This window comes from Mesorhizobium sp. RCC_202, from assembly GCF_041355295.1.
In the GTDB taxonomy this organism is placed as follows: domain Bacteria; phylum Pseudomonadota; class Alphaproteobacteria; order Rhizobiales; family Rhizobiaceae; genus Mesorhizobium.
Map to the genome: position 1 here is coordinate 455,739 of NZ_JBFUPO010000001.1, position 114,953 is coordinate 570,691.

Consider the following 114,953-nt stretch of genomic DNA (forward strand, 5'->3'; position numbering starts at 1 on the left):
CCTGCTGCATGTGCTGAAGGGCGTGTCGCTGTCGGCGCGCGACGGCGAAGTGATCGCCATCATCGGCGGCTCTGGTTCCGGCAAGTCGACGCTTCTGCGCTGCATCAACTGCCTGGAAAATCCGACCAGCGGCATCATCCGGGTCAATGGCGAGGAGATCAAGCTCAAGGCCGACAGTCACGGCCACACCGTGCCCGCCGACCGCCGGCAGATCGAACGCATCCGCTCCAAGCTCGGCATGGTGTTCCAGAATTTCAATTTGTGGAGCCACATGACGCTGATCGAGAACGTCATCGAGGTTCCGGTGCATGTTCTCGGCGTCAAGCGCGACGTCGCGATCAAGGAGGCCGAGAAGCTGCTCGCCCGTGTCGGCCTTGCCGAAAAGCGTGACGTCTACCCGGCCTATCTGTCCGGCGGACAGCAGCAGCGCGCGGCGATCGCCCGCGCGCTGGCGATCAACCCGCGCGTCATGCTGTTCGACGAACCGACTTCGGCGCTCGATCCTGAGCTGGTCGGCGAGGTGCTGAAAGTGATCGGCGACCTGGCGCGCGAGGGGCGCACCATGGTGCTGGTGACGCATGAAATGAAGTTTGCCCGCGAGGTCGCGACCCATGTCGTCTACCTCTACAACGGGCTGGTCGAGGAGGAAGGCCCGCCGGAGCAATTGTTCGGCGCGCCGAAATCCGAAAGGCTCAAGCAATTCCTCCGCAATGTCGGCTAGGGCCGGCATCAAGCGGAGCGAAGAACCGGGAACAACAACAAACTGGGAGTTCTGACATGAAGACTGTTCTCAAGACATTCGCCGCGGCGCTGCTGATCGGCGTTGCCGCGATGGGCGGCATAGCCAAGGCCGACCAGGTCAAGATCGGCGTCGCCGCCGAGCCCTATCCGCCGTTCACCTCGCCCGATGCTTCGGGCAAATGGGTGGGCTGGGAAATCGACTTCATCGACGCCGTCTGCGCCGAGGAAAAGCTCGACTGCGTGATCACGCCGGTCGCCTGGGACGGCATCATCCCGGCGCTGACGACGAAGAAGATCGACCTGATCGTCTCTTCGATGTCGATCACCGCCGAACGCGAGAAGACGATCGACTTCTCGGACAAGTACTACAACACCCCGACCGCCATCATCGGGCCGAAAGACCAGAAGTTCGGCGCCACGCCGGACGATCTCAAGGGCAAGGTGGTCGGCGTCCAGGTATCGACCGTGCACGCCGTCTACGCCAAGAAGCATTTCGGCGCCACGGCGTCCGAGATCAAGGAATACCAGACCCAGGACGAAGCCAACAACGATCTTGCCGCCGGCCGCCTCGACGCGGTGCAGGCCGATTCGATCGCGCTTGGCGAATTCCTCAAGTCCGACCAGGGCAAGGCCTGCTGCGACCTGAAAGGCATGGTGGCTCCGGACGACGAGGTGCTTGGACCGGGCGTCGGCGCCGGCGTGCGCAAGGAAGACACCGAGCTGAAGGGCAAGATCAACGCCGGCATCAAGGCGATCCGCGCCAACGGCAAATATGACGAGATCTCGAAGAAGTACTTCGATTTCGATATCTATGGCGGCGGCGGCGCGCAGTCGAACTGAGGCTTTTCGCAAAAATGCGCAAGGGCATGGCGCTCCGCGCCATGCCCTAACCTTCCTACGCACGCTTGCCGCTGAGCCAAGCGGTCTGCCAGCAATTCGGGGGCGAAGCTGATCGACGCCTTTCTTCCGGCCTCCGCAGCCGGCATCATGGAACTCCTGTCGCCCGTGGCGCCCGGCTGGGGCGGCACGCTGCTGGTCGGGCTGCTGCATTCGATCGAGATCGCCATCGGCGCCACGTGTCTTGGCCTGCTGATCGGCGTCGGCGGCGCCTTCGGCAAGCTCTATGGCGGCCCGGTGACGCGCGACCTGCTCGCAGTCTACACCACGGTTGTGCGCGCGGTGCCGGAGCTGGTGCTGATCCTGCTGCTCTATTACGCCGGCACCGACCTCATCAACCAGGTGCTGACGGCGATAGGCTACCAGCGCGTCGATATCAGCGGCCTGGCCGCCGGCATTTTCGTGCTGGGTTTCGTCCAGGGCGCCTATTCGACCGAAGTGATCCGCGGCGCCATCCTCGCCATCCCGCAGGGCCAGATCGAGGCCGCCCGCGCCTATGGCATGTCGCCCGGCCTGATGCTTCGGCGCATCACGCTGCCGTCGATGCTGCCCTTCGCCATACCGGGCCTCGCCAATCTGTGGCTGATCGCCACGAAGGACACCGCGCTGCTTGCCGTCGTCGGCTTCTTCGAGCTGACGCTGGCGACACGGCAGGCCGCTGGCGTCACCAAGGCTTATCTTCTGTTCTACCTCGCGGCAGGCGCTCTCTATCTCGCTTTGTCGCTGTTTTCCAACCTGATCATCGGCCGCGTCGAAACGTGGTCGCGGCGCGGCATGCCCTCGGTCAAGGAGGCACGCTGATGGCTGGAGAGGTTGCCGTAATCAACGTCGTCGCGCGCGCCTCGCTGTGGCTTCAACCGCACCGCATCGTGCTGATCCTGATCGCACTGGCGCTGGTCTTTTGCGCGGCTTTCTTCATGCGCTGGGACTGGCTGCCGCAATATTGGGAAATGGGCCTGATGGGCCTGTGGCGGGCGCTCTGGATCCTGGCCGTCACCTGCGCGCTGGGCTTCACACTTGCCGTGCCGCTCGGGCTTGCCCAGGCCGGCGGCCCGTTCTGGTTCGCCATACCGGCCAAGGTCTTCTGCACCATCATCCGCGGGACGCCGCTGCTCCTGCAGCTGTGGCTGCTCTATTACGGGCTGGGCTCGCTGTTTCCGCAATATCCGTGGATCCGCGAATCCTGGATATGGCCTTATCTGCGGCAGGCGTGGCCGTATGGCGTGCTGGCGTTGACCTTGTCCTTCGCCGGCTATGAGGGCGAAGTGATGCGCGGCGCCTTCGCCGGCGTGCCGCGCGGCCAGCTCGAGGCGGCGCGGGCCTTCGGCATGAGCCGCTGGAAGATTTTTCGCCGCATCTGGCTGCCGCAGGCCTTCTACAGGGCGCTGCCGACGCTCACCGGCGAGACCGTGCTGCAGCTGAAATCGACGCCGCTGGTGGCGACGATTAGCGTCATCGACATCTTCGCCGTCTCGTCCAAGGTGCGCCAGGACACCTACCTGACCTACGAACCCCTGCTGCTGCTGGCGCTGATCTATATGACGATCACCGGCATCCTGGTTCTCGTCTTCAGCCGGATCGAGGCGCGGATTCCGGTCAAGATCGGGTAACAGGGGAGTAGGGGAGTAGGGGAGTAGGGGAGTAGGGGAGTAGGGGAGTAGGCACTCGTTACCCTCATTCACATTTCAATCCGTATTCGCTATTGCCACCACAATTTCCCCCTACTCCCTTATTCCCCTACTCCCCTAGGACAGCCATGATGCAACTCAGTCTCGACCAGGCGACAGGCCTATGCCGGATGGCGGCGCTCGGCGCCGGCGCCAATGAGGAAGCGGCGCAGTCGCTGACCGCCTCGATCATCGCCGCGGAAGCGGAAGGCCTGTCGACCGTCGGCCTGTCGCATTTCATCGACTATCTCGAAGCGTTCGAAGCCGGCCGCATCGATGGCAATGCCGAGCCGGTGATCACAAGGCCGGCGCTCGCCGTCTATCTGTCGGACGCCCGTGGCGGGCTTGCCCATACCGGTTTCGACCGCTCGATCGAGGATCTGGCCAAGGCGGCGAAGCTGTTCGGTGTGTCGATCTTCTCGCAGAAGAACGCCTATACCTGCGGCGCGCTCGGCTATTTCACCGGGCGCCTGGCCGAACAGGGGCTGGTCTCCTTCGCCGCCACCAACGGCCCGGCCGTGCTTGCCGGCTCCGGCTCGATCAAGCCGGTCTATTGCACCAACCCGATGTCCTTTGCGGCGCCTGCCGCCGACGGTCCGCCTCTGGTCATCGACCAGTCGTCAAGCGCCACCGCCTTCGTCAACATCCGCAAGGCGGCCGAGGACGGCAAGAAAATTCCCGAAGGCTGGGCGCTGGATGCCAACGGCAATGCGACCACCGACCCGGCGGCGGCGATGAAAGGCGCGATGCTTGCCTTCGGCGGCCAGCGCGGCGCCAACATCGCGCTGATGGTCGAGGTGCTGGCTGCCGGCATTTCCGGCGCCAACTGGTCGCTCGACGCGCCCTGGTTCACCGGTGGGCCGGACAGCCCTGGCACCGGCCTTTTCGTCCTGGCGATCGAGCCGAAATTGCTCGACCCGGATTTCGAACTGCGCATGAAAGAGCAGCTCGAGCGTCTGCGGCGGCGCTACGGCGTGCATATCCCTGGACGCTCGCGGGCCGAGGCCGCCGAGAAGGCCAAGGCGCGCGGCATCACCGCGTCCAAGGCCGTCGTGCAGCGCATCTCCGAGTTCGCCGAGCGCTACTCGGCCTGAAACAACTTTCGAGAACGCGCTTTCTTGCTTCATGCTTTGAACCTTTTTCGGCTCTGAAACGACCCATTCTCGGCACCCACACTGCGAGCCGCTTGGTTGGCTTCGTTCGGCTCGCGGCTGGCGGGCCGCGCCGTGCGTTCAGGGCCGAGGTGGGCGTGCTTGCTTCACGCCGCCTTGATACCGTCTCAGGTCAGGCTGCCTCGTGAGCCTTGTTTCGGTGTTGGCACTGCCCGGAAAACCCCGCTTCGGCGGGGTTTTCTGCATTCACATCCGCGACCATAAAACATGATGAGAAAGGTTAACTTTTGTTAACTTGACTCGCCCGGAACCGTCGGGCGTTTGCGAGATCGTCACCAAGAAGGAGAGACTATGCTCGCGACCACCGACCCTCGCCGTTCCCGCCTGATCGTCCCGGCGCTCGGCCGCCTCTATTCGGCACTCCACGACATCGGCGAAACCCTGTTGCGCGCCGTTGCCGGCGTCTTCCTGGCCATCCATGGCTCGCAGAAGATCGTCGATCCGTTCGGCGCCACCGAAATGGTCGAAGGGCTAGGCTTCTATCCTGGCGTCTTCTGGTCGCCGCTGCTGGCCTTCACCGAGTTCTTCGGCGGCATCCTGATCGCCATCGGCCTGTTCACCCGCCCCGCCGCCTTGGCTGGCCTGATCGTGCTTCTGGTCACCGTCTGGTTCCATTGGGTGACCATGGGCCAAGGCTTTTCAGGCGCTGAGAAGTCGCTGCTGTGGGCCGCGATCCTGGCTTTCTTCGTCATCCGCGGCGGCAACCGCCAGTCGGTCGACGCGCGCATCGGCAAGGCGTTCTGAGCGGATCCGCCGTCGATGCAAAACAAGGCGACGAGCGACCTCCGGTCGCTCTTTGCCTTTGGCAAGAAACGGATTAAGAAACGGCTTCAGCCAAGCACTCGCGCGCGGAGCCAGTCCATGACCGAAATCCTGCAGACCCCCAAGCTCGTCGTCGTCTTCGGCGGCTCGGGCTTCGTCGGTCGCCATGTCGTGCGCGCGCTCGCCAAGCGCGGCTACCGCATCCGGGTCGCCTGCCGGCGGCCCGACCTTGCCGGCCATCTGCAGCCACTTGGCAATGTCGGCCAGATTCAGCCGGTGCAGGCCAATGTGCGCGTGCGCTGGTCAGTCGACCGCGCCGTGCAAGGCGCCGACCATGTCGTCAACCTCGTCGCCATCCTGCATGAGACCGGCCGGCAGAAGTTCAACACCGTGCATGAGTTCGGCGCCCGCGCCGTTGCTGAGGCCGCCCGCTCGGTCGGCGCTGGTCTGACCCACATCTCGGCACTTGGCGCCGACGCGAATTCGCCGTCGGACTATGCCCGCACCAAGGCCGCCGGCGAGAAGGCGGTGTTCGAGACGATCAACGACGCCGTCATCTTGCGGCCATCGATCAATTTCGGACCGGAAGACGGCTTCTTCAACCGCTTCGCCAACATGGCGCGCTACTCGCCGGTGCTGCCGCTGATCGGCGGCGGCCAGAACAAATTCCAGCCGGTCTATGTCGGCGACGTCGCCGAGGCCGTGGCGCGCTCGGTCGACGGCAAGATCAAGGGCGGCCAGGTCTATGAACTCGGCGGTCCGCAGGTGCTGACCTTCAAGGAATGCATGCAGGAACTGCTGACGGTCATCGAGCGCCGTCGCCTTTTGGCGCCGGTGCCGTTCTGGATGGCGAACATCCAGGCCTCGATCCTCCAGCTGCTGCCCAGCCCGCTTTTGACCAGGGACCAGGTCGAGCAGCTGCGCGAGCACAACATCGTCTCGGACGAAGCCGCCAAGGCCAACAGGACGCTTGCAGGGCTTGGCATCCAGCCGCAGGCTCTGGCGACGATCCTGCCCAGCTATCTGTGGCGCTTCCGCGCCGCCGGTCAGTTCCAGCAGCGCCGGCCAGTCGCCGACCGGTAATTCACCTAGACTAAATGCGGCGTGAGACCTGCATCGGCAGGCCGCCCTGTGGCTGCGTCGTCAGCTTCTGCACCGGCCATGGCCGGGTCTGCGACGTCGCGTCGAAACGGAAGCGCGACAAAAGGATCGCCAGCGCGATGATGGCTTCCTGCATGGCGAAGCTGGCGCCGATGCAGACGCGCGGGCCGGCGCCGAACGGCAGATACTGGAAGCGATCGATCTTGTCGCGGTTTTGCGGGTGGAAGCGCTCCGGCATGAAGGCGTCCGGCCTGTCCCACAGCTTGCGGTGGCGGTGCACGACCCAGGGCATGACCAGCACGGCGGCGCGCTTGGGGAGCACCAGATCGTTCCACGTCTCCGTCTCGATCGGCTCTCGGTTGATCGAGGGTGCCGGCGGGTAGAGCCTGAGCGCCTCCTCGAAAGCGGCGCGGGTGAACGGCATGGCGTCCAGCCATTTCGTCGGATCAGGCTCGCGCGCCAGCACCGCGTCGATCTCATGCTCGACCCGGTCGCGCTCCCACGGCGCTTCGGCGAGACAGTAGATGGTCCAGCCGAGAGCCCGCGCGGTCGTCTCATGGCCGGCGCCGATGAAGGTGATGATGTTGTCCTCGACTTCCGGGCGCGTCAGCCCGTCCGGGCCTTCGGCCTTGAGCAGAAGCGTCAGGAAATCCTGCGGCACGCCATCGGGGTCGCGCTTCATCCGCTCTTCGCGCATCCTGACCGTGCCGGCGACGATGTCGCGGAAATAGGCCATGGTCTTGCGGCCGCGGATGCGGGTGAGACGCGGCAGCCATGCCGGCGCGCGCAACAGGTCGAGCGGATCGACACGGCCCATCGTCTCGAACAGCCGGTCGATCTCCTTGGCGAAGCTGCCCGGCTCGCCGGCGATCTCGCCGGAAAACAGCGTCTCGGCCAGGATATCGTAGGTGAGCAACGTCATGTCGTGGGCGACATCGGTCATGCCGCCGGCCTCGTAGCGGCTGACGAATTCCTGCGTGCGCTTCAGCATCGGCTTGGCGAAGCCGAAGATGTGGCGCGGCGTGAACACCGGCGCCATCGCCTTGCGCGAGCGCTTCCACACCTCGCCTTCGGCGGTGAGCAGGCCGTCGCGCAAGATCGGGCGCAGGATCAGCTGGCGCACCGTCGCCATCTTGTAGTTCTTGGCGTTGTCGATCAGCACATGGCGGATGAGGCCCGGGTCGTTGGCGACGATCAGATGTCCGCCAACGCCATTCGCCGAAATCCAGGGTTCGTTGTAGGTGTGCTCGCCCCACAATTCGAGCGGGTTGCGGTAGACGATGCGCATCATCTCCAGCGTCGACGGCGGCGTGGTGCGCGGCTTGGGCGCCGGCGGCACGAAAGGGGCAGGCTGGGTGTCCATATGGCATGCTCCGCTGACAGCGCTGAATGTAGTGCCCGCCAAAGCAGGCGTCCATGTGGCCTTGCGGCGCAACCGGCGGCTAGCCTACCCGAGACAGCGTGTTCATCCAGTCGTGATCCCCGAACACTCGGATCAGACTTGTTCATCGGGACGCCTTGTTCTAGGTGGCAGTCACCAACAGATACCTTAGCGCAGGAGCCCGCCTTGAAGCCTCAACTGAACATCATTATCGGCAGCACGCGGCCTGGCCGGGTGGGACCGGTCTTCGGCAAGTGGATGGAGGCATTCGCGCGCCAACACGGAAAGTTCGAGCCTGTCCTGACCGACATCCATGCCTTCCAGCTTCCGGTTCTGGACGAGCCGCATCATCCGAGGCTCGGCAACTATCAAAACGACCATACCAAGGCCTGGTCGAAAGCCATCGACGCGGCGGATGCGTTTGTGTTCGTTGCGCCGGAGTACAATTATTTCGTGGCTCCGGCGATCGTCAATGCAATCGACTATCTGGCGCGTGAATGGAAATACAAGCCGGCAGGCATCTTGAGCTATGGCGGCCTTTCAGGCGGCCTGCGGGCGGCACAGGCGCTCAAGCCGCTGCTGACCTCGGTCGGGGTCATGCCGCTGTCCGAGGGCGTCGCGCTGCCGATGCACCAGACGCTGCTCGACAAGGAGGGCGGGTTTACCGCCAGCGACATGGTGGCCGCCAGCGCCAAGACCATGCTGGATGAACTGTCGCGCTGGAGCGAAGCTCTGAAGGGGCTGCGCGCGCCTGCGTCCAGCTGACGCAAAGCCCCGCAAGGCGGCTATCACGGGGCTGTGCATAGCCGTGGCCTCGCGTCTGGATCGTCGCGCATCGGAGCGCAATTCCACCCGGCCTGGAGAACACCTGTCGCCAAGCCGGCAAAATGCCTGCAAACCTTGGAAAACCGGCCGTTTGCGCCTATATCTAGGACATCAAAACGGCGCGATTCGGGGGCACTTTCCCGCGCCGGATCAGCGGCATCAATCAGACAGGTATTCATGAGCGACCAAATCGAAGGCGCCAATGGCGCGGAAGCCGAGTACGGCGCCGATTCCATCAAAGTTTTGAAGGGGTTGGATGCCGTCCGCAAGCGGCCGGGCATGTATATCGGCGATACCGATGACGGCTCGGGCCTGCATCACATGGTCTATGAGGTGGTGGACAACGCCATCGACGAGGCGCTGGCGGGACACGCCGACCTCGTCTCGGTGACGCTCAACCCCGATGGTTCGGTCACCGTGATCGACAATGGCCGCGGCATTCCGACCGATATCCACCCCTCAGAGGGTGTTTCGGCGGCCGAAGTGATCATGACGCAGCTGCATGCCGGCGGCAAATTCGACCAGAACTCCTACAAGGTTTCTGGCGGCCTGCACGGCGTCGGCGTCTCGGTGGTCAACGCGCTTTCCGCATGGCTGAAGCTCAAGATCCGCCGCAACGGCGAAATCCACGAAATGAGCTTCACGCATGGCAATGCCGATGCACCGCTGAAGATCACCGGCAGCTACGTTCAGAACAAGCAGCCCGGCACCAATGAGGGCCGCAGCGGCTCGGAGATCACCTTCTTTCCGTCGGCCGAGACCTTCACCATGGTCGAGTTCGACTTCGGCACGCTGGAGCACCGGCTGCGCGAGCTTGCCTTCCTCAATTCCGGCGTGCGTATCATCCTGACCGACGCGCGCCACGCCGACGTGCTACGCCATGAGCTGCACTATGACGGCGGCCTGGAAGAGTTCGTCAAATATCTCGACCGGGTGAAGAAGCCGCTGATCGAGAACCCGATCGCCATCCGCGCCGAGCGCGACGGCATCACCGTCGAGGTGGCGATGTGGTGGAACGACAGCTACCACGAGAATGTGCTGGCCTTCACCAACAACATCCCGCAGCGCGATGGCGGCACGCATCTGGCCGGTTTCCGCGCCGCGCTGACCAGGCAGGTCACCGGCTATGGCGAGTCCTCCGGACAGACCAAGAAGGAAAAGGTCTCGCTGACCGGCGACGACTGCCGCGAGGGCCTGACCGCGGTGCTCTCGGTCAAGGTTCCGGATCCGAAATTCTCCTCGCAGACCAAGGACAAGCTGGTTTCGTCCGAAGTGCGTCCAGTGGTGGAAAGCCTGGTCAACGAGGCGCTGGGCACATGGCTCGAGGAGCATCCGGCCGAAGGCAAGGTCGTGGTCGAGAAGGTGATTCAGGCGGCTGCCGCGCGCGAAGCCGCCCGCAAGGCGCGCGACATCACCCGCAAGAGCTCGCTCGGCGTCACCTCGCTGCCCGGCAAGCTTGCCGACTGCCAGGAGCGCGATCCGGCCAAGTCCGAAATCTTCATCGTCGAGGGTGACTCGGCCGGCGGCTCGGCCAAGGGCGGCCGCTCGCGCCAGAACCAGGCGATCCTGCCGCTGCGCGGCAAGATCCTGAATGTCGAGCGCGCCCGCTTCGACCGTATGCTGTCCTCGGACATGATCGGCACGCTGATCACCGCGCTCGGCACCTCTATCGGCAAGGACGAGTTCAACGCCGACAAGCTGCGCTACCACAAGATCATCCTGATGACGGACGCCGACGTCGACGGCGCCCACATCCGCACGCTGCTGCTCACCTTCTTCTTCCGGCAGATGCCGGAGCTGATCGAGCGCGGCCATCTCTACATCGCCCAGCCGCCGCTCTACAAAGTGACGCGCGGCAAGAGTTCGCAATACATCAAGGATGAAAGCGCTTTCGAGGAATTCCTGATCGGTTCGGGGCTGGAGGAAGCGTCGCTTTCGCTCGGTTCGGGCGAAGTCCGAACCGGCCAGGATCTGCGCAGCGCCATCGACGACGCACTCGCCGTGCGCCAACTGGTCAACGGGCTGCACACGCGCTACAACCGCGGCGTCGTCGAGCAGGCGGCGATTGCCGGCGCGCTCAATGCCGACGTGCTGAACGATCTAGGCCGCGCCAACGCCATGGCCGAACGCGTCGCCAAGCGACTCGACATCATTGCCGAAGAGACCGAGCGCGGCTGGACCGGCCGCCTGTCGACCTCCAATGAAGGCGTCGGCGGCTATGTCTTCGAGCGCACGGTGCGCGGCGTGAAGGAATTCGCCCAGCTCGATGCCGGGCTCATCAATTCGGCCGATGCGCGCCAGCTCGACCGCTATGCACCACGCCTTGCCGAAATCTATGGCGAGCCGCCCGTGCTGCGCCGCAAGGAGGTCTCGGAGACGATCGCGGGGCCGCTGGCGCTGCTCAACGCGGTATTCGCCACCGGCCGCAAAGGGTTGACCATGCAGCGCTACAAGGGCCTTGGCGAGATGAATGCCGAGCAGCTGTGGGAAACCACGCTCGACCCGAATGTGCGCTCGCTGCTGCAGGTCAAGGTCAATGACGCGACCGATGCCGACTCGCTGTTTTCACGCCTGATGGGCGACGAGGTCGAGCCACGCCGCGAGTTCATTCAGGACAACGCACTGTCGGTCGCCAATCTGGATATTTGATCGGATGCCATGCCGGCGTGCAGCGTCGCGCCGGTTGGTTCCATGATTTTGCAGCAAATCATTTCGTAACCCGGCCGGAACGGAAGCCTTCACAAGACATTGTGACAGCATCGATCACAATTTCTTGCAAGGAGACTTCCATGGGACGTGGCATTTTGCTCTGGTTGCTCGGTATTCCGATCCCGATCATCATCCTCATCATGCTGTTCGCACGGTAGGGGGTGTCCATGACAATCGTGTCGGCTGCCGACGTATCCGCTTCAACGGAATCATCCGCCACCGCCGTCAGCTGGGGTCCGATCATCGCCGGCGCCTTCGCCGCCTCGACGCTGACCTTCATCCTCATGCTGCTCGGCTCCGGGCTTGGGCTGAGCATGGTCTCGCCATGGTCGGGCTCGGGCGCTTCGGTCACCACCTTCGCGGTGTCGACCGCCATCTGGCTCATCATCGTGCAATGGCTGTCTTCCGGCGTCGGCGGCTACCTTGCCGGACGCTTGCGCACCAAATGGGTCGGCATCCACACCGACGAGGTCTATTTCCGTGACACCGCGCATGGCTTCCTCGCCTGGGCGCTGGCGACGCTGCTTGTCGTCGGCGTGCTTGGCTCGGCGCTGTCGGCAGCGCTTGGTTCAGGCGTGCAAGCGGTGTCCAACGTGGCGTCGGGCGCAGCCACGGGTGCGTCGGCCGGAGCGTCGGCCAATGCAGGCGGCGGAGCGACCAGCAATGCCACTTCCTATTTGGTGGATTCGCTGTTCAGGCCGGCCGATCCGACCAAGGTGGCGGCGACAGGCTCTGATGGCGATGCGGCTGCCGTTGGCCAAGCCACTCGCATCTTGATCGCCGGTGCTTCGGCGGGCGAGATTTCGGCCGATGACAAAGCTTATCTGTCGCAATTGGTCGCCGCCCGTACAGGTCTGTCCGCGGCGGACGCCAAGGCCCGTGTCGATGCCATGGTGGCCAAGATCGAGGACGCCAAGGTCAAGGCAAAGCAGGCTGCCGATACCGCCAGGAAAGGCAGCGCGACCTTTGCCCTGCTCGGCGCCCTGTCGCTGGTCATCGGCGCCTTCATCGCCAGTGCGGCAGCCGCTCTCGGCGGCAGGCAGCGCGACGATGAGGAAACCGCCTACCTGACAACGCGCTGAACGATATGAAGCAAATTGAAACGAGCCCGGCTTTCACAAGCCGGGCTCGTTCTATTTACGGGCCGAGGAATTTGCACCAATCGGCTGATCAGTGATCGAAAGCCTTGACGATTTCCTCGGTCATCTTCTTGGCGTCGCCGAGCAGCATCATGGTGCCGTCCTTGTAGAACAGCGTGTTGTCGATGCCGGCATAGCCGGAGCCGAGCGAGCGTTTGACGAACAGACAGGTGCGCGCCTTGTCGACGTCGAGGATCGGCATGCCGTAGATCGGCGAGGACTTGTCGTCGCGCGCGGACGGGTTGGTGACGTCGTTGGCGCCGATGACATAGGCGACGTCGGCCTGCGCGAATTCGGAGTTGATGTCCTCGAGCTCGAACACCTCGTCGTAGGGCACGTTGGCCTCCGCGAGCAGCACATTCATGTGGCCGGGCATACGGCCGGCGACGGGGTGGATGGCGTATTTGACGTCGACACCGTTGGCCTTGAGCTTGTCGGCCATTTCGCGCAGCGCATGCTGCGCCTGGGCGACCGCCATGCCGTAGCCCGGCACGATGATGACTTTCTGCGCATTCATCATCAGATAGGCGGCGTCCTCGGCCGAGCCCTGCTTGACGGTGCGCTCGATGCCGTCGTCGGCCGCAGCCGCCGTCTCGCCGCCGAACCCGCCAAGGATGACCGAGATGAAGCTTCGATTCATGCCCTTGCACATGATGTAGGACAGGATCGCGCCTGAAGAGCCGACCAGCGCGCCGGTGATGATCAGCGCCAGATTGCCGAGCGTGAAGCCCAGCGCCGCCGCCGCCCAGCCGGAATAGGAGTTCAGCATCGAGACCACGACCGGCATGTCGGCACCGCCGATCGGAATGATCAGAAGCACGCCGAGCGCCAGCGAGGCCAGCACGATCAGCCAGAAGACGAACTTCGCTTCGGTGGTGACCAGGAGCACGATCAGCACCACCAGGGCGACGCCAAGCGCGATGTTGATGAGATGGCGGCCGGCGATCATGATCGGCTTGCCGGACATGCGGCCGTCGAGCTTCAGGAAGGCGATGACCGAACCGGTGAAGGTGATGGCGCCGATGGCCACGCCCAGGCTCATCTCGATCAGGGCCTCGGCGTGGATGTCGCCCGCCGTGCCGATCCTGAAGCTTTCCGGCGCATACATGGCGGCGGCCGCCACCATCACGGCGGCAAAGCCGACGAGAGAGTGGAAAGCGGCGACCAGTTGCGGCATCGAGGTCATGGCGATGCGGCGCGCGGTGACGGCGCCGATGCCGCCGCCGATGGCGAGACCAAGCACGATCAAGCCAAAACGGCCGATCGAGGGAGCCAAGGGCAAGGCCAGCGCCAGCGTGGTGGCAATGGCGATACCCATGCCGATCATGCCGAAGAGATTGCCCCGGCGGCTGGTGGTCGGATGCGACAGTCCGCGCAGCGCCAGGATGAACAGGATGCCGGAGACGAGATAGAGGAAGGAAGCCAGATTGACGCTCACGTCACTTGTCCTTCTTCTTGTACATGGCAAGCATGCGCTGGGTGACCAGGAAGCCGCCGAAGATGTTGACCGAGACCAGCACAAGGGCGACGAAACCGAAGCCGGCGGCGAGCCCAGAGGCCGAAATGCCGACGGCAAGCAGCGCGCCGACGACGATGACCGAGGAAATGGCGTTGGTGACGGCCATCAGCGGCGTGTGCAGCGCCGGCGTCACCGACCAGACGACATAATAGCCGACGAAGATCGCCAGCACGAAGATGGCGAACTGGAAGACGAAGGGATCGACGGCGCCGCCGGACAGCGCGTGCGCCGCGTCAGCAGCGGCCGGCGTGGTTGCCAGATCATGCATCGCGACCCGCACCGCGGCCGTCGCCTGATCGAGTTGATCGAGGGCTTTCTGCAGGGCGTCCATCATGCGGTCCCTTCTGGCTTGGACGAGGGCGACTTGGCTGCGGCCTTCTTCTTCGGCGCCGGTTTGGCGTCGGCGACCATGGTCGTTGCGGGAATGGCGGCCGGCTCGGTGCGCGGTTCTTGCGCTGCCTTGGCGAAGTTCGGATGCACCACCTTGCCAGCATCGGTCAGCATGGTCGCCTTGACCAGTTCGTCGTCGCGCTTGATGGCAAGCGTCTTCGTCGTCTTGTCGATCATCGTCTCGAGGAAGGCGAACAGGTTCTTGGCATAAAGCAGCGAGGCCGAGGCGGCGACACGGCCTGGAACGTTGAGATGGCCGACGATCTTGACGCCATTTTCCGTCGTCACGACCTTGCCGGGCACCGCGCCCTCGACATTGCCGCCACGTTCGACGGCGAGGTCGACGATCACCGAGCCTGGCTTCATCGAGGCGACCATGGCGGCGGAGACCAGCTTCGGCGCCGGGCGGCCGGGGATAAGCGCCGTGGTGATGACGATGTCCTGCTTGGCGATGTGCTCGGCGGTGAGCGCTGCCTGCTTGGCCTGGTATTCCTTGGACATTTCCTTGGCGTAGCCGCCGGCCGTCTCGGCCGCCTTGAACTCCTCGTCCTCGACCGCCAGGAATTTGGCGCCGAGCGACTGCACCTGTTCCTTCACCGCCGGGCGCACGTCGGTGGCGGTGACGACCGCGCCGAGCCGGCGTGCCGTGGCGATCGCCTGCAGGCCGGCAACACCGACGCCCATGATGAAGGTCTTGGCCGCCGGCACGGTGCCCGCTGCGGTCATCATCATCGGCAGCGCGCGGTCATATTCGGCGGCGGCGTCGATCACCGCCTGGTAGCCGGCCAGATTGGCCTGCGAAGACAGCACGTCCATCGACTGGGCGCGCGTGATGCGCGGCATGAACTCCATCGAGAAGGCGGTGACGCCGGCCCTGGCAAGCGCGGCGACTGCGGCATCGTTGCCATAGGGATCCATAATGGCGATGACCGCGGCGCCGGACTTGTAGGTCTTCAGCTCCGCATCGGTTGGCCGGCGCACTTTCAGCACGACATCGGCCCCGGCGGCATCGCCCGCCTTGCCGATCGCGGCACCGGCGCCGGCAAAGTCCTGGTCGGTGATGCGCGAGCCCTGGCCGGCGCCCTTCTCGACGATGACGTCGAAGCCGAAACCTGTCAGACGCTTGACCGTGTCCGGCGAAGCCGCGACGCGCGGCTCGTTCGGGTCAAGCTCACGAGGGATGAATATTATCTGCCCCACCGGATGATCCTTTCGGCTGGAATCTTGGTTGCGCAAGGCGTCGGCCGGACGTCCGGCGACGTCGAGGGCAATGGGCTGGAAGAGACTACCGCAGAATAAGCGCGCCGACCGCCATGATCAGGATGAACACGATGGCCGCCGAGAAGAAGCCGCCGACGAAGAAGCCGAAGGCCATGGCGATGAGAATGGCCGCGCAAAAGAGCGAACCGTATTTGGCCAGCGCGAGGAAGCCATGATAGGTGCGGTCATGCTCGGCGTAGTCCATCTGGGCGCCCAGTTCGACAGGACCGGTCGGCGAGTGATCAGCCATAGGAATACCCCTTCGAAAATGCCTTTGAGGCACATAGCGAAAAGCTGGACGCAGAGCAATGGCGCTATTGCCGCACAACCGGCGACAACAGCCTCAAAGGAAAGTTGAAATTGCCGGGTCGGTCTCGGTCCAACCACTTGCCGGTGTCATAAGAGGCTCCATTGAAGCTGCTGTGAGAATTTCGCGTTTCTGCGCGTCGCCACGAGGGGCTATCGTTGGCGGGGGAACAGCCGATTGGTGCAGCACCATGACCACACAAACATTTGACTGGAACGGCACGGCCATCGCATGGGGCACCGCCGGCTCGGGCCCTGCGCTGGTGCTCGTGCATGGCACGCCGTTTTCGTCGCATGTCTGGCACCGCATCACACCGGAGCTGGCGCGCGACCACACGCTGTATTTCTATGACTTGCCCGGATACGGGCGATCCGACAAACGGCCGGGGCAGGACGTCTCGCTGGGCATCCAGAACAAGGCGCTGGGGGCGATGCTCTCCTTCTGGAGGCTCGAGCGGCCCAAAATCATCGCTCATGATTTCGGCGGCGCCACGGCGTTACGCGCGCATCTGATCGACGGTTGCGATTACGACAAACTGCTGCTGATCGACCCGGTCGCGGTCCGTCCGTGGGGCTCGCCCTTTGTCCAGCATGTCCGGCAGCATGAGGCCGCCTTCGCCGGCGTGCCGGACTACATACAAGCCGCAATCCTGAAAGCGTATGTCTCGGGCGCGGCGGCCAGGCCTTTGTCGGACAACGATCTCCAACCCTATATCGCGCCATGGACGGGAGCCGTCGGCCAGCCCGCCTTCTACCGGCAAATCGCCCAGATGGATCAGCGTTTCACCGACGAGGTCGAGCCGCTCTATGGCGCGCTGCGTTGCCCGGTATCCCTGCTGTGGGGCGAAGAAGACCGCTGGATATCGCCCGACAGCGGTTACAAGCTCGCGGCCATGCTGCCGGATTGCGCCCTGACGCTGGTGCCCGGCTCGGGCCATCTCATGCAGGAAGACGCCCCTGAAGCGATCGTCGCCGCGGCACTTCGCTTCTTTGCTGCCTGATGGCTGTTCAGCCCGCGAGATGCGGGAACAGGCCGAGCACGCCGACGACGATCAGATAGAGCGCGACGATGTAGTTGAGCAGCCGCGGCATCACCAGGATCAGCACGCCGGCGATCAGCGAGATCAACGGGGTGAGCGCGATCGAGTGGAGGGTCATGTCGGTATCCTTTCCTATCACGGCCTGGAGCAGCCGGACGGGCCGCCGCCTTAAAACGGCGCAGCGCCGGAAAGGTTCACCGCAGAAGGAAGGCCGCTCAGGCAGCGGCGCGGTAATATTTCGCCGTCGGCACGATCGACAGCGGCGTCAGCCGGTTGATCGCCGGGTTGCCGAACATCATCCGCTGCTCCACCGGAGTCGACTTGAAGAATGGGAACCGTTCAAGTGTCTGGCGCAAGTTTTCACCGCAGGGAATTTCGAACAAGGCGATCGGCGCAAGGACGCCCGGGAACATCTTGCCCTCGGTCCGCTGCACGGCATGGAAGATGCGGGCATAGTAAGCGGAATGTTCGACCTTGACCGGCGTGAGCACCGCGGTCTGGCCAAAGTAGCTTGAGGCCACCATGCCGAGCCTGAGCGTCAGAAAAGGCAAGACCCCCGGCGCAGGCGCGCTGTCGGCATCGGTTGCGAAGCGGGTTCCGTCGATGAAAGTCTCTCCGCGGGCAAGCCGCTCGGCCAATATCTCCGGATAAGCATCGACAGAGGGAGAATAGGGGTGCTCGCTGGAAATGTAGTGGAGCCGCAGCGTGCTGACCAGGTGACCATCGAAATAGACGCCGAACCGGTAGGAATTCGGCAGATTGTCCCAGCGGTCCTCGAACATCCTGCTGGCGATCGGGCCGCACATGCCCGAGCGCAGGTAGGAATTGTAGCGCAGCCGATAGATCGCCTCCAGATCTTCGCCGCCGGTGATGAGACGATATTCGACATGGTCCAGCAGTTGCATGATGGATCGGGTGACCGCCGAGTCCATTCTCGCGCTGGCGCCAGCCGACGCACGGTCCCTCGCAACATCCATTGTCAGTCCTCGAATTCCGCCTGCAAACTAGGCTATTCGAGTTGAAATGGGACACAAGCTGAAAATTCGATATTGCTGATTTACCGCTTGTTAACCTTAATGGCTGCACCACGAAACACGTTGTCGCGCCGTCTTTTTAAGCGCAATAGCGAACAGAAAAGCGTTTCACACTTTTCCTTGCACTACGTTTAGCTGGCTGTCCGTTTGCCGGCGACACGCAGGTCCGCGGCAAACGGCCATGTGACGCTCGACATCGTTTCGATGCCCGACGCGCTGAGCGCGGCGCCGAAGAGAAAGCCTTGGACAAAGTCCGGCTTGATCGAATGCACAAGCGTCTTCAACTGCTCGAAGGTCTCGACGCCTTCGATGGTGACGGAAAGGCCCAGTGTTCGGGTCAGGCCGACAATCCCCTTGAGCAGGTCGAGCGACTGCCGGTTTTGGTTTAAATCGACCAGGAAGGAACGGTCGATCTTGATCTTGTCCAGCGGCAGCTTGTGAAGATAGCTCAAGCTCGAATAGCCGGTTCCGAAATCGTCAAGCGCGATGCGCACGCCCAGCGCCTTCAGCTCCTCGATCGATTCGCGCGTCAGCGATTTGTCGTCGAGCAACGCGGTCTCAGTGACCTCGATCTCGAGCCGGTGTGCCGCCAGGCCCGACTTGGCCAAGGCGTCGGCGACCTTCTGAACGATCTCGCGACTGCGGAAATCTTTCGCCGAGAGATTGACCGACACGCTGGTCTGGGCCGGCCATTTGGCGCATTCGGCGCACGCCGCCTCCAGCACGAAAGTGCTTATGTCGGAAACGATGCCCATCTCCTCGGCCAGCGGAATAAAGACGCTAGGCGAGATCGGGCCAAGATCGGGGTGATCCCAACGGCAGAGCGCCTCGCAACTGGCGATGCGCATTGTGTCTACAGCGACGATCGGCTGATAGACGACACGCAGTTCGTTGGCTTGCACGGCATTGCGAAGATCGGCCTTCATCAACTGGCGACTGCGGAAAGCGGCGTCCATGGACGCCTCGAACAGCCGCCAGCTGTTCTTGCCGAGCTCCTTGGCCTTGTAGAGGGCAAGGTCCGCCTTGACGATCATGGCGTCCGCGTCGGTGTCCTTGACTATGGACAATACCGCGCCGCCGCTGCTCTGGATGCGCAACCCGTGGCCGGCGACGTCCACCTCGCCCTGCAGGTCGACGAAGAGCTGGTCGAGCAGATTGTTCAGATGGCTCTCGTCTTCCACCCGGTCGAAGAAAATCATGAACTCGTCGCCGCCGAAGCGGCTGACCGTGATGCCCGGTTCGGCGATCGCCGCCAACCTCTCGGCGACAGCGTAGATCAGTCCGTCGCCGACCGGATGGCCGAGCGTGTCGTTGACGCTCTTGAAATCGTCGAGGTCGAGCACGGCAAGGGCGCAGAGACGCTCTTGCTCCCCCGAGGCCATAGCCTCGCCGACAAGCTCGTGGAAATAGGCGCGGTTCGGCAGACCGGTGAGGCTGTCGTAGCGCGCCATGAAGCGGATCTTCTCCTCAGCCTCGACCCGGGCGGTCACGTCCTCGAAGGTGATGACGCCCAGTTCCTGGCTGCCTTCGCGGGCGGAAAATTCATAGTGCTGGCCGTTTGCGAGCGAGACCAGGACCTTGCGATCGCGACCCTCGCGTAGGGCACGCGTCAGCTGCGCCTCGATGTAGCGGCAGTCTTTCGGCGCCAGCATGCCACCGGCAACGCCGCGCATCAAAAGACCATGGATCGAGCGTCCAAGCAAAGCGTCGCCCGATTTCAGCGACATCAGGCGCGCGGCTTCGGCGTTGGCCACCGCGACGCGCCCGTCAGGGCCGAGCATGACCAGGCCATGCGACATGGTGTTTAAAGCGCGATCGAACCGGCGCGTCAGATTCCTGGCCTGCTTGTGACCGATGACCGCCGAGAACAGCACATTGCGGACATGGTCGGCGCCTGTAATGGTGATGAACGTCATAGGGATGATCATCAGGCCGAGGACGATGGAGGGTGCGTCCATGCGCAGCAGGAGCGCGAGGGCCGCCGGTCCGATGAAGGTAACGGAAAAAATCCGCACCATGCGCGGAGACCCGTAGTTGCGGGCGACAACCGTGACCAGGGTCGCCAGGGTCAGCGACATCGCCGCCAACTCGGCAAAGGGATCGGGATACACATAGATCGACACGAAGCACAGCGCACCCAGGCCGAGGCCTTGCAAGCAGCCTTTGAGGATGTAGCTGCGCTCCAATCTCTGCGCGTGCTCGACATCGGCAATCACGCCGCCGGTCCTCAGGAAGCCGCGAATGCCGAAGTAACGGATAAGGCTGACGGAAAGCAACGCCGAGGAAAAAGCCAGGAACAAGGGATTGCCCGTGCGCAGATAGATCATGATCCCGAGGATCGAGTAGCACGCGCCGCCGATCAACAACATGTGCGCGTTGTCGAACAACGACCGCACAAATTGGATATAAACATCCGCTGGGATGCTTTCGGTCTTTGTTCTGCCCATATCGTCGGCCCAACGCTAGGCCGTGTCATGACACACCTGCTCTTAAGAAAGGCTTAGAACAGGGCGCAGACCGCCCGCGGCGGCAGATAGGTCCCAGAACGGGGCGTAAACCAACCGCTGAAAATTAACCTTGGGCAACCAGTTGGCGCGATCACTCGGCCGCGCGCAGCACCGGCTCCGCCATAGCCTTTTGCAGGCGATCCAGCAACCTGGAACGTTCGCCCGCCGCTTTTCCGGCGCTGGCCTGCCGAACATGGCCGTAGCCGCGGATCAGCGCCGGCACGGAGGCAAGAGCGGTGGCGGCTTCGATCCTGCCCGGCGCCAGCGCGGCGGCAATCAGGTCTAGATCGGCTTCATATTGCGCCAGAAGCTTGCGTTCGCCGCGCCGTTCCTCGCTATAGCCGAAGAGGTCGAAGGCGCTGCCGCGCAGACCTTTCAGCGCCGCCAGCAGCCGGAACCCCTTCATCATCCAGGGGCCGAAGCTCGATTTCCTCGGCTTGCTGTCATTGCCGCGCCGGCTGAGGATCGGCGGCGCGAGATGGAATTCAAGCTTGTCGTAGCTCTGGAACTGCTTGGCGAGATCGGTCGCGAACGTGCCGTCGGTGTAGAGTCGCGCCACTTCGTACTCGTCCTTGATCGCCATCAGCTTGAACAGGTTTCTGGCGGCGGCCTCGGTGACAACGGTCGAACCGGGCGCTGCTTCGGCTTCAGCCACGCGCACCATCGCCACGCGGTCGGCATAGCGCCTGGCGTAGGCAGCGTTCTGGTAGGCGGTCAGGAAAGCGACACGACGCGCGATGACATCGTCGAGCGTTTCGGCGAGCTTGGGCGCCGTCTTGCCCGTCTGGCCGACCAGATTGCGCACGAAATCCGGCTGATGCGCGGCGCGGCGGCCCCAACGAAAGGCCGCGATGTTCATCGACACCGCTTCGCCATTCAATTCTATCGCTTTTTCAACGGCTTGCGCCGAAAGCGGCAAGCCGCCGTGCTGGAAAGCGAAGCCCAGCATGAACATGTTGGCGCCGAGCGAATTGCCGAACAGCGCGGTTGCGGTACGGGTGGCATCGAAGAAATGCGCCTTGTCGTCGCCGGCGGCCGCGCGGATCGCCTTCTTCAGCCGTTCGACGGGCAGTGAAAAGTCGGCGGAGCGGGTGAATTCGCCAGGCATGATTTCGGCCGTGTTGGCGAGGAAAATGGTGTGGCCTTCGCGCACCGCACCCAGCACCTTCTTGGCGCCGGAGACGACGAGGTCGCAGCCAAGGACAAGATCGGCCTTGCCGGCCGAAACGCGGATGGCGTGGATGTCTTCCGGCGTCGTGGCGATGCGGACATGGGTGAAGACCGAGCCGCCTTTCTGGGCGAGGCCCGCCATGTCGATCATACCGCAACCCTTGCCTTCGAGATGCGCGGCCATGCCGAGCACCGCGCCGACGGTGACGACGCCGGTGCCGCCGACGCCGTCAATGATCGCCGCCCAGCCCTGGTCGCCGAGGCGGAATTCTGCCGGCGCGGGCACGCCTTCGAGCGGATCGGCCTTGCCGGCAAGGCCTTCGGCCTTGCGGATCTTGCCACCATGCACGGTGACGAAGGACGGGCAGAAGCCGTTGACGCAGGAGAAATCCTTGTTGCAGCTCGACTGGTCGATGCGGCGCTTGCGACCGAACTCGGTCTCCACCGGCTGGATCGAAACGCAGTTCGACTGCACGCCGCAATCGCCGCAGCCTTCGCAGACCAATTCGTTGATGAAGACGCGCTTGTCGGGATCGGGGAATGTGCCGCGCTTGCGGCGACGGCGCTTCTCGGCGGCGCAGGTCTGGTCGTAAATCAGAGCAGAAACGCCCTTCACATCTCGCAACTCACGCTGGACGAGATCGAGATCGTCGCGGTGATGGATGGTGGTGCCGGCCGGGAAATCGGCCTTGCTGGCATATTTGTCCGGTTCGTCGGTGACGACGGCGATGCGGTCGACGCCTTCGGCGCGCACTTGCCTCGCGATCATGTCGACGGTGAGCCCGCCCTCATGCGGCTGGCCACCGGTCATGGCGACAGCATCGTTGTAAAGGATCTTGTAGGTGATGTTGGCGCCGGAGGACAGCGCGAAGCGGATCGCCAGCACACCGGAATGGTTGTAGGTGCCGTCGCCGAGGTTCTGGAAGATGTGGTCGCGCTTGGAGAACGGCGCCTGGCCGACCCATTGCGCGCCCTCGCCGCCCATGGCCGTGAAGCCGACCGTGTTCCTGTCCATCCACAGCGCCATGAAATGGCAGCCGATGCCGGCGGCGGCGATCGAGCCATCCGGCACTTTGGTCGAGGAATTGTGCGGGCAGCCCGAACAGAAGAAGGGCGTGCGCGAGCCGATATCGGCGGTGTCGGCAAGCATGGCCTGGAACTGGCGCAGCTTCGCCACCTTCGCGGCGATCTCGTCCGAGGCACCGATAGTGCGCAGGATCCGTTCGCCGAGCGCGATGGCGATCTCGTTGGGGTCGAGCGCACCCTTGGCCGGGAACAGCCAGTCGCCGCGCTCGTCCTTCTTGCCGACGATCGTCGGCTGCATGGCGGTGCCGTAAAGGTTCTCGCGCAGCTGCACCTCGATCAGCGAGCGCTTCTCCTCGACGACGACGATGGTGTCGAGTCCGCGCGCGAACTCGGCAATATGCTGCAGGTCGAGCGGCCACGGGCAACCGACCTTGAACAGGCGAATGCCGATGCGCCCGGCGGCGTCCTCGTCGATGCCGATATCTTCCAGCGCCTGGCGGACATCGAGATAGCTCTTGCCGATGGTGATGATGCCGAGCTTGGGGTTGCGTCCACCCGAATAGACGATGCGGTTCAGCCCGTTGGCGTGGATGAAGGCGGAAGCGGCGGCCCGCTTGTATTCATGCAGCCGTTCTTCCTGGCCGAGCATGTCGATCTCGTGGCGGATGTTCAAGCCGCCCGGCGGCATCTCGAATTCGGGAATGACGATGTTCAGCCGTTCAATCGAGGCGTCGACCGAAGCCGTCGATTCGATGTTGTCCTTGACGCATTTGATCGCTGCCCAGGTGCCGGCGAAACGCGACATGGCAAAGCCGTATAGGCCGTAGTCGATGATCTCCTGGACGCCGGCCGGATTGAGGATCGGCACCATGGTGTCGACGAACAGGAATTCGGTGGCATGCGCATTGGTCGAGGATTCGGCCATGTGGTCGTCGCCCATCAGGGCAAGCACGCCGCCATGCTTGGACGAGCCGGCGAGATTGGCGTGACGGAACACGTCGCCCGACCTGTCGACGCCTGGTCCCTTGCCGTACCAGACCGAAAAGACGCCGTCATGCGTGCCCTCGCCCAGCAATTCGGTCTGCTGAGAGCCCCAGCAGGCGGTGGCGGCGAGCTCCTCGTTGAGACCAGGCTGAAAGACGATGTCGGCCGCGGCGAGCTGTTTCTTCGCCCGCCACAGTTGCATGTCGAGGCCGCCGAGCGGCGAGCCGCGATAGCCGGAGACGAAGCCGGCCGTGTTGAGGCCGGCGCGACGGTCGCGTTCGCGCTGCATCAAAAGCATACGCACGACGGCCTGCGCGCCCGACAGAAAGACGCGCTCCTTGCCAAGGTCGAACTTGTCGTCGAGCGCGACATCGTGCAGCGTCATTGGGCATTTCCTCTGCGGAGGCGCTTGCCAAAAAGCGCCAACGTCGGGGTGGGACGCCGCAGTCTTTCTTCCCTAGCGGGAGAGGTCAAACAAAATCGCAGGAGCTAGGTAACACGCAACAAACAGTCTGGCGAGGTGCCACCGGCGCATTCAAAACCATGCTAACCGCTTCGTGAAGAACAAAAATTTCGCGATAGAGCGGTCCACCGTTTCACGGAAACGGCGGACCACTCCATCTTTTTTGTTTTGACGCAATTCCGGACGGAAAACCGCTTCACACTTTTCCTGGAATTGCTCCAACGCTGCGCGTTTCAGGTAGCCTTGGAGCAATCCGGCTTCGGCTCGCCGGGCAGCTTGCCGTCGGGATGGCCGGCAAGGTCGGCGTTGAGCTCGTAGTTCGGCCCGATCACCAGCGGCCGGTCCGGCAGCATCGTCTGATCCTCGGACGAGGTCATCGTGGTGTCGATGCTTTGCAGCAAGGCGCCGCTCGCATCCTGGATGCGGATCGAGACGGAATAAGGCTTGTCCTTGACCACGCAAGTGAGTGGCGGGCTGGTGAGCGTGATATGCGGCAGCTTCGGCCAGATCTTCTGGTTGACGATGAGCGGATCGCCGCCGGCCGGGTTCTGGAAGCTGACGACCGCGACCTGGCCGTCGACCATCGGCCGCAGTGGCTTCAGCGTGATGACATAGGTGGCGATCGCCAGCCTGTAATTGAATTCGAACAGCTTGCCGGAAATGGCAAAAAGCTGGTCCTGGCCGGTGTCACGGCAGGCGCCGAGCGTTATCGCCGCAATCAAGGCGACGCCAAGGGCGATCGAGCGCGAAAATCTGTTAGGCATTGGGGACCTCCCTGGCCGCGGCGCGGCGGCGATAGTGACGATTGGCCTTCTGGCGATTGCCGCAAACGGCCATATCGCACCAGAGGCGGCTGGAGTTGCGGCTGCGGTCGACGAACAGCCAGCTGCAATTTGGGCATATCCGCAGCCTCGCGACGGTTTCGTCGCGCAGAAGCGACAGTGCCGACAACGCAAGCGCAGCTTCGAACGCGACCGGCGTTGCGGGGTCGCCGAAAGGCTGGTCCGGTGCGCCGATCTCGACGACGCTGGCGGACAGCCCGCTCGCGCAGGCGGTCAGAAAGTCCGGCAAATGGGCCGTGGCGACCGCACCTTTCGACACCGCATGCCGGAACAGCCGGTCGGTCGTTTCGCGGATCGCTATGACGGCCGGCTTAATGTTGCTGGGTTCTGGCGCGTGCAGCGGCCGGCCGCCAAGCTCGGCGGCGCGAAAGCCACTCGCGGCTTCGGCAAAGTGCGCGATCTCGACCGGATCGTCGAAGCGGTCGAAAGTCTTTTCGGGCTCGTTGCGCAGCACGACGGTGTTCGCGGTGTCGAGCGCGAGAATGCCGCCGGTGAAGCGATGCGGTGTCCAGGAGACTGCCATGCCGGAAATCTAACCGATAAAACGTATTTGACAAGTTAGATTCCGGATGCGACGTTCTGAAACGGGCCGCATCGCGCTGACCCGGGGATGTCGCATGCTCTATTTCTTCCAGCAGATGCTGAACGGGCTGCATTCGGGCGCGCTCTATGCGCTGCTTGCCTTCGGCTATGTGCTGACCAACGGCATCCTGCATCGCACCAACCTCGCCTATGGCGCGCTGTTTGCCTTTTGCGGCCAGACGATGATCCTGACCGCGGCTTTCGGCTATCAGGCGTTGTGGCTGACGTTGTCCGCCGCGGTCGCGCTCGGTGTGGTCGCCGCCCTGCTCTATGCCGCGCTGCTCAGCCACATCCTGTCGCGCAGCGTGTTCGAAAGGCTGGCGGACCGCTCGCCCAACGCCATCGTGGTGACGACGCTCGGCATCTTGCTGTTTCTGTCGGAGGCGAGCCGCATCGCCGCCGATACGCATGATTTGTGGCTGCCGCCGATGCTCGCCTATCCGGTGATCTTCGCCGAAGGCGACGGGTTCAAGGTCACGCTCACCGTCATACAGCTGCTCGACTGCGCGGCGGTTGTCGCGGTGGTGGCGCTGGCCGCCTGGCTGTTCACGCATTCGCGCTTCGGCCGCGCCTGGCGCGCCGTCTCGGACGACCCGAAGGCGGCGGAGATGTGCGGCGTCGACGTGCGCGCTGTGTTCCGCCGCGCCGTGCTCTATGGCGGTTTTTGCGCGGCTTTTGCCGGCGTGCTTGCCGGCCTCTATTACGGCAATGTCAGCTTCGGCACCGGCCTGGTCTATGGCCTCAAGATCCTGTTCGTGACCGCAGTGGGCGGCTATCTCTCCCCGCTCAGGGCAGCGCTGGGTGCGGCTGCGTTCGGCATGGCCGAATCGCTGTGGGCCGGCTATTTCCCGCTCGAATGGCGCGATGCGTGGATCTATCTCTTCCTCGTCGCCATGCTGGTGCTGGTCGGCGGCAACCGCGACCAGGCCAAGATCGCCTGAGTTCCCCTCAGACTTTGGTTGCATGACGCGTGGTCAGTCGGCGGTTCAGGCTGCCCTGCCTGAAGCCCGCGTTCGTCGACGCGGGCTTTGCCATGTTGACCTGCCGGACCACGCACTGCATATCGTTGGGCCAACCGGCGCGCCGATAAAATGGGGGAATCGGGCGCGTCACGGGCATCAGGGAGGAAAATGCATGGCAGGGCTGCTCGCTCTTTCCAGGACGATCGACCGCGTCAATGAATTCATCGGCCGTTGGATTTCGTGGCTGATCCTGTTCGCGATCCTGGTCAGTGCCGGCAACGCCATCATCCGCAAGGTATTCGACACATCCTCCAACGCCTGGCTGGAGCTGCAATGGTATCTGTTCGGTGCCGCTTTCATGCTGGCCGCCGCCTATACGCTGAAGCAGAACGACCATATCCGCATCGACATCGTCTACGGCATGTGGTCGCGCCGCGTGCAGCACTGGATCGACCTGCTCGGCCATGTCTTCTTCCTGATGCCGTTCGTCGTGCTGATGGTGATCTATTTCGTGCCTTATGTGTCGCTGTCCTTCCGCAGCGGCGAGATGTCGACCAATGCCGGCGGCCTGATCGTTTGGCCGGCGAAGGCCATCCTGCTCGTCGGCTTCTTCCTTCTGGCGCTGCAAGGGACTTCCGAGATCATCAAGAAGATCGCCATCATGCGCGGCGACATGGACGATCCCAATCCCTTCGTCTCGGTGCATGACCAGGCCAAGCTCGAGGCCGAGGCGCTGGCCGAAGAAGCCAAGGCGATTGCCGGCGAGGTGCGCTCGTGATCGAATTTATCGCGCAGAACATGGCGCCGATCATGTTCGCCTCGCTGATCGTCTTCCTGTTGATCGGCTATCCCGTCGCCTTTTCGCTGGCCGCCAACGGGCTGATGTTCTTTTTCATCGGCGTGGTGCTGTCGCCCTACTCGGGCGGTTCGATCAATCTCGCCTGGCCGTTGCTGCACGCGCTGCCCGACAATTTCTACGGCACCAGGGTGATGTCGAACGACACGCTGCTGGCGATACCGTTCTTCACCTTCATGGGCATCGTGCTGGAGCGATCCGGCATGGCGGAGGACCTGCTCGACACGATCGGCCAGCTGTTCGGACCGATTCGCGGCGGGCTTGCCTATGCGGTGATCTTCGTCGGCGCGCTGCTCGCCGCCACGACCGGCGTGGTGGCGGCTTCGGTCATCGCCATGGGCCTGATCTCCTTGCCGATCATGCTGCGCTACGGCTATGACCGCAGGGTCGCCTCGGGCGTCATTGCAGCCTCCGGCACGCTGGCTCAGATCATCCCGCCTTCGCTGGTGCTGATCGTGCTTGCTGACCAACTGGGACGCTCGGTCGGCGACATGTATGCCGGCGCGCTGATCCCCGGTCTCGTGCTCACCGGCCTCTACATGGGCTACATCCTGATCCTGTCGATCGTCCGGCCGAACTCGATGCCGGCCCTGCCATTGGAGGCGCGCACGCTCGGTCATGGCGTGCTGTCGCTGATCGTGGCGCTGCTGGTTACCGGTGCGATCTCCTACGGCGCCTATCGCTATCTTGCACCGACCCAGGGCGACAATGCCGATATCCTCGGCTTCGCCGTCGGCGTCATCGTCATCTATGTGGCGGCGATCGTCGACCAACGGCTGAAGCTCAACATCATGTCCAGGCTGGCGCAGCAGGTGATCATCGTGCTGATCCCGCCGCTGGCGCTGATCTTCCTGGTGCTGGGCACGATCTTCCTCGGCATCGCCACGCCGACCGAGGGCGGCGCCATGGGCGCTGTCGGCGCACTCATCATGGCGGGCCTCAAGGGCCGGCTGTCGAGGGACGTCATCAACCAGGCGCTGGCCTCGACGACCAGGCTTTCCTCGTTCGTGCTGTTCATCCTGATCGGCGCGCGCGTCTTTTCGCTGACCTTCTACGGCGTCAACGGCCATATCTGGGTCGAGCACCTGTTGACCTCGCTGCCGGGCGGCGAGACCGGGTTCCTGATCGGCGTCAACATCCTGGTCTTCGTGCTCGCCTTCTTCCTCGATTTCTTCGAGCTCGCCTTCATCATCGTGCCGCTTCTGGCGCCGGCCGCCGACAAGCTCGGCATCGACCTGATCTGGTTCGGCGTGCTGCTCGGCGTCAACATGCAGACGAGCTTCATGCATCCGCCCTTCGGCTTCGCGCTGTTCTATCTGCGTTCTGTGGCGGCCCGGGTGCCCTATCTCGACCGCATCACCGGCAAGCAGATTGCCCCGGTCACCACCGGCCAGATCTATTGGGGAGCCGTGCCCTTCGTCTGCATCCAGGTGATCATGATCGGGCTCACCATCGCGTTCCCGCAAATGGTCATGCGCTACAAGAGCGCCGCCGTCGATCCGGGCACGATCGACTACAAGGTGCCCGACGTACCCGGCATGTCGCCATTCGGCGCGCAGCCCGCGGGCAATGGCTCGGCGCCAGCCAATGGCGCGGCGCCGGCTGCCCCCGGCACACCCGATCTGTCGCAGCCGCCGAGCTTTGGCGATGCGCCGGCCAAGCCGGCCGCTCCCGCGCCCGACCTATCACAGCCGCCGAACTTCAACTGAGGGCAAGAGCCATGAAAGCCGTGCGGCTGGAAGCGGTGGGCAAGATTGCGCTGCGTGAGGTGCCCAAGCCCGTTTGCGGTCCTGAAGACGTCCTCGTCCGGATCGAGGCGTGCGGCGTCTGCGGCACCGACCGGCATTTGTTCCATGGCGAGTTCCCCTGCACGCCGCCGGTAACGCTCGGCCATGAGTTCTCCGGCATCGTCGAGGCTGTCGGCGCCGCGGTGCCCGGCATCGCGGTCGGCGACCGCGTCACCGGCGATCCCAACATCGCCTGCGGCCGCTGCGTCCACTGTCATGCCGGCCGCGTCAATCTGTGCAGCAAACTGCGCGCCATCGGCATCCATCGCGACGGCGGCTTTGCCGATTATGTGCTGATGCCGCACAAGCAGGCGTTCAAGCTGCCGGCAGATCTCAAGCCGACACACGGGGCTTTTTGCGAGCCGCTGGCCTGTTGCCTGCATGGCGTCGACCTAGCCGCGATCAGGCCGGGCGCGAGCGTGGCGGTGCTTGGCGGCGGCGTTATCGGCCTGCTCATTGTCCAATTGGCTAAGCTGGCCGGGGCAACAACCATTATCCTGTCGACCCGGCAGGCCTCGCGCCGAGCGCTTGCCGAAGAGTTGGGCGCAACGGCGACGATCGATCCCAGTGCGGGCGACCCGATCGGAGCCATAACCGGGCCGAATGGACTTGTGCCCGGCGGGGTCGACGTCGTGCTCGAATGCGCCGGCGTGCGTGACACGGTCGACCAGTCGGTGCGTATTGCGCGATCCGGCGGCACGGTCGTCATTGTCGGCGTCGTGCCGCAAGGCATGAAGGTGGAGATCGAGCCGTTCGACCTGTTGTTTCGCGAGCTCAAGATGCTGGGCTCTTTCCTCAATCCGTTCACGCATGGCCGGGCGGCGCAACTGATCGCCTCGGGCGCGATCGAGATCGACAAGCTGATCTCGAAAGAGGTCAGCCTTGAAGAGGCAGCAAAAGTGATCGCCAATCCGCCCGCGCCGGGCGAGGTCAAGGTGTTGGTGGTGCCGGGACGAGGCTAAGTTTCTGCGGCGTTGGCGATTGGCGAAATCGTCGACGACAGCGCCCCTCTCCCCGTCACTACACGGGGAGAGGATGCCGGCAGGCAGGTGAGGGGCGGCGCCAATGGTGGATAAGGCGCGAGGTTGGGGCTTCGGCAGTGCACTCGCTAAGCCCAGGACGATTCAATCACCGAAGCCGGCGCCGCCCCTCATCCGCCCTTCGGGCACCTTCTCCCCGTATAGTGACGGGGAGAAGGGAAGGCCGAACTACAGCTTGCCGTTGCGCTGCTGCACCATCATGAAGGTGTCGTAGTTGTATTCGGCGACCTGGGCCCACAGATAGTGCTCCTTGCGGAACGCCTTGATCGATTCCCAGATCTTCTTGAACGGCGCGTTCGAGGCTTCCATCTCGGCATAGACCTCGTTGGCCTTCTCGAAACAGGCCGTCATGATGTCCTGGCTGAACGGTCTCAGCTTGGCGCCGCCGGCAACCAGCCGCCGGACCGCCGGCGGGTTCACATAGTCGTATTTCTGCAGCATGTTGGCATCCGCCGCCTGGGCTGCGGTGCGCACCAGCGATTTGTAAGCCGGCGAAAGTTCTTCGTATTTCGCCTTGTTGAACAAGAGGTGCACGGTCGGGCCGCCTTCCCACCATCCCGGATAGTAGTAATAGGGCGCGACCTTGTAGAAGCCGAGTTTCTCATCGTCATAGGGGCCGACCCATTCGGCGGCGTCGATGGTGCCCTTTTCGAGCGCCGGGTAGATGTCACCGCCGGCGATCTGCTGCGGCACGACGCCGAGCTTCTGCACGACCTTGCCGGCGAAGCCGCCGATGCGCATCTTGAGGCCTTTCAGGTCGGCAACGCTGTTGATTTCCTTGCGGAACCAGCCGCCCATCTGCACGCCGGTGTTGCCGCCGGGAAGGCCGAACAGCCCTTGGGTGGCGAGGAACTCGTTGAACAGGTCGATGCCGCCGCCATGGTAGTGCCAGGCGTTCATGCCGCGCGCGTTGAGCGAGAACGGCACCGCGGCGCCCAGCGCCCAGGTCGGGTCCTTGCCCCAGTAATAGTAAGCCACCGTGTGCGCGGCCTCGACGGTGCCGGCGGATGCGGCGTCGGCGGCCTGCAGGCCGGGCACCAGTTCGCCCGAGGCAAAGACCTGGACCTGGAAATTGCCGTCGGTCGCTTCCGACAGCATCTTGGAAAAGACTTCCGCACCGCCATAGATCGTGTCGAGCGATTTCGGGAAGGACGACGCCAGCCGCCAGGTCACTTTCGGATTGGACTGGGCTATCGCCGGCGTGGCCAGAGCAGCGGCGGTCGCCGCAACGCCTACGCCGGATGCGCCGGCCTTGCGGATGAATGAACGACGATCCATGCAGTTTCCTCCCATCGCGGATCAGCTGACCGAGGTCCGGACAATATCCTCCTTGTCCGGTTCGGTTGCGAAGAAACATACACGGGCAACACGTCGAGTCCAGCATTGCCGGAGGCTTCGCGCCAATCCTGCCAGGGCTTGCAACTATAGTCTAACGTGCGTCACCGTGGCCTATACGGGCTCGTGAAACTTGCCATGGAAAAGCCGCGACGGATGGCTTATTTTGCAGGTGGAACAGTTCCTTGGCTTTTTTGATGGAAACCAAACCCAAAATGCAGCAGCCGCTCGTCGCAATCTCGACCGACGTCCGCCAGTTCGACAATTACACCTGGCATGCGGCGCCCCAGCAATATCTGGAAGCGGCCGTTGTCGGCGCCGGTGTGTTCCCGGTGCTGGTGCCGTCCTTCGGCGACCGGCTCGATCTCGACGAGCTGCTGTCGTCGGTCGACGGCGTCATGGTCACCGGCTCGAAGTCCAATGTGCATCCTTCGCTCTACGGCGGCGATCCGAGCGAGGCCAACGGTCCTTATGACCCGGCGCGCGATGCCACGACGCTGCCGCTGATCCGCAAGGCGATCGAGCGCGGCGTGCCGTTGCTTGCGATCTGCCGCGGCATCCAGGAGCTCAACGTGGCATTGGGCGGCACGCTCGGCACCGAGATCCAGGAGCGCGAAGGCTCGCTCGACCATCGTGCACCGGTCAGCGACAATCAGGACGAGCGCTTCGGCATCCACCAGACGATTTCGATCAAGGCCGGCAGTTGCCTCGCCGGCGTGTTCGGCGCCGGCGAAATCAAGGTCAACTCGCTGCATCGCCAGGCGATCGACAGGCTCGGATCGAAGCTTCAGGTCGAGGCTCTGGCCGCTGACGGCACGGTCGAGGCGGTCTCGGTCAAGGATGCCCGCGCCTTCGCCGTCGGCGTTCAGTGGCATCCGGAATATTGGGTGAAGTCGGACAGCAATTCCGCCAAGATTTTTCGCGCTTTCGGCGACGCAGTGCGGTTGCATGCGGCGGCGAAGGCCGGCGCGCGCGCCGCGGCGGAGTAACCGTCGAGGATCAGTCGTTGCTGTCGTTGTTCAGCGCCAGAATTGGCGCCGCGGGCGCGTAGGATTCGTAGCCGTCGCCGTCGGCGACCGAGAAGGTGACGATCGGATCGATGCCGTTCTCGCTGAACGCCACCGTGCCATCCGCCCCTTCGCGCCAGAACTTCGCGCGTTCTATGCCGGGCATCAGCTTGCGGCAGTTGGGTGCAACGGAAAGCAGCGACAGACCATCCGAAACCGCGGCGCCGCGATGGATGGCGCAGGCGGCTTCATCGCCATTGGCCGTCAACTGATAGGTGCTTGACGGGGTGGCCTCATTGGCCGTGCCCTGGCCATCGCCGCCATGCAGAAACAACTGCAGGCCTCCAAACAGCGCGACCGACGCAACCAAAGCGGCAACCAACTTCACCCTGCTTCTCCATACCAACTCAAGTATGGAAAATGATTTCAAAGGGTTAAGCGGGCGTTAACGGGTCGGAAAAGCATTAACAAATGTGGCGGGAGCGCTAATGCATGTCGCCCAGAAGTGTGCAGCGGTTCCGGGACGACGACATGCATCAAAACAAAGACTTAAAGCGCGTCGTCTGAATCCGTTTCAGCGCGACGCGCTTTAGGCGCGCGCCTTGACGTTGATCGTTTCCGGCACCGCCGTCAGCGGCCGGCGATCGGTAAACCAGGAAATCAGGTTGTCGACGCAGAGGTCCGCCATGGCGCGCCGCGTATGCTGGGACGCCGAGCCGACATGCGGCAGCAGCGAGGTGTTGGGCGCTTCGAGCAGCGCCCGCGGCACGTTCGGTTCGTCGGCAAAGACATCGAGGCCGGCGGCGGCGATGGTGCCGTTCTTGAGAGCGGCGGCAAGGGCCGCCTCGTCCACCGTCGAGCCGCGGCCGATGTTGATGAAGACGCCGTTCGAACCCAGCTCCGACAGGATTTCGGCATTGATCGCCTTTTCGGTCGCCGCGCCCCCCGGCGCCACGCAAATCAGCGTGTCGACCGCTTCGGCAAGGCCCTGCAGCGTCGCGTGGTATTCGTAGGCGAGACCCTCGACCTTGCGGCGGTTGTGATAGGAAACCTGCAGGCCGAAGGCGTCGAGACGACGGGCGATGGCAAGGCCGATGCGGCCCATGCCGAAGATGCCGACGCTGCGGCCGCGCAAGGTGAGCCGGCTCAGGCGATAATTGCCGTGCTTCAGCCAATCGCCGTCGCGCAAATATTTCTCGGCAACATAGAGCTCCCGCACCGTGTTGATCAAAAGGCCGATCGTGGTGTCGGCGACCTCCTCGGTCAGCACATCGGGCGTATTGGTGACCATGACGCCGCGCGCGGCGGCGTGGCGGGCATCGACCGAATCGTAGCCGACGCCGAAATTGGCGATGATTTCGAGGTTGGGCAGCGCGTCGATCATGGCGGCGTCGATGCCGCCGAAGGAGGCGATGCCGCGCACGGATTTGCGCATCTCATCGGTGACCAGCGACGGGTCGGCGCGCTCGACGCGCACGCGCTGGAAGGCCTTGTCGATACGGCCGATGGCATGGTCGTTGAAATTGCCCGGCACCAGGATGGCGACCGGCAATTTCGCTTCGGCTTTGGTCATGCACGCTCCACCGGCTTGCCGGTCGACTGCCGCACATGCAGCTCCGGCTTGATCAGTTCCTGCGAGGGCCGCACCGCCTGCCCGTTCAGCTTGTCGAGCAAGGCGCTGGCGGCGCGGCGGCCGACCTCGCGCTGACCATTCCAGACCGTGGTCAGCGCCGGTGTCGCGATTGCCGCCTCCTCGAGATCGTCATAGCCGGTGACGGAGATATCGACGCCCGGCACAAGGCCGGCGCGCGCGATGCCGTTCATCAGCCCGATCGCGACCAGATCATTCCAGCAACAGGCAGCGGTGGGCTTGTCTTTCAGCGCCAAAAACTGTCCTGCCGCCTCGAAACCCGCCTGCTTGGTGCGCGGCCCGGGAATGCGCCAGGACGGCCTGACTTCCAGCCCGGCCGCCTCCATGGCGTTGACATAGCCCTGGTAACGGTCGCGGCCAGTCGACGTCTGGTCGGTGCCGCCGATCATGGCGATGCGCTTGTGGCCGAGCGAGATCAAATGGTTGGTGGCGAGCGCGGTGCCATAAGCGTCGTCGCCGCGGAACACCGGCACGTCGGCTCCGGCGACGCTGCGCGCGATCAGCACCGCCGGCAGGCCGTTTTCCTCGGCCATGACGATGTCCTCGGCCGGCGTGCCGATGGCCGGCGACATGATGACGCCGTCGGCGCCGAGCTGGAGCAGCGTGTCGATGAAGGTGCGCTGCTTTTCGAGCTGGTCGTAGTGGTTGGAGAGGATGAAGGTCTGCCGGCTGCGGTCGAGCTCGCTCTCGATCGAGCGCAGGATCTCGGCGAAGAACGGGTTCATGATGTCGTGGACGACGACGCCGACGATGCCCGAGCGCGAGGTGCGCAGCGAGGCGGCGCGGCGGTTGTAGATATAGCCGATGGCGCGCGCATGCTCCTTGATGCGCTCGCGCGTGGCGCCGGCCACCAGCGGGCTGTCGCGCAGCGCCAGCGATACGGTTGCCGTGGAGACGCCCAGCGCATCCGCGATCGTCGAAAGCTTGATCTTCTGTGCCAGTGCCCTTCGCTCCCCAGGGTCTTTAGATTTTAACGGCTTTAAATTGTTTAAAACGGCCTTATGCCACCGGTTCTGGAGCAAATCAAAGTTTTTTCGCCAGCACCTCGGCTTCGGTGTCGAGGGACGCCGAGTTGCGCAAACGGAGTCGATGCTCGCGATGGATGATATAAAGCCCGCTGGCGACGATGATGGCGGCGCCGAGCAGCGTCCAGCGGTCCGGGAACTGATGGAAGATCAGCCAGCCGGAAATGATCATCCACACCATCTGCGAATAGGGATAAGGCGCCAGTTGCGTGGTGGTGGCCAGGCGATAGGCCCGGACCAGCAGATAGTGGCCGCCGGCGCCGAAGACGCCCAGCATCAGGACGACGAACCATTGAAAACCGCCATGCGGCAGCGCATGCGAGAATGCCAGCAGCGGGGCAAGCAGCACGGACGGCGCCAGCGCGGAGAACAGGATCAGGCTTTCCGATGTCTCCGAGGCCGACATGCGCCGCGTCATGATGACGTAGAAGCTGTTCGACAGCATCGAGCCCAGCGCGAAGAGATGGCCGATGCCGAACACGCCGATGCCCGGACGGGTGATGATCAAAACGCCGACAAAGCCGGTGAGGATGGCGAGCCAACGCCGCCAGCCGGCCCATTCGCCGAGCAGCGGCCCGGCAAGCGCGGTGATGACCATCGGGCCGAAGAAATAGATCGAGGTGGTTTCGGCAAGCTGGAGCGTGCGCAGGGCCAGGATGTTGAACATGGTCGAGCCGAACAAAAACAGCCCGCGCAATATATGCGCCGGCAAGTTGTTGGCGCGAAAGCGCGACGGCTCGCGCCAACCGCGCAGGAATACACCGACGAGCAGCACATGGACGGTGAACCGCGTCCAGGCGACGATCAGTGCCGAAACGCCGGCCAGCACCAGATATTTGCTGGAGGTGTCGAGAAAGGTGAAGCAGACATAGACGCACAGCATCAACACCATCGCCGCCGTCGGCGTGGCGCTGTCGTCTTGGGTTCGGGAAACAGTCAAGGTCAGTCCGGAGGGAGCAAAGGTAGACAGCCACCTTTGCGGCAATCGTCGCTCACCCGCAAGCCAATTGTCGGCCGCCAAGAGGCCTAAACCTACTGGCACAACAACGGGAGCCCGCAGGCTCAGCCCCCATCCTGCGCGATCCTGGGAACCAGGTCGCGCCCGAAGCAGATTACAGAGCATGGGGTTTGTTTGCTGATCGGCGGCGACCGCGTGCTGCTTGACGACGCACAACTTTCCGCCTAGCCCTTGAGGCCATGAACATCGCAATGGTTTTCGTCGTGGTAAGGGAGCGCATGGGCAGGATGGTGTAACCATCCGGCGAAAGCACCCATGCGCGGTAAGCAGGCTCCTGACGGGGCCTTTTTTTATGCCCGAAATTGGGCCGCCTCGTCAGACCCCGTTTTATCCCTCCGACACGGCGAAGAGATCATGGCGAGCGACAACCCCATTCGAAATCCGGGCGCGGACACACCCGCCAAAGCGGCCGTCTCCGAAACCGTTGCTCCACCCCGACTGATCACGCTCATCCTGCTTTCGGCTCTTGCCGTGCTGCCGGTGAACATGATCCTGCCGTCGCTGCCGAACATTGCCGCGACGTTCAAGGCTGATTTCGCGTTGGTCAATCTGTCGGTCGCAGGCTTTGCGATCATCACCGCCGTCATAGAAGCCATCGGTGGCACGATATCGGACCGATTTGGACGCAGGCCGGTGGTCCTGACGTCCCTGTCCATCTTCATCGCGGCGTCCATCGGCTGTGCACTGGCCCCCAATATCGAGACTTTGCTTCTGTTTCGCGCCATGCAGGCATGCATCGGACCCTGCTATTCCGTCGCCCTGGTGATCATCAAGGAAACATCCGGGGAGCGTGAAGCCGCCAGCAAATTCGGCTATCTCGCCATGGGGTGGGCGCTGGCACCCATGGTCGGTCCTTTGTTCGGCGGAGCACTGGATGAGCTGTTCGGATGGCGTTCCAGTTTCGTTGTCCTTGCAATCTTCGGCGCGGCCGCCTTTGCCTTGTCCGCGCGGCAGATCCGGACAAGGGTCACGGCGTTGCCGAAATCGAAAAGGAACTACGCCGCCGCCTATGGCTTGCTCCTGCGGTCGCGGCGGTTTTGGGCCTACACGCTGTGCATGGCCGCCTCGATGGGTGTGCTCTATGTGTTTCTGGGAGGGGCGCCGTTGGTTGTCGGTGACGCCCTCGGCGGATCAAGCGCCAAGCTCGGTCTTTACATGGGATTTGTCCCCTCCGGCTTCATCCTTGGCAGCTACCTGGCTGGACGTTACGCCTCGAAGACCTCCCTGGGCGCGACGCTTATCCTCGCGCGCGTCACGACATGTGCAGGTCTGCTGGCGGGGCTGCTCCTGTCCCGCTTTGGCGTCACGCATGTTCTGGCTTTCTTCGGGCCTTGCGTGTTCATCGGCATCGGTAATGGATTGACCATGCCAGCCGCCAACAGCGGCGCCTTGTCAGTGCGACCGGATCTGGTCGGTACCGCCGCAGGGCTGGCCGCGGCAATGAGGATCGGCGGCGGGGCGCTTATAGCCTCGATCGCCGGCCTGTTCCTTGCCAATTCGGTCCATGCGCTTTTCGTTACGATGCTGCTATCGGCGGCACTCGCACTATCGGCGGCGCTCTACGCGGCTCTTCTCGATCGACGGCAGCTAGCCGGCTGCCGCTAGCCGTGCATGCGGGCGCCTTTGGTGATCTTGTCGACGAGTTTCTTGTCGGCGCGCAGCGCGATGCCGACAATTTTTGCGTCCTCCGGCGCGAATTCGGCGAAGACGGCGCGGTTGGCCACATCATGGCCGGTGGCAAACATCTCCTCGACATAAGCCGACGTCGTCACGTCGCGCTCCAGTGCCCGGCGATGGATGGTGCCAAGCGTCACCGCATCAGCCGACAACACGATGACCGGTTGGACGGACATTGAATTGTAGAGGTTGCCGGCGCGGTCGCGATAGGGTTCGCCGATGATTTCGGGAAACTGGGCGACAATGCCGCTGGTCAGGAACGCGGTGACGTTGAGCTTCTGCCAGACCGGCAGGTCTTCCTTGAGAACAATTGCAATTTTCGTATCGAACACCAAGATTGAGACTCCGAAATAGCCCATGACGGGCGGAAAAGGCGATGGCGCAGGGTCTAGGCGGAGAAGCAAAGGAAGGTCTTGGACGTTTGTGCGCGGATGCCGACCGCATCGTGTCGGCGCCTGGCGGGGCGGGAATCGAGCGCATCGAGGCGCATTTCCACGGCAACGCCTTCGACCTGCACCGTCATGACACCTATGCGCTGGGGGTGACGCTTTCGGGCGTCCAGCGCTTCCACTATCGCGGTGCCTTGCGGCACAGCCTGCCGGGACAGGTGATCGCCCTGCATCCGGACGAGTTGCATGATGGCGGCGCCGGCACCGAGGACGGCCTGCGCTACAGGATCCTCTATCTGGAGCCGTCGCTGCTGCTCGACTGTCTCGACGGCGAGCCGCTGCCCTTCGTTGCCGATGCCGTGGTGAGCGACGCGGCGCTGCGCGACACGCTGCTGTCGGCGCTAGGCCCTCTCGATGAGGAACTCGACGATCTTTTCGTGGCGGATTTCGTTGCACAGCTGGCGCAACATCTGGGGCGCCATGCCGGACAGCCGGCAAAGCCCGCCGGAAAGACGGCGTGGCGAGCCGCAGCGCTTGCCCGCGACTATCTCGAGGAGAATACCGAACGTCCAGTGCGATCCCACGAATTGGAGGCGGTCACCGGTCTCGACCGCTATGCGCTGTCGCGCCACTTCCGCGCCACCTATTCGACCAGCCCGCACCGCTTCCTGTTGATGCGCCGGCTGCAGCGGGCGCGGCGCATGATCGAAGCGGGAGAGCCGCTGGCGGAGATCGCGGCCGGCGCCGGCTTCAGCGACCAGAGCCATTTCAACCGGCATTTCAAGAAGGCGTTCGGGGTAACGCCAGGGCGCTGGGCGGCGCTGGTGCGCGGGGCGGGGGCTTAGCAAGGCGATGACGCTTCCGCGTCGCGCTTACGGGGTAACGCTGTGGCGGTGCGCGGAGCGACGACGCTGCGCGTCGCGCTTATAGGATCATGCCGAGGTGGTGCCTGGAGCGACGATGCTTCGCATCGCGCCTTAAATCACCAGCGCCTCGCGGTTGAGCGACGACGCTGCGCGTCGCGCTTTAATCATCCAGTTCCGCGTCGTCGTCGATCAGTTCCAGATCTTCGTTGGAAAGATTGGCCTCGATGCGGGCGAGCAGCTTGAACAGTGCCTTCTGGTCTTTCTTGTCGAGGCCCTTCAGCGCCTGCTTCTCGGTCTTCTTGACCGACTTCTCAATGGCGCGGATGGTTTCGCGGCCGCTCTCGGTGAGGAAGATATGCGCCTGGCGGGCGTCGGCCGAGGAGGCGCGCTTTTCCAGAAAACCCTGGGCTTGGAGCCGGTTGATGGTCTTGGTGATCGTCGGCGGGCGTACGCCGAGCCTGCCGGCAAGATTGCCCGGCGTCTGGCCATCTTCGCGGTCGAGCGCCAGCATGATCTGGTCCTGGCCGGCGTAGAAACCGTGCGCCAGAAGCCGCGCCGCGAGCGCCGTGCGCGCCAGCCGGGCCGCTGAATGCAGCCGGCTCATTGTCGCTGTCTTGTCCGCCTTGGCCATGGTCATCCCCTCTTCGGCCGAACCGGGACGGCCAGCATAGAGGCTGGCTGGCGGTTGGCAAATGACGATCTAAACGAATCCGCTTGCAAAACAGCTTTGCCGGCAAGCAATGCGGTGCCCGGCGTGTGATGCCAGATGTTTATTTCAGTTAGATGACAAACGACTTTTGGAGAGCTTGATTTACAGCACCGACCGGCATCGCGCCATGGCATTCAAACAGTCTTGATCGGCATGATGACCACGGTGTGAAGCGTATTGTCCGGAAGGCCGGCGGTTCAGCAACACCCGCGTGGGCGATAAACCGCCCGGACACCCCGGCCGGAAGCTCATCCGGGCGGAATTCCTGGCCCAGCTTTTTGCGGCGTGCAAAAGCCGCCTCGCCATCCTATATGAGGCCGACAATCCCAGATTTTCGAGGCAAGCCATGAGCGATGCACAAACGCAAATCCCCGTAACCGTCCTCACCGGTTACCTCGGCGCCGGCAAGACGACGCTGCTCAACCGTATCCTGTCGGAGAACCATGGCAGACGCTACGCCGTCATCGTCAACGAGTTCGGCGAGATCGGCATCGACAACGACCTGATCGTCGAATCCGACGAGGAAATCTACGAGATGAACAATGGCTGCGTCTGCTGCACGGTGCGCGGCGACCTGATCCGTGTCGTCGAGGGCCTGATGAAGCGGCCCGGCCGCTTCGACGCCATCGTCGTCGAGACGACGGGGCTGGCCGACCCGGTGCCGGTGGCGCAGACCTTCTTCATGGACGACGACGTGCGCTCCAAGACCAAGCTCGACGCCGTGGTGGCGCTGGTCGACGCCAAGCACCTGCCGCTGCGGCTCAAGGATTCCAAGGAAGCCGAGGACCAGATCGCCTTCGCCGACGTCGTGGTGCTGAACAAGACCGACCTCGTCACGCCGGAAGAACTCGACAAGGTCGAAGCGACGATCCGCGCCATCAACCCGGCCGCAAAAATCCATCGCACGCAGCGCTCCGGCGTGGCGCTCAACGAAGTGCTCGACCGCGGCGCCTTCGACCTGTCGCGCGCGCTGGAGAACGATCCGCACTTCCTCGAGGCGCACGACCATGACCACGACCATCACGACCACGATCATCACGATCATGATGGACACGACCATCATCACGACCATGCTTCCGACATCCATGACGTGACGGTGAAGTCGGTGTCGCTGCGCGGCGGCGAGATGGATCCGAAGAAATTCTTCCCCTGGATCGAGAAAGTGACCCAGATGGAAGGGCCCAACATCCTGCGGCTGAAAGGCATCATCGCGCTCAAGGGCGACGACGACCGCTACGTGCTGCAAGGCGTGCATATGATCCTCGAAGGCGACCACCAGCGCGCCTGGAAGGACGGCGAGAAGCATGAGAGCCGGCTGGTGTTCATCGGCCGCGAGCTCGACGCCGAGCGGCTGAAGAAGAGCTTCGACGCCTGCCAGGCGGCTTGATTTTTCGCGCCCTTCCCCTTCTCCCCTTGTGGGAGAAGGTGGATCGGCGCGCAGCGCCGAGACGGTTGAGGGGTGCTCCAGGGAATACCAACCTCTCACTCCGCTGGAACACCCCTCATCCGACCGAGCTTCGCTCGGCCACCTTCTCCCACAGGAGGAGAAGAGGAAGGCGCCAGCGCCAGTCCCTCTTGTCACGATCCGAAGCGGGTTGAGACCCGTGGCTCAACCCCTTAAGGGAAGGGCAGCAATCTCGAATGGACCAGCTCCTCATGCCCACAGTCGCCCCGCTTGATCTCGAAGGCCATTGCGTTGCCGCCGTATTCCTCGGCGATGTGCCGCATTTCGCTCTGGCCGACGGCGCGATCCATCGGCTCGACAATGGGCAGAAGACGGTGCAGGCCAACGATGGCCTGCTGGCTACCTTCCATGACGCGGCCAACGACCGGCTGATCACCGGCGGCGAGGACGGCAAGGTGTTTGCCGTCAAGGCAGGCGGCGATGTGAGCGAACTCGCCAGCGCCGGCAAGAAATGGATCACCAGCGTCGCCGCCGGACCGCAAGGCGCCATCGCCTACGCCTCGGGCAAGACCGCCTTGGTGCGTTTCGCCGACGGCAAGGTCAAGGAATTCGCCCATCCGCGTTCGGTCGAAGGGCTCGCCTTCTCGCCCAAGGGTATGCGCTTCGGCGTCGCCCGCTACAATGGCGCGACGCTGCATTTCCCGGCCGCCGAGGGCAAGCCGGTCGAACTCGAATGGGCCGGCGCCCATACCGGCATCACCTTCTCGCCGGATGGCGCTTTCCTCGTCACCACCATGCAGGAAAACGCGCTGCATGGCTGGAAGCTCGCCGACGGCAAGCACATGCGCATGAGCGGCTATCCGGGCAAGGTGAAAAGCCTGTCCTGGAGCGTCAAGGGCAAATGGCTGGCGAGCTCCGGTGCCCCGGCGGCGATCGTCTGGCCATTCGCCAGCAAAGACGGCCCGATGGGCAAGGCGCCGCTGGAACTCGGCACGCGCGGCAACACGATGGTGACCTGCGTTGCCTGCCACCCGAGCCAGGATGTCGTGGCCATCGGCTATGACGACGGCATGGTGATCGCGGCGCGTTTTGCCGACGCCAAGGAGGTGCTGCTGCGCCGCCCCGGCAGGGGCGCCATCACCGCGATGATGTGGGACAAGGAAGAGCGCCGCATCGTGTTTGGAAGTGCAGCCGGCGACTGCGGCGTCATCGACATCACGGGTTAGGAAATAGGCAGTAGGCAGTAGTGAGTAGGGGAAAAAGGAGCCCTACTGCCTACTGCCTACTGCCTACTGCCTACTGCCTACTGCCCTACTGCCCTACTGCCCTACTGCCCTAACACCCACCCCCGGCGCGGCCAATTGCGGTTTTGCCGGCCGGTTGGCAGAGTGCCGCGCCAACAGAGGGGTTTTCATGCAGGCATCGGACAATTCAATCGGCGGCGTCAGCCGCGACCGCATCGCGGCGCTGCGCGAGACCGAGGCGGAAGTTTTCCGCAAGGCGCGGCCGAAATCCGAGGCCAAGGTCGGCAACGGCATCGCCGGCTTCCTCGGCGGCGTGCCGATGCACTGGATGACCGACTGGCCGACGCCGTTTCCGATCCTGGTCGAGGCTGCCAGGGGCGCCACCATCACCGACATCGACGGCAACAGGCTCGACGACTTCTGCCTTGGCGACACCGGCTCGATGCTGGGCCACTCGCCGCCCGCTGTCGCCCGCGCCATCCGCAGGCAGGCCGGACGCGGCCTGACCTACATGCTGCCTTCGGAGGACGCGCTGGCGATCGGGCCGCTCTTACAGCAGCGCTTCGGCCTGCCCTACTGGCAGATCGCCACGACAGCCACCGACGCCAACCGTTTCGCGTTGCGCGTTGCGCGCGCGGTGACCGGGCGGGAGAAGATCCTGGTCTTCAACGGCTGCTATCACGGCTCGGTCGATGAGACGATGGTGCGGCTGGTCGACGGTAGGCCGGTGAACCGGCCGGGTCTGGCCGGCGAATTCCGCGACCTGACAAGGGCGACCAAGATCGTTGAATTCAACGATATTGCGGCATTGGAAGCCGCGCTTGCGGACCGCGATGTCGCCTGCGTCATCACCGAACCGGTGCTGACCAATTCCTGCATGGTGCTGCCGGAGCCGGGTTTCCACGACGCGCTGCGGCGGCTGACCCGCGCGGCGGGAACGCTGCTTCTGATCGACGAAACGCACACGATCTCAACCGGCCCAGGCGGCTATTCGAGGAAGCACGGTCTGGAGCCGGACCTGTTCGTGCTTGGCAAGCCGGTGGCCGGCGGCGTGCCGGCGAGCATCTGGGGCATGAGCGAAGAGGTCGCCACCCGCTACGGCGCCTATAATCGCACGAAAGAGCCCGGTTATTCCGGCATGGGCACGACGCTGTCGGCCAATCCGCTGCAATTCGCCGCGATGCGCGCGACGCTTGAAGAGGTGATGACCGAAGAGGCCTATGCCCATATGGACCGGCTGGCCGAACTGCTCGACGCCGGGCTGACGGCGGCGATCAAGCGTCACAAGCTGCCCTGGCATGTCGCGCGGGTCGGCGCCCGCGTCGAATTCATCTGCGCGCCCGGGCCGTTGAGGAATGGCGGCGAGGCGGAGGCGGCGCATGCGCCGGAACTCGAGGCGGCCATCCATGTCGCGCTGGTCAATCGCGGCGTGCTGATCGCGCCGTTCCACAACATGATGCTGATCTCGCCAGTGACCACAGCCGCGCAAGTGAGCCGGCTGATCGCCGCCTTCGGTGCGGTTGCGGCCAGGCTTGCGGCATGAGACAAGCTGCCATGGACAATCCGAGCAACGTTGCGATCTCTCCTTCCGACTCGACGCCCGCCGAGGCGAAAGCCTTTCTCGATGCGCACCCCGAGATCGAGGCCTTCGACATCGTCTTGACCGACGCCAACGGCATCGGCCGCGGCAAGATCGTGCGCCGGCACGAGCTGATGAGCATCTTTACGGGCGGACGGCATATGCCGATCTCGATCCTCGGCCTCGACATCACCGGCGAGGATGTGCACGACACCGGACTGATCTGGGACACAGGCGACGGCGATCTGCGGGCGTGGCCGATCCCCGGCACGCTGGTGCCGCTCTACGGCACCAAGCCGGCGCGCGGCCAGGTGCTGATGGCGATGTACCATCTCGATGGCCAGCCGATGCCGTCGGACCCGCGGCTGGTGCTGGCACGCCAGGTCGACCTTTTGGCGGCCAGGGGCCTGCATCCGGCCGGCGCTTTCGAACTCGAGTTCTTCCTGCTGTCCAATGAGCGCGACGCGGACGGCAAGGTGCAAGCCGCCCGCGCGGTGCTCGACGGCCGGCGCTCGGCCAAGACCGAGGTCTATTCCGTCGACCATCTGCACGGCATGGAGCCGCTGTTTTCCGACATCTATGCCGCCGCCAAAGCGCAAGGCATTCCGGCCGAGACAGTCATTTCCGAATATGCGCCCGGCCAGTACGAGTTGACGCTGAATTACCGCAAGGATGTGCTCCGGGCGGCCGACGACCTCGTCATGCTGAAGCGGCTGGTGCGGGCGCAAGCGCGCCGGCACGGCGTCACCGCCTGTTTCATGGCCAAGCCGATCGAGATGTATGCCGGCTCGGGCATGCATTTCCACGTCTCGCTGCTGGACGACGCGGGCCGCAACGTCTTCACCGAAGCCGGCGGCGAAAAATGGTCGCTCAGCCTGCTCAACGCGCTTGGCGGCCTGATCCACACCATGGCGGAATCGATGCTGGTGTTTGCGCCGCATGCCAATTCGTGGCGGCGTTTCGTCTCACAATCCTACGCGCCGGTGGCGCCGACATGGGGCGTCAACAACCGCTCTGTAGCGCTGCGCGTGCCGGCTGGTGATGCCAAGAACCGGCGCATCGAGCACCGGCCGTCCGGCGTTGACGCCAACCCCTATCTGGTTGCGGCAACGGTCCTGGCGGGAATCGTCAAAGGCCTGGACGAGGGTCTCGACCCCGGGCTGGAGACAACCGGCAACGGTTACGAGCAGGCTTCCCAAGCATCGGCGATGCCCGTCGATTGGCGCGCCGCGATCGAAGCGGCCAGAGCCTCCGAGTTCCTGAAAGCGGCACTTGGCGCGGATCTGCATCGCACCTTCGTGGCGATCAAGCAGGCCGAATATCTGCGCGTCGCACGCACGGTCAGCGAGCTCGACTATCATCTCTATCTGCACGAGGTCTGAGCGCCGGCGCGGCGATCACGTTCTGCCGCCGACAATCAAAAGTTATAGCCAATTGCATTTTTGGAACATATCATGAACAAATGGCTGTCCTTTCCATTCGCGAAAAACTGGCGATCCTGTCCGACGCCGCCAAATACGACGCTTCCTGCGCATCTTCCGGCTCGGCGAAACGCGATTCGCTGAAATCGGGCGGCATTGGTTCGACCGAAGGTTCCGGCGTCTGCCATTCCTACGCGCCGGATGGGCGCTGCATCTCGCTCTTGAAAATCCTGCTCACCAATTTCTGTATCTACGATTGCAGCTACTGCATCAACCGCTCGTCCTCGAATGTGCGGCGCGCCCGCTTCGGCGTCGACGAGGTGGTGCGGCTGACCATGGATTTTTACCGCCGCAATTATATCGAGGGGCTGTTCCTGTCCTCCGGCGTCGTCCGCTCGCCGGACGAGACGATGGGCGAGATGGTCGAAGTGGCGCGCCGGCTGCGCGACGACGAAAAATTCGGCGGCTATATTCACCTGAAGACCATACCCGAAGCCTCGGCCGAGTTGGTCGAAAAAGCCGGCCTCTATGCCGACCGGCTGTCGATCAATGTCGAATTGCCGACGGATGAAGGCGTGAAGAAACTGGCGCCGGAAAAGAAGCCGGAAACGATCCGGCTTTCGATGGCTAAGCTGCGCCGCAAGATGGAGGAAAAGGCCGAGCCGACGCTGCGGACGAAGAAATGCGAACGCTTCGCGCCGGGCGGACAATCGACGCAGATGATCGTCGGCGCCGACAAGACATCCGATGACGCCATCCTGCACGCCAGCGCCCGCCTCTATGGCAGCTATCACCTGCGCCGCGTCTATTATTCCGCTTTCAGCCCGATCCCGGATTCGTCTGCGTCGCTGCCGCTGCAGAAGCCGCCCTTGATGCGCGAGCATCGGCTTTACCAGGCGGACTGGCTGATGCGCTTCTATGGCTTTTCGCAGCCTGAAATCCTGGCCGGCAGCAATGACGGCATGCTCGATCTCGCCATCGATCCCAAGCTTGCCTGGGCGCTGCGCAATCGCGGCCGGTTCCCGGTCGACGTCAACCGCGCCGAACGCGAGGCGTTGCTGCGCGTGCCCGGGCTCGGCACCAAGGTGATCGACAGGATCATCGCGACGCGGCGCTATCGTCGGCTGCGGCTGGAGGATGTCGGGCGCATCTGCCACTCGGTCGCCAAGGTGCGGCCGTTCATAATTGCGGAGGGCTGGTCGCCCGGCGCGCTGACCGACAAGGTCGGCCTGCGTGAGACCATCACCCGCTCATGCGAGCAGCTTTCGCTGTTTTGACCATGGCCCAGTTCACCCTCGCTAACCATGTCGTTCGGCTCGCAAGCGAGATCGATTTTGTTGGATGGCGGGACGCCGCGCGCCGGTTGGCGACGAACGATATTTCGCCTCAGGACGTCGCGTGGCAGGTCGAGATAGATGCGGGCTCGCGCGACAATGATTTGCCGGCTTGCCGGGCGGATGCGCGCCTTGTCGTGCCGCGCGACTTCATCGAGCGCGCCGAGACCGCCATCTGCCATGCCGATCCTGAGCGCCTCAGCTTGCTCTACCGGCTGCTGTGGCGGTTGCGCGATGAGCCTAAGTTGCTTTCGATCGCGACCGACCCCGATATCCGGCGGCTGGAAGCGATGGAAAAGGCGGTGCGGCGCGACATCCACAAGATGCGGGCTTTCGTACGCTTCCGGAAGATCGGCCAGGGTGCGGACGAGCGCTATGTCGCCTGGTTCGAACCGGAGCATTTCATCGTCGAGCGCAACGCCGATTTCTTCGTGCGCCGCTTCACCGGCATGCGCTGGACGATCATGACGCCCAATGCGTCCGCCGACTGGGACGGCGAGCGGCTGGCGATCGGTCCAGGCGCCGAGAAGCGCGATGCGCCGGACGAGGATGGCGCCGAGGCGCTGTGGCGGACCTATTTCGAGAACATCTTCAATCCGGCGCGCCTCAAGGTGAAGGCCATGCAGAAGGAGATGCCGAAGAAATATTGGCGGAACCTTCCCGAGGCCTCGCTCATTCCACACCTGATAGCAGGAGCGGACAAAGCCGCATCAGCCATGATCGCCAGAATGCCGACAACCCCAGCACCGCATCACGCCAAGCTTCAGGCCAAGCACTGGCCGGCGCCGCAGCCAGGTGACGCCGGTGAAACGGAAAGCGCCGACACAATACCGGAGCTGCGCGACCTGGCGAAAGGCTGCCATCGCTGTCCGCTTTGGCGCGATGCGACGCAGACCGTGTTCGGCGAAGGGCCGGAAAATGCCGACGTCGTCTTCGTCGGCGAACAACCTGGCGACCAGGAGGACCTTGCCGGCAAACCCTTTGTCGGACCGGCGGGCAAAGTGTTCGACAGCATCCTCGATGAGGCCGATATCGCCCGCCACAAGGTCTATGTCACCAACGCGGTGAAACATTTCAAATTCGAGCCGCGCGGCAAGCGCCGCATCCACTCCAAACCGAATGCCGGCGAAATCCAGGCCTGCCGCTGGTGGCTGGACAAGGAACTCGGCCTCATCAAGCCGAACCTCGTGGTGGCGCTGGGCGCGACCGCGGCGCAGTCATTGCTCGGCAAGGCAGTGCCGATCACCAAGATGCGCGGCGACGTGATCGAACGCGAAGACGGGGTGCGCGTGTTCCTGACCATCCACCCGTCCTTCATCCTGCGCATCCGCGAACAGGAGGACAAGGAGGCGGAGAGGGAGCGGTTTTTGAAGGATATGCGGAAGGTGAGAGAGTTGATGGGGGCGTGATTGCTCTGCGCCGCCCGAACGGGATCCACGCAGACGCAGGCTGTTGCACGGTCATGCGGCTTTGGCGATTGACCGAAACGCCCATCGCTTCGTCATCCACGGGCGGAGCAAGGAGCGTAGCGACGCGCGCAGACTCGAGGATCCATGCCGAGACGCTAAGGCGTTGCAACGGTTCAGAATTCTGCTCCGCTGCATTGCATGCCCGAGGTCACGGAATGGATCCCAGGGCCTTCGCGACGGAGCTTCGCTCCTGCTTCGCCCTGGGATGACGAAGCGATGGAAGCCCTGCCGCTACCGAACGAGTATCGCCCTCAGATCGTTCACATTCGTCCCAGTCGGCCCCGGTACGAACAGATCGCCGACTGCATTGAACGCCGTCCAGGCATTGTTGCCGGCCAGCGTTGCCTTGGCATCGACACCGGCGGCACGCATCCGCGATACCGTCGAGCCGTCGGCAAAGGCGCCGGCATTGTTCTCGGACCCGTCGATGCCGTCCGTATCGGCGGCCAAAGCATGAATGCCCTCGACGCCATCGATACCGAGCGCGAAGGCGAGCAGGAATTCCGAATTGCGACCGCCCTTACCTTTGGCGCGCAGCGTCACCGTGGTTTCGCCGCCGGAGAGGATCAAGACCGGCTTGGCGAACGGCCGGTTGCGCGTCGCCACTTCGCGGGCGATCGCGGCATGGACGCCGCCGACCTCGCGCGCCTCGCCTTCGATCGAATCCGACAGGATGACGGCTTCGATACCTTGCCGCCTGGCCTCAGTGGCCGCCGCTTCAAGCGAGACACCCGCCGAGGCGATGAGATGCACTTCGTTGGCGGCAAAGCGTGGATCGTCCCGACTTGGCGCTTCGGCCGCCGGGGATTGAATATGCGCCATCACGGCGGCCGGTAATTTCATGCCATACGCGGCGATCGAGGCCAGCGCCTCTTCGCGGCTGCCTATGTCAGGAATGGTCGGGCCGGAGGCGACAAGCGCCGGGTTGTCGCCCGGAATATCGGACACGACCAGCGACACGACCCTGGCCGGATGGGCGGCGGCGGCCAAGCGGCCGCCCTTGATGGTCGATACATGTTTGCGGATGGTGTTCATGGCCGCGATCGGCGCTCCGGAGGCAAGCAGCGCCTCGTTGACGGCGATCTCGTCGGCCAAAGTCAGGCCGGCGGCCGGGGACGGCAGCAGCGCCGAGCCGCCGCCGGAGATCAAAGCCACGACCAGATCGTCGGCGGTCAGGCCACGCATCTTCTCCAGCAGGCGGCGCGAGGCCTCGAGGCCGGCGGCGTCCGGCACCGGATGCGCCGCCTCGATGATCTCGATGCGCTCGCATCTGGCGGCGTAACCGTAGCGGGTGACGACCAGCCCGTCGATCGGACCGTCCCAGGCTTTCTCGAAGGCAGCGGCCATCTGCGCCGAACCCTTGCCGGCGCCGATGACGATGGTGCGGCCCTTCGGCTTTGCCGGCAGATGGTTGCGGATCGTCTTTTCCGGGTCGGCGGCGGCGACAGCGGCGTTGAAGATCGAAACGAGAAAGGATTTTGGATCGGTCATTTTTCTTCCGGCGGCAGCGCGAGCCCGTTTGCATCGACCTTCAGGTACGCACAAAGCGCATCGACGACGACGCCATGGTCCTCGTGCTCGGGCAGGCCGGAGACAGCGATGACACCGATGACGCCGGCACCCTTGACGGTGACGGGAAAGCCGCCGCCGGCGAGTACATAGTCGGCTATGTCCAGCGCCTCGCCGACCTTGAAGGTGCGATCGGGTCGTTGCTGCTCCAGCACCAGACGGTAGGTGCTTGCGAGATAGCGCTTCACGACGTTGATCTTGCGCCGCGCCCAATCCGGGTTGGAAGCGTTCGAGCCGGGCATGGCGGCATAGAAGAGCGGCCGGTCCCACAGCCTGATGTCGACGATGATAGGCAGGTTTTCCTTCAGCGCCCGGTCCCGGATCGCCGAGCCGATCTTAAAGGCAACGGCCTCGTCGAAAGCCGGGAAGACCAGCGTCGCTTCCTGTTTCTTGATCAGCGCGATGTCGTCCGCGGCGGCCATGGCGTTCCCCTGTCAGCGTCGCCGCACGATGTGGCCGATGACTGACGCCGGGTCAAGCGAAGAGCGCATCGAAGCTCACGCGACAATGACGCTCTTCGCCGGCCGCCCCGCCACATAAACCTCGCGCACGGCACGATCGTCGCCAAGCGTCTGCAGCAGGAAGAGTTCCTCAGCCAGCGTTTCGACCGTCTCCATCCTGAGCCGCATGCCGGGCGTGGCATTGGCGTCGAGCACGACAATGTCGGCATCGGTACCTTCGTCCAGCGTGCCGACCTTGTCGGCCACGGACAGCGCCTCCGCGTTGCCGCGCGTCAATTGCCAGAAGGACTGGAACGGGTTCAGCTTCTCGCCATTCAGCGCGATCACCTTGTAGCCCTCGTCCATGGTGCGCAGCATCGAATAGTTGGTGCCGCCACCGACGTCGGTGGCTGCCGCGATCCTGAGCGGCTTCTCGCGCCTGCGGAAGCGCTGGTAGTTGAACAGGCCCGAGCCGAGGAAAAGGTTCGAGGTCGGGCAGAACACCGCCACCGAGGCGGACTGCGACAGCGCATCGGCCTCGCGCTCCGACAGATGGATGCAGTGGCCGAACAGGCTCTTTTTGCCGAGCAGACCGTAATGCTCATAAACATCGGTGTAATCGCGCGACCAAGGGTAGAGCTGCTGCGTGAAGGCGATCTCGGCGTGGTTCTCCGACAGATGCGTCTGCATGTGCAATTCGGGATGTTCGCGGCAGAGCGCGCCGGCCATCTCCATCTGCTCGGGCGAGGAGGTAATGGCGAAGCGCGGCGTGATGGCGTAGAGCTGCCGGCCCTTGCCGTGCCATTCGGCGATCAGCGCCTTCGTATCGTCATAGCTGGTCTGCGGGGTGTCGAGCACGCCTTCCGGCGCATTGCGGTCCATCATCACCTTGCCGGCGATGTTGAGCATGTTGCGGTCGTGCGACTCGGCGAAGAACGCCTCGGCCGAAGATTTGTGCACCGAGCAATAGGCGGCGACCGTCGTCGTGCCGTGGCGCAACATCTCGTCAAGGAACAGCCGGGCGATACGCCGGCCATGCTGCGCGTTCTGGAATTTCGATTCTTCCGGGAAGGTGTATGTGTTCAGCCAGTCGAGCAGTTCGGCGCCATAAGACGCGATGATCTGCATTTGCGGCACATGCACATGCGCATCGATGAAGCCCGGCAACAGCAAATGCGGGCGATGGTCGACGGTCGCGACACCCGCGCCGGCCTTCTTCGCGACTTCGGCATAGGGGCCGGCGGCGACGATCTTGCCGCCATCGATCAGCAGGCCGCCATCCTCTTCGTAGCGCCATGCCGAATGGTCGTCGATCGCTTCGGGCCAACGCAGGAAGGACAGCGTGCGGCCGCGCAACAGTTTCAAGGTCATACTTACTTTCCGGCGCCTTCGAACCAGGCCACCAGAAGGGCCCGTTCCTGGTCTGTTATGTGGCTGACGTTTGCGGGCGGCATGGCATGCGCCCGGCCGGCCTGGATGTAGATTTCGCGGGCGTGCTCGGCGATGCGTTCGTCGGTGTCGAGCAGCACGCCTTTCGGCGCATGGTAGATGCCTTCATAGGCCGGCTCCTCGGCATGGCACATCGAGCAGCGGCCGAGCACGGTGTCGCGCACGGCCGGAAAGTGCGCCGACGCCATGTAAATCTGCGCGGCGGACGAGGCGGCGGAAATCTTCGGCTCGCCGGTCAGCACCTTCGGCACGGTCGACAACCAGATGATGATCATGAACAGTACGGCAGCACCCAGCCAGGTCCAGGTCGGGTTGCCTTTGCGCGCGTGCACAGTGTTGAAATAGTGCCGGATAAGCACGCCGATGATAAACACCAGCGAGGCGATGACCCAGTTGAACTCGGTGCCAAAGGCCAGCGGGTAGTGGTTGGACAGCATCAGGAACAAGACCGGCAAGGTCAAATAGTTGTTGTGCAGCGAGCGCTGCTTGGCGATCTTGCCGTATTTCGGGTCCGGCTTGCGGCCTGCGATCAGGTCGGCAACGACGATCTTCTGGTTGGGAATGATGATCATGAAGACGTTGCACGACATGATCGTGGCGGTGATGGCGCCGAGATGCAGGAAGGCGGCGCGGCCGGTGAAGAGATGCGTTAGCCCCCAGGCGATGAAGACCAGCAAGCCATAGAGCACCAGCATCAGGCCGGTATCGCTTTTGCCAAGCGGCGAGCGGCACAGCAGATCATAAACCACCCAGCCCGAGACGATCGTCGCCATCGACAAGAGAATGGCGACCGGAACCGACATCGGCAGCACGTCGGGGTCGATCAGGAACAGATCCGCGCCGGCGTAGTAGACGACGCAGAGCATGGCGAAGCCCGACATCCACGTGGCGTAGGATTCCCATTTGAACCATGTCAGGTGCTCCGGCATCTCGGCCGGCGCGACCAGGTATTTCTGGATGTGGTAGAAGCCGCCGCCGTGCACCTGCCATTCCTCACCGTAGGCGCCGGCAGGCAGGCCGGGACGCTGGCGCAGCCCGAGATCGAGCGCGACGAAATAGAAGGACGAGCCGATCCAGGCGATGCCGGTGACGACATGCAGCCAGCGGACGGCGAAGCTCAGCCAGTCCCAGAAAATCGCGAAATCCATCATCGAGTAGCCCCTGGGAAATCGTCCCTGCCGATCAGGCGACTTTACGGTGTGGAGCGCAAACGAAAAGGGGCGAGGTGCGCGATGACTTTCAAAAAAAATTGGAAAATACTACGGTTGTCACACGCAGCCCTTTTGAGAGCGACGCATGGCCTATCTCGACAATATCGCTGTCTTCGTCCGCGTCGTCGAGCTCGGCAATCTGTCGGCTGCGGGACGCGACATGCGCATCTCGCCGGCGGTCGCTTCCAACCGCATCAAGGAATTGGAGAAGCATCTGGGCGTGCGGCTTTTCAACCGCACGACAAGGCAGCTGATGCCGACGGAGCATGGCACGGTGTTCTACACCGGCGCCAAGCAGGTGCTGGATGCGATCACCGAGGCGGAAGCGGCCGTGTCGGCGCTGTCCGGCCAGCCGCGCGGCACGATCCGGGTGACGGCGCCGCTCGGCCTCGGCCGTCGGCTGATCGCGTCGGGCATTCCGGATTTCCACGACCGCTATCCCGACATCGAGGTGCGGCTCAGGCTCTCCGACCACAATGTCGACATCATGAAGGAAGGCATCGACGTCGCCTTCCGGCTTGGCATCATCGAGGATTCCAGCCTTCGGATGCGCGGCATCATGGAATGCGAGCGCGTGCTGGTGGCGGCGCCGAAATATCTGGAAGCGCGCGGCGAGCCGACCGAGCCGCAGGAACTGATCGGCAAGAAGCACGATTGCCTGATGCTGCGCTATGCCGGGGCGCGCGAATTCGTCTGGACGCTGCAGACGCCGACCGGCGTGCAGAAATACGAGGTGCACGGCCCTTATGATACCGACGACGGCGACGTGTTGACCGGCTGGGCGCTGTCGGGACGCGGCATTATCAACAAGCCGCGCTTCGAGGTCGAGCCGTTCATCCGCGACCGCCGGCTGACAGTGATCCTGCCCAACGCACCGCCGACCCCGGTGCAGTTCGCCGCCGTCTATCCGCACAAGAAGCTGCAGGATCCGAAAGTACGGCTGCTGCTCGATTTCATGGCAGAGCGCTGCCAGCGGCTGATCAAGGATCTTCTGGCCGGCAAGTAGGGCTGGCTTTGCTTCGGGGCGGCCGAGTGCTCCCATGAGGTCGTCATCCACGGGCGGAGCGACGCGAAGCGGAGCGCAGACCCGAGGATCCATGCCGTGACGGTCAGCGTGGGTGCAACGGTGCAGAATCTTGCACCGTCGCAACGCTTCGGAGTCACGGCATGGATTCTAGGGTCTGCGCCGCGTCGCTTCGCTCCTTGCTCCGCCCTAGAATGACGACGTGATGGCGGTTCGGGGCTAATCGCCGAAGTAGCCGCCAATGCAATAGTCGGGGGCCGTCGAGACCTGCCTCGCGTAACGCGACAAACTGGCCGGCAAGTGACAGCCCGGTGGCCCATTTAAGCCCGTTGCCTTGCGCGAAAGCGAGCCTAGGTTGGTAGCCGATGGCTGCACGATAACGGTCGCAGCCGAGTAGGCCACCTGCATGCATCTCGCCATTTCGCTCAACATCGCTGCCGCCGTCGGAGAGCCCGTGCTGGATTTCAGCCGGATCAGCAGGGTCGTGCGGCAGGCGGAAGCGGCCGGCGTGGACATGGTCATCATCTCCGACGCCGCGGATCAACCATCGAGCAGCCCGTTCGAAGCGACCACGCTGCTGGCGGCGTTGGCGACAGTGACGGATCGCATCGGGCTCGTCGCCAGCGCCTCGACGTTGGCTCATCAGCCCTACAATCTGGCGCGCCGGTTTGCTTCGCTCGACATCATCAGCCACGGCCGCATCGGCTGGAACGCGACCTTGGCGCAGAACCCGCGCGAAGCGGCGAATTTCAGTCGACCCGAGGGCTTTTCCAACGATGATTTCCGCCGCCGCGCTGAGGAATTCATCAATATCGTACGGCTCTTGTGGGTCAGTTGGGAACACGATGCCTTGTTGTTCGACAAAGTATCAGGCCGCTTCCACAATCCGGACAAGATGCATCTGATTGACTTCAGGGGAGAATTCTTTTCAGTGCGCGGGCCGCTTAATGTCGCCCGCTCGCCGCAAGAAAGCCCAATGCTTGTGATGTCGGGCTTGGCAGACACTGAGCTGGACTTTGCCAGCCGCCGTGCAGATATCGTGCTGCTGAACAAGCGTCAGCCGTCGGAGGCGAGAGCAGCCTGTGATGAGATCAGACGCAGGGCGCACGAAGCGGGGCGCGACCCGACGACGATCAAGATGCTAGCGGTGGCCGAGGCGCGGCAGGAACACGATGCCGGCAGTCTGGAAGACCTATGCGTCTCATGCGGCTGCGACGGCATCGTCCTGACTGTGCAGCCCCGCGTCGAGGCCTTCGTAGATTTTGTCGAACGATTGCTGCCGGACCTCGAGCAACCCGGCTTTACCAAGGCAAAACCGGGCAAGACGCTGCGCGATCGGCTTGCGTCGGGTGAGGATCGTAGGCCATGAGCCCGCGCCAGATGAAGCTCGGGCTGTTCCTGTGGGCGACCGGCCACCACATCGCCGCCTGGCGCCATCCGAAGGCGCATGTGACGGCCGGCATAGACATCGACCATTACATTCAGCTGGCTCGAACGGCGGAAGCGGCGAAGTTCGATATGATCTTCTGCGAGGACGCCGCCGGCCTGCGCGAAGCCAACGTGAACATCGCCAGCCAGACCTCGCGCTCGATCGGCTTCGAGCCGATCAGCCTCTTGTCGGCGCTGGCCGCGCAGACCGAGCGCATCGGTCTCGTTTCCACGGCATCGACCAGTTACAACGAACCCTACGGCCTGGCCCGCATGTTCGCCTCGCTCGACAATCTGAGCGGCGGGCGCGCCGGCTGGAACCTCGTCACCTCCGCCAGCCCAATCGAAGCGGCGAATTTCGGCGCGACGGGCCTCAGGCCGCATGCGGACCGCTATGCGCGGGCGCGCGAGTTTGCCACCGTCATCACCGGCCTGTGGAACCGGCGCGCCCCCGGCCATGACGGCGAGAGCTTTTCGGTGCGCGATCCACTCGACATCCCGCCCTCGCCGCAAGGCGCGCCGGTGATGGTCCAGGCCGGAGCTTCCGACGACGGCAGGGACCTTGCCGCGCGAACCGCCGATGTCGTGTTCTCAGCCGCGCAGACCTTCGAGGACGCCAAGGCCTTCTATGACGATCTCAAAGGGCGGCTCGCCGCCTATGGACGCGAGCCGGACGATTTGAAGATCATGCCAGGCGTGGCGCCCGTTGTGGCGGCGACCGAGGCCGAGGCGCGCGCCAAGCATGATGAATTGCAGGAATTGATCCCCGACGATGTCGGCGTGGCGCTGCTCTCCAGCTATCTCAGCATCTCCGATCTCGGCCGCTACCCGATCGACGGGCCATTGCCCGAACTGCCGGAGAGCGAAGGCATGAAGAGCCGGCAGGCGCTGGTCATCGAGCAGGCGCGCCGCGACGGCCTCTCCATTCGTGGGCTTGCGCGCTATTTTGCCGGCGCGCGCGGCCACTGGCGCCTGGTCGGCACGCCGGCCCAGATCGCCGACGAATTGCAGGCGCGCTTCGAAGGCGGCGCCGCCGACGGCTTCAATGTCATGCCGTCATGGTTTCCGGGGGAGCTCGATGCGTTCGCGACGCTGGTGGTGCCGGAACTGCAGCGGCGCGGCCTGTTCTGGAAGGACTATGAAGGCCGCACATTGCGAAACCATCTCGGCCTGAAGGGACCGGGTTGAGCGGTTAGTCCATCAATCTGGCCGTCCCGGAGACCCTGATCGAGCTGCCCGGCACCGGTGGGATGTCGGCATGCAACCGCGAGCGCATGCCCATGTCCTCGCCTTGCACGATGTCGATCGAGCCACCATGCGGCCAGCCGAGATCACGCAGATAGCCGGCAAAGGCGGCCGTCGAGGCACCCGTCGCCGGATCTTCGTAGACACCGCCCGAGGCGAACGGATTGCGGGTGTGGAATAGACGCGGCGTCTCGGCATAGGCAAGCAGGATCGTTACCAGCCGGTCGCGGCGCATCAGCACCTGGCCTTGCTTGAGGTCATATTGCATGGCGGCCAGCGCCTCGCGTGACTTCAGCGCCAGCACCAGATGATCGGCGCCGCCATGGATCAGCGCCGGCGGGATCGCTGGGTCGAGATCGCTCGCCTGGTAGCCGAACAGCGCCAGCACTTCGGCAACCAGTTCGGCTGGCGCCGGCCGGCTGCGCGTCGGCGGCGACTGCAGCGCGGCGGCGAATTTGGCGCCGTCGCGAAATCCTTCGACCGTGATGCTGGCCTTGTTGAGGGTAAGCGGGAAAACGCCGGCGCCGAACTGCCTGACCAAAGCCGCGCCCAGCGCTATCGTGGCATGGCCGCAAAACGGCACTTCCGATTCCGGTGAAAAATAACGGACGCGCCAGTTGCCGTCCTCGGGCGCGGCAAAGGCGGTTTCGGAAAAGCCGACTTCGGCCGCGACACGCTGCATTTCGGCGGCATCAGGCAAGGCCTCGGCGATCACCACGCCGGCCGGGTTGCCGCCGCCGTCGCCATCGGAAAACGCTGCAATTCTCAAAACGTCCATCGGATCCGCCTCTGTTTTGTCAGGTGCGCAGAAAACACGGCTACGGCGATTTGGGAAATGACGAAAGCAACGAATAGCTGTGAGCCTCGGTCACAACCACGAACCAAAGTGGGTTCGATCAGACGGCCATCGCCTTTTCCGGAGTTGCGGACCCCGGTGCCTGCGCCGCGTGCGACACCAGCGCGGTCATGATTTCGGCAGCGGCCAATGCGGCGATGACCGGCGGACGCTTGTCCTTCACGCCATTGCCGCCGATCGGCGATATGAGGCGGTCGAACTCCGCCTCGCTGCCTTCGGCGGCTTTGAGGAACCAGCTCTTGAAGGTGGCCTTCTTGGTCCGGGAGCCGATCATGCCGACATAGGCGGTATCGCCACGCTTCAGCGCTTCGGCCACGATCAGGAAATCAAGCGCATGGTCATGCGTGAGGATGGCGAAAGCGGTGCCGGCGGGCGCTTTGCGCACCTCGGCCTCGGGCATCGGCGTCAGCCTCGTCTCCACCGTGTCGGGCATGCCTCCCAGCGCCTCGGCGCGGGTCTCGATGACGACGGCGTGGACGGGCAGCAGCGCCAGCGACGCGGCCAGCGCCTGGCCGACATGGCCGCCGCCGAAGACATAGACATAAGGCAGATGGGCCTCTTCCGATTCAGCCTCGGCGATCAGCCTCTGTTCGATTGTTCTGTCGATAAGGCGGATCAGCACCTCGACGCGGCCGCCGCAGCACTGGCCGATTTCCGGTCCGAGCGGAATGTCGAGCGAGGCGCAGACTTCATCGACCTCGATGCGGGCCTCGCTGGCGGGCGATCGCGACCGCGCGCGCGCCAGCATCTGCCGCGCCTTGTCTATCGCCATGTATTCGAGCTGACCGCCGCCGATGGTGCCGAAAATCGACGATCGGGAGACAAGCATGAAGGCGCCGGCCTCGCGCGGCGTCGACCCTTTCGTCGCCGCGACTTCGACAAGCGCTATCCGGCCGGGATGGCCGAGAAATTCCTTCAGACCTTGCACTTTCGAGTTCATCGTCTGCATTTCCACATCGGAAATATAGCGTTTTACGGCCCGAATTGCACCTTTAGCCGGATTCAGGCCGATTTCGCGGCTTCCCGCTTCAAACGTTCGATCGCCATCAGCACCCTTTCCGGCGTCGCCGGCGCGTCGAGGCGCGGGCAAATCTTGTGGTCGGCGACGCTTGCCACGGCGTCGGACAGCGCGTGCAGCACCGCCATGCCGTGCGGCAGCGGCGGCTCCCCGACCGCCTTGGAGCGGTGGATGGTCGGCTCGTAGGCCTGCGACCAGTCGGTCAAGGCCACGTTGAAAATCTTCGGGCGGTCGGATGCCAGCGGGATCTTGTAGGTCGATGGCGCGTGGGTGCGCAGCCGGCCCTTGTCGTCCCACCAGAGTTCCTCCGTGGTCAGCCAGCCCATGCCCTGGATGAAGCCGCCCTCGACCTGGCCGATGTCGATCGCCCGGTTCAGCGACCGGCCGCAATCGTGCAGGATGTCGGCCCGCTCGACGACATATTCGCCCGTCAGCGTGTCGACCGACACTTCCGCGCAGGCCGCGCCATAGGCGTAGTAGTAGAAGGCGTGGCCCTGCCCCTTGCTGCGGTCCCAATGGATCTTCGGCGTCTTGTAGAAGCCGGCGGCCGAAAGCTGAATGCGGCCAATGTAGGCTTGCTTGACCAAGTCGTTGAAGGAAACCTCCTGGTTGCCGATCCGAACGCGGTTGGGCAGGAACACCACCTGGTCGACCGGCACCTGATATTTCTCGGCCGCGAAATCGGTGAGGCGCTTGCGGATCTGCCGCGCCGCATCCTTCGCCGCCATGCCATTGAGATCGGCGCCTGAAGACGCCGCTGTCGGCGCCGTGTTGGGTACTTTGGCGGTGGTGGTGGCGGTGATCTTGACCCTGGCGAGATCGATCTGGAATTCTTCCGCAACGACCTGCGCCACCTTGAGATGCAAGCCCTGGCCCATTTCGGTGCCGCCGTGGTTCATATGCACTGAGCCATCGGCATAGACATGCACCAGTGCGCCGGCCTGATTGGACTCGGTCTTGGTGAAGGAGATGCCGAACTTGACCGGCGTCAGCGCCAGGCCGCGCTTGATGAAGCGGCTGTTGGCGTTGAAGGCCCTTATTTCACGCCGCCGCCGGCCATAGTTGGCGCTTTCCTCGAGCTCGGCGACGATGCGCTGGATGATGCAGTCCTCGACCTTCTGATGATAGGGCGTGACGTTACGGCTGCCGATCGCTTCCATCGGATCGTAGAAATTCAGCTTGCGGATTTCGAGCGAATCCTTGCCGACGGCAAACGCAACCTCGTCGATGACGCGCTCGGCGCCGACCATGCCTTGCGGCCCGCCGAAGCCGCGAAAGGCGGTGTTGGAGACGGTGTTGGTGTAGAGCGGCGCCGACTTGGCGTGGACATTCGGATAGAAATAGGCGTTGTCGCAATGAAACAGCGCGCGGTCGCCGACCGGGCCGGACAGGTCGGCCGAGAAGCCGGCATTGAGCGCGAAAATGTAGTCGACGCCGAGGATATTGCCCTCGTCGTCGAAGCCGACCTCATAGTCGATGGCGAAGTCGTGCCGCTTGCCGGTGGCGGTCATGTCCTCGTCGCGGTCGAGCCGGACCTTGATCGCGCGTTTCAGCTTCTTGGCCGCGATGGCGGCGATCGCGGCGCACTGGTTGGCCTGCGTTTCCTTGCCGCCGAAGCCGCCGCCCATGCGCCGGACCTCGACCGTCACCGCGTGGCTGGGTACGCCCAGCACATGAGAGACGAGGTGCTGGGTCTCGCTCGGCCCCTGGGTCGAGCAATAGACGGTGACCTCGTCGTCTTCGCCCGGCACCGCCAGCGACACCTGGCCTTCGAGGTAGAAATGGTCCTGCCCACCAAGCTTCATGCGCCCCTTGACCCGGCGGGGCGCCGCGGCGATCGCGGCAGCGGCGTCGCCACGGCGCAAGGTCAACGGCGTGGTGACCAGCCTGTCCTTGATCGGGTCGAGCGGCCAGATGCCAAGGATTGCCGGGAGTTCGTCATACTCGATCTTGGCCAGCCGGGCAGCGCGGCGCGCGGCTTCGCGCGTCTCGGCGATCACCGCGAAGATCGGCTGGCCGAAGAACTGCACCTTGCCCTCGGCCAGCACCGGATCGTCATGCATGTTGCTCGGCGACACATCGTTCTCGCCGGGCACGTCGGCATAGGTCAGCACGTCGACGACGCCTGGCGCTGAGCACACCGCCGACAGGTCGACGCTCTTCAGAACGCCATGCGCGATCGTCGACAAGCCAAGCCCGACATGCAGCGTGCCGGCGGGTTCGGGCATATCGTCGATATAGACGGCGGTGCCGCTGACATGCTTGTGCGCGGAATCATGGCGCTGCTCGGTGGCGACGCCGCCGGCGATCTTGTCCGTCTTGAGGTTCGGGCTGGCGTGCTTGTTCATCAGGCAGCCTCGTCGCGTGACACCTGGAAGGGCGCTTTCGTTCCCGTCGTCTCGATGTAGAAGCGCAGCAAAAGGTTCTTCGCCGCCAGCGCCCGGTATTCGGCAGTCGCCCGCATGTCGGTCAGGGGTGAAAAATCGTTGGCGTATTTGGCCATTGCAGCCTCGACGGTCGCTTCCGTCCAAGGCTTGCCAATGAGTGCCTTCTCGACGGCAGCGGCGCGCTTCGGTGTCGCTGCCATGCCGCCATAGGCGATGCGGATGTCGGCAACCGTGCCATCCTTGGCCAAGGCCAGATTGAAGGCGCCGAGCGTCGCGGTGATATCCTCGTCCCGGCGCTTGGTGACCTTGTAGACGGCAAACTTCGTTCCCTTTGCCGGCACGGGCACATGGACGGATTCGACGAACTCGCCGGGCTGACGATCCTGCTTGCCATAAGCGATGAAGAAGGTTTCGAGCGGAATGGTGCGGCGAACCTTGCCCTTGCGCAGTGTCAGTCGCGCGCCAAGCGCGATCAGCGGCGGCGGCGTATCGCCGATCGGCGAGCCGTTGGCGACGTTGCCGCCAATGGTGCCCATGTTGCGCACCTGCTCGCCGCCGATGCGATCAAACAGCGGGCCGAGCGCAGGGATGCGCTTCGACAGCGTTTTGAAGGCTTCCGTGTAAGTGACGCCGGCGCCGATCGTGATCACGCCGTCGGCCTCCGACATCGAGCGCAGGTCGCCGATGCCGCCGATGAAGATCACCGGCGAGATGTCGCGCATATGTTTGGTGACCCACAGGCCGACATCGGTCGAGCCGGCAACGATCGTCGCTTTTGGCTCGTTTTCGAAAATGTCGGCGAAGTCATCGGCATTGGCCGGCACGATCAGCCGTGCCTTGGCCGAGCCGATGTCGACCCGCGCGCCGTCGCGCAACGCCTCCAGCCTTGCTATGATGTTCTTACGCTCTACGGCCAGCGGATCCTTCGCAGCCTTGCCATAGCTCGATATGGCATGGGCGGCGCGCATGATCGCCTCATAGCCGGTGCAGCGGCAGAGATTTCCCTGCAGCGCCTTCTCGATGGTTCCGTTCGACGGATTGGGCGCTTTCATCCAGAGCCCGTAGAGCGACATGACGAAGCCAGGCGTGCAGAAGCCGCATTGCGAGCCGTGGAAATCCACCATCGCCTGCTGAACCGGATGTAGTTTTTCGCCATCGCCGCGCAAATGTTCCACGGTCACGATATGCGTGCAGTCGAGCGAGCCCATGAAGCGGATGCAGGCATTGACGCTTTCATAGACCAGGCCGTCGGTGGAAAGCTTGCCGACCAGCACCGTGCAGGCGCCGCAATCGCCCTCGGCGCAGCCTTCCTTGGTGCCGCGCAGCGTCCGGTTGAGCCGCAGCCAGTCGAGCAAGGTGACATCGGGCGCGACGTCGGTCAGCGCGACGTCGCTGCCGTTGAGGATAAAGCGGATTTCGCTGCGGATCTTGATCTCGGCCATGGCTCAGCTCCCCCGATAGGTCGAGTAGCCATAGGGCGAAATCAAGAGCGGCACATGATAGTGGCGCTGCTCCGCCATGCCGAAACGGATCGGAACGATGTCGAGGAAAGCCGGTTGCGGCAGGCCTATGCCCTGCCCGCGCAGGTAATCGCCGGCGGCGAAGACCAGCTCGTATTCGCCGGTGTGGAAATCGGCGCCGGCCAGCAGCGGCGCGTCGCAGCGGCCGTCATCATTGGTGGTCACGGTCTTGATATGCGTGCGGCTCTGGCGCTCGATGCGGAACAGCTCGATCGACAGGCCCTTCGCCGGCCGGCCGGTCGCGGTGTCGAGCACATGGGTCGTCAGGCGCCCGCCATCGGCTTTCGACGTTTCTGCCACTGGCCGCCTCCCCCGTAAAGTCGATTGGTCGGTACCGTTCGACATTTTCTGCTCAATTGTGCGCCAATTAAAGGCGATGCATAAGCCCAGGTCGAGCGGAGTGCGGCAAAAAGCACTTTCAAAAATTTTGAGGGGAATGCAGTCGCATCCCTTTCGATATCTTTACTTCAACCCTTGGGCAGGAGTGGCAATGCGTTACGACAGGGACATGCGCGGTTATGGGGCAAATCCGCCAGATCCGAAATGGCCGGGCGGCGCGCATATCGCGGTGCAATTCGTCGTCAATTACGAAGAAGGCGGCGAGAACTGCGTGCTGCATGGCGACAAGGCTTCCGAAGCCTTCCTGTCGGAGATCGTCGGCGCCGCGCCCTGGGTCGGTCAGCGCCACTGGAACATGGAATCAATCTACGAATATGGCGCCCGGGCCGGGTTCTGGCGGCTCTACCGGCTGTTCACCGAAGCCCAGGTGCCGGTGACTTGCTACGGTGTGGCAACCGCGCTGGCGCGTTCGCCCGACCAGGTAGCCGCCATGCAGGAGGCCGGTTGGGAGATGGCCTCGCACGGCTTGAAATGGATCGACTACCGCGACCATGCGCCCGAGGACGAGAGGCGCGACCTGGATGAAGCGATCAAGCTCCACTACGAGGTGACCGGCGCGCGGCCGACCGGTTGGTATACCGGCCGGACCTCGATCAACACGGTTCGCCTGGTCGCCGAGGAAGGCGGCTTCGACTACGTCTCCGACACTTATGACGACGAACTGCCCTATTGGTTCGACCGCGACGGGCTGGACAAGCCGCAGCTCATCATCCCTTACACGCTCGACGCCAACGACATGCGCTTTGCGACGCCGCAGGGCTTCAATTCGGGCGACCAGTTCTTCGCCTATCTGAAAGACAGCTTCGACACGCTCTACGCGGAAGGCCGAGACGGCCGGCCACGCATGATGAATATCGGCCTGCATTGCCGGCTGGTCGGCCGCCCCGGCCGCGTCGCCGCGTTGAAGCGCTTCGTCGACTATGTGAAGTCGCACGACAAGGTGTGGCTGACGCGGCGCATCGACATCGCAAGGCACTGGCGCGAGACGCATCCCTACCAGGCGCCGGCGCTGCGGCCATCGCGGATGGAGTTCGAGGCATTCGTGCATGCATTCGGCGGCGTGTTCGAGCACTCGCCCTGGATCGCCGAGCGCGCCTACGAGTTGGAGCTTGGCCCGGCGCATGACACTGCCGTCGGCCTGCATAATGCGCTCTGCCGCGTGTTCCGTTCGGCGACGGAGGCCGAGCGGCTTTCGGTGCTCAACGCCCATCCCGACCTTGCCGGCAAGCTCGCCAAGGCCAAGCGGCTGACACAGGAATCAGCCAAGGAACAGGCGTCCGCCGGCCTCGACGCGCTGACCGACAAGGAGCGCGAATTGTTCTCCAAGCTCAACGCCGCCTATGTCACCACCTTTGGCTTTCCCTTCATCATCGCGGTCAAGGGCAAGAGCAAGGACGAGATCCTGGCGGAGTTCGAGGCGCGCATCGGCAACAGCCGCGGCGCCGAATTCGACACCGCCTGCAGACAGGTCGAGCGCATCGCGCTGCTTCGGCTGAAAGACATGCTCCCGTTGTAATGTTTGTTGCTTTTGTTGACGCAATTCCCAACGAAAAACTGCTTCACACTTTTCCTGGAATTGCTCTGAGGGTGAGGACCCCATGGATATGATCAAGATGCCCGAGCGAACCTATTATGCGCCGCAGGGCGGCCATCCGGGACAGAACGAGCTGTTGACCGGCCGCGCCGTCTTCACCGAGGCCTATGCCATCATTCCCAAAGGGGTGATGCAGGACATCGTCACCAGCCCACTGCCGTTCTGGGACGATACCAGGGCCTGGATCATCGCAAGGCCGCTGTCGGGCTTCGCCGAGACGTTTTCGCAATACATCGTCGAGGTTCTGCCCGGCGGCGGCAGCGAACGCCCGGAGCTCGACGCCAGCGCCGAGGGCGTGCTGTTTGTCGTCGAGGGCGAGCTAACGGTTTCGCTTGCCGGCAAAAAGCATGTGCTTGCCGCTGGCGGTTTTGCCTTCCTGCCGCCGGCAAGCGGCTGGACGGTGCGCAACGAGAGCAAGGCCGCTGTCCGCTTCCACTGGGTGCGCAAGGCCTATGAGGCCGTCGACGGCCTCGACGCGCCGGAGGCCTTCTTCTCGAGCGACCAGGAGGTGGCGCCGACAGCGATGCCGGGCACCGAAGGTCGCTGGGCGACGACGCGCTTCGTCGACCCGGCCGACATGCGCCACGACATGCATGTAACCATCGTGACGCTGGAGCCTGGCGCGGTGATCCCCTTCGCCGAGACGCATGTCATGGAGCACGGGCTCTATGTGCTCGAAGGCAAAGCCGTCTACCGGCTCAACCAGGACTGGGTCGAGGTCGAGGCCGGCGATTTCATGTGGCTGCGCGCCTTCTGCCCGCAGGCCTGCTATGCCGGCGGCCCCGGCAAATTCCGCTACCTGCTCTACAAGGACGTCAACCGCCACGCCAGGCTTGGCGGCTATCTCGGGGGCCGCGCGCGGTGACCCGCATCGTCGCCCAGAAGCTGACCCGTGAGAGCTTCGCGCCTTTTGGCGACGTCATCGACATGGGCGGCGACAATCGCTATCCGATCAATGGCGGCAGGGCGATGCGCTACCACGACCTCGCCACCGCCGAGGCCACCGGGCCCAACGCGCGCGTGCTGATCTCGATGGTGCGCGGCACGCCCTATGAGATGCCTTTGAAGCTCACCATGGTCGAGCGCCATCCGTTCGGCAGCCAGGCCTTTGTCCCGCTCTCTCCCCGGCCATTCCTGGTCGTCGTCTGCCACGACACCAAGGACGGCCCCGGCGAGCCGCATGCCTTCGTCACGTCGCCCGGACAAGGCATCAACTATCGCCGCAACCTGTGGCACGGCGTTCTGACGCCGATCGGCGAGGCGCAGGATTTCCTCATTGTCGACCGCGGCGGCGACGGCTCCAATCTCGAGGAATTTCATTTCTCGCACCCGTACGAAATCCACCTTCCCTGACCATTTGCGATTTTCATCATGACCGACATTTCACTGATCGACCGCCTGCTCGACGTTATCGAGCACGACATCGTGCCGAAGACGGCGCAAGGTGTTGCCCACGGCAACAAGCTGTTTGGCGCCGCGATCCTGCGCAAGGACGACCGCTCACTGGTGCTGGCCGAGACCAACAACGAGATGGAAAACCCGCTCTGGCACGGCGAAGTGCACTGCCTGAAGCGGTTTTATGAAATGCCGAAAGCGGAGCGGGTCGACACCAAGGACGCCATCTTCGTCGCCACCCACGAGCCGTGTTCGCTTTGCCTGTCGGCGATCACCTGGACCGGGTTCGACAATTTCTACTATCTCTTCAGCCACGAGGATTCGCGCGACAGCTTTGCCATCCCGCATGACTTGAAGATCCTCAAAGAGGTCTTCACCCTCGACCCCGGCGGCTACAATGCCGAGAACGCCTATTGGAAGAGCTTTTCCATCCGGCGGCTGGTGCGGGCTTTGCCCGAGGCCGAGCGCAAGCGGCTGGAGGCGCGCATCGGCAAGATTTCAGCGCGCTACGACGAGCTGTCAGGCGAGTACCAGGCCAGCAAGACCGATAACGACATTCCGCTGAACTGACGCGGATTGACCAGCCGATTTCGCCGGCTGGCTCACGACGCACCGCCGGCCGCTCCATCATGTGGCGACGCTTGGAGCGCCGCCATGAAAACCGTCACTGAATTTCCTCGCAAGGTCGTCGAATTTCCCGATATGGGCATCGTCATGCCGGACGGTTGCCGGCTTTCGGCGCGCGTCTGGATGCCGGAGGATGCGACCGACGATCCGGTGCCGGCGATCCTCGAGCACCTGCCCTACCGCAAGCGCGACGGCACCATTTTTCGGGATCAGCTTACCCATCCTTATTTCGCCGGCCACGGCTACGCCTCGATCCGAGTCGACATGCGCGGCAATGGCGATTCCGAAGGGCTGATGGACGACGAATATTCCGAGCAGGAATTGCAGGACGCCTGCGACGTCATTGCCTGGGCGGCTTCGCAGCCCTGGTGCAATGGCAATGTCGGCATGATGGGTATCTCCTGGGGCGGCTTCAACTGCCTGCAGGTGGCGGCCAAACAGCCGCCGGCGCTGAAGGCGGTGATCAGCCTGTGCTCGACCGTCGACCGTTATGCCGACGACATCCACTACAAGGGCGGCTGCCTGCTCACCGAAAATTTCGGCTGGGCCTCGACGATGCTGTCTTATTCCTCGCGGCCGCCGGATCCGCTGATTGCCGGCGGTAATCGCTGGCGCGATCTGTGGCTGAGCCGGCTGGAAAACCAGGCCTTCCTGCTGCCGCTCTGGCTCAGGCACCAGCATCGCGACGCCTATTGGAAGCGCGGCTCGATCTGCGAGGATTTTTCAGCCGTCAAGGCGGCCGTGCTGTCGATCGGCGGCTGGCATGACGGCTATCGCAACACGATCTCCAATCTCGTCACCAGCATCCAGTCGCCGGTCAAAGGCATTGTCGGCCCGTGGATTCATAAATACCCGCACTATGCAGGCCCCAACCCGGCCATCGGCTTCCTGCAGGAAGCGCTGCGCTGGTGGGATCGCTGGCTGAAGGGCGCGGAAACCGGCGTCGAGGCCGACCCGGCCTACCGTGCCTATGTGATGGACAGCGTGCGGCCGGCGCGCTGGCATCCGGAGCGGCCGGGACGCTGGGTGGCCGAGCAGGAATGGCCTTCGCCCAACATCAAGGTCAATGCCATCGATCTCATTTCAGCAGGCGCCAAACCAGCGATCGTCGCTTCGCCGCAGACCTGCGGCCTTGCCGGCGGCGAATATTTTCCCTTTACCTTCGGCCCGGAGCTGCCGGGCGACCAGCGTTCCGACGACGCACTGGCGGTGTGCTTCGACCAGCCCGCCCTCACCGAGGCCATCGACATTGTCGGTGCGCCGGAGCTGGTGGTGCAGGTGGCCTCCGACCGGCCTCAGGCCAACATTGTCGTGCGGCTCTGCGACGTCCACCCCGACGGCGCCTCGGAGCTTATCTCCTACGGTGTGCTCAACCTTACCCACCGCACCTCGCATGAGTTTCCGGAAGCGCTGGCGCCGGGCGAGACCGTCTCGGCGCGCGTGGTGCTCGATCAGTGCGCCTACCGGGTGCCTGCCGGCCACAGACTGCGCATCGCCGTCTCGACCGCCTACTGGCCGATGATCTGGCCTTCGCCGGAGCCTGCGACACTCGACTTGTCGAAGGCGACGCTCAAGCTGCCGCTGCGGCCGCTCACGCAGGGCGACGAGGTTTCCTTCGGCGAACCGGAAGGCGCGGCGCCCTGGGCCACCGAAACGATCCGACCGACCAGCTCGGAACGGCATATCGACCGCGATGAGAAGACCGGGCTCGTCACGCTGTCCATAGTGGACGATTTCGGCGAGGTGCGCGATCTTGCCCATGGCCTGGCCAATGGCAGCATCGCGCGCGAAACCTGGACGATCCATCCTGACAATCCTTTGTCGGCGTCGGGAAAGACCCACTGGACGCAGACCTTGTCGCGAGATGAATGGTCGGTGCGCACCGAGACGACGGCGGAAATGCGCTGCGACGCGCAAAATTTCATCGTCAGGGCCAGAATCGAAGCCTATGAGGGGCAGAGGCTGATTTTCGAGCGCAATTTCGAAGACCGGGTGCCCCGCGCCCTCCTCTGATTCTTGAATCGACTGGTCCAGTTGCGACGTGCGATTTACGCCACGGCATGTCGCAATCCGTCTTGCTTACGGCTTTGGCTTACGGTCAATATCACTTCGGTAATAACGAACAAAAAACGACCATAAGGTCGAACCATCAGAGTGAGGAACCACAATGTCTATCGAACTCGACTATCTCAGCCGACGTGTCGCCGCTGGGAAGCTTAGCCGTCGCGACTTCCTTGGCCGCGCCGCGGCACTCGGCGTCACCGCCACCTTCGCCAACTCGCTGCTGTCCAGCGCCTCGCGCGCTGCCGGTCCGGTCAAGGGCGGCACGCTGAAAGCCGGCCTGCAGGGTGGTGAATCCACCAACAGCCTCGACCCGGCGACCTTCCTTAGCCAGGTTCCGTTCGCCTTCGGCAAATGCTGGGGCGAAACGCTGGTCGAGCTCGCGCCGGGCGGCGGCATCGAATATCTGATCGCCGAGGAGATCGGCAGCTCGAAGGACGCCAAGACCTGGACGATGAAGATCCGCAAGGGCGTCCAGTTCCACAACGGCAAGGAAGTGAGCGCCGACGACGTGGCGGCGACGCTGAAGCGCCACAGCGACGAGAAGTCGAAGTCCGGCGCGCTCGGCGTTCTGAAGAGCATCGACACCATCAAGGTCGATGGCGGCAATGTCGTGATCGCGCTCAAGGATCCGAACGCCGACCTGCCCTATCTGATGGCGGACTATCACCTGATCATCCAGCCGAACGGCGGCACGGACAAGCCCGATGCCGGCATCGGCACCGGTCCCTACAAGGTCACCACCAACCAGCCCGGCGTGAAGCATGGCGCCGAGCGTTTCGCCAATTACTGGCAGCCAGACAAATACGGCCATGCCGACCAGGTCGAAATCATTGTCGTCAACGACCCGACCGCCCGCATGGCGGCCCTCCAGGGCGGCCAGGTGAACATGATCAACCGCGTCGAGCCGAAGATCGTCGACCTGGTCAAGCGGCTGCCCGGCGTCACCATCCGCGCCGCTTCGGGCCGCGGCTTCTATCCGTTCAACATGTTCTGCGACACGGCACCCTTCGACAACAACGATCTGCGGATGGCGCTGAAGCTCGCCATGGACCGCGAGGAGATGCTGCAGAAGATCCTGCGCGGCTACGGCTCGGTCGGCAACGATATGCCGGTCAACGCCGCCTATCCGCTGTTTGCGGATGATTTCGAGCAGCGCAAGTTCGATCCGGACAAAGCCGGAGCCGCCTACAAGAAGTCCGGCCACAGCGGCTCGATCCTGCTGCGCACCTCCGACGTCGCCTTCCCGGGCGCGGTCGACGCGGCCCAGCTTTACCAGCAGAGCGCGGCCAAGGCCGGCATCAAGATCGAGATCAAGCGTGAGCCCGGCGACGGCTACTGGACCGAAGTCTGGAACAAGCAGCCCTTCTCGCTCTCCTACTGGGGCGGCCGCCCGACGCAGGACCAGATGTATTCGACGGCCTATCTGTCGACCGCCGACTGGAACGACACCCGCTGGAAGCATCCGGATTTCGACAAGATGGTGCTGTCGGCGCGCGGCGAGCTCGACGAGGCCAAGCGCAAGAAGATCTATCGCGACATGGGCGAGATCATGCGCGACCAGGGCGGCCTGATCGTGCCGTTCTTCAACCAGTTCGTCGACGCGACAGGCAAGGGCGTCGAAGGCTGGGTCGACAACCCGGCGCAGGAACTGAGCAACGGCCACGCCCTGATCGAGTGTTGGCTGGCTGCCTGATGAAGGATAGGGCAAGGGCTGGCGCAAGCCGGCCCTTTCCTGTTTCATGCCCCGCTCGAAAGGCGGGCGTCCCTTCTTCACAATAGCAGGTTGCCGATGTCGTCTCCGATCCTGAGATTGATCGCTCAGCGCGTGCTGCTGGGCCTAGTTCTGTTGCTGGCCGTCTCGGTGCTGATCTTCGCCGGCACGCAGATCCTGCCTGGCGACGTCGCGCAGGCGATCCTCGGCCAGTCGGCGACGCCCGAAGCACTGGCGAACCTGCGCGAGCAGCTCGGCCTCAACGATCCGGCCTGGCTGCGCTATGTGCACTGGCTCTGGGGCATCCTGCATGGCGATTTCGGCACGGCGCAATCGAGCGGGCTCGATATCGCCACCTCGATCAGCACCCGGCTGAAGAACACGCTGTTTCTGGCCGCATGCGCCGCAATCGTGGCGGTGCCGCTGGCGATCATCCTCGGCCTGATTGCCGTGCGCTACCGCAACGGCTTCGTCGACAAGCTGATCTCGGGCCTGGCGCTGGCCTCGACCTCGTTCCCGGAGTTCTTCATCGGCTATGTGCTGATCTATTTCTTCGCCGTGAAATGGCAGATTTTCCCGAGCATCTCGACGGTGGACGACTCGACACCGTTCCTCGAAAGGCTGCAGGCCGTGGTGCTTCCGGCGACCGCGCTGACGCTGGTCGTGCTTGCCCACATGATGCGCATGACGCGCGCGGCGATCCTCAACGTCATGCAGTCGGCCTATATCGAGACGGCGGAATTGAAGGGGCTGAGGGCCTTCGACATCATCCGCAAGCATGCCTTCCCGAATGCGATCGCGCCGGTGGTCAACGTCGTCATGCTCAACCTCGCCTATCTGATCGTCGGCGTCGTCGTGGTCGAGGTGATCTTTGTCTACCCGGGCATGGGGCAGTATCTCGTCGACCACGTCGCCAAGCGCGACGTGCCGGTGGTGCAGGCGGTCGGCCTGATCTTCGCCGCCGTCTACATCACGCTCAACATTATCGCGGACATTGCCGCCATCCTGGCCAATCCGAGACTTAGGCATCCGAAATGAGGGGGCATCCGAAATGACGGGGCATCCGACGTGACGGGGGCATCCGACGTGATGGGGGCATCCGACGTGATGGGGGCATCCGACGTGATGGCCGGACACAGAACCACCAGAGGGGGAACTGAGGCGAATGGCGCTTAGACAAATCCCGATAACCGCCTGGGTCGGGCTCATCCTGACCGGCTTCTTCGCGTTCTGCGCCATCTTCGCGCCCTGGATCGCCCCGCATGGCAATGGCGAGATCGTCGGCGACGTGTGGGAGCCGATGTCGGCCGCCCATTGGCTGGGCACCGACAATCTCGGCCGCGATCTCATCTCGCGCATGATCTATGGCGCCCGCATCACCATGGAGATCGCGGTGCTGGCGACGGCGCTGTCCTTCTCGCTGGGCTCGATCCTCGGCTTCACGGCGGCGGTGTTCGGCGGCTGGTTCGACACGCTGATGTCGCGCTTCGTCGATCTTTTGATGTCGATCCCGACGCTGATCTTCGGCCTGGTCGTGCTCTCGGTGCTGCCGACCAACGCGCTGACCTTGATCCTGGTCATGGGCATCCTCGATTCGACCCGCGTCTACCGGCTGTCGCGCGCGGTCGCGGTCGACATCAATGTCATGGACTTCGTTGAAGCGGCCAAACTGCGCGGCGAAGGCAAGGTGTGGATCATCTTCCGCGAGATCCTCCCCAACGCATTGTCGCCGCTGGTCGCCGAGCTCGGCGTGCGCTTCATCTTCGCTGTGCTGTTCCTGTCGGCGCTGTCCTTCCTCGGCCTTGGCGTGCAGCCGCCGGATTCGGACTGGGGCGGCATGGTCAAGGAAAACAAGGACGGCATCGTCTTCGGCATTCCGGCCGCACTCATTCCGGCGGCGGCGATCGCGGTGCTCGCCATCTCGGTCAATCTCGTCGCCGACTGGGTGCTGAACCGCACGACGAGCCTGAAGGGAGGACGCGGCTGATGGCTGACCAGGCAAAATCCGGCCAGGCAAAGTCGGGGCATGCAGAGCCGGGTAAGCTCCTCGACATCCGCAATCTGCGTATCGAGGCGACCGTCTATCCGCCGGGCGAGGCGCCGAAGACGATCACGCTTGTCCACGATGTCTCGCTGACGCTGGAAAAGGGCAAGGTGCTCGGCCTTATCGGCGAATCCGGCGCCGGCAAATCGACCATCGGCCTGTCGTCGATGGCCTATGGCCGCGGCGGCGTGCGCATCACCGGCGGTGAGGTGATCCTCAACGGCCGCGATATCCTCAAAGCCGGCGCGAAGGGCGTGCGGGCGCTGCGCGGACGCGAGGTCTGCTACGTCGCGCAGTCGGCGGCGGCCGCCTTCAATCCGGCGCACAAGCTGATCGACCAGGTGGTCGAGGCCACACTGCTGCATGGCACCGCCACCCGCGCCGAGGCCGAGAAGCGGGCCGTGGCGCTGTTCAAGAAGCTCAGCCTGCCCAATCCGGAGACGATCGGCGAGCGCTATCCGCACCAGGTCTCCGGCGGCCAGCTGCAGCGTGTGATGACGGCTATGGCGCTGTGCTCGGAGCCCGACCTGATCGTCTTCGACGAACCGACAACGGCGCTCGACGTGACGACGCAGATCGACGTGCTGGCGGCGATCAAGGACGCCATCAAGGACACGCATGTTGCGGCTTTGTACATCACCCACGACCTTGCCGTCGTCGCTCAGGTGTCGGACGAGATCATGGTGCTGCGTCATGGCCGGCTGGTCGAATGGGGCGGCACGCGCCAGATCATCAAGGAGCCGCGCCAGGAATACACCAACGCGCTGGTCTCGGTGCACGAGATCGAACACCAGGAAAAGCAGGCTGGCGCGACACCGTTCCTGTCGGTGAAGAACGTCACCGCCGCTTATGGCGGCGGCAACGTCAAGGTGTTGAAGAATGTTTCGGTCGACATCTATCCGGGACAGACGCTGGCCGTTGTCGGCGAGTCCGGCTCCGGCAAGTCGACGCTGGCGCGCGCCATCACTGGGCTTTTGCCGCCGGAAGAGGGCACCGTCACCTTCGACGGCAGGCCGCTCGCCAACAGGCTGGCCGACCGGCCGAAAGAGGATCTGCGCCAATTGCAGATGATCTACCAGATGGCGGATGTAGCCATGAACCCACGCCAGACGGTGGGCACCATCATCGGCCGGCCGCTGGAGTTCTATTTCGGCATAAGAGGACGCGAGCGCGACAAGCGCGTGGCCGAACTGCTCGAAGAGATCGAGATGGGCAAGGGTTTTGTCGATCGTTATCCAGCCGAGCTATCGGGCGGCCAGAAGCAGCGCGTCTGCATCGCTCGATCGCTCGCCGCCAAGCCGAAACTGATCATCTGCGACGAGGTGACGTCGGCCCTCGATCCGCTGGTCGCCCACGGCATCCTGAAACTGCTGCTCAACCTGCAGCAGATCGAGAATGTCGCCTATCTGTTCATCACGCATGATTTGGCGACGGTGAAGTCGATCGCCGATTCCATCGCCGTCATGTATCGCGGCGAGGTGGTGCGCTATGGCTCGAAGAGCAAGGTGCTGGCTCCGCCCTTCGACGACTACACCGACCTGCTCCTGTCCTCCGTGCCCGAGATGGAGATCGGCTGGCTGGAGAAGGCGATCAAGGGCCGGCGCATGGCGAGCGCCGGAAACTAAAGCAATTCCAGGAAAAGTGGAAACCGGTTTTCCGTCCGGAATTGCGCCAAACAAAGAAATTAGCTTCTTAAAGTCGACCCCACGAGCAGCCGCTGTCATGCGGCTGCAATGCGGAGCCGGAAAGAATGGCGTGGGCGGGTAGGGCTCGCGCCAGATCAATCTCGAAATGGGGGCAGGACATGCAAACGGAACTCGACCATCTCGCGGCACTCGCCGGCAAGGGCAGCATATCGCGCCGTGATTTCCTTGGACGCGCCGCCGCGCTCGGCGTCTCGGCAGCGCTGGCGACGACGCTTGCCGGCAAGGCTTTTGCCGCAACCCCCGTCAAAGGCGGTATCATCAAGGCCGGCCTGCAGGGCGGTGAATCGACCAACAGCCTCGACCCGGCGCTGAACCTCAGCCAGGTGACGTTCAGCTTCTGCAAGCAGTGGGGCGAATTCCTGGTGCGCCTGACGCCGGACGGCGGTGTCGAAAACCTGATCGCGCAGGAGATCGGCGCTTCCGCCGACGCCAAGACCTGGACGATGAAGATCCGCGAAGGCATCGAGTTCCACAATGGCAAGACGGTGACCGCGGACGACGTCGCCGCCACGCTCGAGCGCCATGCCGATGAGAAACCGAAATCCGGCGCGCTCGGTATCTTGAAGAACATCAAGGGCATCAAGGCGAGCGGCAAGGAAGTGATCGTCACGCTTGGCGATGCCGATGCCGACTTCCCCTATCTGATGGCCGATTACCACCTCGTCATCCAGCCGAATGGCGGCAAGGACAACCCGAATGCAGGCATCGGCGCTGGGCCATACAAGGTCGCCGTCAACCAGCCCGGCGTGAAGCATGGCGGCGAGCGCTTCGCCAATTACTGGCGCGGCGACAAGGCCGGCCATGCCGACCAGATCGAAATCGTCGTCATCAACGATCCGACGGCCCGGCTTGCTGCGCTGCAGGGCGGCCAGGTGCATCTCATCAACCGCGTCGAGCCGAAGGTGGTCGACCTGGTCAAGCGCATGCCGGGCGTCAGCATCGAGAACGTCGCCGGACGCGGCTACTACCCGTTCAACATGTTCTGCGACACCGCGCCCTTCGACAACAACGATCTCAGGATGGCGCTGAAGCTCGCCATGGATCGCGACGAAATGGTCGAGAAGATCCTGCGCGGCTACGGCTCGGCCGGCAATGATTTTCCGATCAACGAAGCCTATCCGCTGTTCTCCTCCGACATCGAGCAGCGCAAATTCGATCCGGAAAAGGCAGCCGCGGCTTACAAGAAGTCCGGACATAGCGGCTCGATCCTGCTGCGCACCTCCGACGTCGCCTTCCCGGGCGCGGTCGATGCGGCCCAGCTCTACCAGCAGAGCTGCGCCAAGGCCGGCATCAGAATAGAGATCAAGCGCGAACCCGGCGACGGTTACTGGTCGGAAGTATGGAACAAGCAGCCCTTCTCGCTCTCCTATTGGGGCGGGCGGCCGACACAGGACCAGATGTATTCCACAGGCTATCTGTCGACCGCCGACTGGAACGACACCCGCTTCAAGCGGCCTGAATTCGACAAGATGCTCTACACGGCGCGCGGCGAGCTCGACCAGGCCAAGCGCAAGGCGATCTACCGCGACATGGCGATGCTGATGCGCGACGAAGGCGGCCTGATCGTGCCGTTCTTCAACCAGTTCGTCGATGCCTCCAACACCAAGAAGGTCAGCGGCTGGGTAAAGAACCCGAATGGCGAGATGATGGACGGCTACGCGCTCAGCGAGTGCTGGCTCAACGCCTGATATCAAGCTAATTCATACAAGCGCCGCGTGTCCGCGCGACACGCGGCGCTTCTGTTTTCTAAGGACAATCACAGGACCCTGCCGTGACGCTCAAATCCAAAATGCTGCTCATCATTCTCGACGGCGTGCCTTATCGGAACTGGCGCCGGCTGATGGGCAATCTCGAAGGCTGGGCGCAGTCCGGCGAGGCGCAGGTGTGGAAGATGCGCTCCGTGCTGCCGTCGACCTCGGCCTGCTGCTATGCCTCGATCCACACCGGGGTCACGCCGCAGGTGCACGGCATCCTTTCCAACGAGAACCGCTTTCGCGTCGCTCAGCCGGACATCTTCTCGGAGGTGAGCAAGGCCGGCGGCAAGACCGGCGCGGTCACCCATTCCTACTGGTCGGAATTTTTCCGCGGCTTTCCGTTCGACCTTGTCGAGGACATGGAGTTCGACGATCCAAGCGGGCCGATCACGCATGGCCGTTTCCACACCATGACCGGCTACAATCTCAAGAACCAGATGACGCCGAGCGACGTCGACCTGTTTGCGACGCTGACCATGCTGACCAAACGTCACGGCATCGACTACGGCATCCTGCACACCTGCACGCTGGATTCGATGGGCCATCGCTTCGGCCATGACTGCCACGAGATGGACTATGCCTGCTACGCCATGGATGCGATGCTCGCGGCCTTCCTGCCGCAATGGCGCCAGGCCGGCTACGAGGTGATCATCACCGCCGACCACGGCCAGACCGACCGCGGCCACCATGGCGGCCATGACGAGGAGATGCAGGATTTCGCGCTCTACTATTTCGGCCCGGCAAAAGGACCGGACGCCGACACGCTGCTCGACCAGTTGCAACTGGCGCCGACGGTGCTGAGCCGGCTTGGCGTGGCGATACCCGAGACGATGAAGGCAAAGCCGTTTTTGGGCTGAGCACCATCTTCCCCTTCTCCCCTTGTGGAGAAGGTGTCGCCGCAGGCGACGGATGAGGGGTGTTCCAGGGAAAGCCAACGTCTCACTGCGCTGGAACACCCCTCAACCGTCTCGGCGCTACGCGCCGATCCACCTTCTCCCACAAGGGGAGAAGGAAAAAAGCGCACCTCTGGCAACCTCCGCTTTCTTCGGTTAGCCTCCGAAAATTCCTTGGCGGAGGATGAACCTTTTTGAACCGATCAGCGACAGAGCTACGAGGAGCCAGGCGGCTCGACCGGCCATGACGGCGGCGACGGAAACCGATCGCGCGCTTGTCGACCGGGTCGCGAAGGGCGACCGGGCCGCCGTTCGGCTCCTGTTCATGCGTCACCACGCGCGGGTTTACCGCTTCGTGGCGCGCCAGACGGGATCGGAAATGATGGCCGACGATATCGCAAACGAGGTCTTTCTCGAGCTATGGAAGCAAGCCCCCGGCTTCGAGGGCCGCTCTGAGGTCTCGACATGGCTGCTCGGCATCGCCCGCTTCAAGGCGCTGTCTTCGCTGCGCAAGAAGAAGGAAGAGTGGATCGACGACGACGATGCCGCCGAGATCGCGGATGGCGCCGACACGCCGGAAGTCATAACCATGAAGGAGGACAAGGCCGCCGCCTTGCGCCGCATGATCAACGCCCTGCCGGAAGAACACCGCGTGGTGATCGACCTTGCCTATTACCATGGCCAGTCGGTGACCGAGATCGGCGAGGTGCTCGACATTCCGGTCGCCACCGTCAAAACCCGAATGTTCTACGCTCGCAAGAAACTCGGCGAGGCGCTGAAAGCCGCCGGTTACGACAGGGGGTGGCCATGAGCGCCGCTGAAAAGATGTCGCGCCGCGACGAGATGGAAACGCTGCTGCCGTTCTACCTCAACGGCTCGCTGGAAGGGGCCGAGCTGGAAGCGGTCGAGGAGTGGCTCGCTTCCGATCCCGCAGCACTTGCCGCGCTTGGCGAAGCCGAAGCGGAATTCTCCGGCACGGCCGCCGCCAACGAAGCGATCCGCCCGCCCGCCGATGCGCTCAGCCGCTTCACCAAGGCGCTCGACGCCGAAGCCGGCCCGGCGCGCGCGCCGGCCGGCCAGTCCTGGCTTGCCAAGGCTCTCAGTCGATTGACGGCGATGCCCGCCGGCGTCGCCTGGGCCGCGGCCGCGGCCCTGCTGGCGCTCGTCCTGGTGCAGTCCTTCGAGCGTCCGGGCGGCAAGGGCAGCGATTTCGAGGTCGCGGGCGCTGAGGACGATCTGGCGAAACTGCCTTTCGCTTTGGTCAAGTTCAAGCCGGACGCGAAGATGTCGGACATCGCCGCTTTCCTCGGCCAGAACGGGCTGAAGATCGCCAGCGGGCCGACCGCCGACGGTGTCTTCCACCTGACCATTCCAGCCAAGAGCGCGGCTGATTACGACAAAACGGTCGGCCTTATTGCCGCCCAGCCTTTCGCGGATACTGTGATCCAGGGAAGGAAACCGGTTGATGGCGGCTAAGGCGGTCATTCTTCATGCGGCACTCCTCGCGGCGGCTTTTGTCGCCGCGCCGGCTTTTGCGCAAACCAACGATCCGAACCTTTCGCAGACGCAGGTCGACTGCCTGAACCGCACGACCGCGGCAGGCGCCGGCTGCGACAAGAACAACGGCACCAAGAATGGCGGCAGCGCTCCGGGCGACGGCACTGCCGCAGGCGGGGCAGTGTCCCTGCCGGCGCTGATCGTCGACCTTTTCCCGAACCCGCCTGCGGGCGCGAGCCCGCAGACACCTGCGCCCTCCAACGGGACATCGGGCGGTTCCGCCAACACACCGGCACCCCCGCCGACGCCGAGCGGGCCCGTCACAGTGCCGCAAGGTCTCAACCTGGCCGAGCCGCCACGCGCGATCACCGGCGAGTTCGTGCCCGATGAAGTGCTGGTGACGGTCGACGGCGATGCCGGCACTGTCCAGCAGATCGCCAATTCCTTCGGCCTGCAGGTGCGCTCGCAGCGCCAGTCGCGGCTGCTCGGCACCACGCTGGTGCGCTTCGGCATCACCGACGGGCGCCCTGTCGGCGTCGTGCTGGCGCAACTGGCCGCGGACGGCCGCACGCAGCGGCGCGAGCCCAACCATATCTACACGCTGCAGCAGGCGGCCGGCATCGTGAACTACGCCTTCGACCGCATCACGCTCGACGCGAGCCAAGCAAGCGGCGAGAATGTGCGCGTCGCCGTCATCGACACCGGCATTGACGACACCAATCCGGCGCTCGCCGGCGTTATCGCCCAACAGTTCGACGCCATGCCGAACGTGCCGATCGAAAAGCGCGACCACGGCACCTCCGTCGACGGGCTGATCGCCGGCGTCGGGCCGCTGGAAGGCATGGCGCCGGGCGCCAAGATCTACCACGCGCGCGCCTTCGAGGGCGGCAAGTCGACCATGGATGTCATCCTCTCGGCGCTCGACTGGGCGGCGGAACAGGATGTGCGCATCATCAATATGAGCTTCGTCGGGCCAGAGAACGATCTGCTCGGCAGCGCTTGCCGCAATGCGCGCGCGCTGGGCATCGTTCTGGTCGCCGCCGCCGGCAACAACGGGCCGAAGGCGCCCTATGGCTATCCCGCCGCCTTCGACGGCGTCATCGCCGTGACCGCCACCGACGCCAAGGATGGCTTGATGCCGCAGGCCAATCGCGGCGCTTATGTCTTCATCTCGGCGCCGGGCGTCGAGATGGTGGCGCCGAGCGGCGCCGGGTCCGATGTGGTGACGGGAACGTCCTTCGCCGCGGCGATCGTCAGCGGCGCCATCGCCAATCTGATCCACGCCGCGCCCGACCGCTCGGCCGACGACATCGAGAAGGCGCTTGCCGCAACCGCCAAGGATCTCGGCCCGAAAGGGCGGGACAATGATTTCGGCTATGGGCTGTTGGATACGAAGGCGGCGGAAGCGGCGAAGTAGCTAAGCTCGCCAGTCGACCGGCTATTTCAGAGGGCCGGACCCAACCGGACAGGGCTGCCATCATAAAAGCGCGACAATCGAAAGCGTCTGAGATCGTGTCCGGTTTCATTTCCCTGGATCATGTCGGCAACGACACGGCCGATGCCAGGTCCGATACCGAAGCCGTGGCCGCTCATTCCCGTCGCGACGAACAGGCCGCCGATGGCCTCTACCTTATCCACGACGGGGACGACGTCGGGCATGGCGTCGATCATGCCGCCCCAGCCGGTCTTCAAGCGGACGTTCTCGAATTGTGGGAAAAGGCTTTTGAAATTGCGCTCTATCGAACGCAGACGGGCCGGTTCAGGTGCTGGATTGAGCACCCGCATTCTCTCGAAAGGGCTCTGGGAATCCGGCGCCCAAACGCGCGGTGTCGACCAGCCATCCGGGTAGCCTGACGGAGCGAACGGGAAATAGCGTGTTCCTAGCGGATTGTCCCTGAGGGCTGGAATATATTTGGTGGCGTGCCGGAATGCGTCAGGCCCCAAATAAAGCAAGTGGGTGCCACCTCCGGCGAGCGTATATCCGCCATCTTGTCGGCGCCTGAACGCGATGTGGTCGTCGGCGGCTGCGCCCGCATAGATCTCAGGCAAGGGCTCGGTCGCCGCCACGGTTACCCTGACGCTGAGCTGAGGGATGGAGACGCCGTGTCTTTTCAGGAACAGGGATGACCAGGCGCCGCCCGCGACCAACACGCTGGAGGCCTCGATATAGCCCGCCTCGGTCCACACACCCTTGATCCTGCCGGCCGCGATGTCGAGGGTTCGCGCTGCGCAATGCTCGACGATTCTGGCGCCTTTTCGCACGGCAAGCCGGGCGAGCGCAGGCACCGCCAGCCAAGGCTCGGCGCGCATGTCGGAGGGCGTCATCATCGCGCCCTTGAATTTGCGTGACATGCCTTTGATGAGTTTTGCGGTCTCGTCTCCATCCAGCAGGCGCGTATCGAGCTCATGGGCCGCGGCGATCTTCATGAATTCTTCGAAGCCGGCCATATCCTTGTCGGTCTCGGCCAGATAGGTCACGCCCGTCTCGGTCAGCTCGATGTCTTCGCCGCATTCCTCAGCCAGTTGCCGCCACAGGCGAATAGCCTCGATGACGATCGGCAACTCATCCGCATCTCGTCCCTGTTTTCTGATCCAGCCCCAGTTTCGCGACGACTGTTCGGCGGCGACGCGGCCTTTTTCCAGCAGCGTCACCGGAATGTTGCGGGAGGCAAGGAAGAGAGCCGTCGTTACGCCGATGACGCCGCCACCGACGATGACCACCTGCGAGGTCTTCGGCGGCGGCCCAGGGTGTTGGATTGGATCGGCTTCGGAGAACGGGAATGTGGGCAAGTGGCGTACTCTGCAGGACTGGTTGACGGCCTGGCTTACCGGTTGTCACCGTCCAAGATCAGGAGCAGCCGAACGGGGACTGTTGTCCCAGGAGGGTAAAGGCAGCCCAGAAGGGAGCGCTCGGCGAAGCTGTCGTGTCCTAACCTAATAGGCGCCCAGGTGGCTTGGCTTGCGACTGTCGCAGCATGCCCAACCTAGACGCAACCTACCTCCAACAAGTGCCTCCATCCGTTGTTATTTCGCTCGGAGGCGAACCAGGGCCGTTGGAAGAGAATTAAGAAATAAAACCAGGCAGACGCAGAGCAGCACTATGTCTTTGTAGAGAAACTCCCCAGCCAGATTCCATGCGATGGGATCTGTGGAGATGCTCCATACGACAACACCAGGGGTCGTAAAGAAAAACGACCAGGTGATGAGAAACGTACCGACCCCGATCAATGCACCCAGGGCAGACAGGGCGGGCACAAAAGCTCCCAAAGCTAAAAGAGCAGCCGTCGCCAACTCGATGCAGCCTAGAAGATAAGCCTCGCCTCTCATTCCAAAAATCTGGAGCCAAGAGACGAACGGACTGTTTGAGATAAACAGAGCGATTCCTTGCGCTGACTGCGGTGTGAACTTCTGGATGCCGAACGACACGAAAATCAGCACCATTGCCCATCTGAGGATGGCGAGCGGCCAATAAGAGCCGGAGCCAGTCTCGGAGATATTGAACTCTTTATGCATACTATGTCCTTTGCCGGAAGCGATATGCCATACCAAGGCGCTACAGCCGGCAGTGGGTTTGGCAAGCTGCAGGCTTTTGAGGAGCCGTCCAGCTTACTTCGTCGGCAGAATAATTTCGTTACATCACCATACTGAAAGAAATAGGACCGCCCTGCATCATAGGGCGCCCCGGTGACTCCCCGTTTGAGAGCTGGCTGCATGTAGGGTGGCCTTGCTCAGCAACGGCTAAAGGGAGGCGCAAAGGTGCCGCTCGCAGATCGGCGAAGACGTCGGCTCACCGCGTCTCTTCGAGCGTCTGAATTGGCTCTCTACACAGGCGCCCCAGCCACCGATCCCCTGACCACCAGATCGACCGGCCAGACCTCGCCGCGCGCCCCCTCTTCCAACCCCGATATGCGCGCCGCCAGGCGCTCGGCGACACGTGCGCCGGCGAGCCGGATCGAGGAGCGCGTCGTCGACAGGGGCACCGGGAAATTCTCCGGCCGCAGCCAAGGGAAGACGTCATCATGGGCGACCAGCGACAGGTCGCCCGGGATGGTCAGGCCAAGGTCGCGGACGGCGCGCACGACACCCAGCGCCATGATCAGGCTGGAGCAGGCGATCGCCGTCGGCGGCTCGCTCTCTTCGAGCAGGCGGCGCGCGGCGCGGTAACCGTTTTCCTCTGTCATGGCCACCGAGCAGATATGCCGCTCGCCAAGCGTCAAGCCGCTCGTGGCAAGAGCCCGACGCATGCCGCGCTCGCGGTGGATGGCGAACGTCTCACGGTCTGTGCCGTTGATCAGCGCCAGCCTTTTGTGACCGAGTTGGAGCAGCAGCCTGGCTGCCTCGTGGAAGGCGCCTTCATTGTCGATGTCGAGATAGGGATAGTCGAAGTCAAGTCCCTCGCTGCGACCATGGACGATGAAAGGAATGCCCAACGTGTTGACCAGCGCCACGCGCCGATCGGCCGGCCGCGGCGAAGAGATGTAGACGGCATCGACCTGCCGGTTGGCGACGATGCGGCGGTAGGTCGTCTCCTCGTCGTCGGCGTCGGCTGGCGACAGCACAAGGTCGAGCTCGTGGGCGCGGGCATAGTCGCCGAGACCGGACAGGAATTCGACAAAGTGCGGATCGATATCGACGGCATTGCCGGTCGGCAGGACATAGCCGATCATGCCCGACTTGCCGGTGGCAAGACGCCGCGCGGATGGGTTCGGCCGGTAGCCATGGCGCTTGGCGGCGTCCATGACGCGCCGGCGCGTTTCCTCATTGACTTCCGGATAGCCGTTCAGCGCGCGGCTCACGGTGGTCTGTGAGAGCGACAGCATATGCGAGAGCTGTTTGAGGTTCATCGGGGGCCTCCAAGCCTCAAAGCGCTTTCAAATTGAATCGATCTGATGCCAACACGAGGACATCCGTTCGACCGAAAGACCATAGGGTCGGCGGGCGCCGGTTTGAAGCGGAAAATGCTATTGCAGTGCAAAAATGCATATTGCAGTGCGATTTACTCTCCTCATAGCGCTTGTTTAAATCGGTTAGAGTAGAAGGCCTCTTGACTTCCTGCCCGTTCGGTGGCGAGATCAATTCAGCCAAAGCGCTTTGGAACGCTCTTCGAAAGGTTGCGGTTGCCTTCTCGCTGAGTCACAGTTCCACGGCGTCGGCGGACGAGATGGAGGTTTCGTCCGAATCGTTGACCACTGGGAGGATTGCGATGAAGAAAATGCTTTTGCTGGGTGCAGCGTTTGCCGCGCTGACCCTTGGCCTGCCGGCGCATGCCGAGCTCAAGTTCAAGCCGGGCGAGGACCCGCGCTTCCACTGGGCCAACTATGACGACCTCAAGAAGGTCGACCTCAAGGGGGAGACGCTGACCGTCTTCGGACCCTGGCGCGGCGAGGACGAGGATCTGGCCCGCTCGGTGCTCGACTATTTCGCCGCGGCCACCGGCGCCGAGGTCAAATACTCCTCGTCTGAAAATTACGAGCAGCAGATCGTCATCGACACCCAGGCCGGCAGCCCGCCCAACATCGCCATCCTGCCGCAACCGGGCCTGATCCAGGACCTGGCTTCCAAGGGCGTGCTGACCCCGCTCGGCGACGACGTCGCCGCCTGGATCAAGGAGAATTACGCCGCCGGCGATTCCTGGGCCAAGCTCGGCACCTACAACGGCAAGGACGGCAAGCCCGGCTTCTACGCCTTTCCTTACAAGATCGACGTCAAAGGCCTGATCTGGTACTCGCCCGATAATTTCGAGGAAGCCGGCTACAAGGTGCCGAAGACGCAGGAAGAGCTCGCCGAGCTCGAAAAGAAGATCATCGCCGACGGCGGCAAGCCCTGGTGCATCGGGCTTGGCTCGGGCGGCGCCACCGGCTGGCCGGCGACCGACTGGGTCGAGGACATCATGCTGAGGACGCAGCCGCCGGAGGTCTACGACAAGTGGGTGAAGAACGAGATCCCGTTCACCGATCCGGCCGTGGTCAACGCCATCGACATCTTCGGCAAGATCGCCACCGACGATAAAATGGTCGATGGCGGCGCCAAGGCGGTCGCGGCGACCGACTTCCGCGACAGCCCGAAGGGCCTCTTCAGCGTGCCGCCGAAGTGCTACATGCACCACCAGGCGTCGTTCATCCCCTCCTTCTTCCCGCAGAACGTGAAGCTCGGCCAGGATGCCGACTTCTTCCCCTATCCGCCCTACGCCTCCAAGCCGGAACTGGGTAATCCTCAGGAAGTCGCCGGAACGCTGGTGATGATCACCAAGGATTCCAAAGCATCGCGCGAATTCATCAAGTTCCTCGAGATGCCGCTCGCGCATGAATTGTGGATGGCGCAGAAGAGCTTCGTCACGCCTTTCAAGGGGGCCAACAAGGACGCCTATGGCAGCGATGCCTTGAAGAAGCAGGGCGAAATCCTGGTCAATGCCACGACGGTGCGCTTCGACGGCTCCGATCTGATGCCCGGCAAGGTTGGCGCCGGCTCGTTCTGGACCGGCATGATCGACCTGGTCGGCGGCAAGTCCGCCCAGGACGTCGCCGCCGACATCCAGAAGAGCTGGGACGCCATCAAATAGGCAGCCGGCAAACAGGCCGCGCCGCGACCTGATACCTTCCTGATCCTGCTACTGGATCCGGGCCACGGCCCGGATCCGCCCGGCGGCGCACGCCGGAAGCCTTCGCGTCTTGATCGTTCCGAATAATCTAAAAGTCGGTGCATCCGACCGCCAGCATTGCCTGGCCGGTCATGCGCAGGGAGAGGGACCCATGGCGACTCAAATTTTCTCGGCCATATTCGTCATCATCGTCGGCGTCGGCGGCTGTGTCGCCTATTTCTGGGGCGCCAACAAACTGCTCGACCTGACCTTTCCCTCGCGCGGGGTGTCCGGCACGGCTGCCATCGACAATCTGCGCCGGCAGGGGTTGATCCGGCCGTGGCTGTTCGTCGGCCCGGCCATGATCATTCTCACCATCTATCTGATCTATCCGGTGATCGAAACACTGCGGCTCTCCTTTCTCGACCGCGGTGGTGAGCATTTCGTCGGCTTCGCCAACTACCAATGGGCGTTCGGCGACCATGATTTCCGCAACTCGATCCTGAACAACGTGCTGTGGCTGGCGGTGGTGCCGGCCGCCTGCACCTTCCTCGGCCTGATCATCGCCGTGCTCACCGACAAGATCTGGTGGGGCACGATCGCCAAGAGCCTGATCTTCCTGCCGCTGGCCATCTCCTTCGTCGGCGCCAGCGTGATCTGGAAGTTCATCTACGAGTATCGCGGCGAAGGCCAGGTGCAGATCGGCTTGCTCAACTCTATCATCCAGCATTTCGGCGGCCAGCCGCAGGTGTGGATATCGCTGCCGTTCTGGAACAATTTCTTCCTGATGATCATCCTGATCTGGATCCAGACCGGCTTTGCCATGGTGATCCTGTCCTCGGCGCTGCGAGGCATCCCTGAGGAAACGCTGGAAGCGGCCGTCATCGACGGCGCCAACCCATTCCAGATCTTCTGGAAGATCATGGTGCCGCAGATCTGGGGCACGATCGCCGTGGTCTGGACCACCATCACCATCCTGGTGCTGAAGGTGTTCGACATCGTGCTGACCATGACCAACGGCCAGTGGAATAGCCAGGTGCTGGCCAACCTGATGTTCGACTGGATGTTCCGCGGCGGCGGCGACTTCGGCCGCGGCGCGACCATCGCCATCATCATCATGATCGCGGTCATTCCGATCATGGTCTGGAACATCCGCCAGGCCAACAAAGAGACGGGAGGGCACTGAGATGGCCGTCGCAACCGGAAAATCCTTTGCCAGCCGCTTCGGCGTCCATATCGCGGTGCTCGTCTTCGTCGCGATCTGGACCATCCCCACGCTCGGCATTCTCGTCTCGTCGCTGCGCGACAAGGATCAGATCGTCGCCTCGGGCTGGTGGAACTCCTTCGCCAGTTCGAGCCAGACGGAGGCCGGGCGCTTGCCGCCGGCCTCCGCGCAGACCCAGAAGGACGGCAAATTCGTCCTGCAAGGCAACATCTTCGGCGACGGCGCCAAGCGCGCGATCAGCGCCTTTGGTGTAAAAGCCGCGGCACCGACACAATATCAGGCCGGCACATCGGCCGACCTCGGTGACGGCGTGACCCTGCAGGTCAATGCCGACGGCAGCTTCGTCATGACATCGCCCAAGGCGTTCGAAGGCGATCGCGGCCAGCGCCTCTACTATGCCTCGTCGGCGCCGCCGAAATTCACCACCGAGAACTACCAGAATGTGCTGCTGTCGCAGGGCATCGGCCGCTCTTTCATGAATTCGCTGACGGTCACCATCCCAGCGACGGTGATCCCGATCCTGATCGCGGCTTTTGCGGCCTATGCGCTGGCCTGGATGCGCTTTCCCGGCCGGGCGCTGCTGATTGCCGTCATCATCGGCCTGCTGGTCGTGCCGCTGCAGATGTCACTGATCCCACTGCTCAAATTGTACAACGGCGTCGGCACTTTCTTCGGCGTGCCGTCGAAGACCTATCTCGGCATCTGGCTGGCGCATACCGGCTTCGGCCTGCCCTTCGCCATCTACCTTTTGCGGAGCTACATCGCCGGCTTGCCGCGCGAAATCATGGAGTCGGCGCGCATCGACGGCGCCAGCGACTTCGAGATCTTCGTCAAGATCGTGCTGCCGCTGTCGTTCCCGGTGCTTGCCTCGTTTGCCATCTTCCAGTTCCTGTGGGTATGGAACGATCTCCTGGTGGCGATGGTTTTCCTTGGAACGGCGCCCGACCAGATCGTACTGACGGCGCAGCTCAACGCGCTGCTCGGTTCGCGCGGCGGCAATTGGGAGATCCTGACGACATCGGCCTTCATCACCATCATCGTGCCGTTGATCGTCTTCTTCTCGCTGCAGCGCTATTTCGTCCGCGGGCTGCTGGCCGGCTCGGTGAAAGGAGGCTGACATAATGCAATCGGCTTTGAAGGCGACTTCGAAACCGGACCCCGCCGTCGACCGCGACTGGTGGCGAGGTGCGGTGATCTACCAGATCTATCCACGCAGCTTTCAGGACTCGACCGGCGACGGCATCGGTGACCTGAACGGCATCGTACGCCGCCTGCCCTATATCGCGGCCCTCGGCGTCGATGCCATCTGGATTTCGCCCTTCTTCAAATCGCCGATGAAGGACTTCGGCTACGACGTGTCGGATTATTGCGACGTCGATCCGATGTTCGGCACGCTCGCCGATTTCGATGCGCTGGTGGCGGAGGCGCACCGTCTTGGCCTCAAGGTGATGATCGACGAGGTGCTGTCGCACACCGCCGACATCCATCCCTGGTTCAAGGAAAGCCGTTCCAGCCGGACCAATGCCAAGGCTCACTGGTATGTGTGGGCCGACGCAAAGCCCGACGGCACGCCGCCCAACAACTGGCTGTCGATCTTCGGCGGCTCGGCCTGGCAATGGGACACCAGCCGCCAGCAATATTACATGCACAATTTCCTGGCCGAGCAGCCGGACCTCAACTTCCACAACGCGGAAGTCCAGGACGCGCTGCTCGACATCACGCGCTTCTGGCTGGAACGCGGCGTCGACGGTTTCCGCCTCGACACCATCAATTTCTACTTCCACAGCCAGGGCCTGGAGAACAACCCGCCGTTGCCGCCGGAAGAGCGCAACGACCAGACCGCACCGGCGGTCAATCCTTACAATTACCAGGACCATATCTACGACAAGAGCCGGCCGGAAAACCTCGCCTTCCTCGAGCGCTTCCGCGCGCTGCTCGACGAATATCCGGCGCAAGCCGCAGTCGGCGAAGTCGGCGATTCTCAACGTGGGCTCGAAGTGGTCGCCGCCTACACTGCCCAGGGCAAGCGCGTGCATATGTGCTATTCCTTCGACTTCCTGGCGCCAGAGAAGATCAGCGCCGCCAAGGTGCGCTCGGTTCTCGAAGCTTTCGGCAAGGTCGCCAGCGACGGCTGGTCGTGCTGGGCCTTCTCCAACCATGACGTGGTGCGCCCGGCCTCGCGCTGGGCCGCCGGCGAGGCCGACCCGACCGCCTATCTCAAGGTGATCTCGGCGCTGTTGATGTCGCTGCGCGGCTCGGTCTGCATCTATCAGGGCGAAGAGCTCGGCCTGGCCGAGGCGGACTTGCAGTTCGAGGATCTGCAGGACCCCTATGGCATCCGCTTCTGGCCGGAATTCAAGGGCCGCGACGGCTGCCGCACGCCGATGGTGTGGGACGCCGAGGCCAAAAATGGCGGCTTCTCGACCGCCAAGCCGTGGCTGCCGGTGCCGGGCAAGCATCTGCCGCAGGCAGTAAACAAACAGCAAGGCGACGCCAACTCGCTGCTCGAGCACTATCGCCGCTTCCTCGCCTTCCGGCGCCAGCATCCGGCGCTCTCCAAGGGCGACATCACCTTCATCGAAAGCGATGGCGACACCGTCGCCTTCACGCGCCGCGAGGGCAATGAGCGCATCGCCTGTGTCTTCAATCTCGGCAGCAAGCCGGCCGAGGTCGATCTCGACCAGGGCTCGCCGCAACTCTTGCCGGGGCATGGCTTTTCGGGACAGACTGGCAACGGCCCCATCCGCCTTGGCGGCTACGGCGCCTGGTTCGGACGTATCGACTGAGTTTTAGGAACAATCACTGGGAGGACGAAATCATGGCCGATGTCAAACTGAACCAGGTGAAGAAATCATACGGCAACCTCAACATTCTCCACGGCATCGACCTCGACATCAAATCGGGCGAGTTCATCGTCTTCGTCGGGCCGTCGGGCTGCGGGAAATCGACCTTGCTCAGGTCCATCGCCGGGCTGGAGGAAATCACTTCGGGCGAGTTGAAGATCGACGGCCAGGTGGTGAACGACGTGCCGCCGTCGAAGCGCGGCATCGCCATGGTATTCCAGTCCTATGCGCTCTATCCGCATATGACCGTCTACGACAACATGGCGTTCTCGATGAAGATCGGCAAGGAAAGCAAGGCCGAGATCGACAAGCGCGTGCGGCAGGCGGCCGAAATCCTGCAGCTCACCAAATATCTCGACCGCCTGCCCAAGGCGATGTCGGGCGGCCAGCGCCAGCGCGTCGCCATCGGCCGCGCCATCGTGCGCAATCCAAAGGTGTTCCTGTTCGATGAACCGCTGTCGAACCTCGACGCGGCACTTCGCGTCGCCACCCGCATCGAGATCGCCAAGCTGAAGGAATCGATGCCCGCCACAACCATGATCTATGTCACCCACGACCAGGTCGAGGCGATGACGCTGGCCGACCGCATCGTGGTGCTGAAGGACGGCCATATCGAGCAGGTCGGGACGCCGATGGAGCTCTACAAGCGTCCAGGCAATCTGTTCGTCGCGCAATTTATCGGCTCACCGGCCATGAACATCCTGCCGGCCAAGATCGACAAGGCCGGCAACCCGACCGTGGTCAGCCATGTCGGCGGCCGCAAGGCGACGGTGCCGATTGCCACGCCTGTTTCCGCGACGGGCGCGGCGGTGAGCTTCGGCGTGCGACCGGAGGACCTCTCGATCGCCACCGGCACGGATTATCTGTTCGAAGGCAAGGTCGATTACGTCGAGCAACTGGGCGAGGTGCAGCTTGTCTATGTCGATATCGGCCGAACCGACCTGCCGCTGGTGACCAAACTGCCGGGCAATGTCGAGGTCAAGCGCGGCGAGACGCTCAAACTGAACGCCGACGCCGGCGACCTGCATATTTTCGACGCGGATGGCCATTCGTTCAGCCTGCAGCGCGTTGAGGCGAAGGCCGCCTGACACTCGCAGAGCGGCAACAAAAAAAGCGGCGGGCCAAGCCCGCCGCCTTTCTTACTCAATTAATTTACTCGTAACTTTACTGGCGGCCGGCGTGGTCGCGGTCGCTACCCTGCGGCACCGACTTCTGCACGTTGCCCGACGAGTTCAGCAACTTGTAGACCGTCGAGTCCGTGTCGATCGACGATGTACGCGTGGTGTCGACGGCGGGAGCCGGCTGGTTGGCGCCGCTGTTGCCGTAGTTGTCGCTGCCAGCAAAAGCCGAACCCGAAACGGCCAGAACGGCCACCGTGGCGAGAATGATCTTCTTCATTTTAGTAACTCCTGAATTCCTTGATTGGACCGAGACGGCGGGCAGACCCGCCGCCAGCCCAGATTCGGCTGTTAGTTGTTGCCGAAGAGATTGTGATCAGCGCCCGTGATGACGGGCTTCTGAGCAGCCGGCTCGGACTTGACCGAGGCCGTGTAAGACGAGTCGACCGCGACGGCCGGCTGGTTGGCGCCGTTGGAACCGTAGTTATCGCTGCCGGCGAAAGCGCTGCCGGAAACGGCCAAAAGGGCGGCGGCGGCGAGAATGATCTTGTTCATTTTAGTGCTCCTAAATTTTCTGATCCGACCGAGGCGGCGGGCAACCCGCCGCCGGTTCAAAGTCGGCTGTTAGTTGTTGCCGAAAAGGTTGTGGTCGGCGCCCGTCTTGACGGGTACCTGCGTGGCCGGCACGGCGTTACGAACCGATGCGGTGTAGGACGAGTCAACCGAAACGGCCGGCGGATTGGCAGCCTGCGAACCGTAGTTGTCGCTACCAGCGAAGGCGCTGCCGGAAATTGCCAGAAGGGCGGCGGCAGTGAGAACAATCTTTTTCATTTTTGCTACTCCAGTATCTTTATTCAGTCCGTCTAGCGGCGTGTCTTGGGAATGAAATCGCGTCGTTCGGACAGCCCCGATGTGGGTGACCCGATTGCCGGATTCCAATCACGAAGTTTTTCCATCTGGACCAAGAATCTACGTCTTGTAATTTTCCTAAGCATGCCCAACATCACATCTTTATGTAATTAATCCAATAGGTTACACGGATCACTCATTTAGCTCACCAAGTGTGTCAGGGTGCCAACGTTCACCCCGTCCTGCACGCACCGTCAACAGAAACGAACCGTTCGGTTCGATTTTAGAACCTCCTAATAGTCACTTTTCGATACTATTAACCACTTTGAAGCCGGTTACCGATCGGCGCGACGTCATTTCAGAGCGGCGATTCGCTTGCCTGATCGCTGAACCGAATATCGGCACGACAAGCCGGTAGCCGTGTCGCGCCGCATGGATGCGATGTCGTTTTCATACCGGCGGGACCATGGCGTGTCGTGGTTAGATGATCTCATCTCAGGTGCCCTTCGTCGTGACGGAGCGGAGAATTGGGAAGCCGGTCGAATTCCGGCGCTGCCCCCGCAACGGTGGTGGAGTGAAATCGCAACGGGAGACCACTGGGCCATTGGCCTGGGAAGGTGTCGCGATCGCCCGCAAGGGCAACTCCAGAGCCCGGAAACCAGCCCGAGACATTTGAACTCGACTGATCGCGGTGGGCGATCAAGAGGCGGATGGCGCGTGCCGGTTTTTTTGCCGGCGGTCGCCCTTCTTCTCCATCTCCACCAGTTCAGTCCTTGATGATGAGGACAGGACATGGATGCGCGCAATGACATGCTGAGGCTCCTGCAGGGCCGCAAGCCCGGCTATTCGCTGGAACAGCCTTTCTACACCGACACCGACTTCTTCAAGCTCGACATGGAGCTGATCTGGTACCGCGACTGGCTGTTCATCGGCCATGATTGCGAGCTGCCGAAGCCGGGCAGCTTCATCACCGCGCAGATCGGCGATTATCCGATCGTGCTGGTGCGCGACCAGAAGGGCAACATCAACGCCTTCCACAATTCCTGCCGCCATCGCGGCAGCCGCGTCTGCAACACCGACAAAGGCACGGCGGCGAAGCTGGTATGCCCCTATCATCAGTGGACCTATGAACTCGACGGGCGTTTGCTGTTCGCCCGCCAGATGGCGGACGGCTTCGACAAGAGCCAGTTCGCATTGAAGCCGATCGCCTGCGAAAGTGTGGCCGGCTACATTTTTATCTGCCTGGCAAAGGAACCGGCCGACTTCGTCCCGACGCGCGCCATGATCGAGCCATACCTTGCGCCGCATCGCCTTGCCGAGACCAAGATCGCCTTCGAGAGCACGATCATCGAGAAAGGCAACTGGAAGCTGGTCTGGGAAAACAACCGCGAGTGCTATCACTGCGCCGGCAACCATCCCGAACTGTGCAAGACTTTCCCGGAAGCCCCGACGGTGACCGGCGTCAACGGCGCCGAGAGCGATCCGGAAATGGTCGCCCACTGGGCGAAATGCGAGGCGGCAGGACTGCCGAGCAAATTCCGCATCGACCCGGCCGGCCAGTATCGCGCCACCCGCGCGCCGCTGCTGCGCGACGCCGTGAGCTACACCATGACGGGAAAACGCGCCGTCCGGAAGAACCTATCGCTCGATGTCAATGCAGACCGCATCGGCACGCTGATGCACTACCACTACCCGACGACCTGGAACCACATCCTCATCGATCATGCGGTGACCTTCCGCGTGCTGCCGATCAGCGCCACCGAAACGGCGGTGACAACGAAATGGCTGGTGCACAAGGACGCGGTCGAAGGCGTCGACTACGACCTTGCCGAACTCACCCATGTATGGACCGAAACCAACGATCAGGACCGCCGCATCGTCGAGGAGAATGCTTTCGGCATCCTGTCGCCGGCCTATGAGCCGGGTCCGTATTCGGAGCTGCATGAGGGCGGCGTGATCCAGTTTGTCGACTGGTATGCGCGTTTCATCGGGCCGCGGCTTGCTGAAGACGGCCGGCCGGCGCTGCGCAGCGTCGCCTGAGGGCCGAGAGGATGAACGCCATGACCGAACTTGGCCTCTACCGCCATCTCGACGAGATGACGCCCTGGAACGACCGGCTGCAGATGCTGGAGGTGATCGGCGTCAGCGACGAGGCGTCCGACGTAAAAACCTTCACTTTCCGTTCCGACAACCAGACATGGTTCCGCTACAAGCCCGGCCAGTTCATCACGCTGGAATTGCCAGTGGCCGACGGGCCGCTGATGCGCACCTACACGCTGTCGTCGTCACCGTCGCGGCCGTTCTCGATCGCGGTGACAGTGAAGGCGCAAACGGGGAGCATCGGCACGCGCTGGATGTTCGACAATCTGAAACCCGGCGCGCGGGTAAAGGCCTACGGACCGGCGGGCGATTTCTCCCTGCACAGTCATCCGGCCGCGAAATATCTGCTCATTTCGGCCGGATCCGGCATCACGCCGATGATGTCGATGCTGCGCTGGCTGAATGACTGTGCGCCATGGACCGATGTCGGCTTCGTCAATTGCGCGCGGCGGCCAGAAGAGATCATCTTCCGCAAGGAGCTCGAGCTACTCGGCACCCGCATGCCCGGCCTGTCGCTCGGGTTCATGATCGAGGAACGGTCGAGCCGCGAGGGCTGGTTCGGCCATATGGGACGCATCGACGCTATCAGGCTGCCGCTGCTTGCCCCCGATTTCCGCGAGCGGGAAGTCTTCTGCTGTGGCCCCGATCCGTTCATGCGTGCGGTGCGCCAGATGCTGGAAGCCTCGGGTTTCGATATGAGCCGCTTCCACCAGGAGAGTTTCGCGGCGCCGGTCGTCGAGGAAATCCCGCCGCCATTCGCGTCACCGGATGGCGAAAGCGCGCCGGTCGAGGCGGTGACGCCCGTCCGCTTCGCGCTGTCGGGCGTCGATGCCGAATGCGTTGCCGGCCAGACCGTACTGCAGACGGCGCGCGCCTCGGGTGTGCGCATACCGGCGGCTTGCGAGTTCGGCCTTTGCGGCACCTGCAAGGTGAAGAAGGTGTCGGGCGATGTCGAGATGAGCCACAATGGCGGCATCCTCGACCACGAGATCGATGACGGCTTCATCCTCGCCTGCTGCTCGAAGCCATTGTCGGCGCTGGAGATCGAGGCCTGACGCGTACCAAACCAGGAACTTGATCCCGCAGATCGTCAGCAACACGTGAATGGCTATCACCTTGCCAGTGGACGCCCGAAAGTTTACAGGCGTTATCGAGGGATAGGCGGCAACCAGCGCGTCCGGGCTGGGTTTGCGGAGCGGGGTCAGGACATGCATCGTTTTGATGTCTATGCGGTTGCGAGCAAGGATATCGTCTTCGAATCCTTCGATGGCGAAGCTGTCGTGCTCGATCTTTCCAACGGAAAATATTTCGGCTTTTCCGACTCCGGCAGCGCGGTCTGGCAGGCATTGTCCTCGGGGGTCGGCACACAGGCCCTGGTCGGATCGGTCGCCGGCTCGGCGACGATCGACCCGGCGGCGCTCGAAGACTTCGTAGCGCAGCTGGTCGAATTCGGACTGCTGGCGCCTTCCGATGCAACACCGCAGCCATTGCCCGACGGTTTCCCGGCGACGCTCGCGGCGGCCAAGGAGCCGCTCAATGTCAGCGTCCATGACGACCTTGCCGACCTGATCATCGTCGACCCGATCCACGAGGTCGAGGAGCCGCTTGGCTGGCCGGCGGTTAAGCAGGCCTGAGACGGCGGCCGCGCACGGACCGCATGCAGACGAGGCCAGGCCGGGACAGACCATGCCACGCGTGACCATGGCGACCGTATCGGAATACGCCCGCTATCTCGCTGCGGCCGCGCAAGGCGCCTCCGCGCATTTCCCGGTCACGCGAACCGTCCACCTGCCCGGGATGGAAATCAACGTACATCTTGGTCGGGGCATGCTTGCGGACGCGCTCGGTCAGGCTTTCCTCGAAACCAGGGGCGATCGGTCGGGCGCGCGGCAGCTCCGCATTTTCATCGGTCATCCCGGCATCGGCGACCTGCCGGAGCCGGCGCATTGGGGCGACGCGCATTTCACCGAACACGGTTTCGCCCGAACGCTCGCCGAGGCCGGGCTGCGCGGTCATCACTTCCACGATCTGGATTTCTGGCAGTTCTACGATCCCGAGCGGCTTGTCGGCGTCCAGCTGATGCGGTCGGCCGAGGCATTTCCGCCCTGGGAGCCGGGTTCGCCCCTGCGCGCCTTCCTGCACTGGGAGTATGCCGCCCGCGGCATGCGGCTTGCCCATGCCGGGACACTCGGCCTTGGCGGCAAAGGTGTGCTGCTGGCCGGTGCCGGCGGCGCCGGGAAATCCGGCACGGTCGTTGCCGGCCTGCTCCATGGATTGGACAGCGTCGGCGACGATTATGTGCTCGTCGATCTCGAGGGCGGCGTGAGCGCGCGGCCGCTGTTTTCGACGCTCAAGCAGGATCCGCGGGGGTTTGCGCGGCTGGGCTTGAAGAACCGGCTGGGAACGGACGGCCCTCTCAACTGGCAAGGCAAGCACACGTTCCACATCGAGGCCATCGCATCCAGGTCGATACCTGCAAGTCTGGACATTTTTGCGTTGATGGTGCCACATATTGGCGGCAGCGAGACGAGTTCGATCGCGCCGATGTCGCGCAGGGATGCCATGATCGCATTGGCGCCCTCGGGCATTGCGCAAATGCCTGGCGAGCGGGAAAGCGGTTTTCGCTTCTTCAGCGATCTCACCCGGCTGCTGCCGTGCTACCGGCTTTCGCTCGGGCCGCACCCCGCGGAAATCGCCGGCACGATTGCGGATTTCCTCGCACGGAGCGCATGATGAAATTGAGCGTGATCATGCCTGTCTACAACCGCGAACGCTATGTCGTTTCGGCATTGCGCTCGCTGGTCAGGCAGCGCGACGCGGCCGATCTCGACGTCATCGTCATCGACGATGGCTCGACCGATGGTTCGGCCGAGGCGGTGCGCTCGATGATCGGCCAATACCCCTGCATCCGCTTGTTCCAGCAGGACAATATGGGCGTCGCCAAGGCGCGCAATGCAGGGCTGCGCCGCTTGCCGCCGGATACGGCGTTCGTATCCTTCCTCGACTCCGACGACATTTCGCTTCCCGGCCGTTTCAAGGCTGATATTGCCAGGTTCGGCGCCGATCCGGACCTCGATCTGACTTATTCGCTTATGACAATGGCGGACCGGATCGACGACGAGACGCTGGTGCCAACAGCCGACAGCCGTCTCATGACGCTTCGGGGGATCTCCTTGACGACCGCCCTGTTCACCCGCAGGCTGGTCGAGCGCATCGGTGGTTTCGATGAAGAGTTCGAGCAGGCGGAAGACACGGATTATCTGCTGCGTGTTTTCGAATCGGGCCCGAACTACGAGCTGCTGGACACCGTAGCGATCTATTGCAGGCGCCATGCCGGCAATATGACCAAGGAGCGCGGCGCCAGGCTGCAAAATCATCTGCGGGCAATCCACAAATCGATGCGCCGACGCCGGGCAAACCCGTCGCTGCATGAGGTCAACGGTATCTTCGAGCTCAAAAGCCCGCCAGAATGGCAGATGATGTGATGCAGGGCGCTTGGGGTTCATGGCGCCGCGGTGGGGTCGCGGATGCGCGTTAGCATAATTATGCCTGTCCATAACCGCGAAGCCTTTGTCGGCGCGGCGCTCCGCTCGCTGCTCAGGCAGCGCGATTGCGCCGACCTCGACATCATCGTCATCGATGACGGCTCGACCGACGGGTCGGCCGAGGCGGTGCGCGCTATGATGAACCAAAGCCCCTGCATCCGGCTGTTCCAACAGGAAAACACAGGCGTGACCCGGGCGCGCAACAGCGGGCTCAGCCAACTCAGACCGGAGACTGAGCTGGTGTCCTTTCTCGATTCGGACGACATCTCGCCGGGCGGGCGTTTCAAGGCCGACCTGGATCTATTCCGGCGGGATTCCGGCCTTGAGCTCACCTATTCCAGGATGATGCTGGTCGACAAGATCGACGACCAGACCTTGGAGCCGGCAACGGACAGCAACACCACCATCGTCGTTCGAGGCATCCATTTGTCGGCTGCGATCTTGTCGCGCCAGTTGGTCGAGCGCATCGGCCGCTTCGACGAGGATTTCATCCAAGCCGAAGACACCGACTATCTGCTGCGCTGCTTCGAAATCCGACCGCGATTTCTGCTGCCGGACACGTTGGCGCTTTACTACCGGCGGCATCCGGGCAACATGACGCGCCAGGAGGATGTCCAGTCGCGCGAGTTCATGCGTGCCATCTATAAATCCATGAAACGCCGCAGGGCCGATCCGTCGCTCAGGCCCATAGACGGCATCTTCGAACTGAAGAAACTTGCGGACTGGCGGTTCATGTGATGAGCAGATACGGCGTCGTCATTCCGGCCTTCAACGCCAGCGCAACAATCCGCGAAACGCTGCAATCCGTAGCATCGCAGACGCTGCACCCCGAACGCGTCGTGGTCGTCGACGACGGTTCGAGCGACGATCTCGCCGCCGCGATCGAGGGCATCGATCTGCCGCTCGAGTTGCTGCGCCAGGACAATGCCGGCCCAGGCAGCGCGACCACCCGCGGCATCGCAGCGCTCTCGGCGCCATTTATCGCCACGCTCGACGCCGACGACCTCTGGCTACCCGGCAAGATCGAGGCGCAGCTTGCGTATCTGGAACGGCTTCCAGGTGCAGCCGGCGTCTTCACCCACATACGCAATTTCCGCGACGGAGAACCGGATGCGATGGCCCCGACAGCGACGCCCGGCTGGTCGCGTTCGACGATGCTGATCCGTCGCGAGGTCGCCGATGCGGTCGGCCCTGTATTCGACCCGCCGGGCGGGCGCGGCGAAATGATCGACTGGATCGCCCGGGCGCGTGAGGCCGGTTTTGTGCTGGACATGATGGCGGAAGTGCTGGCGTTGCGGCGCATCAGGCCGGGCAGTCTGTCTTACGGGCGCGACGCGACGCGCGATCGCGGCTATCTGGAAGTCGCCCGGCTTGCCATGCTGCGGCGGGCACAGAACAAAGCCGGCTCCAGCTGATGGCGAAGACGCGTCGCATCGGCCGGCGTTTTCCGGATTATGGCTGGTCCTGGCCGACGGGCTCGCTCGATCAACTCCTGAAAGCGGCACTTTTGCCCAACGAGGAAGCAGCCAGCCTTTGCGCTACGCGCTGGCTGGACGAGAACGATATCGACAAGGTCTCCTTCCGCGAACATCGGCTGCTTGCCGCGATTTGCGATCGTTTTGGTCGCAAGCTTGCCGCGCAGCCAGCCTATCCACGGCTTGCCGGCCTGCAGAAGATGCTGTGGACCAAATCGCGCATGGCGATGCGCGAGGCGGAACCGGCATTGCAGGCAATGGTCGACGCCGGCTGCGAGGTGATGCTGATCAAGGGCGCCAGCCGCATCGCGCTCGATGCCGCGGCGCAACGCGGCCGCGTCGCGCATGACATCGACATATTGGTGCGGCCGCAGGATATGCAGCCGGCTTTCGACGTGTTGCGCGATCGCGCCTGGCAGATCGCCACCGGCGTCAGTCCGCAATATCTGCGCACGCGGCTGGCGTCGCTGCGCTCGATGAATTTCTTCAAGGGCACTTACGGCGACATCGACCTCCATCAACTTGCCTATGATGGCTCGCAGCAGAGCGTCGCGGACGACATCGCGATCTGGCAGCGCGCGGTAACCGCCGAATTCAGCGGCATCCCGGTTCTCGTGCCGTCACCTGCCGACCGCATCGCTCTGGCCATCGCGCATGGCGGCCTCGACGCGCATACGCATAGCGACTGGCTGGTCGACTGCGCTGTCGCCATCGAGGGCGGCGACGTCGATTGGAGCGTATTCCTTGATGTCACCGCCAAGCGCGACCTCGCCGTCGCCGCGGCGGTCGCGCTCTCCTATCTCGCGCGGGAGATCGGCGTCGCCTTGCCGGAGGCCGTTCTGGAGCAGGTGGTGGACATGGCCGATCGGCGCGGAGCGTCGCGCCTGTCATCCGTCCTGCAAGCCAAGCCGCGCACCGACTTCGGCGCGCTGACCTGGCTGTCGCGCGGATTTGCCAAGCAGCTCAGGCTGCAGCGCAAGAAAGGCCGGTTGAAGCAGACCGAGCCGGATGTCGTCTGGCGAAGCAAATCCGTGGCGACAAAGGCCGCCCGTGCGGCAGCGTCGCCCGCGCTTTCGCATCGTATAGAGCACCGGCAAGGCGATGGCCGGGAGGTGATGCTCGACGTCGTTGTGCGTGTCGCAGTGCCACCGGTCAGGCGGCGTATCGAAATGGAGATCAACGCCGGAGACCAGCACATTGCCCGACTGCGCTCGATGGTGCTTAGCCGGAGCGGCGGCGAACGGACGTTGCGCTTTCATGGCAAAGTGAGGCTCGGCGGCAGCGAGCAACCCCTGGTGCTCGAAGCGCGGCCGTCACGTCAGTTCCGGGTCTGGGATAATGAGCAGGCCGTCGCGACTTATGGCGCGCTGCCTTTCCAGCTCGTCTCGGCGATTTTTTCTCCAGCCGACTGAAATAGCGCCCCCTCAGTCCTCACAACGCAAATCTTTGCCGGGACGCCGGCGTTTGATCGCGGCTTCGACAGTTCACGTGAAAGCACCGGGCAACCGTTCAGGACGCCGGAGTAATCAGCTTCAGGGATGGGAAATAGGTTCGATATCGGGACACATCGCGGGTCAAAAGCGGAAGGCGTCCAACCGCGGCATGGGCCCCGATGAAGAAGTCAGGCAAGACGCCAGTCTTTTGTCCTTCAGACCGGCGGTACTGCGTGAATACCTTTCCGGCCAGGAAAAGGACTGCCTTTGGCATCGGCGCCATTTCAAGTTCTGCCGCATCAAGAAACGCGTTAAGATCCTCGATGCGAGCGTAGCGAACGGCGAGTTCGGCGTAGATCACGTCATTGACCAGCAATGGCCCGTTGAGACTCGCGGCCTCAAGCTGGCCAATCGACCAATCCGCCCAGTTTGGATCGTCCGTAACAAGGTCTAGCAGAACGTTGGTGTCGACGAGCGTCATGCCTCGCAGCGCGTCAGCGCCATGATCGCGTCGGTCGTGAGCCCTTCGCCGGCATGACCGCGCAACTTGGCGAAGCGGCTCACGGTCCGTTTTCCGTCGACACGCGTCAGCACTACATTTCCGTCGGCGGCACGGCGGAAATCGACCTTGCTTCCCGGGACGATGCCAAGCAGATCGCGCACTGGTTTCGGAATGGTAACTTGTCCCTTTGCTGTAACGGTGGTAGCCATCCTGCGCTCCCAGGTAATACCAGATTTAAGCAAGGTAATACCTTGTCGGCTGAATTTCAATGTTGGGAGCGGCCAGGCTGCCGCAGATCGCGAGCACGGACCGAGGACAGCCTCTATTCAAACCCCGTAGCGCTCCGTGCGGATAAGCCCTGCCGCAACACCGGCATCGATCAGCGCTTCGGCAGCGGCCGAGACGAAAGCATTGGAGCCGCAGACAAAGGCAAGCCTGGGCGTTTTCGGCAACCGCTCGATCGTTTGCATCATCATCTGGGCGTCGACGCGCCGGGAGTAGTCCGACGGGCGCCGGGCCTGCTCACGGGTCAGTGTCAGCACCAGGTCGAAGCCGTCGTGTCGATCGTCAAGACGGATCAGTTCATCGCGGAAGATCACCTCGTCCCAGATCCGCGCCGAGAACACCAGCGCGATCGGCGCGACCGATTTCTGCAGGGTGCGGTGGCGCAGCATGGCCATCAGCGGCACGACGCCGGAGCCGCCTCCGACCAGGAGGATCGGACCGCCATCGTTCGTATCCCAGATGAAATGGCCGCCCAGTGGGCCACGCAGTTCGATCTCGTCGCCGACAACCGCGACGTCGTGAAAGAAGGGCGAAACCTCGCCATCATCGAGCCGCTCGATCGCCAGTTCGATGGCAGCGCCTGCTTCCGGCGGCGACGCGATGGAATAGGAGCGGCGCGCCTGATAGCCGTCCGGCGCCGTCAATCGGATATCGACATGCTGACCTGCAAGATGCACAAACGGCCGCGACGGCTGAAACCAGAAGCTGGTGACACGCGGAGTACGTTTTTCGATGCGCGTGATTTTAGCCGTCTGCCAAGGCGACTGCGGTTCGGCGCTCATGGATCGCTTGAATAGCGCTGCTCGCGCCACGGGTCGCCATACATGTGATAACCGCGCAGTTCCCAGAAGCCTGGCTCGTCACGCTCGGTGAACTGCAGGCCGTTCACCCATTTAGCCGATTTCCAGAAATAGAGATGCGGCACCAAAAGCCTGGCTGGGCCGCCATGGTCTGATGTGATCGGCTTGCCCTCGTAAAGCAGGGCGACCATCGCTTTGCCCGCGACAAGGTCCTTGGCCGGCACATTGGTCGAATAGCCGTCGAAGGAAAGCGCCAGCGTGTAGGCGGTCGGAGGCTCGATACCGGCGTCGGCAAGGATGTCATCGATCATCACCCCCTGCCAAGGTGTGTTGAACTTGGTCCATGCCGTCACGCAGTGGATGTCGCGGGTCATCTTGCTTTGCGGCAGCGCGTTGAATTCGGCCCAGCTCCACTTCTTGATCGGCCGTGGCCCATGCTTGAGCGTGAAGGACCAATCCTCGGTGCGCACGCGCGGCGTCGGTCCGGCGGAAAGAACCGGGAAACCCTGCTCCAGATACTGCCCGGGCGGAATGCGCGCGTCGGTGTCGGAAGGAGGACGCCGTCCGGAAAAGAAGCCGCGGGTGACCATCGAGACGCCTCCTGCACAGCACAACAAACGCAGGCAGTGTTCTCGAAGATGTTGGTGCGAGCAATAGGAATCTTGGCAAGGGCCCGTCGGATATCCGACAGGCCCTTGTGTTTTGTCAGCCGGCGGCGAAGGGCACGGCGACGAATATCTGCGCGTCGCCGCGATCGATCAGCAACAACACCGACTTCTTGCCGGACTTGCCGACCTCGGCGATCGCCTGGTTGGCCTGCCTGGCGGTCTTCACCGGCATCTGGTCGACGCCGACGATGACATCGCCCGGCTGGATGCCGGCGGCCGAGGCCGCCTTGTCTGGATTGACGCGCTCGACCACTGCGCCGCGCTGGTTACCGGCAAGGTTGAGCTGGTCGCGGAGATCGGGAGTGAGATCGGTCAGGCCAAGGCCAAGCGAAGGCACGCGCAACCCCTGCCCTGCTGACGGCTTGCCGCCTTCATTGCCGTTCGATGCGGTCTGTTGATCATCGTTGTTGCGGCCGACATCGGCGGAAACCTGGATCGCCTTGCCCTTGCGCCAGACATCGAGCGTCTCCTTGACGCCGGGCGACACATCGGCGACGGCGCGCGACAGGTCCTTCGGATCCTTGACCTCCTGGCCGGCAAAGCCGGTGATGACGTCGCCGGTCTCGATGCCTGCCTTGGCGGCCGGCGAGCCTTGCGTCACCGCCGAAACCAGCGCGCCGCCCGGATGATCGAGGCCGATGGCGCTGGCGACATCCTGGGTGACCGGTTGGATTTGCACGCCCAGATAGCCGTATTCGATGTCGCCGCCCTTCATAAGCTTGGCGACGACCTTCTGCGCCTGATCCGACGGGATGGCGAAACCGACGCCAACGCTGCCGCCATTGGGCGAATAGATCGCTGTGTTAATGCCCATGACGTTGCCGTTCACGTCGACCAGCGGACCGCCGGAATTGCCGTGGTTGATCGGCGCGTCGATCTGGATGAAATCGTCGAACGGCCCGCTGTGGAGGTCGCGGCCGCGCGCCGAGACGATGCCGGCGGTGACCGTGGTGCCGATGCCGAACGGGTTGCCGATCGCCAGCACCTGGTCACCGGTCATCAGCTTGTCGGAATCGCCCCATTTGATCGTCGGCAGGGGCTTGTCAGCCTTGATCTTGAGCACGGCGAGATCGTTCTTGGCGTCGTGGCCGATCAGCTTGGCGGGAAGCTCGGTGCCATCGTCGAGCGTCACCTTGATCGAGCTTGCGCCGTCGATGACGTGGTTGTTGGTGACGATAGTGCCATCCGAACCGACGATGAAGCCGGAGCCGAGAGCTTCGGCGCGCTGCGCCTGCTGCTGGGGCGGCGCCTTGGGCATCGGCATGCCCTGATCGCCGAAGAACTGCTGGAAAAACTGGTCGAAAGGCTGATTGCCGCCAAGCGGCGAACCGTCGTCTCCCTCCCCGGGTTGCGCCTTCATGACCGAGGTGATGGTGACCACCGCCGGCTTGGTAACGGCGATGACCGGCGCGAAGGAGCCGTTCGGGGCCGTGATGCCGGCGACAGGCGTCTGGGTCGTCGCGGCGACGGTGCTCAGGCCGGCATTGCTCTGGGCGAAGGAAACGACGACGGGCGAAATGATCAGCGCGGCGCCCAGCAGGGCGGCGACGCGATGTCTGCGGAGAATGCTTGAGGGTGACATGGTCGTTCTGTCCGGGCGAGATTTGATCCAACGCCGAGAGGGTGGTCTCCAGCAAACACCCTTTGGCTTGTCGACGACCGGGCCGCCTGTCTCGCCGTGCATGGCAGCCGGCCGTCTCGACAGACACGCATCTAGGACGCCGAATGGCCTGAATTAGGGTTTTGGGCCGACCTTACGAAGATTTAATTCAGACGGCGCTGGCGAAGCGTTCCCTGCGGCGCAGATAGGCGGACGCGATTTCGCGCATTCTGGCGCGATCGAAACTCGGGCCGTGGCCGCCATGGCCGACGCGGATCGGCAGGTCGAGCAGGCGCTGCATGGTGCGGCAATAGGCGGTGCGGTCGGAATCGTCGAGGTCGTCGATCAGCGTGCCGTCATAGATGGCGTCGCCCGCGAAGAACAGGCCATCGGCCTCGTCGAAAAGCGCGATCGAATCCGGCGAATGTCCGGGAAGATGCAGCACCCGGAATTTTCTGTCGCCGAGATCGACGATGTCGCCCTCGTCGAGGGAACGGGTCAGCGGCGCCGGCACGATCCGATAGTCAGCCGCCTTCCAGCCCGGCGCCGGCAGCTTCGACACGGCGCCGTCGAGATGATGGAACATGTAGCCGTAGGTGACGGCGTCATCCATGGTTTCGAACGCCGCCGCGCTCATTTTCGGCCCCATGCGCAGCGGGAATTCGTGCAGCGAGCCGACATGATCGAGATGGATGTGGGTGGCGACGACGATCAACGGCTTGCCGTCCGGCGTGTCGATTTCCGGCGCCAGCGGACAGATCCCCATGCCGGTATCGACCAGAAGGTCGGCGTCGCGACCCTTGAGATGCCACATATTGGCGCGCACGAAATCATGCACGAAGGGCTCGGTCAGCATTGTCGTCTTGGCATCGACAATTGCCTTGCCGAACCAGTCGCCCACCTCAAGGTCGGGCATCGGGCCGCCGGCCATCAGACGAAAGGCTTCCCGACCTTGTATTTTTCCGGCACCAGCCGCTTCAGATAGGCCATGCTGGCTTCGGACAGCTGGTTGACGTCCGGCTTCATGAAATCGTCCGGCATATGACGCGTCTTGCCCGCAACCGCCTTCAGCGGCACCTTCTTCAACACCGTCTTCGACCCGTCATACTGAAGCGCGACCGAGCCGCCGCCCTCGGCGGCGACGCCGACAGCGAAGGCGCCAGCATCGAAGGCTTCTTGCGCGTCGACAGCGCTGATCGCGCCGACATAGCCGCGCGGCATGTAGCCGAGCGCGTCGACACGCGCGCGCTTGCCCGGCAGCCCTTCAGCAAGCGCCCGTTCAAGTGCGGCAGGCAGGTCGCTGCCCGACAGCTTGACGTTGCCGTGCTGGTCGCGCTCGAGCTTTTCCGGCGGCACCAGGCTTTCGACCAGCGCCTTGCCGTCGGCGGTGCTGACGCCTTCAGAGACCGCAACGATGCAGCGTTTGTGGCGGTCGAGCGTTTCGCGCACCTCGTCGATGAAGCGCTTGGCCGAAAAGGCGCGCTCCGGCACATAGACCAGATGCGGACCGCTGTCGGCGTCGAGCTGCCACGCAGCTGCGGCGGCAGTGAGGAAGCCGGCATGCCGGCCCATGACGATGCCGACATAGATGCCAGGCAACGCACGGAAATCGAGATCGACCGACAGGAAGGCACCGGCGACGAATTCGGCGGCCGAGATGAAACCCGGCGTGTGGTCGTTTTCCTCAAGGTCGTTGTCGATGGTCTTTGGCGCATGCACGAAGGCGATCGAGCCGCCGGCGGCATCGGTCAGGATCTGCTGCGTGCCCGAAGTGTCGTTGCCGCCGATATAGATGAAGGCGTCGGCGCCGGCCTTTTTCAACCCGTTGAGGATGACCTCGCAATAGGCGGCGTCCGGCTTGTCGCGAGTTGAGCCAAGGGCGGCGCTCGGCGTGCCGGCGATTAGCCTGAGCCGATCCTCGGGGATCGCGGAGAGGTCGACATAATTGCCGTCGCGGATGCCGCGCACGCCGTGGATCGAGCCCAGTACCTTGGCACCGGGATGGCGCTTGCGGATTTCCAGCGTGGCGCCGACGACCGTCTGGTTGATGACGGCGGTCGGGCCGCCGCCCTGCGCGATGACGAAAGTTCCGGCCATGCTATTTCTCTCCCAAGGCAAAGGTTTTCAGGGCACCTTCGCCTGTCTTGCGGCATCGCGCAACGGGAGAATGGCCGCGAAAAACAGCGGCCTTAAGATCAGACGACGACGACCGGATTTCTTTTCGAAACGCGGCTGTAGAGATCGATGATGTCCTGGTTGATCAGGCGCACGCAGCCCGACGACATCGCCTGGCCGATGCTCCACCATTCCGGCGAGCCGTGGATGCGATAGCCGGTGTCCTTGCCATCCTGGTAGATGTAGAGCGCCCGCGCCCCGAGCGGATTGGTGAGGCCGCCGGGCTGGCCGCCCTGCCACTTGACCAACTCCGGCTTGCGCTGGATCATTTCGGGCGGCGGCGTCCATACCGGCCATTCGCGGCCATACTGGATGTTGGCGCGGCCCGACCAGCGGAAACCGTCCTTGCCGATGCCGACGCCGTAGCGGATGGCGTCGCCGCCCGGCTGGACCAGATAGAGCATGCGCTCCTTGAGATGGACGACGATGGTGCCCGGCGCCTCGCCGGTCTGGTCGACGACGATCTGGCGGCGGAACTGCGGCTTGACCTTCTGATAAGGCACCGCCGGCACCTCGAAGCCGCCGTCGGTGAGCGAGGCATACATGACGTCGGGGCCGGTGATATTCTTGTCGACGCTGATCGCCGGGCGCATGGGCGGCACGGAGCCGGTGACGGTGTTGTCGAGCTGCATTTGCGGCAGGTCGAGCGTGTCGGTGGTGCTGCAGCCGGCCATGCCGAGCAGCGCCATGGCGCCGGCGCCGGAAAGCACGGCGCGGCGGGAAAGCTGAATTTCGGTATCGATCGTCTCGCCGTTCGACGGCGGCGCTTGCGGCAACTCACGCATCTACCCAAACCCTACGCTGCCGGCTGGAAGCACAGTCCGGCCGGATCGAGGCATTTTCGTCATTCATGGTTGAAAAAGCGTGAAAGCGCCGGACCGCGCTTAACCATAACCGTCCGATAAGCCGCAGCCGAAGCGGAGGAGGCCGGCACTGACGATTATTTCAGCGGCCTCTTTACAATTTCAGCGGCCCAAGGATTTATCCTGTTCTTTGCGCTCAAGGAGTAAGGAAATGTCCTTCGAAAACTGGGCTGCCTTTGCCGCCGCCTCTTCCATCCTGCTCGTCATCCCGGGCCCGACGATCCTGCTGGTCGTCTCCTATGCGCTGGGCCAGGGCTGGCGCACCGCGCTGCCGATGGCGGTCGGCGTCGCGCTTGGCGACTTCACCGCCATGACGCTGTCGATGCTGGGCATCGGCGCGCTGCTTGCGGCTTCGGCCACCGTGTTCACCGTCCTGAAGGTGATCGGCGCCGGCTATCTGATCTATCTCGGCATCAAGCTGTTCCGCGCCGGCGGCGCGCTGAAGGCCGAGCCGCGCACCGACGCGGTGTCGGCGGTAAGGATGATGGCGCATGCCTGGCTGGTCACGGCGCTCAACCCGAAGAGCATCACCTTCTTCGTCGCCTTCCTGCCGCAGTTCCTAGACCGGCATGCCGATTTCTGGACGCAGATGCTGATCTTCGAGACGACCTTCCTGACTTTGGCTTTTGCCAATGCCTTCGGCTATGCGCTGGTGGCATCCAGGGCCCGCGCCATCGTGCGCAATCCGAAAGCGATCCGCATCTTCAACCGCACCGGCGGCACACTGCTGGTCGGCGCCGGCATCGCGACGGTGGCGATGCGCTCGGGGAATTGAGGCCAGACGTGGATTCGCTCCACCACGCAGCGCTCGCGCTGCCCTGCCTGCCGGCATCCTCTCCCCCGTGACGGGGAGAGGAAAGCTCACCATTTGACGCTGAGCCCCAGATTTCCTTCCAATATCCGCCGCTTTTCGCCGCCGAGATTGGTGGTGTAGTCGGCAGTAGCGAAGACGCTGACCTTGTCGGTCACCTTGGCGACCACGCCGCCGCCGAACTCGAAGGACGTCGACCTGCTCTCGGTCGAGATGTCGGTGCCTTCGAAATCGACGTGGTCGGTGCCGCCGAAATCATGCCAGAGATCGGCCTTGAAATAGGGTTGCAGCGCCACGCTGTTCAGCACCGTCTCGCCCTGCAGCCTGACCCCGATCCTGCCGCTGACGTCGTCGTTGGAATCGAAGGACACCGAGGAGAACCTGTCCCTGGCATCGTCGAGCGATAAATGCTGCCAGACCAGTTGCGCCTGCGGCTCCAGCGTCCAGCCTTGTCCAAGTGCCAGCGGATAGCCGCCTTCCAGCGATGCGGTGACGCCTGTGCCGCCGACATCGATGCCGATGTCTCGGGTCGAGGTAGCCGAACCGCCAAAGAAGGTCGCCATCAGCACGCCGTCCAGATACCAGCCGTCCTTGCCGATACGGGTCCAGTAGCCGCCGACGCTGGTGCCGGTGACATCGAGACTGCCCACGGCAAGATCGTTCTGGCCCAGCGCCTGGCCGCGCAGGTCGCCATTCATGCTGCCATAGGCGATGAACAGGCCGGCGCGGTCGACGTCACCCGAGGCTGTCTCACGGCCGAGAAGGTCGAAGCCGGCCTGCAGACCGAACAAGGTGCCGTCGAAGGAGGGCGACACCGTTCCCGACCAGTCCGTCTTTGCGTCCTGGCCGAAGATGCGGCCCCAGACCGGCTGCAGATCGGTGTCGGACGACAACAGGCTCTGTTCGCCGCGGCGTTCGTGGAAGGTGCCTAGCGTGGCCATCGCCAGATGCCCGGCCACCGGCGACACGGCCGAATAGACCGGCACCTCGATGCGGTAGAGCACGATCTGCTGACCCGCGGCCGGCGTCGGCAGCTCCGGCGCGGCGGTCGGCACCGGCGGCGGTGGCGGTGGCGGATCGGCGGGCGGCGCCTCAACCGGCGCCGGCGGCGGCTCGGGCTCGGGGTCGCTTGCCTGCACCGGCGGCGTCGGGTCGACCGGCGGATTGTTGATGTCGCCGTCGGTCGGCACCGGCACCGGCGGCAGGTCGGAGGGCGGCGGCGGGGGCTCGGTTGCCGGCGGTACCGGTTCGGGCTCGGGCGCCGGCTCGTTTGTCGGTGGCGCCGCGGCCGGCGTTGCCGGCGTCGTCAGGGTCGAGCGCAGATACCAGTTCTCCTCGGTTCCGGCGCCGGCTCCGCCCTTGAACAGGTAATATTCGAAGGCGCCGGCCGCGACCGGCGCGCTGAGCGCAAAAGCGCCGGCGCTGGCCGTAGCGCCATTGACGGCCTGCACGACCATAATGCCGTCGGCAGTGGTCAGAGCGCCGGCGCCGCCGACATTGACCACGCCGATGCCGGTCGACCCTGACGCCGTGCCGCCCGAGAGCACCAGCCTGTCGGAGGCGGAATTGTCGTCGCCGAGTTCGGTCTGGAGAAGCAGCAGGCCGCCGAGCCCGGTGTAATTGCCGTTGATCGTCAGCCGGTCGGTGGCGCCGGTGCTCCCATTGGTCAGGTCGATGCGGCCGGCATTGACCACACTGGCCAACTGCCCAGCGGTGAAGGCCTGGATGGCCGAATTGAAGCCGCCGCCGTAGATCGTGCTTGCCTGATCGACGTTGAGCGACCCAGTGCCAGTGCCCGAGTCGCCCAGCGTAAGGTTGCCGTCCAGCGTCAGCTCGGTGTCGTCGGTGGCGTTGATGGTCTCCCAGTTTTGAACCCTGGCGATGCCGTCCAGCTTGACGTTGTCCAAGGTGAGCGCGTCGGTGCCAAGGCCGCCGTTCAATGCATCGGCACCGCCGAGATTGGCCCTGGTGAGGTTGCTCAACTTGGCGGTGTCATTGTCGCCGCCGAGATCGACGCTGCCATAGATGATGCCGCCGCCGTCCCAGACGAAACTGTCGGCGCCAAAGCTCATCAACACATCGCCGCCGACCGTGCCGCCGGTGATGGTGACGCTGTCATCGCCGCCGCTGACGCTGATGTTGCCGCCGATCGTGCCGCCGGAGAGGATGATGGTGTCCTGGTCGAAGCCGGTGACGAGGTTGCGGTCGATGGTGCCGCCCGACATATTGAAATAGTTCTTGTCGAGCTTCATGTTGACGCGGCCGATGCGGCCGCCGGTCATCACCGCGCGGTCGCCATCGTCGAAGAAATCGACGATGCGGCCGCCGCTCATCGTGAAGGTGTCGAGCCCATCGCCCTGGTTGAGCGAACCGATCTGGCCGCCGCTCATGTTGAAATCATCGATGCCGGCGCCCTGCTGGACATTGCCGGTGACCGTGCCGGCGCCGATGGTGAAGAAATCGGTGCCGCCGCCCTGATCGACGGCGCCGGTAATGGTGCCTGACTGCATGTCGATGCGATCGGTGCCGGCGCCGAAGGTGACGTTGCCGCTCACCTGCCCGGTGCCGCCAGCGGGGAAGGTCAGCGTGTTGTCGCCATCAGTGTCGGTGAGGCCACCGCCTGAATCGCCGCTATCGCAAACATAGGCGGTGTTTCCCGCCGGTGGACTGAGCACGCATGCCGCGAAAGCCGGGGAACTGGACAGCAACCCAAGTGCTGTACTTGCAAGCAAGCTAATAAAGCATGGACGTTGGTGATGAGGCTTCCACCTTGCCGAAGCAACCGCCTCCAGTGATCTCCCGAAACGACTGTCCGGAAGCCTGTTCTTCAGGTGCCGCATCGCGTCCCTCTCGATTCGCGATTTCAAGCTCCCCGCCCGGCGCCGCAATGAAGACACAATTGGGCAGCTTTTACAAAGCCTAATCTGTCTTCCATGGTTGATAAACTGCGAAGGCCGCAAAGTGAGCTTCGATATTGATGGGGCCAGACATCGCTTGGCGCAGCGGTCGCTGATGCTTTAGGATCGCTTGCGCATCAGCAATTCTGAGACCACCGAAGGGCCGGCATGGCAGTGAAGGACGTATTCGGCCTGACACATTCGGGCGCGAGCGAGGCCGGATTTTCATCCTACGCCAGAGCCGTCCATGAGCTGCAATGCTTCATCGGCGACCCGGTCGGATCGATCGACCGCGCCATTGCCGATGATCCCGCCTTCGTCATGGCGCATGTCTTCAAGGGCTACCTGTTCGGCCTTGCCACCGAGCGGGAGGCGAGCGCTGTTGCGCAGTCGTGCTATTTGGCTGCGTTGCCGCTGGCGGCAACGGGGCGTGAAAAGGCCCATGTCGCGGCGCTTGGTCATCTCGCAGCGGGTCGTTGGCATGAAGCCTCGCGTCTGCTCGAGGACATAGCCATCGACTTCCCACTCGATGCTGTGGCATTGCAAACCGGCCACCAGATCGACTTCTTCACCGGCAACGCCCGCATGCTGCGCGATCGCATCGGCCGGGCGCTGCCGGCCTGGCAACGGGGAATGCCGGGCTATCACGCGGTCCTCGGCATGCAGGCCTTCGGGCTGGAGGAAATGGGCGACTACCCGCGTGCCGAAGCTTTCGGCAAGCAGGCAATCGAGATCGAGCCACGCGACGGCTGGGCGCAGCACGCGGTGGCGCATGTCATGGAAATGCAAAGCCGGCAAAGAGACGGCATTGCCTGGATGCGGGCTAATCCGGACGCCTGGACGAAAGATAGCTTTCTCCAGGTCCACAATTGGTGGCATCTGGCGCTGTTCCACTACGACCTCGGCGAGACCGATGAGGTGCTGAAGCTCTATGACGGACCGATCTTCGGCGCTCGCTCGACGCTGGCGCTCAACATGGTCGACGCTTCGGCGATCCTCTGGCGGCTTTATCTCGGCGGCGCCGATGTCGGCGACCGCTGGCAGGCGCTGGCGGCCAATTGGGCGCCGAAGGCGTCGGCCGGCAACTACGCCTTCAACGACGCCCATGCGATGATGGCCTTTGTCGGTGCCGGGCTGGAGGCGCCGGCAAGGACGCTGCTCGAAGCGCAGCGCGAGGCGATGCGCGGCGACGACGACAACGCCGCTTTCACGCGCGATGTCGGCCACCCGCTGACCTTGGCGATCAAGGCCTTTGGCGAGAGCCGTTACGAAGACGCGGTGCGCCTGATCCGGCCGATCCGTTCGATCGCCCACCGCTTTGGCGGCAGCCATGCGCAGCGCGACGTGGTCGACCTGACGCTGATCGAGGCGGCGTTGCGTGCTGGAGACAAGGGACTGGCGCGGGCGCTGACCGCCGAGCGCCAGCTGGCGCGGCCGGACAGCCCGCTGTCAGCGCTCTTCTCGCGGCGCGCCGCCAATTTGTCAGAGAATTGACCCGAAGCGGATCTTGTCTTAAAAACTGGCCAAGCCAGATTTTTTCGAGATCCGAAAAAATTAATGGCGATGGGAGGATATCATGTATCTCGGCCTCGACCTGGGCACCTCGGGCGTCAAGGCGCTGCTGATCGATGATGACCAGAAGGTCATCGGTTCCGGCCACGGTTCGCTCGACGTCTCGCGGCCGCATCCCGGCTGGTCGGAGCAGGATCCGGCGCATTGGCTCGAGGCCTGCGAGACGGCGATCGCCGAGCTCAAGGCGGCGCACCCTAAAGAGCTAGCGGCGGTCAAGGGCATCGGCCTGTCCGGCCAGATGCACGGCGCCACCTTGCTTGACGCTGGCGACAAGGTGCTGCGCCCCTGCATCCTGTGGAACGATACGCGCAGCCATGTCGAGGCCGCCGCGCTCGATGCCGACCCGCGTTTCCGCAAGCTGACCGGCAACATTGTATTCCCCGGCTTTACCGCGCCGAAGCTTGCCTGGGTGAAGAACAACGAACCCGCCATCTTCGCCAAGGTGGCCAAGGTGCTTTTGCCCAAGGACTATCTGCGGCTGTGGCTGACCGGCGAGCATATTTCGGAAATGTCGGATTCGGCCGGCACCTCATGGCTCGATGTCGGCCGGCGCCGCTGGTCTGCCGAGTTGCTTGCGGCGACGTCGCTCGACGAAAAACATATGCCGTCGCTGGTCGAGGGCACGGCTAAGGCCGGCGGCTTGCGCGGCGAGCTGGCATCGAAGTGGGGCATCGCGGCCGGCATCCCGATTGCCGGCGGTGCCGGTGACAATGCCGCCTCGGCCTGCGGCATGGGCACGGTCGGCGCCGGCCACGCTTTCGTTTCGCTCGGTACGTCTGGCGTGCTGTTTGCCGCTAATGCGTCCTACCTGCCCAATCCCGAAAGCGCGGTGCACACATTCTGCCACGCACTGCCCGCGACATGGCACCAGATGGGCGTCATCCTGTCGGCGACGGATTCGCTGAATTGGCTGTCGGAGATCACGGGAAAGAGCGCCGGCGACCTGACCAGCGAGCTTGGCGACACGCTCAAGGCGCCGACAGGCGTCAGCTTCCTGCCCTATCTGTCGGGCGAGCGCACGCCGCACAATGATTCCGCCATTCGCGGCTCGTTCACCGGTCTCGCGCATGAATCGAGCCGTGCCGTGCTGACACAGGCCGTGCTCGAAGGCGTTGCCTTCGCCTTCCGCGACAGCCTCGAAGCGCTGAAAAAAGCCGGCATGACACTGACCCGCGTCACCGCGATCGGCGGCGGCTCGCGCTCGCGCTACTGGCTGAAGGCGATCGCCACCGCGCTGCAGGTGCCGGTCGACATCCCCGCCGACGGCGATTTTGGCGCGGCGTTTGGGGCGGCCCGGCTTGGATTGATTGCGGCGACGGGTGCGGATCCGCTGCGCGTGTGCACGGCGCCGAGGACGGAGGCGACGGTTGAGCCGGACGCAGGGCTGGGCGGGGCGTATGCGGACGCCTATCAACGCTATTGTTCGCTCTATCCGGCGATCAGGGCCGTAACGGCGTGAGTTTGCGCGAAGCCCCCCTCTCTGCCCTGCCGGGCATCTCCCCCTCAAGGGGGGAGATTGGCAGTTGGGACGCCCCGCTCATTCCTGCAACGCTGGAGATTGGCGAAAGCCGACGCGACATCCAATCTCCCCCCTTGAGGGGGAGATGTCCGGCAGGACAGAGAGGGGGGCCTCGCGCCTCCCTTACCCAGTTGGCCTCACTGCGCCGGCACCTTGTCGAAGAAGCCGGTGACGCTCTTCAGGCGGCCGTTTTCGATGACGCCGATGTCGGTGCCTTCGATGAAGGATTCTGTGCCTTCCGGCCCGAGGGCCCACGAGAAGCGGATGCTGTCGCCAAACCCGTCCGGCGTGCCCTTCAGCGCGAAACGGAAGCCGGCAAAGCGCTGCTGCACACCGTCGATGAGTGCCGCGATGCCTTCGTGCCCATCGCCCTGCATGACCGGGTCGCGGTAGCTGGCATCGCGGGTGAAAGCTGCGTCGAGCAGCGCCTTGCGCTTCGTCGCATCGCTCTCGTTCCAGGCGGTGATGTAGTTGCGGGCGATCGTGTTGAGGTCGGTCATTTCTTTCATCCTTCGTTGGATCGTTTCGACATGACCCTTTTCGCCCGACGAAAGAGCCAAACCAATTACGCCTGAGGTAATCGGGCTGAGTGAGAGGAAGGAAATCATGAGCAGCGGATTTTTCGGCGACATCAAGAAGATCAAATATGAAGGGCCGGATTCGACCAATCCGTTGGCCTACCGCCACTACAACCCCGACGAGGTCGTCGCCGGCAAGCGGCTCGAAGACCATCTGCGCTTCGCGGTTGCCTATTGGCATTCCTTCGCCTGGCAAGGCGGCGACCCGTTCGGCGGCCAGACATTCGACCGCCCCTGGTTCGCCAAGCCGGGCGGTGTCGACACGATGGAACTGGCGAAGCTCAAGGCCGACGTCGCCTTCGAGATGTTCTCGCTGCTCGGCGCGCCCTATTTCTGCTTCCACGATGCCGATGTTCGCCCGGAGGGCAAGGATTTCTCCGAAAGTGCCGCGCGTCTCGACGAGATCGCCGACTATTTTGCGGCCAAGATGAGAGAGACCGGCGTCAAGCTGCTCTGGGGCACGGCGAACCTGTTCTCCAATCGCCGCTTCATGTCGGGCGCGGCCACCAATCCCGATCCGGATGTGTTCGCTTATGCGGCGGCGACGGTGAAGAGCTGCATCGACGTCACCAAGCGGCTGAAGGGCGAGAACTATGTGCTGTGGGGCGGGCGCGAGGGCTATGAGACGCTGCTCAACACCGACCTTGCCCGCGAGCAGGAACAGGCCGGCCGCTTCCTCAACCTCGTCGTCGACTACAAGCACAGAATAGGCTTCAAGGGCACGATCCTGATCGAGCCGAAGCCGCAGGAGCCGACCAAGCACCAGTACGACTACGATGTCGCGACCGTCTACGGCTTCCTCAAGCGCTTCGGGCTGGAGAAGGAAGTAAAACTTAACATCGAGCAGGGCCACGCCATCCTGGCCGGCCACTCCTTCGAGCACGAACTGGCGCTGGCCAATGCCTTGGGCGTCTTCGGGTCGATCGATATGAACCGCAACGACTATCAGTCCGGCTGGGACACCGACCAGTTCCCCAACAATGTGCCGGAAATGGCCTTGGCCTATTACCAGGTGCTGCAGGCCGGCGGCTTCAAGACCGGCGGCACCAATTTCGACGCCAAGCTCAGGCGCCAGTCGCTCGACCCGGAGGACCTTTTGATCGGCCATATCGGCGGCATGGATTCTTGCGCGCGCGGCCTAAAGGCGGCGGCAAAGATGGTCGAGGACAAGGCGTTGTCCGGCCCGCTCGCCGAGCGCTATGCCGGCTGGAACACGGCCGAAGGCAAAGCGATGCTTTCCGGCAAGCGCACGCTGGAGGAGATCGCCGAGCGCGTGGTGAAGAAGAAGATCGAGCCGCAACCGCGCTCCGGCCGGCAGGAATTGCTCGAAAACATCGTCAACCGCTACGTCTGAGACGCCCAGGTCGACGTCATCTGGACCTGTATCTGCCCAAGG

Annotated in this window: 101 protein-coding genes and 1 riboswitch (1 of these 102 only partly in view); of the genes, 58 read left to right on the forward strand and 43 right to left on the reverse strand. The window is 63.6% G+C overall.

All coding sequences use genetic code 11. From position 1 onward, the window contains the following. From AB6802_RS02090 to AB6802_RS02120, 7 genes are all read left to right on the forward strand, one after another. Positions 1-721, forward strand: partial view of an ABC transporter ATP-binding protein gene (locus tag AB6802_RS02090; RefSeq protein WP_371008336.1) — the 3' portion only. The gene continues 95 nt to the left of window position 1, outside the view; only the last 721 of its 816 coding nucleotides appear in the window; the start codon falls outside the window, past its left edge; the stop codon is at positions 719-721. Between the two features lie 56 nt (positions 722-777). Then, a complete protein-coding gene (locus AB6802_RS02095) occupies positions 778-1,581 on the forward strand; it encodes a transporter substrate-binding domain-containing protein (RefSeq protein WP_371008337.1) in 804 nt (267 codons plus the stop codon). A 147-nt stretch (positions 1,582-1,728) separates the two neighbouring features. Beyond that, positions 1,729-2,439 carry an ABC transporter permease gene (locus AB6802_RS02100; RefSeq protein ID WP_371008338.1) on the forward strand — a complete coding sequence of 237 codons (711 nt, stop codon included), beginning with the start codon at positions 1,729-1,731 and terminating at the stop codon, positions 2,437-2,439. Then, positions 2,439-3,248, forward strand: a complete 810-nt coding sequence (locus AB6802_RS02105; protein ID WP_371008339.1) for an ABC transporter permease — start codon at positions 2,439-2,441, stop codon at positions 3,246-3,248. The genes AB6802_RS02100 and AB6802_RS02105 overlap by 1 nt, the downstream gene beginning before the upstream one ends. A gap of 149 nt (positions 3,249-3,397) precedes the next feature. Beyond that, positions 3,398-4,399: an Ldh family oxidoreductase gene (locus AB6802_RS02110; RefSeq protein ID WP_371008340.1), complete on the forward strand. Its 1,002-nt coding sequence runs from the start codon at positions 3,398-3,400 to the stop codon at positions 4,397-4,399. A gap of 369 nt (positions 4,400-4,768) precedes the next feature. After that, positions 4,769-5,221: a DoxX family protein gene (locus AB6802_RS02115; protein WP_371008341.1), complete on the forward strand. Its 453-nt coding sequence runs from the start codon at positions 4,769-4,771 to the stop codon at positions 5,219-5,221. A gap of 117 nt (positions 5,222-5,338) precedes the next feature. Next, complete coding sequence (locus AB6802_RS02120; RefSeq protein ID WP_371008342.1) at positions 5,339-6,322, forward strand: complex I NDUFA9 subunit family protein; 984 nt, start codon at positions 5,339-5,341, stop codon at positions 6,320-6,322. Between the two features lie 10 nt (positions 6,323-6,332). Here the strand turns inward: AB6802_RS02120 and AB6802_RS02125 are convergent, their stop codons facing one another. Then, positions 6,333-7,703, reverse strand: coding sequence for a cytochrome P450 (locus AB6802_RS02125; RefSeq protein WP_371008343.1), 1,371 nt, complete (start codon positions 7,701-7,703; stop codon positions 6,333-6,335). 204 nt (positions 7,704-7,907) lie between these two features. Between AB6802_RS02125 and AB6802_RS02130 the strand changes: the two genes are divergently transcribed. The 3 genes from AB6802_RS02130 to AB6802_RS02140 all read left to right on the forward strand — a co-directional run bounded on the left by AB6802_RS02130 (position 7,908) and on the right by AB6802_RS02140 (position 12,337). Further along, entirely contained in the window at positions 7,908-8,486 is a 579-nt protein-coding gene (locus tag AB6802_RS02130; protein WP_371008344.1) for an NADPH-dependent FMN reductase, read from the forward strand. A gap of 237 nt (positions 8,487-8,723) precedes the next feature. Next, on the forward strand, positions 8,724-11,195 hold the full coding sequence (gene gyrB, locus AB6802_RS02135; RefSeq protein ID WP_371008345.1) for a DNA topoisomerase (ATP-hydrolyzing) subunit B: 2,472 nt from the start codon (positions 8,724-8,726) through the stop codon (positions 11,193-11,195). Positions 11,196-11,422: 227 nt separating this feature from the next. Next, positions 11,423-12,337 (forward strand): hypothetical protein, encoded by a 915-nt coding sequence (locus AB6802_RS02140; RefSeq protein ID WP_371008346.1) that lies wholly within the window; start codon positions 11,423-11,425, stop codon positions 12,335-12,337. Positions 12,338-12,425: 88 nt separating this feature from the next. Here the strand turns inward: AB6802_RS02140 and AB6802_RS02145 are convergent, their stop codons facing one another. The 4 genes from AB6802_RS02145 to AB6802_RS02160 all read right to left on the reverse strand — a co-directional run bounded on the left by AB6802_RS02145 (position 12,426) and on the right by AB6802_RS02160 (position 15,813). Beyond that, the gene (locus AB6802_RS02145) at positions 12,426-13,832 is read right to left on the reverse strand and encodes an NAD(P)(+) transhydrogenase (Re/Si-specific) subunit beta (RefSeq protein WP_371008347.1); all 1,407 of its coding nucleotides are present in this window, start codon (positions 13,830-13,832) and stop codon (positions 12,426-12,428) included. Between the two features lies 1 nt (position 13,833). Further along, positions 13,834-14,247 (reverse strand): proton-translocating transhydrogenase family protein, encoded by a 414-nt coding sequence (locus tag AB6802_RS02150; RefSeq protein ID WP_371008348.1) that lies wholly within the window; start codon positions 14,245-14,247, stop codon positions 13,834-13,836. Next, positions 14,244-15,503: a Re/Si-specific NAD(P)(+) transhydrogenase subunit alpha gene (locus tag AB6802_RS02155; RefSeq protein ID WP_371008349.1), complete on the reverse strand. Its 1,260-nt coding sequence runs from the start codon at positions 15,501-15,503 to the stop codon at positions 14,244-14,246. The genes AB6802_RS02150 and AB6802_RS02155 overlap by 4 nt, the downstream gene beginning before the upstream one ends. Before the next feature lie 85 nt (positions 15,504-15,588). Beyond that, entirely contained in the window at positions 15,589-15,813 is a 225-nt protein-coding gene (locus tag AB6802_RS02160; protein ID WP_371008350.1) for an aa3-type cytochrome c oxidase subunit IV, read from the reverse strand. 247 nt (positions 15,814-16,060) lie between these two features. Here AB6802_RS02160 and AB6802_RS02165 point away from each other — a divergent pair, with 247 nt between their 5' ends. Continuing rightward, positions 16,061-16,870, forward strand: coding sequence for an alpha/beta fold hydrolase (locus AB6802_RS02165; protein ID WP_371008351.1), 810 nt, complete (start codon positions 16,061-16,063; stop codon positions 16,868-16,870). 7 nt (positions 16,871-16,877) lie between these two features. Here the strand turns inward: AB6802_RS02165 and AB6802_RS02170 are convergent, their stop codons facing one another. From AB6802_RS02170 to AB6802_RS02195, 6 genes are all read right to left on the reverse strand, one after another. Continuing rightward, the gene (locus tag AB6802_RS02170) at positions 16,878-17,027 is read right to left on the reverse strand and encodes a DUF3096 domain-containing protein (protein ID WP_371008352.1); all 150 of its coding nucleotides are present in this window, start codon (positions 17,025-17,027) and stop codon (positions 16,878-16,880) included. A gap of 97 nt (positions 17,028-17,124) precedes the next feature. After that, on the reverse strand, positions 17,125-17,814 hold the full coding sequence (locus AB6802_RS02175) for a hypothetical protein (RefSeq protein ID WP_371008353.1): 690 nt from the start codon (positions 17,812-17,814) through the stop codon (positions 17,125-17,127). A gap of 260 nt (positions 17,815-18,074) precedes the next feature. Further along, complete coding sequence (locus AB6802_RS02180; protein WP_371008354.1) at positions 18,075-20,390, reverse strand: putative bifunctional diguanylate cyclase/phosphodiesterase; 2,316 nt, start codon at positions 20,388-20,390, stop codon at positions 18,075-18,077. A gap of 151 nt (positions 20,391-20,541) precedes the next feature. Continuing rightward, entirely contained in the window at positions 20,542-24,015 is a 3,474-nt protein-coding gene (locus tag AB6802_RS02185) for an indolepyruvate ferredoxin oxidoreductase family protein (protein WP_371008355.1), read from the reverse strand. Between the two features lie 311 nt (positions 24,016-24,326). After that, a complete protein-coding gene (locus tag AB6802_RS02190; RefSeq protein ID WP_371008356.1) occupies positions 24,327-24,857 on the reverse strand; it encodes a hypothetical protein in 531 nt (176 codons plus the stop codon). Next, on the reverse strand, positions 24,850-25,458 hold the full coding sequence (locus AB6802_RS02195) for a CGNR zinc finger domain-containing protein (protein ID WP_371008357.1): 609 nt from the start codon (positions 25,456-25,458) through the stop codon (positions 24,850-24,852). The genes AB6802_RS02190 and AB6802_RS02195 overlap by 8 nt, the downstream gene beginning before the upstream one ends. 94 nt (positions 25,459-25,552) lie before the next feature. Here AB6802_RS02195 and AB6802_RS02200 point away from each other — a divergent pair, with 94 nt between their 5' ends. The 4 genes from AB6802_RS02200 to AB6802_RS02215 all read left to right on the forward strand — a co-directional run bounded on the left by AB6802_RS02200 (position 25,553) and on the right by AB6802_RS02215 (position 30,084). Then, complete coding sequence (locus AB6802_RS02200) at positions 25,553-26,458, forward strand: branched-chain amino acid ABC transporter permease (RefSeq protein ID WP_371008358.1); 906 nt, start codon at positions 25,553-25,555, stop codon at positions 26,456-26,458. 193 nt (positions 26,459-26,651) lie between these two features. Continuing rightward, positions 26,652-27,257: a TRAP transporter small permease subunit gene (locus AB6802_RS02205; protein WP_371008359.1), complete on the forward strand. Its 606-nt coding sequence runs from the start codon at positions 26,652-26,654 to the stop codon at positions 27,255-27,257. Continuing rightward, positions 27,254-29,044, forward strand: coding sequence for a TRAP transporter large permease subunit (locus tag AB6802_RS02210; RefSeq protein WP_371008360.1), 1,791 nt, complete (start codon positions 27,254-27,256; stop codon positions 29,042-29,044). Before AB6802_RS02205 ends, AB6802_RS02210 begins: the two co-directional genes overlap by 4 nt. An 11-nt stretch (positions 29,045-29,055) precedes the next feature. Next, complete coding sequence (locus tag AB6802_RS02215) at positions 29,056-30,084, forward strand: zinc-dependent alcohol dehydrogenase family protein (RefSeq protein WP_371008361.1); 1,029 nt, start codon at positions 29,056-29,058, stop codon at positions 30,082-30,084. Positions 30,085-30,330: 246 nt separating this feature from the next. Here AB6802_RS02215 and AB6802_RS02220 read toward each other — a convergent pair whose 3' ends face one another. Further along, the gene (locus AB6802_RS02220; protein WP_371008362.1) at positions 30,331-31,440 is read right to left on the reverse strand and encodes a TRAP transporter substrate-binding protein; all 1,110 of its coding nucleotides are present in this window, start codon (positions 31,438-31,440) and stop codon (positions 30,331-30,333) included. 272 nt (positions 31,441-31,712) lie between these two features. Here AB6802_RS02220 and AB6802_RS02225 point away from each other — a divergent pair, with 272 nt between their 5' ends. Next, the gene (locus AB6802_RS02225) at positions 31,713-32,486 is read left to right on the forward strand and encodes a gamma-glutamyl-gamma-aminobutyrate hydrolase family protein (protein ID WP_371008363.1); all 774 of its coding nucleotides are present in this window, start codon (positions 31,713-31,715) and stop codon (positions 32,484-32,486) included. Positions 32,487-32,496: 10 nt separating this feature from the next. Here AB6802_RS02225 and AB6802_RS02230 read toward each other — a convergent pair whose 3' ends face one another. From AB6802_RS02230 to AB6802_RS02245, 4 genes are all read right to left on the reverse strand, one after another. Further along, positions 32,497-32,892: a hypothetical protein gene (locus AB6802_RS02230; protein WP_371008364.1), complete on the reverse strand. Its 396-nt coding sequence runs from the start codon at positions 32,890-32,892 to the stop codon at positions 32,497-32,499. Between the two features lie 201 nt (positions 32,893-33,093). Beyond that, positions 33,094-34,077 (reverse strand): 2-hydroxyacid dehydrogenase, encoded by a 984-nt coding sequence (locus AB6802_RS02235; RefSeq protein WP_371008365.1) that lies wholly within the window; start codon positions 34,075-34,077, stop codon positions 33,094-33,096. Continuing rightward, a complete protein-coding gene (locus AB6802_RS02240) occupies positions 34,074-35,096 on the reverse strand; it encodes a LacI family DNA-binding transcriptional regulator (RefSeq protein ID WP_371008771.1) in 1,023 nt (340 codons plus the stop codon). The genes AB6802_RS02235 and AB6802_RS02240 overlap by 4 nt, the downstream gene beginning before the upstream one ends. Before the next feature lie 82 nt (positions 35,097-35,178). Next, complete coding sequence (locus AB6802_RS02245) at positions 35,179-36,063, reverse strand: DMT family transporter (protein WP_371008772.1); 885 nt, start codon at positions 36,061-36,063, stop codon at positions 35,179-35,181. Between the two features lie 489 nt (positions 36,064-36,552). On the opposite strand from AB6802_RS02245, the gene AB6802_RS02250 reads away from it, so the two are divergent. Continuing rightward, positions 36,553-37,803, forward strand: a complete 1,251-nt coding sequence (locus tag AB6802_RS02250; protein ID WP_371008366.1) for a multidrug effflux MFS transporter — start codon at positions 36,553-36,555, stop codon at positions 37,801-37,803. On the opposite strand, the gene AB6802_RS02255 is transcribed toward AB6802_RS02250, so the two are convergent. Then, a complete protein-coding gene (locus tag AB6802_RS02255) occupies positions 37,800-38,207 on the reverse strand; it encodes a DUF2000 family protein (protein WP_371008367.1) in 408 nt (135 codons plus the stop codon). The genes AB6802_RS02250 and AB6802_RS02255 overlap by 4 nt on opposite strands. A gap of 44 nt (positions 38,208-38,251) precedes the next feature. Between AB6802_RS02255 and AB6802_RS02260 the strand changes: the two genes are divergently transcribed. Next, the gene (locus tag AB6802_RS02260; protein WP_371008368.1) at positions 38,252-39,109 is read left to right on the forward strand and encodes an AraC family transcriptional regulator; all 858 of its coding nucleotides are present in this window, start codon (positions 38,252-38,254) and stop codon (positions 39,107-39,109) included. A 181-nt stretch (positions 39,110-39,290) separates the two neighbouring features. Here the strand turns inward: AB6802_RS02260 and AB6802_RS02265 are convergent, their stop codons facing one another. Beyond that, positions 39,291-39,761, reverse strand: coding sequence for a MarR family winged helix-turn-helix transcriptional regulator (locus AB6802_RS02265; RefSeq protein ID WP_371008369.1), 471 nt, complete (start codon positions 39,759-39,761; stop codon positions 39,291-39,293). A 424-nt stretch (positions 39,762-40,185) separates the two neighbouring features. On the opposite strand from AB6802_RS02265, the gene AB6802_RS02270 reads away from it, so the two are divergent. From AB6802_RS02270 to AB6802_RS02295, 6 genes are all read left to right on the forward strand, one after another. Beyond that, positions 40,186-41,226 (forward strand): GTP-binding protein, encoded by a 1,041-nt coding sequence (locus AB6802_RS02270; protein WP_371008370.1) that lies wholly within the window; start codon positions 40,186-40,188, stop codon positions 41,224-41,226. A 269-nt stretch (positions 41,227-41,495) separates the two neighbouring features. After that, positions 41,496-42,470, forward strand: a complete 975-nt coding sequence (locus tag AB6802_RS02275; RefSeq protein ID WP_371008371.1) for a WD40 repeat domain-containing protein — start codon at positions 41,496-41,498, stop codon at positions 42,468-42,470. A gap of 187 nt (positions 42,471-42,657) precedes the next feature. Further along, positions 42,658-44,031, forward strand: coding sequence for an aspartate aminotransferase family protein (locus AB6802_RS02280; RefSeq protein ID WP_371008372.1), 1,374 nt, complete (start codon positions 42,658-42,660; stop codon positions 44,029-44,031). Then, positions 44,028-45,449 (forward strand): glutamine synthetase family protein, encoded by a 1,422-nt coding sequence (locus AB6802_RS02285; protein ID WP_371008373.1) that lies wholly within the window; start codon positions 44,028-44,030, stop codon positions 45,447-45,449. Before AB6802_RS02280 ends, AB6802_RS02285 begins: the two co-directional genes overlap by 4 nt. 80 nt (positions 45,450-45,529) lie before the next feature. Beyond that, positions 45,530-46,765, forward strand: coding sequence for a putative DNA modification/repair radical SAM protein (locus AB6802_RS02290; RefSeq protein ID WP_371008374.1), 1,236 nt, complete (start codon positions 45,530-45,532; stop codon positions 46,763-46,765). A gap of 2 nt (positions 46,766-46,767) precedes the next feature. Then, a complete protein-coding gene (locus AB6802_RS02295; protein WP_371008375.1) occupies positions 46,768-48,231 on the forward strand; it encodes a UdgX family uracil-DNA binding protein in 1,464 nt (487 codons plus the stop codon). 291 nt (positions 48,232-48,522) lie between these two features. Here AB6802_RS02295 and AB6802_RS02300 read toward each other — a convergent pair whose 3' ends face one another. The 4 genes from AB6802_RS02300 to AB6802_RS02315 all read right to left on the reverse strand — a co-directional run bounded on the left by AB6802_RS02300 (position 48,523) and on the right by AB6802_RS02315 (position 52,900). Then, a complete protein-coding gene (locus tag AB6802_RS02300; RefSeq protein ID WP_371008376.1) occupies positions 48,523-49,782 on the reverse strand; it encodes a glycerate kinase in 1,260 nt (419 codons plus the stop codon). Next, on the reverse strand, positions 49,779-50,282 hold the full coding sequence (locus AB6802_RS02305) for a heme-degrading domain-containing protein (RefSeq protein WP_371008377.1): 504 nt from the start codon (positions 50,280-50,282) through the stop codon (positions 49,779-49,781). Before AB6802_RS02305 ends, AB6802_RS02300 begins: the two co-directional genes overlap by 4 nt. Before the next feature lie 75 nt (positions 50,283-50,357). Further along, entirely contained in the window at positions 50,358-51,671 is a 1,314-nt protein-coding gene (gene guaD / locus AB6802_RS02310; protein ID WP_371008378.1) for a guanine deaminase, read from the reverse strand. Positions 51,672-51,673: 2 nt separating this feature from the next. Then, positions 51,674-52,900 carry a urate hydroxylase PuuD gene (locus tag AB6802_RS02315; RefSeq protein ID WP_371008379.1) on the reverse strand — a complete coding sequence of 409 codons (1,227 nt, stop codon included), beginning with the start codon at positions 52,898-52,900 and terminating at the stop codon, positions 51,674-51,676. A gap of 145 nt (positions 52,901-53,045) precedes the next feature. Between AB6802_RS02315 and AB6802_RS02320 the strand changes: the two genes are divergently transcribed. From AB6802_RS02320 to AB6802_RS02330, 3 genes are all read left to right on the forward strand, one after another. After that, positions 53,046-53,966: a LysR family transcriptional regulator gene (locus tag AB6802_RS02320; protein ID WP_371008380.1), complete on the forward strand. Its 921-nt coding sequence runs from the start codon at positions 53,046-53,048 to the stop codon at positions 53,964-53,966. Between the two features lie 424 nt (positions 53,967-54,390). After that, positions 54,391-55,353, forward strand: a complete 963-nt coding sequence (locus AB6802_RS02325) for an LLM class flavin-dependent oxidoreductase (protein ID WP_371008381.1) — start codon at positions 54,391-54,393, stop codon at positions 55,351-55,353. Beyond that, on the forward strand, positions 55,350-56,600 hold the full coding sequence (locus AB6802_RS02330) for an LLM class flavin-dependent oxidoreductase (protein WP_371008382.1): 1,251 nt from the start codon (positions 55,350-55,352) through the stop codon (positions 56,598-56,600). The genes AB6802_RS02325 and AB6802_RS02330 overlap by 4 nt, the downstream gene beginning before the upstream one ends. Positions 56,601-56,604: 4 nt before the next feature. Here AB6802_RS02330 and AB6802_RS02335 read toward each other — a convergent pair whose 3' ends face one another. The 5 genes from AB6802_RS02335 to uraH form a co-directional block, all read right to left on the reverse strand. Beyond that, positions 56,605-57,435 carry a PhzF family phenazine biosynthesis protein gene (locus AB6802_RS02335; protein ID WP_371008383.1) on the reverse strand — a complete coding sequence of 277 codons (831 nt, stop codon included), beginning with the start codon at positions 57,433-57,435 and terminating at the stop codon, positions 56,605-56,607. Between the two features lie 118 nt (positions 57,436-57,553). Next, on the reverse strand, positions 57,554-58,453 hold the full coding sequence (gene xdhC, locus AB6802_RS02340; protein ID WP_371008384.1) for a xanthine dehydrogenase accessory protein XdhC: 900 nt from the start codon (positions 58,451-58,453) through the stop codon (positions 57,554-57,556). A 62-nt stretch (positions 58,454-58,515) separates the two neighbouring features. After that, positions 58,516-60,879 carry a xanthine dehydrogenase molybdopterin binding subunit gene (gene xdhB / locus AB6802_RS02345; protein WP_371008385.1) on the reverse strand — a complete coding sequence of 788 codons (2,364 nt, stop codon included), beginning with the start codon at positions 60,877-60,879 and terminating at the stop codon, positions 58,516-58,518. Further along, positions 60,879-62,360 (reverse strand): xanthine dehydrogenase small subunit, encoded by a 1,482-nt coding sequence (gene xdhA / locus AB6802_RS02350; RefSeq protein WP_371008386.1) that lies wholly within the window; start codon positions 62,358-62,360, stop codon positions 60,879-60,881. The genes xdhB and xdhA overlap by 1 nt, the downstream gene beginning before the upstream one ends. A 3-nt stretch (positions 62,361-62,363) precedes the next feature. Then, complete coding sequence (gene uraH, locus AB6802_RS02355) at positions 62,364-62,738, reverse strand: hydroxyisourate hydrolase (RefSeq protein ID WP_371008387.1); 375 nt, start codon at positions 62,736-62,738, stop codon at positions 62,364-62,366. A 190-nt stretch (positions 62,739-62,928) separates the two neighbouring features. On the opposite strand from uraH, the gene puuE reads away from it, so the two are divergent. From puuE to AB6802_RS02425, 14 genes are all read left to right on the forward strand, one after another. Next, the gene (gene puuE, locus AB6802_RS02360; RefSeq protein ID WP_371008388.1) at positions 62,929-64,353 is read left to right on the forward strand and encodes an allantoinase PuuE; all 1,425 of its coding nucleotides are present in this window, start codon (positions 62,929-62,931) and stop codon (positions 64,351-64,353) included. A gap of 82 nt (positions 64,354-64,435) precedes the next feature. Next, complete coding sequence (locus tag AB6802_RS02365) at positions 64,436-65,296, forward strand: bifunctional allantoicase/(S)-ureidoglycine aminohydrolase (protein ID WP_371008389.1); 861 nt, start codon at positions 64,436-64,438, stop codon at positions 65,294-65,296. Beyond that, entirely contained in the window at positions 65,293-65,784 is a 492-nt protein-coding gene (locus tag AB6802_RS02370; RefSeq protein ID WP_371008390.1) for an ureidoglycolate lyase, read from the forward strand. The genes AB6802_RS02365 and AB6802_RS02370 overlap by 4 nt, the downstream gene beginning before the upstream one ends. Positions 65,785-65,802: 18 nt before the next feature. Beyond that, positions 65,803-66,396, forward strand: a complete 594-nt coding sequence (locus AB6802_RS02375) for a nucleoside deaminase (RefSeq protein WP_371008391.1) — start codon at positions 65,803-65,805, stop codon at positions 66,394-66,396. Positions 66,397-66,480: 84 nt separating this feature from the next. Then, positions 66,481-68,466, forward strand: coding sequence for a CocE/NonD family hydrolase (locus AB6802_RS02380; RefSeq protein ID WP_371008392.1), 1,986 nt, complete (start codon positions 66,481-66,483; stop codon positions 68,464-68,466). 154 nt (positions 68,467-68,620) lie between these two features. Further along, complete coding sequence (locus AB6802_RS02385) at positions 68,621-70,210, forward strand: ABC transporter substrate-binding protein (protein WP_371008393.1); 1,590 nt, start codon at positions 68,621-68,623, stop codon at positions 70,208-70,210. 96 nt (positions 70,211-70,306) lie between these two features. Further along, positions 70,307-71,266 carry an ABC transporter permease gene (locus AB6802_RS02390; RefSeq protein ID WP_371008394.1) on the forward strand — a complete coding sequence of 320 codons (960 nt, stop codon included), beginning with the start codon at positions 70,307-70,309 and terminating at the stop codon, positions 71,264-71,266. Between the two features lie 127 nt (positions 71,267-71,393). Continuing rightward, positions 71,394-72,215 carry an ABC transporter permease gene (locus tag AB6802_RS02395; protein ID WP_371008395.1) on the forward strand — a complete coding sequence of 274 codons (822 nt, stop codon included), beginning with the start codon at positions 71,394-71,396 and terminating at the stop codon, positions 72,213-72,215. After that, the gene (locus AB6802_RS02400) at positions 72,215-73,897 is read left to right on the forward strand and encodes an ABC transporter ATP-binding protein (protein WP_371008396.1); all 1,683 of its coding nucleotides are present in this window, start codon (positions 72,215-72,217) and stop codon (positions 73,895-73,897) included. Before AB6802_RS02395 ends, AB6802_RS02400 begins: the two co-directional genes overlap by 1 nt. 179 nt (positions 73,898-74,076) lie before the next feature. After that, on the forward strand, positions 74,077-75,666 hold the full coding sequence (locus tag AB6802_RS02405; RefSeq protein WP_371008397.1) for an ABC transporter substrate-binding protein: 1,590 nt from the start codon (positions 74,077-74,079) through the stop codon (positions 75,664-75,666). Between the two features lie 83 nt (positions 75,667-75,749). Next, a complete protein-coding gene (locus tag AB6802_RS02410) occupies positions 75,750-76,589 on the forward strand; it encodes an alkaline phosphatase family protein (RefSeq protein WP_371008398.1) in 840 nt (279 codons plus the stop codon). Between the two features lie 280 nt (positions 76,590-76,869). Beyond that, positions 76,870-77,436: a sigma-70 family RNA polymerase sigma factor gene (locus tag AB6802_RS02415; RefSeq protein WP_371008399.1), complete on the forward strand. Its 567-nt coding sequence runs from the start codon at positions 76,870-76,872 to the stop codon at positions 77,434-77,436. Then, positions 77,433-78,101, forward strand: coding sequence for an anti-sigma factor (locus AB6802_RS02420; protein WP_371008400.1), 669 nt, complete (start codon positions 77,433-77,435; stop codon positions 78,099-78,101). Before AB6802_RS02415 ends, AB6802_RS02420 begins: the two co-directional genes overlap by 4 nt. Beyond that, positions 78,091-79,539, forward strand: coding sequence for a S8 family serine peptidase (locus tag AB6802_RS02425; protein WP_371008401.1), 1,449 nt, complete (start codon positions 78,091-78,093; stop codon positions 79,537-79,539). Before AB6802_RS02420 ends, AB6802_RS02425 begins: the two co-directional genes overlap by 11 nt. Before the next feature lie 26 nt (positions 79,540-79,565). Here the strand turns inward: AB6802_RS02425 and AB6802_RS02430 are convergent, their stop codons facing one another. The 3 genes from AB6802_RS02430 to AB6802_RS02440 form a co-directional block, all read right to left on the reverse strand. After that, on the reverse strand, positions 79,566-80,912 hold the full coding sequence (locus tag AB6802_RS02430) for an NAD(P)/FAD-dependent oxidoreductase (RefSeq protein WP_371008402.1): 1,347 nt from the start codon (positions 80,910-80,912) through the stop codon (positions 79,566-79,568). Between the two features lie 234 nt (positions 80,913-81,146). Beyond that, on the reverse strand, positions 81,147-81,635 hold the full coding sequence (locus AB6802_RS02435; protein ID WP_371008403.1) for a DUF417 family protein: 489 nt from the start codon (positions 81,633-81,635) through the stop codon (positions 81,147-81,149). 308 nt (positions 81,636-81,943) lie between these two features. Next, a complete protein-coding gene (locus AB6802_RS02440) occupies positions 81,944-82,966 on the reverse strand; it encodes a substrate-binding domain-containing protein (protein WP_371008404.1) in 1,023 nt (340 codons plus the stop codon). A 359-nt stretch (positions 82,967-83,325) separates the two neighbouring features. Between AB6802_RS02440 and AB6802_RS02445 the strand changes: the two genes are divergently transcribed. From AB6802_RS02445 to AB6802_RS02465, 5 genes are all read left to right on the forward strand, one after another. Further along, positions 83,326-84,681 carry an ABC transporter substrate-binding protein gene (locus AB6802_RS02445; RefSeq protein ID WP_371008405.1) on the forward strand — a complete coding sequence of 452 codons (1,356 nt, stop codon included), beginning with the start codon at positions 83,326-83,328 and terminating at the stop codon, positions 84,679-84,681. Positions 84,682-84,871: 190 nt separating this feature from the next. Further along, a complete protein-coding gene (locus tag AB6802_RS02450) occupies positions 84,872-85,885 on the forward strand; it encodes a carbohydrate ABC transporter permease (protein WP_371008406.1) in 1,014 nt (337 codons plus the stop codon). Position 85,886: 1 nt separating this feature from the next. Continuing rightward, positions 85,887-87,041: a carbohydrate ABC transporter permease gene (locus AB6802_RS02455; protein WP_371008407.1), complete on the forward strand. Its 1,155-nt coding sequence runs from the start codon at positions 85,887-85,889 to the stop codon at positions 87,039-87,041. Positions 87,042-87,045: 4 nt separating this feature from the next. Beyond that, a complete protein-coding gene (locus tag AB6802_RS02460) occupies positions 87,046-88,710 on the forward strand; it encodes an alpha-glucosidase family protein (RefSeq protein WP_371008408.1) in 1,665 nt (554 codons plus the stop codon). Positions 88,711-88,742: 32 nt separating this feature from the next. After that, positions 88,743-89,855: an ABC transporter ATP-binding protein gene (locus AB6802_RS02465; RefSeq protein ID WP_371008409.1), complete on the forward strand. Its 1,113-nt coding sequence runs from the start codon at positions 88,743-88,745 to the stop codon at positions 89,853-89,855. Between the two features lie 76 nt (positions 89,856-89,931). Here the strand turns inward: AB6802_RS02465 and AB6802_RS02470 are convergent, their stop codons facing one another. From AB6802_RS02470 to AB6802_RS02480, 3 genes are all read right to left on the reverse strand, one after another. Next, positions 89,932-90,165: a DUF680 domain-containing protein gene (locus tag AB6802_RS02470; protein WP_371008410.1), complete on the reverse strand. Its 234-nt coding sequence runs from the start codon at positions 90,163-90,165 to the stop codon at positions 89,932-89,934. Between the two features lie 71 nt (positions 90,166-90,236). Then, complete coding sequence (locus AB6802_RS02475; protein WP_371008411.1) at positions 90,237-90,440, reverse strand: DUF680 domain-containing protein; 204 nt, start codon at positions 90,438-90,440, stop codon at positions 90,237-90,239. Between the two features lie 69 nt (positions 90,441-90,509). Further along, a complete protein-coding gene (locus tag AB6802_RS02480; RefSeq protein ID WP_371008412.1) occupies positions 90,510-90,716 on the reverse strand; it encodes a DUF680 domain-containing protein in 207 nt (68 codons plus the stop codon). A gap of 498 nt (positions 90,717-91,214) precedes the next feature. Continuing rightward, positions 91,215-91,416, forward strand: a riboswitch (cobalamin riboswitch). 110 nt (positions 91,417-91,526) lie between these two features. Between AB6802_RS02480 and AB6802_RS02485 the strand changes: the two genes are divergently transcribed. The 8 genes from AB6802_RS02485 to AB6802_RS02520 all read left to right on the forward strand — a co-directional run bounded on the left by AB6802_RS02485 (position 91,527) and on the right by AB6802_RS02520 (position 99,266). Then, positions 91,527-92,774: an aromatic ring-hydroxylating dioxygenase subunit alpha gene (locus AB6802_RS02485; RefSeq protein ID WP_371008413.1), complete on the forward strand. Its 1,248-nt coding sequence runs from the start codon at positions 91,527-91,529 to the stop codon at positions 92,772-92,774. Positions 92,775-92,794: 20 nt separating this feature from the next. Beyond that, positions 92,795-93,889, forward strand: coding sequence for a 2Fe-2S iron-sulfur cluster-binding protein (locus tag AB6802_RS02490; RefSeq protein WP_371008414.1), 1,095 nt, complete (start codon positions 92,795-92,797; stop codon positions 93,887-93,889). Between the two features lie 153 nt (positions 93,890-94,042). Beyond that, a complete protein-coding gene (locus tag AB6802_RS02495) occupies positions 94,043-94,468 on the forward strand; it encodes a PqqD family protein (RefSeq protein WP_371008415.1) in 426 nt (141 codons plus the stop codon). Between the two features lie 52 nt (positions 94,469-94,520). Then, positions 94,521-95,567 carry a serine kinase gene (locus AB6802_RS02500; RefSeq protein ID WP_371008416.1) on the forward strand — a complete coding sequence of 349 codons (1,047 nt, stop codon included), beginning with the start codon at positions 94,521-94,523 and terminating at the stop codon, positions 95,565-95,567. Next, entirely contained in the window at positions 95,567-96,319 is a 753-nt protein-coding gene (locus AB6802_RS02505; protein ID WP_371008417.1) for a glycosyltransferase family 2 protein, read from the forward strand. The genes AB6802_RS02500 and AB6802_RS02505 overlap by 1 nt, the downstream gene beginning before the upstream one ends. A gap of 42 nt (positions 96,320-96,361) precedes the next feature. After that, positions 96,362-97,117, forward strand: a complete 756-nt coding sequence (locus AB6802_RS02510) for a glycosyltransferase family 2 protein (RefSeq protein ID WP_371008418.1) — start codon at positions 96,362-96,364, stop codon at positions 97,115-97,117. After that, positions 97,117-97,794, forward strand: coding sequence for a glycosyltransferase family 2 protein (locus AB6802_RS02515; RefSeq protein ID WP_371008419.1), 678 nt, complete (start codon positions 97,117-97,119; stop codon positions 97,792-97,794). Before AB6802_RS02510 ends, AB6802_RS02515 begins: the two co-directional genes overlap by 1 nt. Next, on the forward strand, positions 97,794-99,266 hold the full coding sequence (locus AB6802_RS02520) for a nucleotidyltransferase family protein (protein WP_371008420.1): 1,473 nt from the start codon (positions 97,794-97,796) through the stop codon (positions 99,264-99,266). The genes AB6802_RS02515 and AB6802_RS02520 overlap by 1 nt, the downstream gene beginning before the upstream one ends. A gap of 97 nt (positions 99,267-99,363) precedes the next feature. On the opposite strand, the gene AB6802_RS02525 is transcribed toward AB6802_RS02520, so the two are convergent. The 8 genes from AB6802_RS02525 to AB6802_RS02560 all read right to left on the reverse strand — a co-directional run bounded on the left by AB6802_RS02525 (position 99,364) and on the right by AB6802_RS02560 (position 106,102). Then, positions 99,364-99,768: a type II toxin-antitoxin system VapC family toxin gene (locus AB6802_RS02525; protein ID WP_371008421.1), complete on the reverse strand. Its 405-nt coding sequence runs from the start codon at positions 99,766-99,768 to the stop codon at positions 99,364-99,366. Beyond that, positions 99,765-99,998, reverse strand: a complete 234-nt coding sequence (locus AB6802_RS02530; protein WP_371008422.1) for an AbrB/MazE/SpoVT family DNA-binding domain-containing protein — start codon at positions 99,996-99,998, stop codon at positions 99,765-99,767. Before AB6802_RS02530 ends, AB6802_RS02525 begins: the two co-directional genes overlap by 4 nt. Before the next feature lie 117 nt (positions 99,999-100,115). Next, a complete protein-coding gene (locus AB6802_RS02535; RefSeq protein WP_371008423.1) occupies positions 100,116-100,856 on the reverse strand; it encodes a ferredoxin reductase in 741 nt (246 codons plus the stop codon). After that, positions 100,853-101,464 (reverse strand): sulfite oxidase-like oxidoreductase, encoded by a 612-nt coding sequence (locus AB6802_RS02540; RefSeq protein WP_371008424.1) that lies wholly within the window; start codon positions 101,462-101,464, stop codon positions 100,853-100,855. Before AB6802_RS02540 ends, AB6802_RS02535 begins: the two co-directional genes overlap by 4 nt. Before the next feature lie 115 nt (positions 101,465-101,579). After that, positions 101,580-103,124: a DegQ family serine endoprotease gene (locus AB6802_RS02545; protein WP_371008425.1), complete on the reverse strand. Its 1,545-nt coding sequence runs from the start codon at positions 103,122-103,124 to the stop codon at positions 101,580-101,582. Positions 103,125-103,311: 187 nt separating this feature from the next. Continuing rightward, complete coding sequence (locus AB6802_RS02550) at positions 103,312-104,073, reverse strand: MBL fold metallo-hydrolase (protein ID WP_371008426.1); 762 nt, start codon at positions 104,071-104,073, stop codon at positions 103,312-103,314. Continuing rightward, entirely contained in the window at positions 104,073-105,239 is a 1,167-nt protein-coding gene (locus tag AB6802_RS02555) for a diphosphate--fructose-6-phosphate 1-phosphotransferase (protein ID WP_371008427.1), read from the reverse strand. Before AB6802_RS02555 ends, AB6802_RS02550 begins: the two co-directional genes overlap by 1 nt. Before the next feature lie 98 nt (positions 105,240-105,337). Then, positions 105,338-106,102, reverse strand: coding sequence for a L,D-transpeptidase (locus AB6802_RS02560; RefSeq protein ID WP_371008428.1), 765 nt, complete (start codon positions 106,100-106,102; stop codon positions 105,338-105,340). A 229-nt stretch (positions 106,103-106,331) separates the two neighbouring features. Between AB6802_RS02560 and AB6802_RS02565 the strand changes: the two genes are divergently transcribed. Then, positions 106,332-106,955, forward strand: a complete 624-nt coding sequence (locus AB6802_RS02565; RefSeq protein ID WP_371008429.1) for a LysE family translocator — start codon at positions 106,332-106,334, stop codon at positions 106,953-106,955. Positions 106,956-107,041: 86 nt separating this feature from the next. On the opposite strand, the gene AB6802_RS02570 is transcribed toward AB6802_RS02565, so the two are convergent. Further along, positions 107,042-109,831 carry an autotransporter outer membrane beta-barrel domain-containing protein gene (locus tag AB6802_RS02570; protein WP_371008430.1) on the reverse strand — a complete coding sequence of 930 codons (2,790 nt, stop codon included), beginning with the start codon at positions 109,829-109,831 and terminating at the stop codon, positions 107,042-107,044. Between the two features lie 225 nt (positions 109,832-110,056). On the opposite strand from AB6802_RS02570, the gene AB6802_RS02575 reads away from it, so the two are divergent. Both AB6802_RS02575 and xylB read left to right on the forward strand, forming a co-directional pair. Next, complete coding sequence (locus AB6802_RS02575) at positions 110,057-111,382, forward strand: tetratricopeptide repeat protein (protein WP_371008431.1); 1,326 nt, start codon at positions 110,057-110,059, stop codon at positions 111,380-111,382. A gap of 82 nt (positions 111,383-111,464) precedes the next feature. After that, the gene (xylB, locus tag AB6802_RS02580; RefSeq protein ID WP_371008432.1) at positions 111,465-112,919 is read left to right on the forward strand and encodes a xylulokinase; all 1,455 of its coding nucleotides are present in this window, start codon (positions 111,465-111,467) and stop codon (positions 112,917-112,919) included. Positions 112,920-113,116: 197 nt separating this feature from the next. Here xylB and AB6802_RS02585 read toward each other — a convergent pair whose 3' ends face one another. Beyond that, entirely contained in the window at positions 113,117-113,479 is a 363-nt protein-coding gene (locus AB6802_RS02585) for a nuclear transport factor 2 family protein (RefSeq protein ID WP_371008433.1), read from the reverse strand. 106 nt (positions 113,480-113,585) lie between these two features. Between AB6802_RS02585 and xylA the strand changes: the two genes are divergently transcribed. Continuing rightward, positions 113,586-114,911 (forward strand): xylose isomerase, encoded by a 1,326-nt coding sequence (gene xylA, locus AB6802_RS02590; protein ID WP_371008434.1) that lies wholly within the window; start codon positions 113,586-113,588, stop codon positions 114,909-114,911. The last annotated feature ends 42 nt before the right edge of the window (positions 114,912-114,953 follow it).

Bases quoted from the DNA above. Each gene is read 5' to 3' on its own strand.
- AB6802_RS02095 (WP_371008337.1), top strand. From the start codon at position 778: ATGAAGACTGTTCTCAAGACATTCGCCGCGGCGCTGCTGATCGGCGTT.
- AB6802_RS02100 (WP_371008338.1), top strand. From the start codon at position 1,729: ATGGAACTCCTGTCGCCCGTGGCGCCCGGCTGGGGCGGCACGCTGCTG.
- AB6802_RS02105 (WP_371008339.1), top strand. From the start codon at position 2,439: ATGGCTGGAGAGGTTGCCGTAATCAACGTCGTCGCGCGCGCCTCGCTG.
- AB6802_RS02110 (WP_371008340.1), top strand. From the start codon at position 3,398: ATGCAACTCAGTCTCGACCAGGCGACAGGCCTATGCCGGATGGCGGCG.
- AB6802_RS02115 (WP_371008341.1), top strand. From the start codon at position 4,769: ATGCTCGCGACCACCGACCCTCGCCGTTCCCGCCTGATCGTCCCGGCG.
- AB6802_RS02120 (WP_371008342.1), top strand. From the start codon at position 5,339: ATGACCGAAATCCTGCAGACCCCCAAGCTCGTCGTCGTCTTCGGCGGC.
- AB6802_RS02125 (WP_371008343.1), bottom strand. From the start codon at position 7,703: ATGGACACCCAGCCTGCCCCTTTCGTGCCGCCGGCGCCCAAGCCGCGC.
- gyrB (WP_371008345.1), top strand. From the start codon at position 8,724: ATGAGCGACCAAATCGAAGGCGCCAATGGCGCGGAAGCCGAGTACGGC.
- AB6802_RS02140 (WP_371008346.1), top strand. From the start codon at position 11,423: ATGACAATCGTGTCGGCTGCCGACGTATCCGCTTCAACGGAATCATCC.
- AB6802_RS02150 (WP_371008348.1), bottom strand. From the start codon at position 14,247: ATGATGGACGCCCTGCAGAAAGCCCTCGATCAACTCGATCAGGCGACG.
- AB6802_RS02160 (WP_371008350.1), bottom strand. From the start codon at position 15,813: ATGGCTGATCACTCGCCGACCGGTCCTGTCGAACTGGGCGCCCAGATG.
- AB6802_RS02165 (WP_371008351.1), top strand. From the start codon at position 16,061: ATGACCACACAAACATTTGACTGGAACGGCACGGCCATCGCATGGGGC.
- AB6802_RS02170 (WP_371008352.1), bottom strand. From the start codon at position 17,027: ATGACCCTCCACTCGATCGCGCTCACCCCGTTGATCTCGCTGATCGCC.
- AB6802_RS02175 (WP_371008353.1), bottom strand. From the start codon at position 17,814: ATGCAACTGCTGGACCATGTCGAATATCGTCTCATCACCGGCGGCGAA.
- AB6802_RS02180 (WP_371008354.1), bottom strand. From the start codon at position 20,390: ATGGGCAGAACAAAGACCGAAAGCATCCCAGCGGATGTTTATATCCAA.
- AB6802_RS02185 (WP_371008355.1), bottom strand. From the start codon at position 24,015: ATGACGCTGCACGATGTCGCGCTCGACGACAAGTTCGACCTTGGCAAG.
- AB6802_RS02190 (WP_371008356.1), bottom strand. From the start codon at position 24,857: ATGCCTAACAGATTTTCGCGCTCGATCGCCCTTGGCGTCGCCTTGATT.
- AB6802_RS02195 (WP_371008357.1), bottom strand. From the start codon at position 25,458: ATGGCAGTCTCCTGGACACCGCATCGCTTCACCGGCGGCATTCTCGCG.
- AB6802_RS02200 (WP_371008358.1), top strand. From the start codon at position 25,553: ATGCTCTATTTCTTCCAGCAGATGCTGAACGGGCTGCATTCGGGCGCG.
- AB6802_RS02205 (WP_371008359.1), top strand. From the start codon at position 26,652: ATGGCAGGGCTGCTCGCTCTTTCCAGGACGATCGACCGCGTCAATGAA.
- AB6802_RS02215 (WP_371008361.1), top strand. From the start codon at position 29,056: ATGAAAGCCGTGCGGCTGGAAGCGGTGGGCAAGATTGCGCTGCGTGAG.
- AB6802_RS02220 (WP_371008362.1), bottom strand. From the start codon at position 31,440: ATGGATCGTCGTTCATTCATCCGCAAGGCCGGCGCATCCGGCGTAGGC.
- AB6802_RS02225 (WP_371008363.1), top strand. From the start codon at position 31,713: ATGCAGCAGCCGCTCGTCGCAATCTCGACCGACGTCCGCCAGTTCGAC.
- AB6802_RS02235 (WP_371008365.1), bottom strand. From the start codon at position 34,077: ATGACCAAAGCCGAAGCGAAATTGCCGGTCGCCATCCTGGTGCCGGGC.
- AB6802_RS02245 (WP_371008772.1), bottom strand. From the start codon at position 36,063: ATGCTGTGCGTCTATGTCTGCTTCACCTTTCTCGACACCTCCAGCAAA.
- AB6802_RS02250 (WP_371008366.1), top strand. From the start codon at position 36,553: ATGGCGAGCGACAACCCCATTCGAAATCCGGGCGCGGACACACCCGCC.
- AB6802_RS02260 (WP_371008368.1), top strand. From the start codon at position 38,252: ATGGCGCAGGGTCTAGGCGGAGAAGCAAAGGAAGGTCTTGGACGTTTG.
- AB6802_RS02265 (WP_371008369.1), bottom strand. From the start codon at position 39,761: ATGGCCAAGGCGGACAAGACAGCGACAATGAGCCGGCTGCATTCAGCG.
- AB6802_RS02270 (WP_371008370.1), top strand. From the start codon at position 40,186: ATGAGCGATGCACAAACGCAAATCCCCGTAACCGTCCTCACCGGTTAC.
- AB6802_RS02275 (WP_371008371.1), top strand. From the start codon at position 41,496: ATGCCCACAGTCGCCCCGCTTGATCTCGAAGGCCATTGCGTTGCCGCC.
- AB6802_RS02280 (WP_371008372.1), top strand. From the start codon at position 42,658: ATGCAGGCATCGGACAATTCAATCGGCGGCGTCAGCCGCGACCGCATC.
- AB6802_RS02285 (WP_371008373.1), top strand. From the start codon at position 44,028: ATGAGACAAGCTGCCATGGACAATCCGAGCAACGTTGCGATCTCTCCT.
- AB6802_RS02290 (WP_371008374.1), top strand. From the start codon at position 45,530: ATGGCTGTCCTTTCCATTCGCGAAAAACTGGCGATCCTGTCCGACGCC.
- AB6802_RS02295 (WP_371008375.1), top strand. From the start codon at position 46,768: ATGGCCCAGTTCACCCTCGCTAACCATGTCGTTCGGCTCGCAAGCGAG.
- AB6802_RS02300 (WP_371008376.1), bottom strand. From the start codon at position 49,782: ATGACCGATCCAAAATCCTTTCTCGTTTCGATCTTCAACGCCGCTGTC.
- AB6802_RS02305 (WP_371008377.1), bottom strand. From the start codon at position 50,282: ATGGCCGCCGCGGACGACATCGCGCTGATCAAGAAACAGGAAGCGACG.
- guaD (WP_371008378.1), bottom strand. From the start codon at position 51,671: ATGACCTTGAAACTGTTGCGCGGCCGCACGCTGTCCTTCCTGCGTTGG.
- AB6802_RS02315 (WP_371008379.1), bottom strand. From the start codon at position 52,900: ATGATGGATTTCGCGATTTTCTGGGACTGGCTGAGCTTCGCCGTCCGC.
- AB6802_RS02320 (WP_371008380.1), top strand. From the start codon at position 53,046: ATGGCCTATCTCGACAATATCGCTGTCTTCGTCCGCGTCGTCGAGCTC.
- AB6802_RS02325 (WP_371008381.1), top strand. From the start codon at position 54,391: ATGCATCTCGCCATTTCGCTCAACATCGCTGCCGCCGTCGGAGAGCCC.
- AB6802_RS02330 (WP_371008382.1), top strand. From the start codon at position 55,350: ATGAGCCCGCGCCAGATGAAGCTCGGGCTGTTCCTGTGGGCGACCGGC.
- AB6802_RS02335 (WP_371008383.1), bottom strand. From the start codon at position 57,435: ATGGACGTTTTGAGAATTGCAGCGTTTTCCGATGGCGACGGCGGCGGC.
- xdhC (WP_371008384.1), bottom strand. From the start codon at position 58,453: ATGAACTCGAAAGTGCAAGGTCTGAAGGAATTTCTCGGCCATCCCGGC.
- xdhB (WP_371008385.1), bottom strand. From the start codon at position 60,879: ATGAACAAGCACGCCAGCCCGAACCTCAAGACGGACAAGATCGCCGGC.
- xdhA (WP_371008386.1), bottom strand. From the start codon at position 62,360: ATGGCCGAGATCAAGATCCGCAGCGAAATCCGCTTTATCCTCAACGGC.
- puuE (WP_371008388.1), top strand. From the start codon at position 62,929: ATGCGTTACGACAGGGACATGCGCGGTTATGGGGCAAATCCGCCAGAT.
- AB6802_RS02365 (WP_371008389.1), top strand. From the start codon at position 64,436: ATGGATATGATCAAGATGCCCGAGCGAACCTATTATGCGCCGCAGGGC.
- AB6802_RS02375 (WP_371008391.1), top strand. From the start codon at position 65,803: ATGACCGACATTTCACTGATCGACCGCCTGCTCGACGTTATCGAGCAC.
- AB6802_RS02380 (WP_371008392.1), top strand. From the start codon at position 66,481: ATGAAAACCGTCACTGAATTTCCTCGCAAGGTCGTCGAATTTCCCGAT.
- AB6802_RS02385 (WP_371008393.1), top strand. From the start codon at position 68,621: ATGTCTATCGAACTCGACTATCTCAGCCGACGTGTCGCCGCTGGGAAG.
- AB6802_RS02390 (WP_371008394.1), top strand. From the start codon at position 70,307: ATGTCGTCTCCGATCCTGAGATTGATCGCTCAGCGCGTGCTGCTGGGC.
- AB6802_RS02395 (WP_371008395.1), top strand. From the start codon at position 71,394: ATGGCGCTTAGACAAATCCCGATAACCGCCTGGGTCGGGCTCATCCTG.
- AB6802_RS02400 (WP_371008396.1), top strand. From the start codon at position 72,215: ATGGCTGACCAGGCAAAATCCGGCCAGGCAAAGTCGGGGCATGCAGAG.
- AB6802_RS02405 (WP_371008397.1), top strand. From the start codon at position 74,077: ATGCAAACGGAACTCGACCATCTCGCGGCACTCGCCGGCAAGGGCAGC.
- AB6802_RS02415 (WP_371008399.1), top strand. From the start codon at position 76,870: ATGACGGCGGCGACGGAAACCGATCGCGCGCTTGTCGACCGGGTCGCG.
- AB6802_RS02420 (WP_371008400.1), top strand. From the start codon at position 77,433: ATGAGCGCCGCTGAAAAGATGTCGCGCCGCGACGAGATGGAAACGCTG.
- AB6802_RS02425 (WP_371008401.1), top strand. From the start codon at position 78,091: ATGGCGGCTAAGGCGGTCATTCTTCATGCGGCACTCCTCGCGGCGGCT.
- AB6802_RS02435 (WP_371008403.1), bottom strand. From the start codon at position 81,635: ATGCATAAAGAGTTCAATATCTCCGAGACTGGCTCCGGCTCTTATTGG.
- AB6802_RS02440 (WP_371008404.1), bottom strand. From the start codon at position 82,966: ATGAACCTCAAACAGCTCTCGCATATGCTGTCGCTCTCACAGACCACC.
- AB6802_RS02445 (WP_371008405.1), top strand. From the start codon at position 83,326: ATGAAGAAAATGCTTTTGCTGGGTGCAGCGTTTGCCGCGCTGACCCTT.
- AB6802_RS02450 (WP_371008406.1), top strand. From the start codon at position 84,872: ATGGCGACTCAAATTTTCTCGGCCATATTCGTCATCATCGTCGGCGTC.
- AB6802_RS02455 (WP_371008407.1), top strand. From the start codon at position 85,887: ATGGCCGTCGCAACCGGAAAATCCTTTGCCAGCCGCTTCGGCGTCCAT.
- AB6802_RS02460 (WP_371008408.1), top strand. From the start codon at position 87,046: ATGCAATCGGCTTTGAAGGCGACTTCGAAACCGGACCCCGCCGTCGAC.
- AB6802_RS02465 (WP_371008409.1), top strand. From the start codon at position 88,743: ATGGCCGATGTCAAACTGAACCAGGTGAAGAAATCATACGGCAACCTC.
- AB6802_RS02470 (WP_371008410.1), bottom strand. From the start codon at position 90,165: ATGAAGAAGATCATTCTCGCCACGGTGGCCGTTCTGGCCGTTTCGGGT.
- AB6802_RS02475 (WP_371008411.1), bottom strand. From the start codon at position 90,440: ATGAACAAGATCATTCTCGCCGCCGCCGCCCTTTTGGCCGTTTCCGGC.
- AB6802_RS02480 (WP_371008412.1), bottom strand. From the start codon at position 90,716: ATGAAAAAGATTGTTCTCACTGCCGCCGCCCTTCTGGCAATTTCCGGC.
- AB6802_RS02485 (WP_371008413.1), top strand. From the start codon at position 91,527: ATGGATGCGCGCAATGACATGCTGAGGCTCCTGCAGGGCCGCAAGCCC.
- AB6802_RS02490 (WP_371008414.1), top strand. From the start codon at position 92,795: ATGACCGAACTTGGCCTCTACCGCCATCTCGACGAGATGACGCCCTGG.
- AB6802_RS02495 (WP_371008415.1), top strand. From the start codon at position 94,043: ATGCATCGTTTTGATGTCTATGCGGTTGCGAGCAAGGATATCGTCTTC.
- AB6802_RS02500 (WP_371008416.1), top strand. From the start codon at position 94,521: ATGCCACGCGTGACCATGGCGACCGTATCGGAATACGCCCGCTATCTC.
- AB6802_RS02505 (WP_371008417.1), top strand. From the start codon at position 95,567: ATGAAATTGAGCGTGATCATGCCTGTCTACAACCGCGAACGCTATGTC.
- AB6802_RS02510 (WP_371008418.1), top strand. From the start codon at position 96,362: ATGCGCGTTAGCATAATTATGCCTGTCCATAACCGCGAAGCCTTTGTC.
- AB6802_RS02515 (WP_371008419.1), top strand. From the start codon at position 97,117: ATGAGCAGATACGGCGTCGTCATTCCGGCCTTCAACGCCAGCGCAACA.
- AB6802_RS02520 (WP_371008420.1), top strand. From the start codon at position 97,794: ATGGCGAAGACGCGTCGCATCGGCCGGCGTTTTCCGGATTATGGCTGG.
- AB6802_RS02525 (WP_371008421.1), bottom strand. From the start codon at position 99,768: ATGACGCTCGTCGACACCAACGTTCTGCTAGACCTTGTTACGGACGAT.
- AB6802_RS02530 (WP_371008422.1), bottom strand. From the start codon at position 99,998: ATGGCTACCACCGTTACAGCAAAGGGACAAGTTACCATTCCGAAACCA.
- AB6802_RS02535 (WP_371008423.1), bottom strand. From the start codon at position 100,856: ATGAGCGCCGAACCGCAGTCGCCTTGGCAGACGGCTAAAATCACGCGC.
- AB6802_RS02540 (WP_371008424.1), bottom strand. From the start codon at position 101,464: ATGGTCACCCGCGGCTTCTTTTCCGGACGGCGTCCTCCTTCCGACACC.
- AB6802_RS02545 (WP_371008425.1), bottom strand. From the start codon at position 103,124: ATGTCACCCTCAAGCATTCTCCGCAGACATCGCGTCGCCGCCCTGCTG.
- AB6802_RS02550 (WP_371008426.1), bottom strand. From the start codon at position 104,073: ATGGCCGGCGGCCCGATGCCCGACCTTGAGGTGGGCGACTGGTTCGGC.
- AB6802_RS02555 (WP_371008427.1), bottom strand. From the start codon at position 105,239: ATGGCCGGAACTTTCGTCATCGCGCAGGGCGGCGGCCCGACCGCCGTC.
- AB6802_RS02560 (WP_371008428.1), bottom strand. From the start codon at position 106,102: ATGCGTGAGTTGCCGCAAGCGCCGCCGTCGAACGGCGAGACGATCGAT.
- AB6802_RS02565 (WP_371008429.1), top strand. From the start codon at position 106,332: ATGTCCTTCGAAAACTGGGCTGCCTTTGCCGCCGCCTCTTCCATCCTG.
- AB6802_RS02570 (WP_371008430.1), bottom strand. From the start codon at position 109,831: ATGCGGCACCTGAAGAACAGGCTTCCGGACAGTCGTTTCGGGAGATCA.
- AB6802_RS02575 (WP_371008431.1), top strand. From the start codon at position 110,057: ATGGCAGTGAAGGACGTATTCGGCCTGACACATTCGGGCGCGAGCGAG.
- xylB (WP_371008432.1), top strand. From the start codon at position 111,465: ATGTATCTCGGCCTCGACCTGGGCACCTCGGGCGTCAAGGCGCTGCTG.
- AB6802_RS02585 (WP_371008433.1), bottom strand. From the start codon at position 113,479: ATGACCGACCTCAACACGATCGCCCGCAACTACATCACCGCCTGGAAC.
- xylA (WP_371008434.1), top strand. From the start codon at position 113,586: ATGAGCAGCGGATTTTTCGGCGACATCAAGAAGATCAAATATGAAGGG.